Here is a 113,230-nt window from a genome sequence, read left to right as displayed (position 1 = left end):
GATTGACGATTGATAAGAAGCTCTTCATTAGAGTCGCTTACATTTATATTTTTAGCATCAAAGCCATTACTGAGGAGGCCTTTAATCAGTGCATACGCCATATTTCCAGCTCCAATAAATCCAATGACTGTTTTGTTTTCCATATAAAATATATTAGTTATAAATGCTTAACTCAATTCTACCAAACTTGCAATAAATAAAGAACATTAATGAAAAAATTTCAGCCAAAATTAATATTGATTGATGTTGATGGAACTCTAGTTGATAGTGTCCCTGACCTTGCCTACTGTGTTGATGAGATGATGATTCAGCTTGGTATGCCGACAAGAGGAGAGTCAAGGGTTAGACATTGGGTTGGAAATGGTGTTCCTAGATTAGTAGAGCGAGCTTTGACTGGAGATTTGGATCTCAAGCCAAGTCGAGAAGTATTCGACACCGCGTATCCAATTTTTTTAGAACTGTATGCTGAAAATTCAGCAATAAGGTCAAGCTTATATGATGGGGTTAAAGAGGGATTAGATTATTTACAATCTAAGAATTATCTTTTAGGCTGTGTTACTAATAAAGCAGAACAGTTTACTCACCCATTACTAAAATCATTAAATATCTATGATTACTTTAAGATAGTCATTTCTGGTGATACTCTGAAAAAGAAAAAACCAGACCCTTTGCCGCTTCTTCATGGCGCTAGTTTTTTTAATATAGATCCAAAAGAATGCCTTATGTTGGGAGACTCTGTAAGTGATGTAAAGGCTGCTAGAGCAGCTGGATTTGATATAATTTGTATGTCATATGGCTACAATCATGGTAATAATATATTAGATGAAAACCCTGATCTTGTAATCGACTCTATGACGCAGTTAAGAGAGTGCCTTTAATGAGTATTGATGATAATCATATTTGGCATCCTTACGCTACGATACCAAATAAGGTGCCTACTTATCTTGTTGATACTGCAGATGGGGTTTATTTAAACTTTAAAAATGGAACTCGTGTTATTGATGGTATGAGTAGCTGGTGGTCAATGATTCATGGTTACAATAATCCTTTCATAAATAGGGCAATGAAGGCTCAGATTGATGCTGTATCGCACGTAATGTTTGGAGGGCTTACTCACCAACCTGCTATTGACTTATGTGAAAAACTCATAAAAATAACTCCTCAAGGGCTTGATAAGGTTTTTTTTGCTGACTCTGGCTCTGTTTCTGTAGAAGTTTCTCTTAAGATGGCTTTGCAGTATTGGCAAAATAAAGGAAAAAAAGAAAAGTCACATTTTGTAACCCCTAGAGGTGGTTACCATGGAGATACTTTTGGAGCGATGAGTGTGTGTGACCCAAATAATGGCATGCACCATTTGTTTAGTGGCGTACTTCCAAAACATTACTTTGTAACTCAGCCCAAGTCAGGGAAAAGCGCTGAGGCTCTTTTAGATTTAGAGTCAAGACTTAAAGAAAGTCATAATAATATTGCAGCAATTATTCTTGAGCCTATTGTTCAAGGGGCTGGTGGAATGAATATATATGATGCTGATTATCTCAAAGGCGTTAGATCTTTATGCGATGATTATGAGGTCTTATTGATTGTAGATGAAATAGCGACAGGTTTTGGCCGAACAGGAGAACTTTTTGGTTGCAACCATGCAAATATTTCTCCTGACATTCTTTGTATAGGCAAGGCTTTAACGGGTGGTTATGTGACCATGGCAGCTGCAATAACTTCCGAAAAAGTCTCTACTACAGTTGGAGTATTAATGCATGGGCCTACTTTTATGGCAAACCCTTTATCCTGTTCAGCAGCGAATGCTAGTATTGATTTACTTCTTAGTAGCAATTGGAAAAAAAGGATCTCAGAGATTCAAGACATTCTTTCATCTCAATTACTAGCTTTAAAGAAACATAAATCTATATTTGACGTTAGAGTCATTGGGGCAATAGGCGTTGTAGAGTTTAAAGAGCCTCTTGATATGAAGAGAACCCAAGAGCAGTTAATTGACTGTGGAATTTGGCTTAGACCTTATGGCAAACTACTCTACACGATGCCACCTTTTATAATAACTGATCAAGAGTTACTTCAAATTACTGATGCAATGAAAGATGTGGCTGAAAGCCTTTAGGAAAAAGTTATATTGACTATTCAATGGGATCAATATCAATAAACCAGCGAACTGATGAGCTCACCTTGATTGTCTCAATATGCTTATAAAAGGTTTTAATTAACCTATGAAGCTGAACTCTATCTTTAGATTGTATATATAAATTGAAATAGTAATAATTTGACTTCTTCTCAATAACCCCAGGTACAGGTCCCCAAATTTCGATTGATTCTATATCAATATTATTAATTAATTGAGCCACTTCAGTTAAATATTTTTCAGCTTCATTTTTATTTTTAGAATTTGCGCAAATTAGTGCTTGATGAGCATATGGAGGGAGTTGTGTCTCCTCTCGCTCTAGTAACAAGGTTTTTGCGTACTCAATATATTGTGAATCTCTTACAAACTTAAAGATAGGATGATGGGGGTAGCGAGTTTGAATATTAACCTCTCCTCTATACTCTCCTCTTCCACACCTTCCTGAAACTTGAATAAGTAATTGTGCTAATTGCTCTGTCGCTCTATAGTCTAGCGACATGAGGCCAACATCTACATCTAAAATACCAACAAATGCTAAATTAGAGAAGTCATGGCCTTTTGCTAACATTTGAGTGCCAACAATAATGCAAGGCTTCCCAGAGTTTATTTTTTCTAAATGCAATGTAAATGCTTTTTTCTTTCTTGTTGTGTCTCTATCAATTCTAATTACATCAGAATTGGGAAAATATGACTCAAGATTTTCTTCCAACCTTTCTGTTCCATAACCTAGTATTTTCAGGCTTTGACTATTGCAAGAGGGGCAAGAGGATTCTGGTGACTTTTCTAGACCACAATGATGACACTTAAGTCGATTAATATTGCGATGGTAGACAAGCTTTGAGTCACAATTGGTGCATTCAGATTGCCAGTCGCATTCAGTACAATAGTAAACTGGCGCATAGCCCCGACGATTAATAAAGAGCATGACCTGTTTATCGTCTTCTAAGTATTTTTTTATTTTAGAAACTAGAGGTATTGATAGGGCTTCTGAAGGCTGACTCCTCATATCAATTAAGTTAACAATTGGCATAATTGCTTCACCAGGGCGAGTGGTCAAAGTAAGTCGCGTCAGTTTTTTGTCAGCAACATTTTTTAAGGTCTCAAGCGAGGGTGTTGCAGTTCCTAAAATCAGAGGAATATTTTCAAATTTGGCGCGCATAAAGCTTAGATCTCGAGCAGAATAGCGGAAGCTCGATTGCTGTTTAAAGGAGCCATCATGCTCCTCATCCACGATAACTAATCCAAGTTTAGGGATTGGAGTAAAGATAGCAGAGCGAGTGCCTAAGATAACTTTTGCTTCTCCATTTTTAGCCAATAGATAGGCGTCTTGTTTTTGGGTTTCATTAAGTTGTGAGTGAACAGCAACAACTCTTTCATTTATTCTTTCTTCAAAGCGCGCGATCATTTGAGGTGTTAATCCAATTTCAGGGACTAGAACAAGAACTTGCTTCCCATCCTTTATAAGTTTTTCAGTAAGATTGAGATAAACCTCAGTTTTTCCGCTTCCTGTGACTCCTTGAAGTAGGAATCCATGGAAGGTATTTTCATATTTAAGAACTTCATTAACTGCATTTTGTTGTTCAGATGTTGGTTTGAAGGATCTCGGTGTGACTACATTATTTATTTCAGTTGGTTTCTTAATAATTGCAGGCTTTCCAAGTCTCAGGTTTTTTGGAAGGGCATTAGCAAGAACTTCACCAACTGGATGATGGTAATAGTTGGCGGACCAGAATAAAAAATCAAGAATTTCTTTGGATAATAATGCTTCAGTATCAATTACTTCTTCGATAGCCCGAAGTTTACCAAACTCACTTTTATCTTTTAGAGAAAGTACAATTCCTATAACTTTTTTTGGACCAAATGGAACTTTAACTCTGGCTCCTACTCTTACTTCTTGATTACAGATGTAATCAAATGTATTGTGTAAGGGCACTGGAATCGCAACTTCTATGATTTGACTCAAAGTAAAATGTTTTAGGGATAAAATAAGTATTTTAGCAATATAAATTAGCCATGGTAGTTATTCAAAACATCATTAACGATATAAATATAGATGAAGACAAGCTTGGGTTAGTTTGCCAAAAATTTATGAATGAAGCAGGAATTAAAGAAAGTGAGTTGCTCATTCGCATAGTTTCACCTGTTGAGATTCAAGTTCTTAATAAAGAGTACCGAGCTAAAAACCAAGTAACTAATGTGCTATCTTTTCAAAGCGATATTCCTGAGGAAATTGGAGAGCCAATATTAGGTGATGTTGTTATTTGTGCTGATGTGGTAAGAGAAGAGGCGCTAGTAGGAGATAAAACGTTTTCAGATCATTTGACTCATATGGCGATACATGGAATTCTTCACTTGGTAGGGCATGACCATACAGATCTTGAATCTGCTAATAAAATGGAGTCTATTGAAATTGATTTTCTAAAGACTCTGGGGATTAGTAACCCTTACCATTAGGCAAAACTAAGAATTAATTAAAAGCCCTGCGAGTTTTTTGATGCTTTCTTCTTGCTGATTATTTTTTCTATAGATAACTCCAATATCTCGTTTTGCCTTGGTTGAATTCATGTCAATGGATATATTGGGATAATGCTTAAGTATGCCAAAATCGATTGCCATTTTGGGTAGAAAACTCACGCCAATATCTGTATCGACCATAGCAACAAGTGTTGGAATACTGGTACAAGAAAAGTCAGAAATATGTTGATTTGAAATTTTATTATTTTGCAATATATGTGACCTCAAGCAGTGACCCTGTTCGAGCATTAGCAGTGACCCATTATCAATTACTTTAGATTTACGTTTTTTATGTTGAATAAAATAAATTGGGTCAGAAAAGACTTGAAAGCTTTCAATAAAGTTGGGCAATTCATATGGAAAAGCAAATATGGCAAAGTCAATCTTAGCTTGCTCTAGTTGCATAAGTAAATTTTCACTTGTATCTTCCTTAAAAGAAACCTTAAGTTTTGGATAAAGCTTGCTTAAGTTAGATAAGAAATTTGGCAGAATATAGGTAGAAATCGTAGGTATTACTCCAATAGTAACTTCAGAATCAAAAAAATCTAACTTTGCAGTACTTAATAAGACATTAATCTCAGCCATCACTAATAGAGCTTGTTTTACAACTCGATTCCCAGTTGCTGTAAAGTGAACGTTTTTATTGTCTCTCTCAACAAGCAGAACTCCTAAGTCGCTTTCAAGTTTTGATATTCCTGCGCTGAATGTCGAAGCGCTAACAAAGCAATCATTTGCAGCTTTGGAAAAGTGATTAGTTTTTTTTAGTGCAACTAAATACTGTAAGTTTTTTAGTGAGGGTGTCATTTTTTATATTCGATTTTTACGGATATTATATACACATTTATTCAATTTATTTATATATAAAGTACTGGTATGATGATGGCTCGTTTAACCAATCGGAGGAAGTTATGTCATTAAGCGGAAGTAAAACAGAACAAAGTTTAAAGGATGCATTTGCTGGAGAGTCTCAGGCAAATAGACGCTACTTATATTTTGCAAACCAATGTGATGTTCTTGGTGAGCCAGATATGGCTGCGTTATTTAGATCAACTGCGGAAGGTGAAACTGGCCATGCTCATGGTCATATGGAGCATCTCATTGAAGGTGGTGTTGGTGATCCAGGGACAGATATGCCTGCTAAAGAAGTAAAAGAGATGCTTGAAAGTGCTGTTCATGGAGAAACTCATGAATACACTGATATGTATCCAGGTATGGCCAAAACAGCAAGAGATGAGGGTTTTGATGAAATTGCTGAATGGTTTGAAACTTTAGCTAAAGCTGAACGTTCTCATGCAAATCGTTACCAAAAAGCACTAGATAGCTTATAAAAACTTCGTTGCCATAGGCTTAGCTTATGGCAACAAATCCTAGGTATATATGTCTAAATTTAAAGAAGGTAATTTAGAGGCACCAACTCGCCACCCTCTAAATTGGAAAGATGAAGATTTTTATAATGAAGATTCTCTCAATACAGAATTAGAAAGAGTATTTGATATCTGTCACGGTTGTAGACGTTGTGTGAGCCTTTGCAAGTCTTTTCCAACACTCTTTGACTTGATTGATGAGTCTCAAACATTTGAGGTTGATGGCGTTGATAAAGCAGACTACAAGAAAGTGGTTGACCAATGCTATTTATGTGATTTATGTTTCGTGGCAAAATGCCCTTATGTTCCGCCGCATGACTTCAATGTTGATTTCCCACATCTAATGCTTCGCTCAAAAGCAATTCAATTTAAAAAAGGCGAAACAAAACTATCTCATAAAATCTTAACATCACCACAAAAAGTAGGTTCTGTTGCGTCTATGCCAGTAATCTCACCAATTGTTAATTGGTCTAATAGCAACAAAACAATGAGAAAGGTAACCGAAAAAGTTTTAGGTGTTCACGTTGATGCTGTTGTTCCAAAATACCATACTCAGAAACTTTCAAAAATTTTTGTAGAAGATAATTCTACAAGTAAATTCAAGGTAGCAATTTTTGGTACTTGTTATGGTGAATATAATGACCCTCAAACTGTTATTGATTTAGTCGATGTTCTTAGGCATAACGGTGTAGAAGTAAAACTCATTAAAAAAACTCAGTGTTGTGGTATGCCCAAGATGGAGCTTGGCGATCTTGAGGCTGTGGTTAAGTATGCGAATGAAAATATAACACCACTTATAAAGTTAGTTAATGATGGTTATAAATTAATTGCGCCAATACCTTCATGTGTCTTAATGTTTAAAAATGAATTGCCAATGATAATTTCTGAAAATGAAGATATTATGGCAATATCTAAAGCATTTTATGACCCCTTCGAATATCTATCATTTTTAAAAGAAAGTAATCAGTTTGATGGTAATTTTAATCCAATTGATAAAGAAGTACTTTATCAAATTGCTTGTCATCAAAGAGTGCAAAACATTGGCTCACATACTAAAAGAATTCTGGGCTTAATTCCAGACCTAGATGTAAATATTGCGGAAAGGTGTTCTGGACATGACGGTACATATGGAGTCAGAAAAGATACGCATACTTACTCTGTACAAATTGGAATGCCAGTTGCAAAAAAAATAACTGAAACAACCGATTTGGTCGTTAGTGACTGCGTTATGGCTGGCAACCATGTTGCGCATATTGCTACGCAAGATATAGAATCCATTCATCCAATTAGTTTGGTGAAAATGGCTTATGGTTTATAATAAAAATGAGGTTAATTAAATGCTAACAAGACAAGACTTATTCACTCTTGAAGAATACGCAGAAAAACGTTCAGCTATTCGTTCAGATACTATTCAAATAAAAAAGCTCAGAGAGGTTAATCTTGGAGAGCATGTAAGGATGTTGTTTGAAAACAAGACAACAGTCCAGTTTCAGATCCAAGAGATGCTTCGTATAGAGAAAATTTTTGAGGCTGACGGTATTCAAGAAGAGCTCGATGTATATAACTCACTGGTACCTGAAGGCTCAAACTTGAAGGCTACTATGATGATTGAATATACTAATGTTGAGGAGCGAGCGGTTGCATTATCTAAATTAATTGGCGTTGAAAGAAGCATCTATTTTCAAGTTGGAAATCATGACAAAGTGTTTGCTATTTGTAATGAGGACATGGATAGAGAGACAGAGGTTAAGACCTCAGCTGTTCACTTCATGCGTTTTGAATTTGATCAAGGTATGGTTAAAGAGTTTGGCTCAGGAGTGCCAGTCAAGGTTGGCGTTTCCCACCCCCATTATAATTATGAAATTATTTTGAATTCGGAATCACAAGACGCCTTAAGTCAGGATTTTAACAATAATTAGTTTGGCTAATAGTATTTAAGCTTCAGTAATTTCACCAAGCGTTTCCATGGCTCGTAAAGAGCCATCTACATAATACATTCTTAATTTATCTCTTTCCCATGGAGGGATGTTTGATTCCTGGAGTACTTTTTTAAGGGATTGTGAATGACCTTTCCCTTTAACTTTTATTCGTTGACCTTCTAAACGAAAACGTATTTCAAAATTAGGAAGGTTTTTTAATGATTCATAATAGGGGCATGGTAAGTTTGAAGACTCAATATGCTCATCAAAAAAATACAACTCACCATTGTATCGCCTAACTTCATAGTGATGCCATCTTAAGATTACATTAGCATCAGTTTTTGCACTCAATGAAGAGATAAGCTCATTTAGAACTTTATTAGAAGGTAATAGAAAGCCTAGATTGGCAATATAATAACGAAGCACGTTAACTATTCTTCTTTTTGGCATTTGAATTAATGAGCTAACTTGAATTTTATTATTGACCAGTAATTCAAAATTTTTAATATCAAGTTCAGCCAAGTCTTGCATCAGTCTCAATGCCTCTGCCTGATGCGCCGCACTCCTTGATATATTCTTAAAAAGTCCACTAAATGCGCTTGATAGCTTTGGTAGAAATTCAATTCTTAATAGGTTTCTTTTAAAATTAGTATCTAGGTTGCTATCATCCTCTATCCATTTGAGATGGTTTTTTGAAGCATAGTCTACGATTTTTTGTTTTGAAATATTCAGAAATGGACGAAAAAGTTCTGAGTCACCGATACTTTTTATTTTTGGCATTGAGGCAAGGCCAGCAACTCCACTTCCTCTAAATAATTGAAGTAAAAAAGTTTCCGCTTGGTCCTCTTGGTGATGCGCAGTACAAAGAATCTCATCCACTCTTAATTCATATTTTAATGAAAGATAGCGTTTTTTACGAGCATTTTCTTCGATATTAGAAGAATTTTCAAGATTTACACTTATATATTTAAACTCAATTTTGGCTGAATTACATATTTTTTCACAAAAAGCGCACCATTCGTCGCTGTATTTAGAAAGGTTATGGTTTATATGAACAGCTCGAACGTTACCAGGATAATGTTTATTTAAAAAGTGGAGAAGAACAACTGAGTCAATACCACCACTTAAGGCAACGACAATTTTCTTGCCAGTTAAGTATTCGTCTTTATTCGCTAAATCTTCCAAAGCCTAGTAGTTTTTCATGTCTATTCTCAATAAGTTTATCAATAGGCAAGTCAATTAGATTAGTTAGCTCTTTAATCAGGGCTTTTTTGAGAAATACACAAGCCTTTTCAGGGTCTCTATGAATCCCGCCAAGAGGTTCAGGTATTACTTTTTCAATTAATTTATGTTTTTTTAAATGCTTACTTGTTAGTTTAAGTGACTCTGCAGCAATTGGTGCTTTAGAGGCGTCTTTATAAAGTATTGAGGCACAACCTTCTGGAGAGATAACAGAATAAATGCTGTATTCAAACATCATCATAGTGTCGCAAAGACCAATTGCAAGGGCACCGCCTGAGCCACCTTCACCGATCACCACAGATAAGATTGGTGTTTTTAAGGTAGACATTTCGAATAAGTTTCTAGCAATCGCTTCACTTTGTCCCCGCTCTTCAGCACCAATTCCAGGATAAGCTCCAGGGGTGTCTATAAAAGTAATTACTGGAAGTGAGAACTTTTCAGCCATCTTCATTAGTCGAAGGGCTTTGCGATAACCTTCAGGCCTTGTCATGCCGAAGTTATGAAAAATTTTTTCTTTTGTTGAGCGGCCTTTTTGCTGCCCAATAAATATAAATGTGAGGTCATCAATTTTTGCAATTCCACCAATCAAAGAATGATCATTTGCATAGGCTCGATCTCCACACAGCTCAGTGAACTCATCAAAGATTTTGTCAATATAGTCCAAAGTGTAAAGTCTTTGGGGATGCCTTGCTAGCTGTGAAACCTGCCAATCAGTTAGTGATGAAAAAATTTTCTTTGTTAGTAGTTCACTTTTTGCTTTAAGTGACTCCATTTCTTTAGCAATATCGGCATCATCTTTAATGCTCTCTAGGGCATCAATTTTTTCTTCAAGCTCAGCTATTGGTTGTTCAAAATCAAGATAGTTTAAGTTCATTTAATACGCTTAATGGTGGATCAAAATTTAATGATAATTATAGCAGATGCAATGTTTATAATCTTGCAATGGATTTACTTACCCTGCTTTCTCTAACGTTTGCTACATTTGTTTATGCAATTTCGCCAGGACCTGGCCTATTTGCAGTGCTGGCAATTTCTACAAGATATGGCCCTATTCCTGCTATGTGGCTTTCAATTGGACATACTGTTGGTGACATCATTTATGTCGCACTTGCAATGCTAGCACTCAATGTCATAGCGGGCCTAATTAGTGATAGCATGATGTACGTTAAAATTTTAGGTGCTTCATATTTAATATATATTGGCTACCAGCAGTATAGGTCAAGAGGTATTAGCTTCGAACAAACAAGTAACAAAAGTTCAATACTAAAACTTTTACTAGCAGGATTTATTGTTGGGGTTACTAACCCTAAGACCATTATTTTTTATTTATCTTTTCTACCAATCTTTATAGATTTAAATAATTTGACAGTTGCAACGGAAATTAAAGTAGTTACAGTTATTGGTATTACAGTATTCTTCGTACTCACTCTAGCAAACATCCTAGGGCTTCGATTAAGAAAACATATTGAAAATCCAGCGATTATCAAACGCGTGAATGAGATTACTGGTATTACGATGATTTTGGTTGGCTGTTTTGTGGGTCTCTACTAATATGACTTGGGAAAATAATGCTTCAATCTGAAAAAAATATGACATTTATTATGATTCTTGTTCCATTTGTGTGGGCATTGTCAGGTATCTCAGCAAAATATCTTTCCTTTTATATCGGTGAAGATGAGATTGTCGTCTACAGGTTTTTCTTATCTGTTCTTTCAACTATCCCACTTTTGATATGGATGAAAATACCTATCAAAATTAGTTTGTTTAATCTTGTGTTATCACTCGTTATTGCAATCTTTATGATTAGTAACTATCGGTTTTATTTTATGGGAATGCAAAGGGGTGCTGCGGGCCTAGGGGCTGCATTAGTTACTGTTTTGATTCCAATATTTGTCTATATCTTTATGATATTTTCAAAGAAATCTAAGCCGCTTATTAAGGACTGGGCTGCATTACTGGTGGGCACAATTGGTGTTCTTTTGATGATGAATTTTGATCAATCTAACTTGGCACTATTAATCAGTGGAGGTAATCTCTATTTTGTTTTGGCAGCTTTGGCTTATGCAGCTGTAACTATTGTTGGGGCCTATATGAAAAATATGCATGTATTGGCTTTTAACTTTTATATAAGCCTATTTGGCTTTATGATCGATTGGGTTTATTCTTATGATACAAATCTTCTCATAACTTTAATGGATATGGATTATATTTTCTGGATTAATATACTTTTTGTTTCAGTTGTAGCTGGTACTGCTATAACGGCAGTTTACTATACTGGAATAAGGGTTATAGGATCTAAAAAAACCTCGGTGTTTAGTTTACTGTCACCATTTTTTGCAATTGCTTTTGGGGCAATTTTTTTTCAAGAATCGCTAAACTTAAAAAATATTATAGGAATTATTTTGGCTGTTTCTGCCTTGTTTGTTTTAATTGATTTGAAGCTGAAAGCTTTCTTGCCGTCTAGGTAGCGGATTATGGAAATAAATATTTTTTTAGTCCTTGGTTTTACTCTTTTTGTTTTTGCAGTAACCCCTGGTCCGGGAACTCTGGCACTTCTTTCTATTTCTACTTCGAGAGGGCTAGCTTCAGCAATATTTTTTTCAATAGGAATGACGCTTGGTGATTTGTCATATTTAACTATTGTTATTTTTTCTTTAAATGCTCTAGCCGATTTGATTACACCTGTTACAAACGCGGTCCAATATTTTGGAGCCTGTTATTTATTTTATTTGGGCTATTCTCAATGGATAGCTGGAAAATTCAGTATGGATAATGAAGTTTCTGCCCAATCCCATTTGAAAGAATTACTGACTGGTTTCCTCTTGGCTGGAACTAATCCAAAGGTAATGATTTTCTATTTATCAGTCCTTCCTTCTCTGATTGATCTTAATCAAGTAAGTTTAACTTATGGATTGAAAATCGTAGCCACTGTTGCCATTTCACTGTTGCTTGGTTTGGTATTTATTGGTGTTCTAGGAAAAAAATTAAGGCAACTAATAAGTAGTCAAAAAATTGCCTTGAGGGTGAATAGGATTTTTGGAGGAATAATGATTGGTGTTGGTTTTAGCCTTTTTTATTTTTAACTATTTTTTACTCAGGAGTTGCGCTAATATCACGAGTCAATAAATCCTTCATAATTGCAGCGCGCATTTCATCTGTAAAGTCAAACCAATCAAATATTTCATTCATGTGACGATTGCAACCAATACAAAAATTATTTTCATTGTATTTACAAATACTCACGCATGGACTTTTAATCTGCCTTAATTTGTTTTGCTCACTCATACTCATTGCTTGGCTTGGTGTTTCAACAGTAATTTCAAAGGCATTTTAATCGAGTTGTGAATTTATGAACGAAGTTTTTCATTGTTGTCATCATAGGCTGCACTCATTGAGACATGACAACTGCGACTGCCTAAAGAGGTTTCAACACTAAGCTTAACTCCCTCTTCACAAAGGTTTGGTTCTAAATAAGCAAAGGCGACACTACGGCCTACTCTAAATCCATAAGCGCCACTAGTTATAATTCCACTAAGCTTATCTCCTTCAAAAACTGCTTCATTTCCAAAACACTCGGCTGGAATATCATCATCAAATATGAGGTATGCTAACTTAGTCTTAATTCCATCAATTTGTCTTTGACGGATATTTTTAGAGCCAATGAATTCACGACTCAAGTCAAGAAATCGATCCATTCCAGCTTCTAAGGCTGAAATTTCTTCAGTGAATTCTGCGCCATAAGCCCTGTACATTTTTTCTAAGCGCATGCTATTAAAGGCCTGCCCGCCAAAATCTTTTAATCCATAGGAATCACCCATTTCCATTAAAGATTCATAAATAGAAATGACTTGCCAGCTTGGCATATGAAGTTCCCACCCTAATTCACCAGCATAGGAAACTCTCATTGCAAAGACATTTGCAGAATCGATCTTAATTGTTTTACAGCTCAACCAAGAAAATCCAGTGTTGCTGAGATCTTCTTGAGTGCATTGACCTAAAATATTTCTTGCTTCAGGGCCAGTCAAGAGGAGCCCGCCCCATTCCTCAGTTAAATTTTCTATTGTGATATCAAAGTCATCTGAGTGCCACTCCAGCCACTGATAATCTTTGACTTCGGAGCCTATAGCGCCCATTAGAAGAAACTCTTCATTACTGATACGGCTAATTGTTTGCTCTGCCCTTATTCCACCCTTTGGCGCATGAAAAAGGGTTAGCCCAATTCTTCCATCTTTTGAAGGTAATTTATTACAGGATAAATTATCTAGAAATTTAAAAGCATCCTTACCAGTAATTCTAAATTTTGCAGTTCCGCTAATATCAGTTATTCCGCAGGCATTTTGAACAGCACTACACTCTTGTAATACTGCATCATGAGCTTCACTATGGGCCCACGTTAAAGTTTCATTTATTATTTCATCGGTTGTGAACCAAGAAGGCTTTTCATAGCCAGTATTGACAGTGTGTATAGCTCCCTTTTGACTCAATAAAGTGTGCAAAGCGCTTACTCTTATAGGCCGTCCATGAGGTCGATTTTCATTTGGAGAGGCAAATGAGTACATTCTTTCATACGACTCAATAGCACGTGTTGTGCAGTATGTTTTATCAGCCCATTTGTCAAAGCGACGACTATCAAGAGAAGCCATATTGAGTTCAGTCTGACCATGAACCATCCACTGAGCTAGATATTTACCAATACCGCCCTGTGCAATTCCAATACTTGCGCCACAAAGATTCCAAAAATTTTTCAACCCTTTTGCAGGGCCAACAAGTAAATTATCATCAGGAGTATGAGTAATAAGTCCATTAATTACTGTACTAATTCCCACTTCTTTAAACAAAGGAACAATGTCCATGCATCGTTCTAACCAAGGCATTAATCTTTCAAGATCACCCTCAAAGAGCTCCCTATCAAATGACCAATCTACACCATCAAGTGCCCATGGTTTAGAACCTCTTGTTTCGTAAGGACCAATTAAAAATCCACTTCCTTCTTGCCTAATATAGGAGGCTGCAATAGAATCACGAGTTACGGGCAATTCCTTAGATAGAGCTGCAATATCAGGATGGCTATCAGTAATTAAATACTGATGCTGCAAGTTAACCAGCGGCACATAAGAGCCAACCATGGCGCCTACCTGCGGTGAGAAACATCCGCCAGCATTAACTACATGTTGAGCAATAATTTTTCCTAATTCAGTAACAACTTCATATTCACCACTTGGAAGGATATTGATATCAATCACTCGATTAAAGTTACTAACTTCAGCGCCTGCTTTTTTACTAAGTTGTGCTAATTGGGTGACTACCGTTGTAGGATCTACATGGCCATCATTGGGTGTATATAAAATACTTCTGGCTTTATCAAAATTCATTAATGGATTGATAATTGAGGCCTCTTCTTTCGAGACAAAACGCATTTCACAGCCAATATGATTTGCTTTACTCAAAATATTATTAAACCACTGTTCTTCAACCTTGTCATGCCCAACCCGAAGTGAGCCAGTTTTATGAAATGAGGAGTCAAGACCAGTTTTTTCAGGCAAGATCTCATCATAAAGTTTTATTGTATATTCGTGAATACTTGAAAGGGTATGGTTGCCATTAAAGTTTGGACATAGGCCTGCTGCATGCCAGGTAGAGCCGCTTGTGAGTTCACCTTTTTCAATAAGGACAACATCAGTCCAGCCTTCTTGAGTAAGATGATACATAAGGTTAACACCTAGTGATCCGCCGCCAATGATGACTACTTGAGCATGTGATTTCATATTAATTATTTATTTTTAAAAGGTTTACGGCCAATATCTTTTCTGCTTAATTTAATATTAAACTTTTCGCGTATTTTTTGGTCAACGTCATCACTAATATGACTTGGAAAGTGCTCCGATAGTATTTCTTTTTTTTGCTTGATTGCTTTTTCTAGTAGCACAGGTTTGCCCATATCAGCCCAATCATTTGGACTGTCTCTATCACTTAAATCAGGAAAGATATACTCACTTTGCATAACGCTAATTGTTAAATCTGATCCAAGATAGTGAGCTTTATTATTCAAACAAACATCTTTAATCGTTTCAAAACAAAGCGACTCTTCACTATCGTCGCTGAACCCTTTTGTCATTCTCATTGACGCGCCCAATAAATCATTATCCATCAGCAAACTTTCAGGACATGTACCTAAAAGACTTGCATACATTCCAGCGGATTCATAAATTATATTAGCACCAGCAATTGCTGTGACTGCATGAGTAGATGCTCTTTCTGACCCCGCTTGAAAATCTGGGAATTTAGAGTCTGTCATTCCTGCAGGCGTTCCAGTTGGTAGGTTTAAAAAGTTGCCCATCTGCGCACAAGCTGCTGAAATTAATCCTTGTTCTGGAGAGCCTCCACACATTGATCCAGTTCTTAAGTCAGACACAAAAGGCCAAGTTCCAAGAATTGCCGGTGCACCTGGTTTGATGGCATTCACATATACCAGTCCACCAAGACATTCAGCCCAAGCCTGGGACACAACGCCAGGAAGAAGAGGAGGTGCTGTTGCCCCAGCTTGACCTGCTGATAGAAGTAATATTGGCATGCCACCTTCAACGCCAACACGAACACATTCTAAAGACTCTTCTGCAAATTTCATTGGAGGCACTACATGGCAATTACTCATGCTTAAAAACGGCCTTTCACACCATTTTTCTTCACTTCCAGCAATAATATGAAGCATTTCAAGCGCATCAGTTACGTGCTGAGCTTCTGTAAAGCTTGCGCCTAAATGCTTCTCAGTTCCCATTGCCACACAATAAACTGAGTTTTGATCCATCTCACGGGGACTAGCAATGTCTCTCAAAACACAAGTTCGTTGAAACATATGAATGTGTTCACACTGATCTGCAATTCTAGCCATATCGTATAGATCTTGACTTTCAGATTCTCGATACTCGTTGTTCTCAGGGTCGGCAATAAGAACTGCAGCGCCAGCAGTTGAGAAGTGAACTCTTGAGCCACTTAAATCTAAATCATGTTTTGGGGATTGCCCATGAAGAGTGAGATTTCGCTGTGAAAGGTTCATGGCTTTTTCAACTACTTTTTTTGGCATTCTTAATCTACCATCATCTCCTAGAATAGCGCCAAAAGCAACGCAAGTTTCAATACAGTGGGGCGTGGCATCACCAAATCCAATTTCTTCTAGAATTCGAAAAATATTAGCTTCAATATCAATAACTTGTTTGTCACTAAGGGGTTTATATCTTCCACCAATCTCACCCGGTAAAACAGGCTTTTTTTCTTCTGCTAGTGGGGCACTTCTTAGTGCAATTCTTGCTTCTCTTCCACCTGATTTTCTTCTTGTCATAATAGTGATTTGAGTTGAACTATAAATCACATTTTGATACTAAATCAAAGCACTGTCAATTGTTTTTTTATTGTAGGGTTAAAGTACCTATACGAAGCTAAATTTACCGTTATTAATTATTCATCCTTACCGCTTTCAAAATGAAATTATGCGCCTTTTCTTATCTCAGAAGGTCGCCTTGAGGTAATAGTTTTAAGTTGAGTATAGAATTGAACGCCTTCCATGCCATGAAACATATGTTCTATTTTCTAAATATTAGAAAACATATATATCTCTTCATGTATACTCCAAATATTGAAGTTCTAAAAATCCTTCAATATTGGGGTCAATCGTGACTTCAAAAAAACTTATAGAAAGGAGATACAAAATTATGTTGAAAATTAATAAATATGTCTCAAGTCTATTTCTTTCAGTTTTTGTTCTTTTCGGAACAACTGTGGGAAGTACGGCAGCGATGGCAGATGGTGAAAAGTTTGTACTAATTAGCCATGCACCAGATTCTGATTCATGGTGGAATACAATTAAAAATGCAATTGAAATTGCTGGTGAGCAAATGGGTGTCGATGTTGATTATCGTAACCCAACTACAGGAGATCTTGCTGATATGGCACGTATCGTTGAGCAGGCTGCTGCAAGCAACCCTGATGGTATTATTGTTACGATTGCTGATTATGACGTCCTAAAAGGACCAATTACTTCAGCTATAGCAAAAGGAATCCCAGTTGTAACAATTAACTCTGGTACTCGTGAGCAATCTGAAATGCTAGGAGCATTAGCGCACATTGGTCAGCCTGAGTATGATGCTGGTTTTGGTGCTGGTAAGAGAGCAAAAGCTGCTGGAGCAACAAAGTTTTTATGTGTTAATCACTTCTTTACAAACCCGGTATCAGTTGATCGTTGCCAGGGCTATGCAGATGCTCTTGGTGTAGATCTTGGAAATCAAATGATCGACTCTGGACAAGATCCAACAGAAATAAAAAATAAAGTTATGGCTCATCTTAGATCAAATCCTGATACAGATGCAATTCTTACTTTAGGTCCAACTTCTGCTCATCCAACGCTTTCAGCTTTAGATGATATGGGTCGTTCGGGCGATATTTATTTTGGTACTTTTGATCTTTCTGGTGAGATTGCAGCTGCTGTTAAAGCAGATGTTATTTCTTTCGCTATTGATCAACAGCCGTACTTACAAGGATATCTTCCAGTTGTAATGTTGACTAACTTGTCAAGATATGGCGTATGGCCTTCTGGTGCAATTAACTCTGGCCCTGGATTTATCACTAAGAGTAATATTAGCTTAGTTGAAAAATATGCAGGCGTTTACCGTTAATAGTTAATTTAGTTTATTAACGTGCTACCCACCATAATCTTAAATTGGTGGGTAGCATTTTTTTTATCTTTATCAGGTTTAAAGTTCAAATTTAACTATTTTGAATAAACCAATAGGATCAAATCATGTCTACAATTGAAAAAAAAATTTCATTAATTCGTTCTAAATTTAGTGTCGCATTACTTCGTCCTGACTTAGGTGCAATTGTTGGAGTTGTATTAGTTTTTCTATTCTTTTTTTAGTAGCCCGAGATACGGGGATGTTTTCATTAGAAGGCTCTATGAATTGGGGAATCGTGTCTTCACAGTTTATCATTATTGCTGTTGGCGCTTGCCTTCTCATGATCGCTGGAGAATTTGATCTATCAGTAGGGTCAATGATCGGTTTTGCAGGAATTGTCATAGCAGTGACCTCAGTAGTTTGGGGTTGGCCAGTATGGCTTAGTATCCTTATAGCATTCGTTGTTTCGATGTCTATAGGTGCATTAATTGGCTACATTACAGTCAAAACAAATTTACCTTCTTTTATTGTGAGTCTTGCATTTTTATATATCCTGCGAGGCATGACAATCTTTATTGCAATCATAAGTACGAAAAAAACCATTATTGGTGGAGTTACAGAGGTCGCTGAAAATGACTGGTTAGCACCAATTTTTGGTGGCAAGATATTTACAGGCGTATTTGACTGGCTTGCTGAGCAAGGCATAATTCAAACGTTTGTCGCTGGCACAAAGGCTGGTCAGCCAGTTGTATCGGGTATCCCAATGATGATGGTTTGGGCTATAGGACTCGTTATTTTTGCACATTTTTTATTAACAAAAACTCGGTTTGGTAACTGGATCTATGCCTCAGGCGGTGATGCACAAGCTGCTCGTCATATAGGTGTCCCAGTAAACAGAGTTAAAATATTGATGTTTGTCTTTACAGCTTTTTGTGCGACTGTATTTGCAACCACCCAGGTTATTGAGTTTGGTTCAGCTTCAGCGGATAGAGGAATTCTAAAAGAGTTTGAGGCAATTATTTCAGTTGTTATAGGCGGCGCTTTATTAACGGGTGGCTACGGTTCAGTTATTGGAGCTGCACTAGGAGCAGTCATATTTGGAGTAGTTCAACAAGGCTTATTTTTTATTGGAGTAGAGAGTTCTTTGTTTAGAGTGTTCTTAGGTGTTCTTCTATTGTTAGCGGTGATTCTTAATACTCACGTTCGTAAATTAATTACTGGGGCAAAATGATGAGTGATTTACCGTTAATGGAACTTAAAGATATCCATAAGAGCTTCGGAAATGTAGATGCTCTAAAAGGGGTTTCAATCTCTATTAATGCTGGAGAATGTCATTGTTTATTGGGTGATAACGGAGCAGGAAAATCTACATTTATTAAAATCATGTCTGGCGTTCATCAGCCAACAAGTGGCCAGATCAATATTAACGGAAAAGAGACTGAAATTAATAACCCTCGAGATGCAATTGATGCTGGCATTGCAACGGTTTATCAAGACTTGGCTTTAATTCCATTAATGTCGGTTTCTCGAAATTTTTGGCTTGGCAGGGAGTTGACAAAAAAAGTGGGCCCAATCACTGTCATGGATTTTGAGAAATGCAACTCAATTTTGATGACTGAAATGGACAAAATGGGAATTCAATTGCGTGACCCTACTCAATCAATTGGGACTCTGTCTGGGGGCGAAAGGCAAACTGTTGCTATTGCCCGTGCTGTATTTTTTGGCGCCAAAATATTGATACTTGATGAGCCAACTTCAGCCCTGGGAGTTTATCAAACCTCAAATGTGCTAAAAACTATTGAAAGGGTTCGAGAAAAAGGTGTTGCGGTAGTATTTATTTCTCATAATGTTTCCCACGCTTTGGCAGTGGGGGATAAGTTTACGGTTTTATCTCGAGGTGAGACTCTAGGTACTGCTAAAGCAGGTGAAATTGATTTCCAAGAATTACAAGCCATGATGTCTGGTAATAAAGAATTATCAGTATTAAAAAAATAGAGGTTAATTATGAAAATATGTCTAATTGGTGCCGGTCGCATAGGAGCAGTTCATGCTATCGCGATAGCCAGTGATGAAAACGCTAATCTCCACTCTGTTGTAGATTTTCATCAAGAGTCTGCCGAAAAGCTTGCGAATAAATACAATGCTATCACTCTTTCAATGGATGAGGCATTTGAAAATAATGAAATAGATGCTTTTATTATTGCTAGCAGTACTTCTACCCATGCAGACCTTATAGAAAAATGTGCTAAAGTTGGTAAGCCTGTTTTTTGTGAAAAACCTATAGATCTAAGTCTTGATAGAGCATTAGCGTGCGCTAAAGCTGTTGAAGAAAGTGGTATTGTATGTATGTTAGGATTTAATAGACGTTTTGATCCTCATATGGCTAGTTTAAAAAATAAAGTTGATGCAAATGTAATTGGTTTAATTCAGTCTTTAATAATAACTTCTCATGATCCTGAGCCACCTTCAATGGACTATATCGCAGGGTCCGGTGGTTTATTTCACGATATGATGATCCATGATTTTGATATGGCGTGTTGGATTCTTAATGACACTCCAAGAAGTATCTATGTTTCTGCTAATGCTGCAAATGATGATGTTGCTAAGCAGGGAGATGTTGATACAGCAAGTGTAATAATGAATATGAATAAGGGGGCAATAGTTACTATTATTAATGGTCGACAAGCCTCCTTTGGTTATGATCAGAGAATTGAAGCTTTTGGTGAGACAGGCATGCTTCAAGTAAAAAATGTCCTTGAAGATAGTGTTATTTTAAGTAACTCATCTGGAATTAAGCAGACCAAAAACCAACACTTTTTTTTAGAAAGATATGGAAAAGCGTTCCACAATGAACTAGTGCATTTTATGGAATCATTTCAGTCTGGTACTCAGCCTAGTGTTAATATTTCTGATGGGGTTATTGCGTTAAAAATTGCTGAAGCTGCTAAAGAGTCACTCCAAAGTGGCAACTCAATTAATTTATAGATTTTAAATAGAATGCCTCCACAAGATATTAATGATTTAAATAGCTTGCTTCAAGAAAGCTATCCAAGATTAAGCAAAAAAATGAAGTTGATTGCTTTCTATGTAATTGATCAGCCACAAAACCTTGCAATAAATACCTTGGCGGTTATTGCGTCAGAAATTGGAGTATACCCTTCAACCCTAGTCCGCTTTGCAAAACACTTTGGTTTTAGTGGTTTTGCTGAACTACAAGATCTATTTAAGGTCAAAATTTCACAATCTCCTATTAACTATCGACAACGCATCACGGACGTGAAAAAAGTTACTGAAACAAGTGTGTCTACAAATAGTTCAAATATCTTTAAAGAAATTACGAGTCGCAATATTGTTGCTACAGAATTACTTTCTGAGCAAATAGATGTTCAGTTAATAGAAGAAACAGTGAAGGCATTGTGTGATGCTAGAGAAGTAATTTTGTGCGGTACAAATAGAGCCCAACCTGTAGCAAATTACTTTTATTACATGTTAAACAATCTCGGTATACGATGTCGTATTGCTAATGATGTAAATGAAGTGGAGAACCTTTCAAATTGGCTTGATGACAAAACAGTATTCATTGCAATTACTTATAATCCTTACAATACGATGACAACAGAAGCAGTTAAAGAGGCAAAAAATTCAAAAGCAAAGGTAATTTTGCTGACCGATACAGAGCTCAATCCTATTGCTCATTTAGCAGATTTTTTATTTAGCATTCATGAGGCAGAAATTCATACTTTTAGGTCTTTAGGGGCCACAATGTGTCTCGTTCAGGCTATATGTATATCAATTGGCTATCATCAACAAGGAAATTAAATATGTCACTTTTATCTCGCCCTAAATTAAGTTCAAATGGTTGTTATCAAGACATTACTCCAAAATCAGCAAATTGGGATTTTGTTGGATTTAAAGCTTATGAGCTGGAGCCTGAACAAACTTTAAATTTAATAGAAATTGAAAATGAATTATGCCTAATAATTTTATCGGGGAAGGCCGATATAAAAGTTGAAGATGATACTTTTTCTAATATTGGCGATAGAATGAGCGTATTTGAAGATCTTAAGCCACATGCATTATATGTTCCTAATAACAACCAAGTAACCATCAAAGCGACAACCAAGCTAGAGCTTGCAATTGCAATGGCACCTGGTTTTGGTAACTATCCTGTAAGACATATAAAGCCTGAAGAAATGACTAATGAGGTGCGGGGAGAAGGTAGTAATACAAGGTCTATTTGTAATATCTTGCCAGAACAAGATGAGGCTGATAGCCTTTTGGTTGTTGAAGTTAAAACTCCTGCAGGTAATTGGTCGAGCTATCCACCTCATAAGCATGACTCAGACAACATTCCAGTTGAGACTTATCTTGAGGAAACCTATTATCATCGGATTAACCCATCGCAAGGTTTTGTTTTCCAGCGAGTCTATACTGATGATTTGTCTATTGATGAAACTATGGCAGTAGAAGATAAATGTGTTGTATTAGTTCCATCTGGATACCATCCTGTTGGGGTTCCTTATGGGTATGACTCTTACTATTTAAATGTAATGGCGGGCCCAAAACGTAAATGGATTTTTAAGAATCACCCCGATCATCAATGGATGTTAGATAAATAATGAAAGCACTTGATGTTATTTGCCTAGGGCGCGCTGCAGTAGATTTATACGGGCAACAAATTGGATCTACTCTTGAAGGTATGGGGAGTTTCGCAAAATATCTTGGAGGCTCTTCTGCAAATATTGCTTATGGCTCTTCAAAATTAGGGCTAAAGTCTGCAATGATCTGCAGAGTTGGTGATGAGCATATGGGAAGATTTGTGCGGAATGAATTAGCAAGTGTCGGCGTTGATGTTTCGCATGTTGTCACAGACAAAGATCGATTAACAGCTTTAGTTGTCCTAGGTATACAAAATAAAGACACTTTCCCGCTTATTTTTTATCGAAACGATTGCGCTGATATGGCAGTTGACATAAAAGACTTTTCAGCCGAATTTATCGCTAGCAGTAAAGCGCTTTTAATTACAGGGACACACTTTTCTTCTGACAATACATATAAGACAAGTATGAAGGCTATTGAGTTCGCTAAAGCAGGGGGCACTCAGGTAATTGTAGACATCGATTATCGGCCTGTTTTATGGGGTTTAACAGGACTGGGTGATGGGGAGTCTCGTTTTATTGCAAGCGCTGATGTAAGCAAGCACATACAAACTATACTGCCTTATTGTGACGTAATTGTGGGCACTGAAGAGGAGATACATATTGCTGGTGGAAGTGAGGATACAGTTACTGCTTTAAAGAAAGTTCGAGAGGTAAGTGATGCTATTATTATTTTAAAACTTGGACCATTGGGGTGCACAGTAATTAGTGGTGATATTCCAAATAACTCAGGTGAGTTTGAAGTTATCAAAGGTAATAAAGTAGATATATTAAATGTTCTGGGTGCTGGCGATGCTTTCATGTCTGGATTTTTGCGTGGTTACTTGAGAAATGAAAGTCTTGAGAAGAGTGCCAATTATGCAAATGCATCTGGAGCTCTAGTGGTCTCTAGACATGGTTGTGCGCCAGCGATTCCAAGTGAGCAAGAACTCTTTTATTATCTAGATAATGCGCATAATATTCCAGATCCAAGTCAAGACAAAGAGCTTAATCATCTTCATAGAGTTAGTTCAAGAAGCATTGCTCGATCTGAGATTTTTGGCTTCGCTTTTGATCATCGTAAGCAGCTCTATGACCTAGCAATTGATTGTGGAGAGAGCCCTAAGCGTGTAGTTAAGCTAAAAAATTTATTTTTAAATTCTATTGAAGAGACTATTAAGAGAAGTAATATTGATGAGAATAGTGTGGGTGTATTAATCGATGACACTTATGGTGAAGAAGCGCTTCACTCTATTGCTGAAAGGTCATGGTGGATTGGAAGGCCTGTGGAGCTTCCAGGCTCTTGTCCTTTAGAGTTTGAGGGAGGAGGATCGATTGGATCGAAACTCCAGTCTTGGCCACTTACGCATGTTGTAAAGTGCTTGATGTTTTATCATATCAATGATCCTATTGAATTGAGGTTAAAGCAAGAATCGAAAATTATAGAGCTCAATTCTGCTTGTATTAAAAGTGGACATCAATTGTTATTAGAGATCATTCTACCTGGGGACTTGGAAGAGCATGAATCAACTATTCCACAAATACTAAATAGGCTTTATGGTCTTGGTATCAAGCCGGATTGGTGGAAATTGCCAGCACTGAAAGACAAGTCATGGGAGCAAGTGAGCGATGTGATATTACAAAATGATGCGCACTGTGAAGGTGTGTTATTATTAGGTCAATCAGCATCTATGGATGCTGTAAAAAGTTCTTTTGAGGATGCCTCAAAACATAAAATTTGCAAAGGTTTTACTGTTGGTAGGACAATTTTTTATGAGCCAGCCAAGCAGTGGATGGAAAAAAAGATAAGTGATCAAGAGTTGATTGATTTAGTGTCCAATAATTACATAGAACTAATTAAATCTTGGAAAAAATATAGAGAGGAGTAAAGACTATGAAAACAGTCAGACTGACAATGTCACAGGCTATCGTTAGATATTTATCAGCCCAATATATAGAGATTGATGATGAAATACATCCATTATTTGCTGGAGTTTTTGCTATTTTTGGACATGGCAATGTTGCTGGAATGGGTCAGGCATTGTCAGAGTGTGAAGACTGGCTTCCTACATTTCGTGGCCATAGTGAGCAAGGAATGGTTCATTCAGCAATTGCTTATGCAAAGGCTAATAATAGACAAAGAATAATGGCTTGTACAAGTTCAATTGGACCTGGCGCAACTAATATGATTACATCTGCAGCATTAGCCCATGTAAATAGACTGCCAGTGTTATTGTTGCCTGGTGATTATTTTGCAAGCCGCACTCCAGATCCTGTTCTTCAGCAACTAGAAGATTTCTCAGACCCTACAGTCAGCGTTAATGATTGCTTCAGGCCAGTTAGTCGATATTTTGATCGAATTATGAGGCCCGAGCAAATAATTAATAGTTTACCTGTGGCAATTCAAACACTGCTAGACCCAGAAAATTGTGGCCCAGTAACTTTATCTTTGCCTCAAGATGTGCAGGCTGAAGCATTCGATTATCCTGAAGAATTCTTTACTCAAAAAACTCACTCAATTCGCCAGATTAAACTTGATGATGCTGAATTAGACCATGCAATAGAGTTGTTAATTAAATCAAAAAGACCTTTAATAATTGCAGGTGGAGGGGTTCATTATGCTAAGGCCTGTGAGGACTTACAACATTTTGCCAAACAACACCAAATACCAGTTGCCGAGACATCTGCTGGAAAAGGTGCCTTGGCTTGGGACCACTCTAGCTATGTTGGCGCTATTGGGGTTACCGGATCAAATGCAGCAAATAATATGGCAAAAAAAGCGGATTTAGTTTTGGCCATTGGTACACGCTTAAATGATTTCAATTCTGGCTCCAGAGCGTTATTTTCAAGCACAACTATAGTGCAGTTAAATGTAGCCCGTTTTGATGCAATAAAACACAATGCATTGCCATTATGGGGCGATGCAAAGCTTGGAATTCAACAATTAGATATGAAGCTATCTGATTGGAAAGCGAGTCAAGAATGGGAAGACTTAGCGCATGAAGAAAGCAGTAAATGGAATAACTATTATGATGAAATAACTTCAATAAAGAGCACATCACAAACTATGGATTCACTGCCAACTGACGCCCAAGTTTTGGGAGAGTTAAAGCGAAATGGAAAGGCGACAGATATAGTTGTTTGTGCTGCAGGAAGTCTTCCTGGTGAACTTCACAAGCTTTGGAGGACTGAGCAAACGGGCGGCTATCATGCGGAGTATGGATTTTCTTGTATGGGCTATGAAATAGCTGGCGGTCTTGGCGTAAAAATGGCTGAGCCTGAGCGAGAAGTAATTGTTCTTGTAGGAGATGGGTCATATTTGATGCTTAATTCAGAATTAGCAACAAGCGTAATGTTGGGACAAAAAATAATTGTAGTTGTTTTAGATAATCGAGGTTTTTCTTGTATTAATCGACTGCAAAATGCAACTGGAAACCGATCATTTAATAATTTATTGAAGGATTGTGAAAGTATTGATGACGGCCATCCAAATGTCAATTTTGCTCTTCATGCGCAGTCTTTAGGAGCGAACTCTGAACATATTGAAAATATTAATGAATTAGCTTCAGCTCTGGAACGTGCCCGTTTATCTTCAAAATCTTATCTTATTAGCTTAGTGACTGATTCTCATAAAATAAGTCCAGAAGGTGGATGTTGGTGGGAGGTTGCCGTTCCTGAGGTTTCGTCAAATAAAAATGGCGATGAAGTCTATAACTCTTATAAGAAAGGGAAAAAACAACAACCTTATTAAATATGAACAAAGAAGCTTTAAAATCAACTAATAGCCAAGTTTTTTTCAGTGAGTCTGATATAAATTATGATGACCTAAAGAAAGTCTGCTCTCAAAAAACTCTAAAAAATGACTACCCATTATCCGAATCAGTTATAAATAATGTGGTCGTTTATGATGCAAAAAACTTTACTTCATTTATTGGAAATAAAGAAAAAGAAAAAGAACTAAAAACTGAGTTATTTCATGCCTTAGAAAGTGGTCCAGGGGTTTTTGTTATTCGCAATCTTTATAAACATGAAGTTTTAGATCAGAGCAATAGGATTTTTGAGAAAATTACTCAAAAAGAGACTGGAACTAGCAATGACCATTTCGCTTCTGGAACAAATACAAGGATATGGAATAGTTTTCAAAAAGTTGCGTTGGTGGATCCTGATGCATTTATTAGTTACTATTCAAATGATATTTTAAAGTTAGTTGCAGAGTCCTGGTGTGGGCCAAATTCTCAAATGACTGCGCAAGTTAATATTGTAAGACCTGGCGGTGAAATGCAAAAACCACACCGTGATTACCATTTAGGGTTTCAAGAAAATAAAGTTGTTGAGCTGTTTCCTATTTCAGCTCACCGCCTTTCAAACTATTTAACTCTGCAAGGTGGGGTCGCACACACCGACATGCCTTTAGAAACTGGGCCCACGATTGTTTTGCCTTATTCGCACCACTTCGACTTAGGCTACCTTGCCTGGAGAGATGATGCATGTACTGAATTTTTTAATACAAATGCAGTTCAAAATCAAATGAATAAAGGCGATGGTATTTTTTTTAATCCTGCTTTATTGCATGGAGCTGGGTCTAACACTTCAAATGACTTTCATAGGATCGGCAACCTTTTACAAATTTCATCTCCTTTTGGTAAGACTATGGAGAGTATAAATTACATTAAAATTCTTGAGCGTATTTACCCATTCCTACTGGAGCATTCAATTAAAAAAACTCTTTCAGAAAAACTAATTGAAAATGTCCTTATTTGCGCGACAGATGGCTATGCATTTCCAACAAACCTTGACTATGATCAAAATTCAAACTCTAAGTTGCAGGGTATGAGCATGTTTGAACTTACTAAGCAATCGCTTCTAGATATAGTTAGTCTAGAGGAATTTAGTTTAAAGCTTTTGGAGCTTCAGCAATTTAGACTTGCTGATTAAATAATATTAACATTAATTTGGAGAAGTAAGATGAGTGTAAAAATTGGTGTTAGTCCGATTTCATGGACTAACGATGATATGCCTGAACTTGGCAAAGATACTACAGTAGAGCATTGCTTAACAGAGGGAAAACAAGCCGGTTATCGTGGATTTGAATTAGGAGGTAAGTGGCCTAAGGATTCGGAAATACTAAGGCCATTATTTGATAAATATAGTATGGACGTAGTTTCTAGTTGGTTTTGTGGGGGCTTATTAGCAGACAGTCTTGAAGATGAGATAGAAAGAATAACACCTCACATGAATCTTCTTAAAGATATGGGTACGGAAGTAATTGTTTATTGTGAAATGGACTCTTGTGTTCATGGAGATATTAGTTCGCCACTCTCAAAACGCCCTATCCTTGATGATGGACAATGGGAAGAGTGGACTGAAAAGTTGAGTCAGCTAGCTAAATATACTTTGTCGAATGGAATGAAGCTTGCTTATCATCATCACATGGGAACAGTTGTTCAAATCGAAGAAGAAATAGACAAGCTAATGGCTATGACAACTACTGATCTTGGTTTAGTATTTGATACTGGTCATTTAATTTATGCTGGCGCTGATCCTTTAGAAGTTTATAAAAAACACAACGATAGAGTTATGCATATTCACTGTAAAGATGTTCGAGATGAAATATTAAACCACTCACTAGATACTGATTCAAGTTTTTTAAACTCAGTATTGAGTGGAGTTTATACAGTTCCTGGGGACGGTGATTTTAATTTTTCTGAGCTATTTAAAATGGTGGGCGAAGCCAACTTCAGTGGCTGGGTAGTTGTAGAGGCTGAACAAGACCCGGCTAAGGCTCACCCATTAACCTATGTGACAATGGGGTATAAAAATATTAAAAGTTACTGTGAAAAATTTGGAATTCAAATAGAGGAAAGAGAATGAAAACTATAGGTGTAGGAGTTATTGGTACCGCTTTTATGGGCAAAGCCCATTCTATTGCTTATGCAGCAGCTGGGAGTGTTTTTGGTGATGGCTTAAGACCTAGTTTGGAGATGATTTGTGATTACAACCCTGAAAGAGCTGAAGTGATGCGAACTGAAATGGGATTCTCTCGTTGCACCTCTGATTGGATGGATGTGGTCAATGACCCAAAGGTCCAGTTGATTTCAGTATGTGTTCCCAATTCGCTTCATAAAGAAATTTCAGTAGCTGCCCTCAAACTTGGTAAGCATGTTTGGTGTGAAAAGCCGATGTCAACTAATTTAGCAGACTCTGAAGCTATGCTCGCAGCTGCTCTAGCTAGCAATGCACAAACTATCTTAGGCTACAACTATACTCAAAATCCTGCTGTTCAAAGTGCTAGAGAGCTCATTGAAGAAGGCGCTATAGGTCGAGTAATTGGATTTCATGGGATTTATGATGTTGATAATGAAGCTGATCCAGATAGACCTCATTCATGGCGTATGAATCGTGAAGCTTCTGGCTCTGGTGCAAATGCTGATGTTATGTGTCATTTGGTTAGTATGGCTCACTATATGACGGGTAGTTCAATAACTCGACTAGTGGGAGATTACGATACAGTCCATAAGGAGCGTTCGGATCCAGAGAATCCAGGACAAACATTGCCAGTTGATAACGATGATGTGTGCACTGCATTGGCTCACTTTGAGAGTGGAATCAAGGGGACATTGCGCGTCAGTCGAGTAGCATGGGGAAGAAAGTGTGGATTAAGTTGGGAAATACATGGCTCTCAAGGCATGATTTGTCATGACCAAGAGCGTTTAAATGAAGTTAAGCTTTATACAAGAAGTGATGATCCAAGACAGGAGGGCTTTAAAACAATATTGAGTGGCCCAGCGCAACCACCATATGATGCGTTTTTACCCAATGCAGGCCACAGTCTTGGCTTTATTGATGTAAAGGTTTGTGAGCTTAAACATTTACTTGATTCAATTGAAACGGGTCAGTCAGTATGGCCAAACTTTGCCGACGGTTTAAAAATCGAAAAAGTTATGGATGCAATAGACCGTTCTGCAATGACTGGAAAGTGGTTGGATGTCTGAAACAAAACTATCACATGATGCAATATAAAGAAAATCGATTATATGATGCCTTGGTCGTGGGACGAGCTGGCCTTGATCTGTACCCGCAACCTGTAGGAAGTAAAACTCGCGATGCAGACTTATTTGCCAGTGATGTGGGCGGTTCTGGGGCGAACATTGCAATAGCTATGAAGCGTGCAGGTGGTAAAGTAGGTCTTATCTCTGCCTTGTCTGACGATCCAGTTGGTGAATTTGTTCGGCTGCGTCTTGAAATTGAAGGTATTGATTTGCAGATGATGCAAACAACTTATGGAGATGAGAGGACTAGTCTAGCAATTGCTGAAGTACGCCAAGAGGATTGTGAAGTAGTAATATATCGTAATAATCCTGCTGATCTTCAAATTGTCTGTAATGAAGATGTAAAACTTGCAATTACTCAAAGCCAAAATCTAATAATAACTGGCACCAGCTTAATTGAAGCTGAATCACGAAAACAAACTTTGAAAATGATGGTTCATGCTCAAAAAAATGACTGCAAAGTATGGCTAGATCTAGATTACAGGCCATGGAACTGGCCTGATCAGAAAACTACCCGTTTTGTTTATCAAGAGGCTGCAGAATTAACAAATGTATTAGTTGGCAACGAAGAAGAATTTAAAATCCTTCAAGATGATATAAATATACAGGTTAAACAATGTGTTGCAAGCAATCAAGTAATGATTCTTAAGCGGGGTAAGAGTGGCTGTAGTCTTTTTTTTGGTAAAGATCGGCTTGATACTGGAATTTATAGTTTACCCGCACTTAAACCATATGGTTCTGGTGATGCTTTTTTAGGTAATGTGATAATGAATTATATGTCTTCTAGAGACTGGCAACTAGCTATTGAATCTGGGAGCGCTGCTGCAGCTATAGTGGTATCAAAACAAGGCTGTGCGAGCGCTATGCCAAAAATGGAAGAAATTGAGCTGTTACAAAAACAGATAATAATCAAACCAAAAACAATTTGGAGTTAAATATGCATATCCCTCAACATGACAACAAGAATAAGGCAATCATAGATTGTAATAATGAATTAGTTCCTCTATGCTATTTCAATATCATCAAGCTAAGTGCTGGAGAATCATATACTTATCAACTAACTGATTATGAGTCATGTATTGTTCCAGCAACTGGCAGTATAGATGTTCAGGTTCAAGGGCAAGTTTTTAAAGAGGTTGGTAAGCGACAACATATTTGGGAGGGCGATCCTGAAGGTGTGTATGTCCCTGTTGACTGTGAAGCAACATTAACTTGTATCAGTAATGAAGTGGAAGTGTTTGTCTCTGGAGCTAAGCATAATCAAACCCATGAAGCTTTTGTTATAAGACAAGACGATATTGATAAAGTTCAGTACGGCTCTGATGACACTAAAACACATCGTAAAATAAAGCATATTCTAGGTAAAGAGCCTGCAGGAAAAGTTGGTAAATTGTTGGTTAGTGAACTATTTACAGTAGGAGCAGGAGGTTGGTCAGGATTTCCACCTCATAAACATGAAGTAGATTTGCTTCCTGAAGAAAGTAGACATAATGAAGTTTATAATTTTCGTTTTAATCCACCTAATGGCTTTGGTGCTCAGTTTTTAACTCCAGATGGTGAGGACTTTGGCCCCGTCTATCATATACGTGATAGCTCAACATTTGTCTTTGATAAAGGCTACCATCCCTGCGTTGCAGCACCTGGGTTTGAAATGTATTATTTCACTATTTTGGCTGGAGAGACCCAGCGTCCATTGCATATGAATTATCAGAAAGAGTACGCCTATCAATTGGAAACTATTCCTGGTATGCAAGACATGCTTAATAAATTTAAATAAAAAATGATTACTAATCTTAAAGATATACTTACACCAGCTCAAGATAAAAACTATGCTGTTGCCTGTTTTAATGTATTTGGTTATGAAGATGCGCGTGCGGTTGTTGATTCCGCAGAAGCTCGTAATGCTTCTGTAATTCTATCTATTAATCTTGATATGCGTCAATTTATGACAATGGAAGAAATTATTGGGATGCTAAGACCTATGGCTGAGAAATCCAAGGCACCTGTTTGTTTGCATCTTGATCATACCTATGAGGTTGATGCAGTTAAAGAAGCAATAGATGTAGGATTTACCTCTGTAATGTTTGATGGATCTCAATTGCCCATCTCTGAAAATATCTCTTTAATACAAGACGTGGTTGACTATGCTCGCCCTAAAGGAGTTTCAGTTGAGGCTGAAGTGGGTTCGGTCCCTTATGCAAGTGGTCGTGATCATATTAAATCTGCATTAACTGAGGTTGTTGATGCCCTTAAGATGGAGCAACAGGGGCAGCCAGATGCGCTTGCAATTTCAATAGGGAATGTTCACCGCTTAGAAAGTGGAACTGTAGAAATAGATTTAGAGCGCTTTAACGAGCTTGAGAAAGCGCTAAACTTGCCATTAGTCATTCATGGGACAAGTGGCTTAGAAGATAAAGATATACAAATGCTGTCTTTACGCCAAGTTGCTAAGTTCAATGTAGGTACTGTCCTTCGAAAGAGTTTTGGTAATTCACTGCGATCCACACTTGAGTCAGATCCGGAGCTTTTTGATAGAATAACTATGATGAAAAAAGTTATTCCAGAATTAAGAGCAACTGCAGCTAAAGTAATTGGTTTACTGGGCCAGTAATAAAATACTTTATTCTAATGAGCCCAGAATAAAGTATTTGTAACTCATTTGTTAAAGGTACTAAGATATTTTTTTGCTAGTTTTTTGATAACTTTATGAGTCTCTAGCCAATCAATACATCCATCTGTAACTGATATTCCATATTCCATTTCATCTTGGTTATCTAATATTTTTTGTTTCCCAGAAAATAAATTACTTTCAAGCATTAACCCAAAAATTGATTTATTTCCAGCAGATATTTGGTCAGTTATGTTTTCAATTACCTTGCCTTGATTTCTATAATCTTGATTTGAGTTGTCATGTGAGCAGTCAATCATAATTCTTGCAGCAAGGCCACTTTCTTTAAGAAGATTTTCACATTCAATAACATCATCCTTATAGTAATTAGGCTTAATACCACCCCTAAGAATAATGTGAGATGATTTATTTCCCATTGCCTTAAAAGTTGAAATCTGACCTTCATCATTAATACCTAAAAAGCTTTGAGGAGATGAGCACGCTTTAATAGCATTGATTGCCATGTTTAGATTTCCATCAGTACCATTTTTAAAACCAACAGTCATAGAGAGCCCACTTGACATTTCACGATGAGTTTGAGATTCAGTTGTTCTTGCTCCAATTGCACACCAAGAAATAAGATCACCTAAGTATTGAGGAGTGATTGGATTGAGGGCTTCAGTTGCAGAAGCAATCCCTTGATCTGAAAGCCATGCAAGAAACTCACGTCCTTGGTGGAGCCCTTTTTCAACGTCAAGTGAATTGTCCATATCTGGGTCACTAATTAATCCTTTCCAGCCAACCGTTGTTCTTGGTTTTTCAAAATATACCCTCATGACTAAGTAGACTGATTCTTTAACTTCCTCTTGAAGGGATTTGAGTTTAAGGGCGTACTCCTTGGCAGCTCCAATGTCATGAATCGAGCAAGGACCAACAATTACCATAAGTCTTTCATCTTTTCCTGAAAAAATGTTGTCCACAGTTTTTCTGCTAGTTAAAATGTTCTCTTTAGCTTTGTCACTTACTGGAATAGTTTTCTTTAATTCAATAGGCGAGGTTATTACAGTTTCGCTTTCAATATTTTTATTGTGAATTTTATTGCTCATTTAAATTGGCATTTATTTATTGTCAAGCAGTGATTTAAGCATAGATCTATATTTTTTTTAAATAGATAGGGAAAATTAGGTTAATTATATTTTTTTGGTAATTAGGAAAACTGGTTTAAATAATGAAACGTACACTTAAAAAAGCTGCATTAATTTTGGTACTCTTTTTAGGAGGGTGCAGTTCAATTACTTTTATTTATAATCAGTTTGATAATCTTTTTCCATGGTACCTGCAAAGTTATGTTGAACTTGATCGTGATCAAAAAAAATACTTAGATGAGCTTTTAACGCCTTTTTTTCAGTGGCATAGAGTGGAAGAAATGCCTAAATATGCACAAATTATTGGTGACTTAGAGATGGCTATAAATGATGAGGTAGATATAGAAAGTATTGCCCTGATTACTCATAATGTTGAAGAGTCTTGGTTTCGTCTAGAGGATCAAATGATCATGTGGGCAACTCCTCTTGCTAGAGAGTTATCAGATGAGCAAATCACAAAATTTATTCAAGTTTTAAAAACCAAAACTACTCAGAGCGAAAAAAAATTGCTAGTTCGAAATGATCAGGTGTATCAAAGTGACAGTTACAAAAGTCTCCGTAAGAACTTAAGGCGCTTTATGGGCTCACTGACTAAAGATCAGCTTGATTTAGTAAAGATTACAAGTAAAGAAATGAAGAGGGTTGATGCTGAGCGCATTCAGAGTCGAAAAGCATTCAATGAAAAGCTTAGTTTAATCCTTCAAAGAGAACAAGGCTGGGAAGAAAGGCTGAAAAAGATAACTCATAGCGATGACTTGGTTGCTGAAAATTACCAATCGACATATGCCTTCAATACTGATTTAATTCAGCATCTATTAGTGGCAATATTAAATTCTAGAAACGATAAGCAAGACCAAAAGTTACGTACACAACTTGCAAGGTATAAGGCCGATATTAACAGTCTAACTAACTAACTAACTGTCTATAGCTATTACCAGCGCCTTCTCATGCGGCCTTTGAAGATGGCAGATCCCCAACTGAGGACAATACCGATCAAAGCTGCACTCAATAGCCAGATGAATGGCAAACTTGCATCTGAGCCAAAAATGATAGCCCTATAGGCTGCGCCGATTGCATCAAAAGGTACCGCTGTTCCAATGCGTTCAAGCCAGTCAGGGGCTGCGCTTACGGGTGCAACCGATCCACTCAGTACAGATTGATACTGAACTAAAGGAAGAATAATTAGCAAGGCTGAAAGCCCAATAATTTCGAAGATCCCAAGAAATAGCCAAGTTAAACAAACACTAACTAGCCATACACTTAACCATGCCATCAGGAATACTTCCCATTGAAGAGTTGTTAATGTAACAACTGTTGCTAGAGTAAAGCTGGCAAATCCCATAGTCATAACTGGAACAATAGTTCGTACATAAGCCCTGTTAAGAAATGCCATTTGACGCGTTCCCAGAAATAAAAGAATTGCTCCGACCATTGAAGCCATCCAAGTTGTAAAGCTCATTACAAAGGGCGCAGGGAGTGAGGCTAAACTTTTTGCTTTAAACATTGTTTGTACATTTGTAATTACTAGCATGCCTGAATCGGGCGATTGGTTATTTAGCTTTGAGGCACGCAGATTTGAAACAAAAGTTGACAGCGCAATTTGGACCATCGATGGGAGCTGGCTGGCTATTTGCGTTTCAGCAATTGTTAAATGCTGGGAGTTTAATACTCCGATTGATAGATTTTTATTGCTAAGAGCAAGCTGAGAAAAATCTTCAGGGAAAGTAATCACTGAAGACACTTTACCTTTTAAAAGGGCATCTTTTGCGGCATCAGAATCTTTAAGAAGAGTCACCCTAAAAGGGAGGCTTTTAGAAAGTCCTTTAATGGCTTGTATTGAGATTAATGGGAGTGAGGGGCCAACATCTTCATTAACAATACCTAGTTCGAAGGATGATGAAATTCGAGTGGGATCTGAGGGCGCTGTCAGATTAAATATTGAAAAAACCAGCATGATTACAGTTGGAACAATAATTGCTGGTTTAAATAATTCGCTTCTACGAAAATCGGAAAATGAGGAGGGCATTATATTGAATTTAAAATAGGGTTAACAATACACAAATGCACCTACTTAGTCAAACTGACTTTGTTGTCACTAAGTATCATTGCAGCTGCTTTTTCTGCAATCATCATAGTGGGCGCGTTAGTGTTCCCTGATACAAGCTCTGGCATAATCGAAGCATCAACAACTCTTAAACCTTTAACGCCATATACTTTAAGCTGGTCATCGACTACGCTGTTTTTATCATTACCCATCTTGCATGTTCCAACTGGGTGATAAATACTCTGGCTATTGTTTTTTGCAGCCTCAAGTAAATCTTCATCAGAAACTAATGAGCCTCCAGGAACGAACTCATCAAGAATATGTTGCTTAAGTGGGCTGGCATTTGCAATTTTTCTGGCCACCTTTATTGAGTCAATTGCTATTTTTTGATCACTCTGTGTGGATAGATAATTTGGAATAATTTTAGGAAGATCTTTTGGATTCTTTGAGTTTATAGTGACCTCACCTCTACTCTGAGGCCTAAGATTACAAATAGACATTGTAAATGCAGAAAAAGGATGAACCCCGTCTCCTGGCTTATCTGCACTTAATGGCTGCATATGAAACTGTATATTTGGCCTTGACCCATCCAATGATGTATTAGTAAAAATGTAAACTTGGCTCGCACTGAGCGTTAATGGCCCTGTCCTAAAAAGTGCATATTGCAGTCCGATTAAAGCTTTTTTCCACCAGGTGTTTAGTTCATCATTTAAGGTTCTAGTATTCGTTTTAAAAACCATCCTTACTTGCAAATGATCTTGAAGATTTTTACCTACTGCAGGGTTATTATGAATAACATTAACTCCAAGCTTAGTTAGGTGTTTTTCATCTCCAATTCCTGAGAGCTGTAATATTTGAGGCGAACTAATTGCCCCAGCAGATAAAATGACTTCATGGTTAGCATAAATAGTTTTATTTGGCTGACCTTTACTTTGAATACAGTCGACACCTATTACTTTTTTATCAGAGAAGACCAGTTTGCTGATTTGAGTATTTGTGATGATTGTTAAATTTTCTCTAGATCTAATTTTTCTATTTAGAAAAGACCTATAGGAGCTTCTTCGAAAGCCCTTGAATGAGGTTTGCTGAAAATAGCCGACACCCTCCTGTTTCTCTCCATTGCAATCTGGATTGTAAGGTATGCCTATTTCTTCAGATGCCTTGATAAAGAGATCGGCGATTTTTCTTCTAAGTCTGAGGTTAGATACTTTTAATTCACCATCCACACCATGGTATTCATTTTCTCCATTTTCTTGGCATTCAAACTTTTTAAAGTATGGAAGCACATCATCATAACCCCAACCTTTATTTCCTAAATCTTTCCAGTTATCGTAGTCATGCCTATCGCCACGAATGTATAGCAATCCATTTAGTGCACTAGAGCCCCCAAGCACTTTGCCTCTTGGCCAATCTATTCTTCTATTGTTTAATCCTTTATCTTTTTCTAGTTTGTACATCCAATCAAACTTTGGATTATTCATGGTTTTAAAATAACCAACGGGCACATGAAGCCAAAGATTGTCATCCTTGCGGCCAGCTTCAATCAGTAAGACACTGTTATCAGGATTAGCTGAAAGCCTATTTGCTAATAGGCAGCCAGCCGAGCCAGCTCCTACAATAATGTAATCGTATTTCTCTTGCATATACTTCTAGTAGTAAATTATTTTATTAATCAAGAATAATATAGATTGAAATATTTAAATGATATACAGTGAAATTATTATTGTAAGTATATTTAGTGAATCTATTTCTTTTAGCTAAATTATATAGCTTAAAGAGTCATTTTATTTATGAAATAGATAATACATATATATCAATTGATGTATACTAAAATTTGATTAAGTGCCTTAAGTGCTCTTTGAACTTATCGCTAATCAAAGTACTTTTTATATTTATTTAGATTAATTAGGAGATTTTATGTTTAGAAATAAAGTTGTTCTTTTGACATCTGTAGCATTGCTTACTGCTAGTTCAAGCGCTATGGCGGTCAATTTAAAAATTCAATCTGTATTAAACTCTACAGGTAGTGAAGTTGGTTACGTTAGAGACTTTGCAGAGGATGTTGCTGCATTAACTGATGGTAGAGTAACGATGGAAGTCCTCCCTGGAGGTTCTGTTGTACCTAACGCTGACCTTATCGATGCTGTAGACGCTGGTCTAATTGATGGCGGATTTGCATGGACTCACTACTGGTCTGGTAAGCACCCTGCAGCAATGCTGTTTGGCTCACCAATCGCTGGAGCTGGCCTTGGTATTGATAATATCGCATGGCTTTCTTGGTTCCACAGTGCCGGTGGTAAAGAGTTATACGATCAACTATGGGACGAGATGGACCTAAATGTTGTTGGTTTGATGCTTCAACCGGTTGGTCCTGAAGCGCTGGGTTGGTTTAAAGAGCCAATCAATAGCATGGATGACTTCCGTAAATTAAGATTCCGTGCACCTCCAGGACTCCCAGGTCAAGTTTATAAAGACATTGGTGTCGCAGCTGTAGCCATGGGCGGTGGTGATATTCTGCCTGCACTTGAGAAAGGCGTAATTGACGCAGCAGAATGGTGCTGCCCAGAGCCGGACAGAGACTTTGGTTTCCAAAAAGTTCTTAAGTATTACTACTTACAAGGACTTCACCAGAACGTTGTGAATGCAGATATGTATATTAATGGCGATGTGTGGGATAAGATCTCTGCTCGTGACCAACATGCTATTCATGTTGCTGCAAGAGCAGCAAGACTTGACTCTATGTCAAATCGTATCTATGCAAACGGTATTGCAATGGCAGACTTGCTAGAGCAAGGCGTTCAGCTAATGGATACGCCTGAAGACTACTTCGTAGAGTTTATGGCTGCTGCGCAAGCACAACTTCAAAAGAATGCTGATGAAAATGCATTCTTTGCTGAAGTATGGGCATCACAGAGAGATTTTGCTGAAAAAGCTGTACCTTTCTGGTCAGGAGCTCAGTCTTCTAACGCTAAGTTAGGTTTAGCTTTTACGAAGACTTTACAGTAAAGATCTTTAGTAAAACTTAAAAACTAAGTTGCCAATAGTGAAAACTGTTGGCAACTTTTTTTTATCTAAATATATTTTTTCTAACTTCAGGTTCTCCTTTATCCTGAAGTTAGAAAAGCCATATTAATAGAAGGGTTTTATTTAATGAATCCTAAAATTTGTTACAATAGCTGTAGTGTTTTTTAGATTTATAATTGGGTACATTTATGTCAGAAAAAGAAGATATTAGTGAATTAGACATTACAGATGAAATGATAGCTGAGGGCAGATCATATACCGGGGTTATGCCGGATGATATGCCTAAGTTAATGGCAAAAATAATTCTCAGTATTGATCTCTTCAGTCTCAGAGTTGGTCAGTTAGCATGTTGGCTCACTGTTCCAGTATTCACTGCCATGTTTATTGAGGTTGTGGGAAGACACTTCTTTGGCTCCCCAACAATGTGGGCCTACGATATTAGTAGAATGGGGGCGGGGGCAATGTTTATGCTCGGCGCTGGGTATGCACTCTCAAAAGGCATTCATATACGAGCGGACTTTATGTATCGAGATTGGTCGGTCAAGACTCAAGCAATCATTGACTTAACTTTATATATATTATTTTATTTTCCCGGATTGATAGGCGCTGCGTGGGCATGCTATAAGTACGCTTATAAATCTTGGTCAATCATGGAAAGGGGTATGGACACTGCCTGGATGCCTTATATGTATCCAATTAAGTTTGCCTTATTTGTTGGATTTATTTTCCTTTTAATTCAAGGCGTTTCAGAGGTGCTTAAGTGCGTCTATGCAATCAAAAATAGGAGATGGCCATGACTCCAGAAGTACTAGGCATTGTCCTAATATTAACCATGTTGTTTGCCATATTTATTGGCTTTCCAATCTCATTTACGTTAATTTTCTTAGGAGTCTTCTTTGGCTATATAGGTTTTGGAGATCTTGTTTTTTACTTAATGACCTTTCAGTTTTCTGGGAGTATGCTTGAGCAAACCCTCGCAGCAATTCCATTGTTCACCTTTATGGGTATTCTCATGGAGAAGGCTAATCTCATGGAGAGGTTATTCACATCCGTTCAGATGGCACTTGCCAGAACCAAAGGCTCTTTATTTGTAGCCGTTCTTTTTGTTTCAGTAATTTTTGGAGCTGCAACAGGTATTGTGGGTGCATCAGTCACGATTTTAGGAATTATGTCAGCTAAGACAATGAACAGAGCGGGCTATGATGTGCAGTTGGCTGCAGGAACAATTACTGCTGGCGGTACTTTGGGAATCTTAATACCTCCAAGCATTATGTTGGTTGTTATGGGCCCTATTCTAAATGTTCCAGTAACGGATTTATTTGCTGCGGCGATTATGCCTGGACTAATGTTAGCAGTACTTTACACAGGTTATACACTTATTAGATGCCACTTAAATCCATCATTAGGCCCTGTCGTTCCTGAAGACCTTATTCCTGACTCTATGAGAGAGGTGTGGATTGAGTTTTTTAAAGGCCTTGTTCCGCCCGTTCTATTGGTAGGATCATCCTTAGGAAGTATATTGGCTGGCCTAGCAACGCCTACAGAAGGTGCTGCAATGGGAGCAGTGGGTGCGATATTTTTAACACTTGCGTACCGAAAGTTAAATTTTAAAGTTTTTCAAGAGTCTTTATTAAAAACCCTTGAAATTACTACATTAATTATGGTTTTAGTTTGTGCCTCAAACTTTTTTGGCTCAGTTTTTTCTAGATTGGGAACACCAACGATGATTACTGAGGCATTAATGCTTTTAGATCTTCCACCAACAGCAATATTGCTAATAGTTATGGCATTTATTTTCTTGTTGGCCTGGCCATTAGAGTGGGTGCCAATTGTACTAATCATTATTCCAATCGTTTTGCCTCTAATTGAGCAATTAGGTTTTAACTTAACTTGGTTTGGAATCCTTGTGGCTGTCAATCTTCAGACTGCTTGGCTTTCGCCGCCTGTTGCATTGTCTGCCTACTTTCTCAAGGGGGTTGCCCCAGACTGGGATTTATCAGATATCTATAAAGGTATGATGCAATTTATGGCTATTCAAGTTGTTGGATTAGCGTTAATTATTATCTTCCCGCAAATTGTTCTATGGTTGCCAGAATATCTCTATGGCTAAACAAGGCTTGGTTAACCTGAAGGAATTTTAGCTTTACATAAATCTTTGACGCAGGAAAAATCTTAGTGTCGAGTGTTGTCTAATCCTTAGAATGTATCGCCGAAAGTGCTGTTTTGGGTATTGACGTAGTCGATGTCATCGGTATGAACGAATGATGTTCTTAGCTCAATAGTCTCGTTATGATATGTTTGACCGATACGCTCTATCCGAAGAATGGGTGAATCCAATTTAACATTGAGAAGAGCGGATACTGTTTTATCTGCAGAAGTTGCTTTTAATTTCTCTGAGCAGTTTGTTATAAATATGTTGAATTTATTTTGATATAGGTTGTATATTGTATTAGCTCGGTTTTTAAAAATTTCTTCAGTTAGCGTTGGAAATTTAGCTTGTGATATGATTATTTTATCAACAATATAATTTTTTTTATTAATGCCTAGCTTATTAAATATTTGATAAACATTACTCCCAGGAGAAATATTTAATATTTTTGCTTCATACTTAGTGGCTTTTTTTGTTTCAAAAGAAATGAACTCTACTTCTGGGTAGGATATCTCATCAGTTCCATTTAATGCAAAATGAAAATACGCAAAATGGAAAGTGCTTTTATCATGCTGAAAGACAAAAGTTCCTAAACCCTGTTTTCGAATAAGGAAGCCTTCTTTTTCTAATGCACCTACTGCCTTTCTAACTGTTCCAATTGAAACGTTGAAGAGATCAACAAGTGTTTTCTCATTTGGAATTAGTTGGCCTGGCCTTAACTCGTCACGATAAAGGCAATTAAATAACTCATTCCTTATTTGGAGCCACATAGGAGTCTTGCTGTCCCTGTCTATGTTAAATTGGAGATCAGTAATACTCATAAAATGTGTAAGTTGTTAAAAATGAGGTTTCAGGATAACCTTAGCTGAGGCCATTGTACCATTGTGAAGACTCTTAAATGCCAAATCAGTTTCAGACAGAGGCATCTCTTCTATCCATGATAAGTCACCAAAATCTCCATTTTCAATTGACTTTAAGGCAGACTTAAAGTCCTCCATGTTGTAGGTGTAACAACCAACTAGCTTCACTTCTTGAAGTGTAATTTTTCGGATGTCAATATTCGTAGTCCAGCTAAGAAGGCCTACATTAACTACTGTACCTCCTGCTTTGACTGAGGCAATAGAAAGAGCATTTGTCTTTTCACTTCCAACACAGTCAATTACAACATCGAATGTGCTGTCTTTGACTGAATCTGTTAATGGGTTAATGGCAATAACGCCAACATGGTCTTTAACGCAAGGGTGCCTAGCCATATTGGTTTCAAGTACCTGCATTTTAACGCCATGGGATTTAAGTAACAGAGCTGTTAAAAGGCCAATAGCACCAGCACCTATAACTAAAACGTGGCAATCGCTTATAGGCTTGAATGAATTTTCTATGGCAAGATTTACAGCATGGACCACAGTTGCCGCGGGCTCAGTTAAGGCTACATGGTTTGAATTCATAGTGCTAGGCGCATGAACTAGGCATTGATTTGGTATGGTCATGTATTGAGCAAAAGCGCCCTGCCTACTCATTCCAATCATATCCCTATCACTGCAAAGGTTGTCTCTACCCTGAAGGCAATATTCACATTTTCCGCAAGTAATCAAAGGATTGCCAGTTACTTTTTGACCCTTATGAATGCCTTCAACTATTTCGCCACAAAACTCATGGCCCAGTATTAAGCCAGGGTTTCTTCTTGGGTCTTTGCCATGATATGCGTGCATATCAGACCCACAAATTCCAACGGACTCAATGCGCAATAAAACATCATCATCACGATCAATTTGCGTTGGCTTGTATTCACTATAAAAAGTCATTTCATTCGGCGCTGTGTATACTACCGCTTGCATTTTATTAATCATGCTGCTGAAAACCCTCCATCTAAAAATATTGTCTGACCGGTGACATATGAGTTTGCATCACTGCACAAGAAAACACTAATACCAAAAATGTCTTTTTCTTCTCCGTTGCGATCCATCATTGTTTTTGCTGCTAAATTCTTTAATTTCTCAGGATCTTGAAATAATGACTCCGTTAGATTTGTTCTAAAAAATCCTGGAGCAATTGCATTGACTAATACTCCATTCTTTGAATAGGCTTGAGCTAAGGCTCGAGTAAGCTGCATAATGCCACCTTTGCTTGCACCATATGGAATGCTGTTATCAAATGCTCTAAGGGATTGAAGAGAGGCGATATTTATAATTCGTCCCCAATTATTTTTAGTCATTGATTCGGCAACAAGCTTGCTTAAGTAGAAAGGGGCAGTTAAGTTAATGTCAATAGTCTTCTGCCATTCTTCGAGTGTTAACTCTTCAGCAGATGTTCTAAGATTTATTCCAGCAGCATTTACTAAAATGTCAATTTTTCCAGACTCTTTAGAGATTTGAGTTACCATATTTTTAAGGTCGGCAGTTGATGTGACATCCGCTTGAATGAAGGCGCCTTTAGAGCCTTGATCTTTTATCTCTTGAAGGGTTTCTTCTGCATTGCTTCGACTGCTTGCAATCCAAACAAATGCGCCTGCACGAGCAAGCGCAAGCGCCATCATTTTTCCCACCCCACTTGTACCACCAGTTATTAGTGCTACTTTATTTTCTAGTGAGAAATCTGATAAGTTCATAAAGCTATTCTAATACAGGTGCGCCTAGGTCAAACGTTTCATCTGGAAAATATTTACTTAGCCTAACATCCGAGGCTCTTGCGTGTCCTTCCATTCCCTCTAATCGAGAGATTCTAGATGATGCCTGGGCAATTTGACGTGTAGATTCTTTGTCCATACGCTGCCAAGTTAAAACCTTTAAGAATTTATGAGCAGAAAGACCTCCAGAATAACGACCAGCTGCCTTTGTAGGAAGAATATGGTTCGGGCCAGAAGCTTTATCTCCGAAAGTCACTGTTGTTTCTTCACCTAGAAATAGAGATCCATAACATGTTAAGTTGTCTAGCCACCAATCAAGATCTTCACACTGAACTTCAAGGTGCTCTGCTGCGTATTCATCTGATATCTTTACAACCTCTTCACGAGACTCACATAGCATAACTTCACCATAGTCTCTCCATGCACAGAATGCTGCATCTTTAGCAGTTGGTGGAAGTTTTTCAATATACTCTGGTACCAACTCCATTACTTTTTCAGCTAATTCTTTAGACGTTGTAAATAGCCAGCCAGGTGACTCGTGACCATGTTCCATTTGACCCACAAGATCAATTGCAACAACGTCAGCATCGGCGTGCTCATCAGCAATCACTGCAACTTCTGATGGACCAGCAAATACATCAATACCAACTTGTCCAAAGAGCGTTCTTTTTGCCTCTGCTACAAATTTATTTCCAGGACCAACAATGATGTCAGCTTTTTTTCCAGTAAATAGTCCATGAGCCATACTTGCTATTGCTTGTACACCACCTAAAGTCATAACGTGATCAGCTCCAGCAGTCTTCATTGCATATAGAACATACGGATGAATACTTTTACCTTGATACGGCGTTGAGCATGCAATGATGCAAGGCACGCCAGCAGCTTTAGCTGTTGCAATACTCATATATGCAGATGCAATATGTGCGTAGCGTCCGGTTGGAACATAACATCCAGCAACATTTACTGGAAGTAGTCTTTGACCAGCTTCAACGCCATTATTTTTGGTATGAAATTCTTCAATAGAATCACGCTGAGCCTTTGCAAACTCATAAACTTGCTGACATGCAAAATCTATATCATCTTTAACATTTTGAGGGACGTCAGAGATAATATTGTCAATTTCAGAATCTGAGAGCAAAATCTCACCAGACCATCCATCTAGTTTTTCTGCGTAGTTTCTAACTGCTTGTTCCCCATCTTTATCTATATTGGCAAGCATGTCATGAACCACTTTTTGTGCTTCTAATACATTTGATGCTGCTGATTTATCAGCTTTTTTTAAGTAGATCATATTCTTCTCGTTTATTAATAGTTAGGCGCTTTCATATAAACGCGTTAATACAAACTCTTGATGCCCTAATATTTCTGCAGCAGTCATTCTTCCGTTTGAAGTGTGAATAAGACTTTCAAGAAGCATATCACCAGCCTGATCCATATTGATATCACGCTTTAATAAACCAGTTACATCAACATCCACATGCTCTGACATCGTTCTAACTGTTCTTGGATTTGCACAAACTTTTATAACAGGAAGGATTGGATTACCAATAATGTTTCCTTGTCCAGTAGGGAATAGGTGAGCTACATATCCAGAGGCTGCGCATAATGTAACCATCTCTGCAGCTGCAGAAGAAGAATCCATAAACCATAGACCCTTACTTGTAGGCATTTCTGCTTTATCTAAAACGCCGTCAACGACACATTTTTTCCCAATCTTTTGTATGTTGCCTAATGCCTTTTCTTCGATCGTAGTTAGACCACCTTCAATATTACCCTTAGTAGGCTGTGAATCAGATAGGTCATCTGTCTTAAAGCGCTCAATCATATCTTGATAGCGATTAAACATAAACATAAATTTTTCAGCAACAGCATCATTAGCACATCTAGCTTTAACTAAATGTTCTCCACCTGTAATTTCAGATGTTTCACCAAAAAGTAAAGTACTGTCCATTTCATATAACTTATCGAACGCATTACCAACTGTTGGGTTTGACCCAAAGCCCGAAGTAGTGTCTGATTCCCCGCATTTAGTTGATACCCAGATTTCACTTAGGTCACATGGCTCTCTTTGAAGTCCTGTTGCGAAATGAACCATATCATAAGCCACTTTTGAAGCGTCAGCGATAGTTTGTATGTCACCTTTTTTCTCAATAGAAAAACCTTGAACTGGCTTACCCGTTGCAGCAATTCCATCAACGATTTTTTGCGTCCAGTCTGGCTCAATTCCAATAACCACTACTGCGGCAACATTTGGATTTGCTCCCGTACCAATCATTGTCCTAAAATGTAGATCTAGATCTTCACCAAACTGAAGTCTACCGTAGGGATGAGGAAGGGCTATCGTGCCTTTAATATTGTTAGAAACTGCTTCACAAGCAGCATTTGAAATATCATCAACTGGCAAGATAATAACGTGGTTACGAATTCCTACTCTATTGTTTTCGCGACGATATCCATGGATTTTTTGATTTAAATTTATCATTACCACCTCTTAGTTTTTACGTTATGAACATGTAGATGATCACCTACAGCAATCTTTGAAATTGTTCTACCAATATCTACACCATACTTGATGACAGTGTCATCTTCATTTAAATCCTTAATAGCTAACTTATGCCCAATTGGAATATCTTGATTAATTTTGATATCTATCAAAACATCCTGGTCCATTATCCAACCACTTAGAGTGTCGTTTGCTTTTAATCCTTCGACGGTAACAACGCCAACGGAATCATCTTCATCATGAACTATAAACTGAATCATTCTTGCTCCTTGAAATACGTATAAAAAAACTTTTAATTAATCTTTTAGTGAAAAAAATTAATGAGAGATATATTATATCATATATATGAATTTCTACTTTATATATTGCTTAAAAAATTATTTACTTTCGATATAAAACTAAATATACAATATCATGTTAAGGCTTGTACTCGCTAAACTCAACGCTGAAAAATTAGAGTAAAAATGAAAAAAATTATCTTGTTTGTGATTATTAATTGTTTGTCTTTTCCTGCTCAATCAGCAGCTGGTGACCTTTACTACTGTGAGATGATTCAAGCAGTTGAGTTAAAAGAGGACGGCCTTGTTAACTATATTCCTCAGAAATTTAAATTTAGAATTACTGAGAAGAGTTCTATACAATTTGGAATGGATGAAAACTATTTCAAAGGCCTTGAATTGGTTGTTACAGATTTTTCAAATAATGGTGAGCAATTTTATGGCGAAAGCTTTGAGTACTCATATGGAAGTTTTTACTTTGCTGACATTATTAGATGGCCATCAAAAGGAGTGGATAAATTAACAGCTACTGCGGTAAGTGCACAATGCTCAATTGTTGATGACTACACAGTATAAATAGGAAAAGTTAATACAATTATGATTTCAAGAGCACTTAAAACAAATCGATTAATACGCTTATTTGGTATAACCAAAGTACCAATGATTTGGTATTGTCGCCCAAAGGTTATTGAGCATACGGATGAAAAGATTGAAATTAGAATCCCTTTTAAGCGAAGAACTAAAAACCACTTAGGAAGTATGTATTTTGGTGTTTTAGCAGTCGGCGCTGATATTACTGGCGGCTTTTTAGCGATGGATCCAATTCAAGAAAGTGGACGAAAAATAACTTTAATATTTAAAGATTTTAAGGCTGATTTTCTTAAGCGTCCTGAGGGCGATGTCCACTTTATATGTAGAGATGGTTTGGCAATTAAAGAGCTGGTAAAAACTGCTGCAAGTTCAGGCGAGAGGCATAATTATAAATTGAATATTGAAGCTACTGTTCCGTCGCTGTCTCCTGACGTCGTTGCTAAATTTGAACTTACGTTATCTTTAAAGGATAAAACATAAAGTTAGCAAGTGTCTTTTTTTATAATGCTGGGCTACCTCTTAGCTCTCCTTTGAGATAGCACTTTCACTATTAAATTTAAAACATAAAACATAAAACATAAAACTAGGCTGATGTTAAAGAGTCTCAATCAGAAGGAATTAATTAGTACAAATTTCCCGCATATGGATGATTACTTTTTAAGGTTAAAATGAACTATATAAAGAGTTAAAAGAAGTTTCATTATGTGAAACATTTATGCAATGCTAGAATAATTTTTATGTGATAATTCATTTTTTGAATGCTATAGCAGCAATCACTATCAAATCTGGAATAAATAAAATGATTCTAAAAAACTTGTCACCGTCTGAACTGATTGAAAAATCATTATCTCTTAATGAGGGAATATTAACAGATACTGGAGCTTTGCTTATCACAACAGGCAAGCGATCTGGTCGAAGTCCAAATGATCGTTTTATTGTTGATAATTCTGCAACTTCTAATTCAGTTGATTGGGGCGATGTTAACAGGCCTTTTTCAGAAGAAAAGTTTACTAAACTATGGGCTAGAGTGAGTGATCACTTATCTCAAAAAGATCATTTTCTCTCTAATCTGCATGTTGGAGCTCATGAATCGTACTACCTTCCAGTTGAAGTAAATACTGAAACTGCTTGGCAAGGCTTATTTGGTAGAAATATGTTTATTAAGCCCAAAACATATAATTCTAAAGATAAACCAGTTTGGACGATTTTAAATGTTGCATCTTTTGAGTGCAATCCTGAGCGTGATGGAACCAACTCAGATGGAGTTGTTATTATTAACTTTGCACAAAGAAAAGTATTGTTAGCTGGCATGCGTTATGCAGGCGAAATGAAGAAAGCAATGTTTTCAGTGCAAAACTATTTGCTGCCTGAAAAGGATGTTCTGCCAATGCACTGCTCAGCAAATGTGGGAGAAAATGGCGATACAGCATTGTTTTTTGGCCTCTCAGGAACTGGCAAGACAACCCTTTCTGCAGATCCCGAGCGTTACCTTATTGGTGACGATGAGCATGGCTGGGCTAAGGGTTCAGTATTTAATATTGAGGGGGGCTGTTATGCGAAAACAATCAACCTTTCTAAGAAAAATGAACCCATTATTTGGGATGCTATTCGTCATGGCGCAATTGTGGAAAACGTCAAAGTAGATGCAGATAAGCATGCAGATTATGATGATACTTCCATATCAGAAAATGGTCGCTGCTCCTACCCATTAGAGCACGTTGAAAAGCGCGTTGAAAAAAATGCTGCGGGCGAGCCCAAAGTTGTTATTTTCTTAACCTGCGATGTTTCAGGTGTCCTTCCTCCAGTTTCAATCTTAACTAAAGAGTCTGCTGCCTATCACTTCTTGTCTGGTTATACAGCGCGCGTTGGCTCAACAGAACTTGGTGCAGAGGCCGGCATTAATCCAGCATTCTCATCGTGTTTTGGGGCCCCATTTATGCCTCGAAATGCAAGCAGTTATGCCAATTTATTAATTAAACGACTTGCAGAATTTGATACACAAGTCTATTTAGTTAATACTGGATGGACGGGTGGTTCAGGAGCTCCAGGTGGATCAGGATCAAGATTCCCTATTCCTGTAACTCGCGCAATAGTTTCTGCTTGTCAAAGCGGCGCCCTTCTTGAATCAAAAGTGACACACCTCGACTACTTAAATCTTGATATTCCTAAATCTATTCCAGGAGTTGATGAGGCTTACCTTAACCCTCGTGATACATGGGAAGATAAGTCAAGTTATGATAGTGAGTCTATAAAACTCGCGAATATATTTACAGAAAACTTTAAAAAGTTTGATGTTGATAAAGCAATCGTTGACGCCGGACCTCTAGCAGTCAGTAAATAAATAAGTATTGAGCAAGTATTACGACTACGGCAACAATAATGGCAACAATTACGACTGGGGGCATGTTCTTCATATAGCAAATTATAAGGTTTGTTTGGCTACTATTTTAGTGAAGTATTAAAAAATATTATCTTTAAGACGAGGATTTTGTATATTATTTGATTTCTTATTTAATATTCAAATGGCTACTAGCAATAATGACTTCAAAAGTATTTTCAAGGCCCTTCACTCAACAAGAACCTATTAGTCAAGAGGCGATTGATGCGGCTGTGGAGGTTCTGAAGTCGGGAAGGCTTCATCGATACAACTCAATTGGTGAAGAGTTTTCTGAGGCATCACTATTAGAACAGGACTTTGCTAGTTTTCAAGGAAGTCGTTACTGTCTTGCTTGTGCATCTGGTGGCTATGCAATGAGCGTCTCTCTTAAGGCTGCTGGACTTAAAGCTGGTGAAAAAGTTTTGACTAATATGTATACCCTTGCGCCAGTTCCAGGCTCAATTTCTAATGCTGGTGGTGAACCTATTTTCATTGAAATCAATGAAAATCTTGTTCTTGATTTAGAGGACCTTTCAAGGAAAGCCATATCAAGTAAGGCCCGCTTTTTACTGATATCTCATATGAGGGGGCATCTAGTTGATATGAATAAATTGATGCAAATTGTTGAAGATAATGGCTTGATTTTAATTGAAGATTGTGCCCATACAATGGGGGCAAAATGGGGTGATAAAAGGAGTGGTAATTTTGGACTTGCTGGCTGTTTTAGTACCCAAACTTATAAGCATTTAAATTCAGGTGAAGGGGGGTTACTGACTTCGAATGATGCAGAATTCATGGCGCGTGCTATTATTCTTTCAGGGTCATATATGCTCTATGAAAGGCATGGTGCTGCGCCTGATAAAGAAGTATTTTCAGATATTCGCCTGCAGACTCCAAACTATTCAGGCCGTATGGATAATCTAAGGGCTTCTATTCTTAGGCCACAATTAAAATCTCTTGAAAAAAATATTAAGCGCTGGAATGAGCGTTACCAGTTAGTTGAGAGAAGCCTCAAAAAGATCAAAGGAGTTGAGCTTCCTGAGCGCCCGATTGAAGAGAGTTATGTGGGGAGCTCAATTCAGTTTAGGCTGCCTGGCATCTCTAAGGCCGATGCCGCCAGATTCCTTGTAATTAATAAGGAGCGTGGGGTTGAGATAAAATGGTTTGGCAGCGATAATCCAAACGGATTTACAAGTAATCATAAGAGTTGGAAATATGTGAAACAACAGAGTCTAGAGCGCTCTGATGAGATCCTTTCTGGCCTTTTTGATCTGCGATTGCCACTCACATTTTCACTGGAAGATTGCTCGCTTCTCTCAGAGATTATTGGTGATTGTGCGGAAGCCTTCGTATCAAAAAATAAGATATAGATATTAAAGGGTCAGTTTTTACCCTGAGGTTGAGCCATATGATTCCCAGCGATCCATCCTGAAGTCCACGCACTTTGAAAGTTAAAGCCACCAGTTATGCCATCAATATCCATAACTTCTCCAGAAAAATAAAGACCAGGACAGATTTTACTTTCCATGGTTTTAAAGTTAATTTCTTTTAGGTTTATCCCGCCACACTCAACAAACTCTTCTTTAAAGCGGCTTTTTCCAAGAACATTGAGCTCACAGTTAAATAAATTATTCAGAATAAGATTAAATTCTTTCTTGCTGATTTCTGACCAGTTTTTTTCTTTTGAAATTCCACACTTAATCAGAAGTTGGAGCCAAAACCGTTTCGTTAGATCATTTGGATAAGCGTTACCTACTAAAGTCTTTCTATTATTATTCTTAATAGTCCTAAGGAGTTTTTCAGCATCATTATGATGGCCAATACCGAGCCAGTTGACAATTAGCTTTGCCTTGTAGTTGGTATGCATCATTTCTCGCGCAGCCCATGCTGAAAGTTTTAGTAGTGCAGGACCGCTTAGCCCCCAGTGAGTAATTAAAAGTGGACCACTTTGCTCAAAAGGTTTTGCGCCATCAATTTTAAGAGATAAAGAAGCTCGAGGAAAGGAGGTTCCTGATAAGTCTTTGAGAATCGCATCTTCAATTTTAAAAGTAAAAAGTGAAGGTGCAATTTCTGTAGTTGAATGACCAAGATTTTGAGCAAGTCGGTAACCACCTGGCATGCTGCCAGTTGCAATTAATACTGAATCAGCAATGAAATATTTGTCCTCATTGATGAATAAGGATATTTTGCCATTGTCTAGTTTTTTCAGACTTTTGACATTCATCTTATTCAATAATTTAATTCCATGTTTGTTGGCTTCTTGCATAAAGCAGTCAATAATAGTTTCAGAGTTATCTGTCACTGGAAACATACGGCCATCAGATTCGTATTTAAGTTCAACACCTCTTTTTTCAAACCAATCAACTGTATTCGATGCTTGAAAATTTTGGAAAGGCGAGAGTAGCTCTTTACGACCTCGTGGATAGTTTAAACAGAAATCGTTAACCTCAAATATATGGTGAGTTACATTGCAACGACCACCTCCAGAAATTCGAACTTTTTTTAGAAGTTTGGAGGAGCCTTCAAATACATTAATGTCAACATTAATTTTTTCTGCTTTCGCAACTTCTGCGCATCGAAGCGAAGCAAAAATTCCGCTTGCGCCACCACCAATGATTGCAATACTTTGTTTTTTGACTATCTTCATCAGTGTTACATTAAATCTTTAGAGGTTATATAAATTTATAGTTATATTTTAGACAACTTAAAAGATTACTACTGGATAACTCTCTAGTACATCAAAAGAAGTTTGAATTTTCCTAGTATCATAAATATTTATCAAAAAAAACTCCCAATCTTCACCTGCTCTTTATATTCATTATTTATAATTAAATTATGAAAAAACTACTACTTCTAATGTTGTTTACTTTTACAACACTAGCCTCTGCTAATGAGGAGGTCCTCAGCTTTCCATTCACTCCAGACAACGTAAACGACTGGAGATATTTTAGTGACCAAGTAATGGGGGGAGTCTCCGAGGGTCAGGTCTCACTTGAGCAAGATGCAGACAAGGTTTTTATAAGGCTCTCTGGGAATGTTCGCACTGATAACAATGGTGGCTTTATTCAATTACGTACCACAACATCACTGTCCAATAAGCCATTGATGTTCAAACTACTTCATAATTCAAATAAAGAAGGAAAAAAACTTAAAGGCATCCGTCTAGAAGTTAAAGGTAATGGAGAAAAATATCATATTTTTATTCAGACTACTATCTTTTATAGGCTTCCTACTAGCTATAAAATTGCTACATTTGATACAAGCCCAAACTGGGAAACAGTTGAAATACCTTTTAATAAATTTAAGAAGCTCAAAGATAATATAGACTCAAACATAAGAGCTAAAGATATAAAGACCTTTGGTATTGTGGCTTATGGCCGTGAATTCAAATCTGATTTATCAGTTTCATCAGTTGAGTTTTATTATTAATATATTCTAGCTAGGCCAAATGCAATAGTCCATTTACCGGCAGTTTATTTTTCCTTTAGTTTATTATCTCTGTCTAATTCTAGTTTTGTAATAGCTTTGTCAATTAAGTCAGATTCTGCTGAAAAAGGATTCTTTTCAGCATAACTCGTTGTTTCATTGTTATCGTTATATTGTTTTCTTAAAGGCTTTGGAGAGCTATATTCAATATACTTTTCAATACTAGTAAAGTGGTGTTTTGATGGAATAAGGTCAGCGTTTAAAAGCTCATTGGCAAGGTAATGAAGCGAGGATTCTGACATGCCATCTTCTCGCTCCCACATATATTCAAACTTACCTTTAATATATCCAATGTTTATTAACTCTTGATAAAGTTTAAGTGCAAAATCCTCTCCCCAAGGGCTGTCGCTAATGTTTCTAATCTTGAATACTCTTTCCATTAGATATCCATATTCATATGCCCATTTAAGAAATTTCTCCGAGCGTATAAAGTCTGAAAAGTTTGAAGGCTGACCTCTTGTTGCTAATCTTTCAAGCAAAACATATTCCTCCTTCTGTCTGAGACGCCATTCGATATGTCCAAAACCATTGTTGGCATATATTCTGGTGTTGATAGTAAGGTTGTTACCTTTGTAGTCTTGATATTTGATATCTTTTATTTCAAATAACCTCTCTCCAAAACTAAACTTCTCAAATCCTGTCTTACCAATAATAGATGGACTCAGTCCTAGAATGGCTAATAGACATTCATTAATTGTCGTGTCGGTCAGTTCTTCAATTCTGCGAATATCAAACCTCTCACTTTCTAGTTTGGCTATTCTGAACTTCCATCTCTCGTGGTACTGATGCCATTTCTTCCAGATATTTAGATATGATTTATCCAGTTCATAGGCCGCCCAATCATCAGAATTAGTTACAGCTTTTGGGTTACAAAAACATCTGTACTCTGCCACTTCTAGCCAACCATTCTTAATATAGATATCTCTCCACTTTGCATAAGAAAGATTGCCATCTTTAATCTCACCAAACGCCCTGTTCTTAAACATACCAAACCAATAATCCACAGTATGTTTAACTGTCTCTAGTTCGTTTTTTAGTTCTACTATTGTGCTATGAGCAATTGCCTTAGAAGTGATGAATCTCATCTCCTTGTTATATTTTTTAATCATTTCATCTCACTCCATTTTGCAATTAGTTCAGAGCCACAATAAGAGCAGAAACCTTTGACTCCTTTAGTTGATTCAATACGTTCATTATTTAAAAGTGCAAATCTCATATTAGAATTATATTACACAAAATAATCTTTAGAATATTGACTCTATTTTTATGCACTATAAAAAAATAAAGCCCATGGCTAGAGTTTGATACAATTGTCAGCTTTTATTCAGCTTTACTAGTTTTACTTTTTTTGGTAACTTAATACTTATGTCTGTTATATCCTCCCCCCCATCAAGATTTAGCCCGTCTGAAGCCCACCAAATAGCAAAAACTTTATACGGTTTTGAAGTCTCAGTTAAAGTCTTGGATAGTGAGCGAGATCAGAATTTTTATTTGAAACGTGAAGATGGCAAGGAATTTGTATTAAAGATTTCAAATCCGGTGGAGGATGTTGAGCTCATTAAGCTACAGGTCGCTAGTTTGAAGCATATCGCCAACTTTGATTCATCCATACAAGTACCAAGTACGATTCAGACTGTAGGCGGTAAATTTATTAGTCGGCATAATGGCTGTTTTATTCGCTTACAATCTTTTTTAGCAGGACACTTTATAAAGGACATTGAGAGTCCTGAGTCTTTCTTATTGGAAGAATTTGGGGCATTTATGGGTAAGTTAGACGTTGCTTTTAGAGAGTTTAGTTATCCGGATTTAAAGCGTAAATGGATATGGGATGTTAGAAATATTGAATTTTTGACAAGTCATTTAGACTATATTGAGAGTGAGTCTGATAAAGCTGTAGTGCGTCATTTTATTGCAAATTATCAGTTAAACATTGTGCCGAATGAAAAATATTTACGCACTCAGTATATTCATAATGATGGCAATGATCACAATGTACTCCTAAATGATAATGGCCACATATCTGGCGTTATTGATTTTGGTGATATGGCGCATACTTTTTTAGCAAGCGAATTAGCGGTTGCCATCACTTATCTTATTCTAGAAGAAACAGAGCCTGAGACGAAGATCAAGTCAGTTGTGCAGGGATTTCAATCAGTTTATCCATTAAGAGACGAAGAAATTGATTCACTCATTCATCTTGTTTGTGTACGCGCGTGTTTTACCGTGGTAACAGCGAGCTACCGAAAAAAACTATTTCCTGAAAACAAGTATATTTCTGTTACTGAGCCATATGCATGGACATTTCTGAAAAATTTTGCTGACAAAGAATTAAGTAATTTTAAAATATATTAAAAAATGAAATCCAAAAAAAATACATTGAAGTTGAGAAAAAAATACCTGGGTCCGTCACTCTCTCTGGCTTATTCAGAGCCACTAAAAATACTCAGAGGGAAGGGGCAATATTTGTATGATGAAAAAAGTAAGGAGTATTTGGATTGTGTTAATAATATTAGTCATGTTGGGCATTGCCATCCAGCAGTTATCCAGGCGGCTCACGAGCAGAATCAGCTATTAAATACTAACACTCGCTACCTGCATGATAATATTGTTGAGTTGGCTGAGAAGCTTTGCAGTAAATTACCCAAACCCTTGGACATTTGTTATTTTGTAAATTCGGGTAGTGAGGCGAACGAGCTGGCTTTGAGAATGGCCAGAGCATATACTGGCAGTGATAGCGCAATTGTCCTAGATAACGCCTATCATGGAAATACCGACTCTTTAATCAATATCAGTCCTTATAAATTTAATAGTAAGGGTGGGCAGGGAAAGCCAAAACATGTTGAAGTTGTTCCTATGCCAGACTTATTCAGAGGTGAATTTAATAACCCAAAAACGGCGGGAAAACAATATGCCCATGCGGTTCTGGAGGCAATTAATAAGCAGGGAGAGGGTTCAACCTTTATCGCTGAATCGATATTAGGTTGTGGTGGGCAAATTCCGTTACCAAATGATTTTTTAGCGGAGTCGTATAAATGGATAAGGGCATCCTCTGGAGTTTGTATCAGTGATGAGGTTCAGGTGGGTTTGGGCAGAGTGGGCTCTGCCTATTGGGGGTTTGAGACACAAGAAGTCATCCCGGACATCGTCACAATTGGCAAACCGCTGGGTAACGGGCACCCTATAGCAGCTGTTGTAACCTCGGCTGAAATAGCAAGCGTCTTTAATAATGGCATGGAGTATTTCAATTCTTTTGGTGGCAACCCAGTTTCTTGTGCAATTGGACTCTCTGTTCTCAATGTAATTGAACAGGAGGGGTTGCAGCAGAATGCCCTAAATGTAGGAAATTATTTGTTCTCAGAGTTGTCTTTATTAAAAGATAAATTTTCATTGATTGGTGATGTTCGAGGCGCTGGATTGTTTATTGGAATCGAATTGGTTGAAGACAGAAAAACGCTGAAGCCTGCAACAGAAAAGGCAAAGTTGATTACTGATAAAATGAAAGAACTTGGTATACTTCTCAGTACTGATGGGCCACATAATAATGTTATTAAAATTAAACCTCCTTTGGTTTTTACTCAGGACAATGCAAAGTTATTGGTGGATTCATTGTCAACGTTATTAGTCTAGGATTTGATATGTTTAAAAATTCGTTAAAGATTTCAAAAATAAGTTATTTTTTATCCTTAATAGCTATGATTACTATTAACTCAAAAGCGATTGCTGTTGAAGACCTTTCATATCCATTCAATGCCGATAGCGGAAGATACTGGCAATACATTAGTGATCAAGTGATGGGCGGTGTTTCTGTTGGTAAAGTTACTCTTGAGCAAGATGGAGAGATGTATTATGCAAGACTTACAGGTAATGTAAGTACAAGGAATTATGGCGGCGTTATTCAATTACGCACAGGAATTTCATTTGCAACTTCTGAAAAAGATGGCAAAAATCTTCAGGGCGTTCGTTTCAACGTAAGAGGCAATGGTGAAACTTATGATATCCATATAATAACTAATGATATGGCTTATTATGGAGACTTTTATTCTGCCACCTTTCAAGCTGATTCTGATTGGAAAATGATTGACTTGCCTTTTAATACATTCGAACGTAAGCGCTACAATGCCTCAAAGTTAGATGCTAAAAATATAAGAAGCTTAGCTATTGCAGCTTATGGCCGTAATTTCACATCTGATGTCTCAGTCTCAACAATAGAGTTTTACTATTAGCTCAATCATGCGATATTCAGACACATATTATCGCACTCTCAAAATGAGAATGCTTTCATAGTAGGATTTAGGTGGTGGAGATGGGGGGAATTGAACCCCCGTCCGAAAACTTTCAGTCAAGAAGTCTACATGCTTAGTAAAGGCCTATTGAGTTAACTTTTTACCACCCGACCAACAGGGATGTAGAAAGCGATTTTAGATTAGGTTTTAACCCTATTACCCTAAAATAATAATAGTGGCGAGTCTGTAAGCGACCGTTATCCCAAAAGTACAGACGACTCTCAAGTAACGGTTAGCATTATGCTGCTAAAGCGTAGTTGTTTTCGTTTGCAACTATTATTTAAAGAACGTTTTTACGAGCAATCTTTGTCCTCGACATGCATCCTTGAAATCCAACTCCTCGTCGAAGCCATGTCATCCCCAGATAGCTCTATTATACTCTTGATTACGGTAAATTAGCTAATTGTGACTCTAGCAAACTTTCTTTTGCCTGTTTGGCAGATAAAAGTTCCACAGTGTGCGTTAAATCTTTATCACTTATCTTTTAAGCTTCCATTTTTGCAGCACCTTATAACATTTTTTTGTTCTTAGGTTAATTGATAACTTTGATAAAAGTACAGATTTAAAAATTTCCCTTAGTATTACTTGCACTAAAGATACGCATAAAGACAAACCAGGCTCCAAATGCAAAAACTTTAAATTTTTCAACAGTATTAATTGCTGTGATATGTTCTAATATCTTTTTTGGGCGAAAATAAAACTTTCGAAATGCCTTACGTTGAAGTTCTAAAATTCTTTTTTGAGATAAAGTGTCTAAATGGTGAACTGGGGCGGTATAAACTCCATATTCTGAATACTCACGACTGTCTATTAGTCCTTTTGCATCGAGTTGATAGTAAACTTCAGATCCAGGGAATGGCTTTAAGATAAGAAATTTAGCAAATTTTAAATCAAGCTCAATCGCAAAATCAATAGTTTCTTGAACACTTACTTCATCATCACCGGGGAGTCCAATGATAAAAAATCCCCAAGTATCAAGACCAAGACCTTTAGCTAATTTAACGGACTTTCGAACTCTATCTTTAGAAATACCTTTTTTGATTATTTCAGCAACTCTCTCACTTCCAGTTTCAATACCAAAGCCAACATTACTTAGGCCTGCATCTCGTAATAATGTAAGAGTTTCTTCGTTAACCATATCTGCTCTTAGTCCATTTGCTACCTGCAAATAGAGTTTATATGGCTCATCAATTAACTTCTTAAAAAACTCCCGGCAAAATCTTTTATTGGCAGTTATTACGTCATCAAGAAAATGTATCTCCTTTAAACCATACTCATTTACTAGAAGCCTCACATCCTCTAATACTTTATCTGGAGATCTAAATCTTGTGCGTGTACCAAAAATATCTTTAGTTTGGCAGTATGTACACAAACCAGGGCATCCCCTTGAGACCATTAGTGGCATTGCTCGATCAGTTGTTGCATCAGCAGGTTTATATCTTTTTAGATTGCGAACTAAATGATATGCTGGAGATGGGTAGTCGTCAAGATCCGGAGTTAATTCTCGAGCTTGCGTAAAAATAACTTCACCATTAAGATCTTCATAGGCCAAGCCCTGAATATTAGAGTAATCAGTCACGTCAGGATTCATAATTGCGTCTACTAACTCTACCGCAGTGCATTCAGCCTCACCTATTACAACAAAATCAAGCAAAGGTTCTTTGGCACAATTTTGTGCATCATTTGTCGCATGAATTCCCCCTAACAGGGTCACTACGTCTGAGATATTATCTTTTGCAACTTTAGCCAACGCTAAAGAATCAGGGTATGTAGGAGTAGTTGAAGTTATCCCAAGTATATTATAACCACCATCAATGTACTCTTTAGTAACCCCATAGTTATCTATTTCGTCCGCATCTTGGTCAATTATAGTTACATGATGACCAGCTTTTTCTAGGATACTGGCAAGTGACATTACTCCAATTGCTGGGTATGCAGGCAATACAGCTAATCCATACACTGAGCCTTGGGATGGCACAACTAGCATAACTTTTCCCATTGTTCTCTTACGAGACAATATTGCATTAACCGTGAGGTCATCTAATAAATCTTTAGGAGCGCTTGGATTATTTTTTATATCATATTCAGTTTGAGTCCAAACATCAATTCCACCCCCATAAGATTTAGATTTAGACTTCTCTGAGTCATTAAATAACTCATTATTTAGTAATAAATTTTCATCCCCTACAAATTTTTTATCATTATTATCAATAAATGATAATAATGATTTTTGTGCATTTACTTTAAGAAGAAAATGAGCAGATGGATAGTTAATAAATTTATCTGAATTAAGACTAACTTCTTCAGTTATTATGGCGATATAGCTATTAGGAAAATTATATAGGCATCTTGTACTTATAACTGCTGGGTCATAGCCCTTACTAACCGACTCATGAAGAAGTATTAAATCTGGAGCATCACGTTCAACAGCAAGTTCAAAAATAGCATCTTCAACAGATGTTTGACTTTCTCCAGCAACTGTATATTTTGTCTTAAAGTCACTTACTGTTTGTTTTTCTAGAGCTGTGATAAATGATTCAAAAAAAACTTTATCTCTGTTTCTACTTATAACTGCAATTAACATATAACGCTTTTCCTAAATTAAGTATAAATTTCGTTAATTAATATCTCTATTTTATACAATTGTAACTTTAGCAAACTTTCTTTTACCTACTTGGTAGATTGATGTCCCAGCGACGGGTGTTAAATCCTTGTCACTTATCTTCTCACCATCCATTTTTGCAGCACCCTGTCTAATCATTCGAAATGCTTCGGATGTTGAGGATACTAGGTTAGAGTCTTTAAGTAGGTTTGCAATCTTAGTTCCTTGTGAAAAAGTGAACTCATCCATCTCATCTGGAATTTGATTCTTTGCAAATCGGTCGATAAAGTTTTGCTGTGCTTTTTTGGCTTGATCACTATCATGAAAGCGCGTAATAATTTCTTGAGCAAGGCGAAACTTAATATTTCTTGGATTTTCTCCATCCACAACTTCTTGTTTCCAGGATTCGATTGTTTCCAGTGATTCAAAGCTTAAAAGCTCGAGGTATTTCCACATAAGCTCATCTGAAATTGACATTAGTTTGCCAAACATGCTGTCTGCAGGTTCGTCAATACCAATATAGTTATCAAGTGATTTGCTCATCTTTTGAACGCCGTCAAGTCCCTCTAGTATTGGCATAGTAAGAATAACCTGAGGCTCCATATTTGCTTGCTTTTGAAGGTCTCTACCAACTAGTAGATTAAATTTTTGATCAGAGCCCCCAAGCTCAATGTCAGCCTGAAGTGCAACAGAATCAAATCCTTGAACTAGCGGATATAAAAACTCATGTATTGAAATTGGTTGACCTGATTTATAACGTTTGGAAAAGTCATCACGCTCAAGCATCCTAGCAACAGTATGTTTTGATGCAAGAGAAATCATTTCTGATGAACTCATCTTACCCATCCACTCAGAATTAAACGCTATCTTTGTTTTATCCTTGTCAAGAATCTTAAAAACTTGATCCTCATAACTTTTAGCATTTTCTAAAACTTCACTTTTAGTTAGCGCCTTCCGAGTGACATTTTTTCCAGTTGGATCTCCAATCATGCCTGTAAAGTCACCAATTAAGAAAATAATTTCATGACCAAGGTCTTGAAGTTGTTTCATCTTGTTAATGACAACTGTGTGTCCAAGATGAAGGTCTGGAGCTGTTGGGTCCATTCCAAGCTTAACTCTTAATGGTTTATTTTTTTCAAGTTTTTTCTTTAGCTCATCTAAGGGCAGAATTTCTTCAGTTCCTCGTTGAATAATCGCTAGCGTTTCTTTGATTGTCATTGCATATGCTCTCTATGGCCTTATTTGTCCGTCACCTATGACGATATATTTTTGTGATGTCAAACCCTCAAGTCCGACTGGACCTCTGACATGAAATTTACCAGTACTTATTCCAATTTCTGCGCCTAGTCCATATTCAAAACCATCAGCAAAACCAGTTGATGCATTAACCATGACAGATGATGAATCAACTTCAGAGAGGAATTTTTTTGAATTTGCATCATTATCAGTTACGATCGCATCGGTATGAGCTGAGCCATATTTGTTGATGTGAGAAATAGCCTCATCAACTGATTCAACAATTTTCATTGAGAGGATTGGGCCAAGATACTCCTCATACCAGTCATCTTCCGAGGCTTTTTTAATAACACTGGAGAGTTTTTGTGATTTTTCGCATCCACGTATTTCAACATTTTTTGCGTTATAGAGCTCTATGAGTTTTGATAGTGCTTTTGTATCGAATCTCTCATGCACAAGAAGTGTCTCAGTTGCATTGCAAACTCCATACCGACGAGTTTTGCCGTTGAATGCAATGTCAATTCCTTTTTGAGGGTCAGCATCAATATCTAGGTAGGTATGACAAACGCCATCAAGATGCTTAATAACTGGGACTCTAGCATTTCTACTGACATTTTTTATAAGTCCCTTACCGCCCCTTGGAATAATAGCATCAACATAGTCAATGGCTTTAACAAGCTCAGTAACCGCTTCACGATCAGTGATTTCGATGAGCTGGACAGAGTGTGGGTTGAGGCCAGCTTGCTTTAGTCCTTGTTTAGTGCAACTGTAAAAAGCCATGTTCGAGTTGATTGCCTCAGAGCCACCTCTTAGAATGACCGCATTTCCAGATTTAATACAAAGAGCGGCTGCATCAATAGTGACGTTAGGGCGTGACTCATAGATCATCCCTATAACACCAAGCGGCACCATCATCTTTCCAATTTTAATTCCACTAGGCCTAGTCTTTAAATCAGAAACCTCACCAATAGGATCGTTCAATAAGACGATTTGATTGAGACCTTCGACAACGCTTTCAAGCCTATCATCGTTAAGCATTAGCCTATCCAAAAGCGCCGAGTCAATATTATTTTTTTTGGCAATCTCTATATCTAAAGAATTTGCATTAAGAATAGTTTGCTTATTCTCTTGAATCGCAGCAGCAATATTAAGTAATGCGTTATTTTTTGTATCTGTGTTGGCGATGCGCAGAGTGTTGGAAGCAATTAGGGCTTTTTGACCTATATTAGATATTAATTCAGCTATTGAGCCCACTATTTTTCCCCGATAAAGTGATGACTACGGATTGTAGTTCATCGTAAACGTTAAGATTATCCATGCCTTTGACAGAGCGGTCAATACGCCCGAGTGCTAAAAGAAGTTTTTGTAGCTGCTGATAACTATGTTTTTTAAGGGCAATTGATATCAATGGTTTTCTTTTCTGCCAGACCCTATGATTATTAAGAATTGTATCGATTGTTTGATTGGTTTTAAGTTCGATTGACATTGTAACTAAGCTTTTTATTTCACGGTAGAGCGATGAAATTAAAATGACTGGTGGCGTTGAATCATCAACCAGCGAGCTGAAAATTTTATTTACTTTTTGCGTGTCACCTTTGAGTGCTGCATCAATCATTCCAAAAACTGTGTACTGAGATTGCTGATCAATTTGACTTAAATACTCATCTAGATTTATATTTCCATCTGGGTATGCAATTTGAAGCTTTTGTATCTCCTGCATAGTAGCAAGTAGATTTCCTTCAGTGCAGTAAGCTATCGCATTTGCAATTTCATTGCTTGAGCTAAGGCCAAGCTGGGACATATGCTTAACAATCCAGCCGACAAGTTGGTCGCTTTGAACCTCCCAATGCTGAATAATAACCCCTTTTTTATCGAGAGCTTTAAACCATTTACTTTTTTGTTGCGCCAGATCTAGTTTTCCAGAAGAGATGATTAGCATAATATCTTCTGGAAGGTTATCGGTAAGTTCAGAAAGTGCTTTAGAGCCTTTAACTCCAATCTTTCCTGTTGTAAGTCGACACTCGATGATCCGTTTGTCTGCAAAAAGCGAAGGGCTAGAAATCAAATTAAAGATAGTATCCCAAGCGAAATTACCATCAATATCAAATCTAAAGCGCTCATTAAATCCCCGCTCTTTAGCATTATTTTTTATAGTCGTTAGAGATTGTTCAACCAGAAGTATTTCAGCACCAAAAGCAAAATAAAGGGATGCAGGCTGGTTTGAGAGGTGATTTTGGAGTTGTTCGGGTTTAATGTTCATGCTTTTAAGAAAACAGGGTAAGAAATAATGTAACTAATTAAGTTTTAACCTACAGATTATCATTATGTCATAGTTATAAAATATATTGATTAAACCTTGAAAAATGCTATCAAAACCTATATATATATAATCAATAGGGTATATTTACATTTCTAATTCAGGTTAAAGTTAATAATATGTATAAAAATATTTTACTATGGTTGGTCCTAGGCAGTGTACTTGCCTCTCTTTTTGGTCAGTTTAATGTTGCGGATGAAACAAACGAGATAAGCTATTCTCAATTTATCCAAAATGTGAAGCAAGGTAACGTTTCTAGTGTCAAGATAGCTGGTAGCAATATTAGTGGTGTTACAGCAATTGGTGAAAAATTTGAAACATACAGTCCAGGGGACCTTGGGCTAATGGGAGACCTTCTAAATAATGGCGTTTCAGTTCAAGCTACGCCTCCTGCAAGAGAAAGTTTTATAAAGCAGCTACTCATTTCACTCGCACCAATACTATTATTAATTGGTGTCATTATGTACACAATGAAAGGCGCAGGTGGTGCAATGGGTGGAAAAAATAATCCTATGTCATTTGGAAAGTCTAAAGCGCGCCTAATTACAAAAGATGAATCGCACGTCACCTTTGAGGATGTTGCTGGCGTTGAAGAGGCTAAAGAAGAAGTGAGCGAACTTGTTGACTTTCTTTCTGATCCTGGAAAATTTACTAAGGTTGGCGGAAGAATTCCTAAGGGTGTTCTTATGGTTGGTCCTCCAGGAACGGGAAAAACACTATTAGCTAAAGCTGTTGCTGGTGAGGCAGATGTTCCTTTCTTTTTCATTTCTGGTTCTGACTTTGTGGAGATGTTCGTTGGTGTTGGAGCCTCTAGAGTCCGAGATATGTTTGAACAAGCTAAAAAAAATGCACCTTGTATTATCTTTATTGATGAGATTGATGCTGTAGGTCGTCAGCGTGGTGCGGGAATGGGCGGCGGACACGATGAACGTGAGCAAACGCTTAACCAAATGTTGGTTGAAATGGATGGTTTTGAGGGATCAGAAGGTATTATTGTTGTTGCGGCAACTAATAGGCCTGATGTTTTAGATCCAGCTTTATTAAGGCCCGGAAGGTTTGACAGAACAGTGACTGTTGGATTACCTGACATTAATGGTCGTGATGCTATTTTAAAAGTACACATGAGAAAATTACCAATTGCAAAAAATGTTAAATCAATTGATATTGCAAGAGGTACCCCTGGATTTTCGGGCGCTGATTTAGCTAACTTGACAAATGAAGCTGCACTAATTACTGCAGGCCTGAGTAAAGAATTAGTAGGAATGGGTGAGTTTGAAAAAGCGAAAGACAAGATTATGATGGGTTCAGAGCGCAAAGGAATGGTTATGGATGCTTCTGAAAAGGAAATGACAGCTTTTCATGAGGCTGGCCACGCGATTGTTGGAAGGCTAGTTCCTGAGCATGATCCAGTTTATAAAGTAAGTATTATTCCTAGAGGTAGAGCTTTAGGTGTAACTATGTTCCTTCCGGAAAAGGATAGTTATAGTATTTCAAAAAGAAAGCTTAATTGCCAAGTTGCATCATTGTTTGGTGGGCGTATTGCAGAAGAGATAGTTTTTGGAGAAGATGCTGTAACTACAGGTGCTAGTAACGATATTGAGCGTGCGACTGAAATTGCTCATAAAATGGTAAAGTTATGGGGCATGTCAAGCGTCATGGGACCAATGTCTTATGGAGAAGAGGAGGGTGAAGTATTTTTGGGGCGCCAAGTCACAAAACATAAGCATATTTCAGATGAAACTTTTACTAAGGTAGATAGTGAGATACGAAAAATAATAGATAGTAATTACTCTTTGGCCTACAAAATTCTTGAAGATAACAGAGATATACTGGATGCAATGGCTGCAGCCCTTGTTGAATTTGAGACAATTGATAGGAATCAGATTGATGACTTAATGGCGAGAATTCCAATGCGAGAGCCCGCTGAAGTAGTAGATTCAGAGGAGGCCTCATCAGAGCTTGGAACTGGAAGTGGAGAAACTGAGAGCGCAAAACCATCTTCAGATAAGAAGCCAGAAGCCGACGGAAGTACTGAGCAGTTTGCATAATTGAAGGTTGTGATGATGGTAAATCAACCAATCATCATGGGCGTTTTGAATATTACACCGGACTCTTTTTCTGATGGAGGCTTGTTCTTAGATTCAGTTAGCGCCGTTTCTCAGGCCCAATTAATGGTTGAAGAAGGCGCAGGAATTATTGACATTGGTGGTGAGTCAACGAGACCAGGTGCGCCTGCAGTTTCTTCTGAAGATGAATTAAAGCGGGTTATGCCTGTAATTGAAGCTTTGAGTGGCACTATTGATGTGCCAATATCAATTGATACCTCTAAACCTATTGTTATGAAGGAGGCTTTTTCTGCAGGAGCAAGAATCATTAATGATGTTAATGCATTGAGGGCGGATGGTGCTCTCGAGATGGCAGCTAAGTTGGGAGCTGATGTCTGTCTAATGCATATGCAGGGCACTCCGAGGACTATGCAAGCCAACCCATCATATGACAATGTTGTCGATGATGTTAAAAAATTCTTTCACGAGCGAATCGCGGCATGTGAGAACGCAGGAATTCAGCTAGGCTCTATCACCATAGATCCAGGGTTTGGCTTTGGTAAGAACTTAGGTCATAATATAGCCTTACTAAAGAATCTTTCTGAGTTTCATGATTTTGGAGTTTCAATTCTAGCTGGACTCTCAAGGAAATCAATGATTGGAGCCTTATTAGGAGATAAAGATGTTGACTCGCGACTCATTGGAAGCGTCACTGCTGCGTTAATTGCAGCTGAGAATGGTGCGGATATTATTAGAGTTCATGATGTTTCAGAGACAAAGGATGCGCTCACAGTCTGGGAACAAATACAAAATTTTAGGGAGTAGTTTTGAATAATTTTTTTGGTACTGATGGAATTAGAGGAGAGGTTGGAGTAGCTCCTATAACTGCAGATTTTTTGTTAAAAGTTGGCTGGGCTGTAGGCTCGGTTTTGCGTGAAACTGAAGGTGATGCTGCAAGTGTAATTATTGGAAAAGATACAAGGGTTTCAGGGTATTTATTTGAATCTGCGCTTGAAGCTGGCTTTTTATCAGCAGGAGTCAATGTCGGCATGCTTGGGCCTATGCCTTCTCCAGCAATTGCATACCTTACTCAGGCATTTGGGGCGTCCGCAGGCGTTGTCATAAGTGCATCACATAATCCATACCAAGATAATGGCGTCAAATTCTTCTCAAGTAAAGGCGTAAAGTTTAGTAACAAAGTACAAAAAGCAATAGAAGAGAAAATTGCGAAACCCATGGTTAGTGTAGATTCTGCTTCAATTGGGAAAGCAAAGAGATACGGACAAGCAGTAGGTAGATATATTGAGTTTTGTAAATCAACATTTGATAAAAAATGTGATTTATCACATTTAAAAATTTTAATTGATTGTGCCAACGGCGCAACTTATCATATTGCTGAAGATGTTTTTAAAGAATTAGGCGCTTCAACCATAATGATTAATAACAATCCAGATGGCTATAACATTAATCGAAATTGTGGAGCAACAGATACAAAACAGCTCCAACAAGAAGTTTTAAAGCAAGATGCTAATCTTGGGATTGCTTTTGATGGTGATGGCGATAGGTTAATAATGGTTGATCACTTAGGAGAGAGGGTTGATGGTGATGAACTTGTTTATATCATTGCAAATGCCTGGAAAAACAATGGTGAGCTTAAATCCGATACAGTTGTTGGGACAAAGATGACTAATCTAGGGATGAGAAAAGCTCTTGGAGAGCTTGGACTTACTTTCATTGAGGCAGATGTTGGTGACAGGCATGTCATGGACGAGTTAATAAATAATGATGCTATTCTTGGCGGTGAGGGCTCTGGGCATATTATTTGTCTTAATAAGTCAACTTCGGGCGATGCAATAATAGCAGCTTTACAGGTATTAGAGGTTATTTCCAAGTCACAAATTAACCTTTATGATCTCAAGAGTAAGATGACAAAGTATCCTCAAGTTCTTGTAAATATTAAAATTGAAAATGATATAAATTTAAAAAATAATTCTAATCTAGTTGATGCAATAAGTCTGACTGAGTCTAAGTTATCAGATAAGGGGCGAATTCTTATCAGAAAATCAGGGACAGAGGCGTTAGTTCGAGTGATGGTTGAGTGCAATGATATAGAGTTAGCAACTGAATCCGCAAATTACTTAGCAGACGTAATTAAATCTATGTAATTACTTTGTAATTACAATTATTTTCTTCTATTAACTCCTACTTAAATTAATGATCTTTTCACCCCTAGAGTTATTAATGATTGCCATAATATTTACTTGGATTGGGTTTGTTAGGACCGGTCTTGGTTTTGGAGGTGCTGTTCTAGGCCTCCCAATTTTAATGCTCATTGGAGGCTCTCCAATAGATTGGTTGCCAATAATTGGAATACATTTATTATTTTTTTCAAGCATCACTCTTTCAAATTCCTTAAGACAGGTTGACTGGAGGTATCTGAAGAAATCTCTGCCATGGATACTTCCAGCAAAAATTATTGGTGTGATAGGTCTTTTAAATCTTCCACCAAATGTAATGACTGTAATTGTGTATTTAATTACAATTCTTTATTCATTAACTTGGATAAATAATAGTCAAATAATTTCTAAAAAGACTTGGGTAAATAATTTACTTTTATTTTTTGGTGGTTATTTATCAGGCACTTCCTTAATGGGAGGAGTCCTTCTAGTTGCGGTTTATATGAACCATATAGATTTGAAGAAACTAAGAAATACCTTGTTTGTTTTATGGTTTTTCCTAGTTTCAATAAAGATGGCGGCCTTCATGGCTGTTGGCGTATATATAGATTGGCGTTTTTCTTTAATGTTAATTCCAGTAGCTGCTCTAGGTCATTTTATTGGACTTAGAATGCATGAAAGAATGATTAAAAGTGATGCAAAATTTAAGCGCTGGATGGGCGGTGTGCTTATAATAGTTTGTATGGTTGGATTGCTGAAAGTTATAGTCCTTTAATCAATTTTTTTTGGTTACTGTCCAAGTTTAGTTAATGGTATTTCTGTAGTGCTTTTAATTTCTTCGATTGCAAAATTTGAAGTAACTTTAAGAAATTGAACTTTTTCAATTAAATTTTTATAGAAAGCGTCATAACTCTCGATGTCGCTTACCACAACTTTAAGAAGATAATCTGTCTCACCACTCATACGATAGCACTCTATAACTTCAGGTATATCTTGAATGGTTTTGGAGAAAATACTAATTCTTTCTTGATTGTGGTTGTTGACTTTGATAGAAACCATTGCAGTTACGTTGGCGCCAACTCTTTTTCGATCTACCAGTGAGACTGTTTTATTAATATAACCATTATTTTTTAATTGATTAATTCTTTTCCAGCATGGAGTGGTCGATAAGTGAACTTCTTTTGAAAGCTCCTGAATAGTTAGTTCTGCATTATGCTGGAGAAGCTCTAGTAATTTAATGTCAATAGTATCCATAATTTTATCCATTATTCATATTATTTAAAATAATATACTATAATTATAATTATATTTATAATATTATTCTTTTTTATATACTAATTCTTAATAATATAGAATATTTTACTATAATTCGCATCATATTTTCAAAAAATAGTTTAATGTACCAATATAGCACCGAAGACAGTAAATTTCTAGTTGAGCGAGTTGATCAATTTGAGAAACAATTAAAGCGCCATTTAGCTGGTGATTTGGATGATGCTAAGTTTAGAAGTCTTAGGCTTAGGAATGGACTTTATATGGAGCTTCATGCTCATATGCTTAGAGTTGCTATACCATATGGTACTCTTAGTTCTGAGCAGCTCAGATCACTTGCCAATGTGGCAGACAAATATGATAGGGGTTTTGGACACTTCACAACCCGACAAAATATTCAATTCAATTGGATAGAGCTTCCTGAAATTGCTAATTTACTGCGCGAGCTTTCAGATGCTGGCCTTCATGCAATCCAAACAAGTGGAAAAGCTACAAGGAATATAACGGCTGACCCTTTGTCTGGCTTAACAGAGGGTGAAATTGAGGACGCAAGACCTTACTGTGAATTAATACGACGCTGGTTTAATCTTCATCCAGAGTTTTCATGGCTACCTGGGAAATTTAAAATTGCTATAAATGGGGCAAAACTAGATGAAACCGCATTAAGAATTCATGACCTTGGTTTAAGGCTCGTTAGAAATGGTAAAGGCCAATTGGGCTTTAGTGTTTTTGTTGGTGGTGGACTTGGAGCGGCGGCTATGATTGCAGCAGAGACTGCGTCATTTATCCAGGTTGAAGATATTCTTAGTTATCTTGAATCTACTATGAGAATTTACAATTTAAAAGGTCGTCGTGATCATCAGAAAAAGTTGCGAATCAAGTTTTTAGTTCGTGAGCTTGGAGCAGAGGAGTTTTCTCGCTTAGTTGATGAAGACTGGCAGCAAACTAGAAATGATTCAAAGTTAAAATTAAATCTAGTTGAATTAGAGCAACTAAAAAAAGACTTTGCTTTGCCAATTAGGCCAATAGGTTTAGTTGGCTTTAAAGAAAAAGTTGACTTTAATTACAGTATTTGGAAGAAAAATAATGTTCGCAGGCATAAAGTTGATGGCTTCAGTATTGTTAATATATCGCTTACAAAGTTAGGTGCAGCTCCTGGTGATGCAACCTCTGAGCAGATGAGGCAGCTGGCAGACTTAGCTGAGACGTACAGCTCAGGTGAACTTAGAACGACCAAAAGGCAAACAATCGTTTTTCCTTATGTCAGAAAAGATCAGGTTTATAACTTATGGTGCTCTCTTGAAAAATATGGTTTAGCTAGTCCGCATCAAGGCACCCTAGCTCAGATAGTAGCCTGCCCTGGCAGAGACTATTGTGATTTAGCTAAGGCTGTTTCTATCCCAATAGCTACTAGAGTGCAGGAGCGTTTTAATGATATGAAAAAGCTACTCGACATTGGTGATTTAAATATTAATATCTCTGGATGTGAAAACTCCTGTGCCCACCATCATATAGCGGATATAGGTTTATTGGGTATGCAAAAAAATGGTGAAGAGTATTATCAAATAACTTTAGCAGGAGAGACGCTGTATGAAACTGTTATTGGAAAAAAACTAGGGCCATCAGTAAGTGGTGAAAATATTGTTGATGCTGTTGAAACTATTGTTAATGTATTCCTAAAACATCGACAAAATCAGGAGAGATTTACTGACGTCTTTAAAAGAATAGGTATTGCTCCATTTAAGGAGAAGGTATATGGGTGAAGCTTGTCAAATAGAGAGCATACTAAACAAAGATTACGAAAGTGTTGACCTTGTTTCTTTTCAAGAATGGATTGAAAATATTGAGAAGTTATCAAAACTCTCTGTAGGGGTTATTATTGCGCCTTCAGATGATGTTTTTTTAATCAAAGATTACCTTGATTCTTTAGAGTTAATAGTTCTTGATTTTAATAATTTTGATGATGGTAGAGGCTATTCTCAGGCTTATTTATTAAGAAAGAGATGGCAATTTTTAGGTGAAGTTATTGGTATTAATGCCCACCTAGATCAATTGCAATTTATGATTAGATCTGGAGTTACAAGTTATGTATTGCTTGACTCTTATATAGGATTAAATGAAGAAGATTACGCCAATGGGTTTAGTATTTGTTATCAAGAGGCCGCAAACAATTCAGGGCTTCAGCAAAAATACTAGATTAATAGTATAATTTACCCAAATTTTATATACAAAAAAGCTATGCAATTAATAAGCCAAAGAGGGAATGTATGTCGACATTGATAACTGAAAGAGTGACTCATGTCCATCACTGGAATGACACATTATTTAGCTTTCGTACTACTCGTGACCCAGGCTATCGTTTTAAGAATGGCCACTTTACAATGATTGGTCTTCCTTCTGATGGTAAGCCATTGATGCGCGCCTATAGTATAGCTAGTGCTAACTATGAGAATGAGCTTGAGTTCTATAGTATTAAAGTACAAGATGGCGCTCTTACCTCTAAGCTGCAAAACCTTGCTGTAGGCGATGAAGTTCTAGTGGGCAAGAAGTCCACAGGAACCTTAATTCCAGACAATATGCTTCCTGGACGCTACCTTTACTTGCTTTGTACTGGAACAGGTTTGGCGCCATTTATGAGCATCATTAAAGATCCAGAAATCTATGACCAATTCGACAGGGTTATCTTGGCTCATGGTGTGCGTGAAGTTTCTGAGCTGGCCTACTCTGATTTCATTGAAAATGTTTTACCAAATGATGAATATATTGGGGAAATAGTAAGGGAGAAACTGGTCTACTATCCTACAGTAACCCGTGAGCCCTTTAAAAATAATGGCCGACTAACTACACTGATGAGTTGTGGTAAGTTGTTTTTAGATTTGAAGCAGCCTCAGCCCAATTTAGTAGACGATCGATTTATGATTTGTGGAAGCCCTAGCATGCTTAAGGAGTTAGTAGATATGCTTGAATCTAAGGGCTTTATTGAGGCTCGTAATGTGGAGCCAGGCCACTTCGTTATTGAGCGTGCTTTTGTTGAATCTTGAGTCCACGCTTTATTAGGCCTAATATGAATGACAGTCTTTAAGTAAAAACTTTACCTTTCAAGTTCTGTTAAGAAAGCAAAAAATATATACTGCGTAAGTCTTTGAAGTTTCCTTTTTCAAGCGTAACTTTCATAGTCAGTAAAGACTATAAACTATATTTAGTTTAAAATTACCAGCCATATGAACGAGAATTTTTTAATCAATATTGGCTTAGGATATACTGCTAAGATCAAAGGTAGCTCGTTAGTTGATCAAATAGATGCTATCTTGCCTCAAACCCAATGTACACAGTGTGATTTTGAAGGTTGCAGGCCATACGCTGAGGCAATAGCAAATGGTGATGCTGAAATTAACCAATGTCCTCCAGGAGGACAGGAAGGGATTGATGCTTTAGCTGAGCTTCTAGGTGTTGAAGCTCTTCTTTTAAATGAAGCACATGGTGAAACAAAGCCAAAGCAAATTGCCTTGGTTGATGAAAAAGTATGCATTGGATGCACTTTGTGTATTAAAGCCTGTCCAGTGGATGCTTTTATAGGCTCATCAAAAGTTATGACACAAGTTGTTGCTGAAGAGTGTACAGGCTGTGATTTATGCCTACCAGTTTGCCCAGTAGATTGTATTGATATGATTGACATTAAGCCAAATTTTGAAATCCCTTTTGTTAATTATTATCAATTCTATAATGAGTTGTATAAAAAACAAAGCCAAGAGAGTGACCAAAGAGAAAAGGCTAGGAGGAGATTTGAGTTCCGTGAAGTGCGTTTAGAAAGAAACAAACAAGAAAGGTCTGATCTACTGGAGGCAAGGATGATTGCTCTGAAGGAGAAAATGGCAAAAGACAAGATTCAGAAAGAAAAAATTGAGGCAGCAATGAGTCGAGTTAATGCCTCAAAGGTAGACAATGAAGCTAAGTGATTTTGATTTTGACTTACCAAAGTCTTTAATTGCTCAATACCCTAGTGCAAGTAGGACTGATTCACGATTACTAGTGCTAAGAGATATAGTTGTTGACTCTACTTTTTCTCAATTAGGTAATTTTCTTAAGCCAAATGACGTACTAGTTCTTAATGATACAAAAGTTATAGCGGCTCGATTATTTGGACATAAAGATTCTGGAGGTAAGGTTGAAGTTCTAGTTGAGAGATTAATTAATGATCATGAAGCGTTAGTAATGATTAAGTCAAGTAGATCTCCAAAAATTGGAAGTTATGTAGTCCTTGAAAATAAAAGCTGCTTCAAGATATGTGATAAAAACGATGGTATTTATAAGGTTGACTTTGAGTCAGACTCTATTCTAAATATGCTTAATGAAATTGGGCATATCCCTTTGCCACCATACATTAATAGAGAGGACTCTAAAGAAGACCAGGGCAGGTATCAGACAGTATATGCTAAAAATGATGGCGCAGTTGCAGCCCCTACTGCAGGACTTCATTTTGATGAAATGTTGTTATCCAGCCTTGAAAATCAAGGTATCAGCCATACATTTGTAACATTACATGTTGGGGCTGGAACTTTTCAGCCTGTTAAGGTTGATGATATTGAGAGTCATAAAATGCACAGTGAGTATTATGAAATTTCTACTGAAACAATAGATAAGATAGAGCAAGCAAAGGCACTTGGTGGGAGAATAATTGCGGTTGGCACCACAGCTGTAAGGGCCTTAGAGTCGGCTTCAGTTAATGGCAGGCTAAAGCACCAAAAGGGAGATACAGATATTTTTATTTACCCAGGATTTAAGTTTCAAATAGTAGATGCTATGATTACAAATTTTCATTTACCAAAATCTTCACTCTTAATGTTAGTGAGTGCTTTTATAGGTTTTGAGGAAATGTTTGAGACTTATAGTCATGCTATTAAAGAAAAATATCGTTTTTTTAGCTATGGCGACGCAATGCTTTTGGAGAAAAAATCAGAGTGATTTAATAGAGAGATGCTTTGAAAGCAAAAAAATTAAGAAAGCTAAAATTGGTAACAGTAGAAAGCCGGTTTTAATTGAAGTTGCCTCAGCAATAAGGCCTACAAATAATGGGCCAAGTAGCATACCTCCATATCCAAGCGTCGCAATACTGGCAATTGCAGTGCCCTGAGATATTTCTTTGTCTTTACCAGCACGAGAAAATGCTAGAGGAATTATAACAGCAATGCCTAGCCCTATTAGGCCAAAGCCAATCATTAATGGTACGAGTGTCTTAAATGTTAGTACAATTAAAGAGCCTACTAAAGCAACTAATCCAGAATAACGTGCTGTTTTAGAGGCGCCAAACTTTAATGCAATTTTGTCACCCATAAGTCTCATTGCAAACATACAAACAGAAAAAACAGTAAATCCTATAGCCGCACTGCCATTCGAAAGATCTGCAACACTTCTAAGAAAAATAGCACTCCAATCTGCAACCATACCCTCTCCTAATGAGGCAAAAAAAGTAATGAGAGCGACAGGAAGCAAGGCTCCTTTTGGAATAGAGATAAATGGATCTTTACTGTCTTTTTCTTTCTTTTCAGAGTTGAAAGGGATAGTTACAACAGTAAGCATAACCAAGAAAATTATTATTGAAGTAATTGTAAAATGCACTGACATTCCAATTTTATAGTAAGCAGTCAATACTCCTGAGCCTGCACCAAGGCCAGCTCCCAAGCTCCACATTGCATGAAAAGACGACATTAATGGATGATTATTTTTACGCTCAACTTCCGCAGCCCAGGCGTTCATGGCTACATCATCACCTCCATGGATTGCTCCAAAGAAAATAATCGCTGCTACAAGCATCCATATTGAGTTTGCAAAAGCTATAAAGATAAGTGTAAGAGGTATTAATAGGCAAGTGGTTCTTTTTGTTACAGTTGATGCCCCATAACGATCTGCAGCTCTCCCAAAAACTGAAAATGCGACAATAGCTGATAAACCTAGAAGAAATATTAATAAACCTAAAGCAGCAGGCGATAAGTTATGAAAATCTGAAATTTCTGGAATTCGAGATGCCCATGTTCCAAATACAACACCGTTAATAGCAAAAATTACTGAAACTGCAAACCTACTATTTCTAATCACTTTCATTTAATTGACTGAAAGAAAAGACATTATATTTTTAGAGAGCTTCAAGCAAAGTTTGTCCCATTAATGCTGGGGTGGGTGCAACACTTACTCCGGCATTTTCTAGTGCTTGAATTTTACTTTTAGCATCCCCAGACCCACCGCTTATTACTGCGCCTGCATGACCCATTCTTTTTCCTTTGGGAGCGGTAAGTCCAGCAATATATGATATAACAGGTTTAGAAATATTTGACTTAATATACTCCGCAGCCTCTTCTTCAGCATTCCCACCAATCTCACCGACCATAACAATTGAATGCGTGTCATCATCTTTTTCAAACAATTTAAGGCAGTCAATAAAATTCATTCCTTGAACAGGGTCACCACCAATACCAATACAAGTGCTTTGACCAAGTCCTGCTAGAGTAGTTTGGTGAACTGCTTCATAGGTTAACGTTCCTGAACGAGAGACAATTCCAACTGAACCACTCTTGTGGATATTACCCGGCATAATGCCAAGTTTACATTCATCTGGAGTTATTACCCCTGGGCAGTTTGGTCCAATTAATGTTGATTTACTGCCTGCGATAATGGCTTTAATTTTAATCATATCTTGGACAGGAATGCCTTCAGTTATGCATGCAATTACGGGCATCTCAGCTTCAATCGCTTCGACTATAGAGGCAAATGCAAACCTTGGCGGCACATAAATCATTGTGGCATTAGCTCCTGTTTCAGCCATAGCTTGTGCAACAGAATTGAAGACTGGTTTTTCCAAGTGGGTTTGTCCACCTTTGCCAGGTGTTACGCCACCGACAAATTTTGTTCCATATGCAATGGATTGTTCAGAATGAAACGTACCTTGCTTGCCAGTAAAACCTTGACAGATTACTTTGGTTTCTTTGTTAATTAGGACACTCATTTGGCCATCTCCACAGCTTGTTTAGCAGCCTTAGTTAAGTCAGCCTCAGTAATGATATTAAAGTTACTTTTATTAAGAATTTGAAGGCCTTCTTGTGCATTTGTTCCTTCGAGTCTTACAATAATTGGAAGTGTTAATCCTACTTTCTCTATTGCTTGTAAAATACCATTTGCAATAAGATCACAGCGCACTATACCACCAAAAATATTTACTAAAATAGATTTAACATTTTCTTCACTTTGAATTATTTCAAAAGCTATTGCTACTCTATCGGCAGTTGTGCCTCCGCCTACATCTAAAAAGTTAGCTGGTGATCCACCATGATATTCTATCAAATCCATTGTCGCCATTGCTAATCCAGCACCATTTACCATACAGCCCACAGAGCCATCTAGAGAGATATAATTTAATTGATGTTCGCTAGCACTTCTTTCTTTTTCATCTTCTTGTGCAACATCTCTTAGATTAGCAATTGATTCATTTCTATAGAGAGCATTATCATCAAAATCAATTTTACCATCAAGAGCCATGATTTCATTTTGACCAGTAATAATAAGTGGGTTTATTTCAATAAGGTTGGCATCATGCTCAGTAAAAATAGCATAAAGTCCAAGAAGTGTCGAAGCAAACTCATCGTGAAGTGATAAATCTAGCCCAAGTTTTTTAGCAACATTTACACATTCTTCGACTGATAATTTACCTAGAGGATTAATTTTTTGTTTAATAATTTTATCAGGCGTTTCTGAGGCAACTTTTTCGATATCCATTCCACCTTCTGTTGAAGCGAGAATTGTGATATTTTCTGTAGCACGATCAACAAGAAGGCCCAAGTACAACTCTTTAGAAATATCTTGACCAGCCTCAATAATGACTTCATTGATAGGTTGACCATTTGCATCAGTCTGTGGAGTAATTAAATTAGTACCTATTAATTTTTTACTGGCATCAACTGCATCCTGCACTTTACTACATACAATAACACCTCCACCTTTTCCCCTGCCTCCAGCATGAACTTGAGCTTTAACAACCCAAATTGAGCCACCAAGTTTCTCACAAGCAGATTGAGTTTCATTACTATTTGAAACAACAATAAATTCAGGAACTTTAATATTATGTTTCTTAAATAAGCCTTTTGCCTGGTGTTCATGTATATGCATATAATTAAAACATTAGGGTTAAAATATGTGGAAGGGTATTTTAACATTCTTCGTTTGTTGTCTTTATTTCAAATTTTTAAATTATGAATATATTTCTTTTATAACTTATTAAAATATTCATTTATAAATTTATGCCTTTTCCCTTAAAACTTTAGGATTAAAACAATATGAATTACAGTACTAGCCAGTTTAAAAACGGTTTGAAATTGATTCTCGATGGTAATCCATGTTCAATTGTCAATAATGAAATTGTAAAGCCTGGAAAAGGACAGGCCTTTAATCGAGTTAAATTTAAAGATCTTATTACAGGTAAAACTCTTGAGAAGACATATAAATCAGGTGAGTCACTTGAGGGCGCCGATGTTATGGAGTTAGAAATGCAGTACCTTTATAGTGATGGTGAAAAATGGCATTTTATGGAGCCTGAATCATTTGAGCAATATGACTTGAGTGAAGAGTCAATGGGAAGTGCTGTAGACTATTTAGTGGAGCAAGATATTTGTACTGTGACCTTGTGGAATAATAATCCAATTACAGTCGTTCCTCCAATTCAAGTTATATTAGAAGTGATCGATACAGACCCTGGCCTTAAAGGAGATACAGCTGGAACTGGTGGTAAACCAGCAACCTTAAATACCGGTGTGGTCGTTCAGGTTCCCTTGTTTGTTGGTATTGGAGATAAGGTCAAAGTTGATACTAGAACAAATGAGTATTCAGGTCGCGCCTAATATAGGCTGACATGTCCAAAGTAAAAAAAAATCTAGTTCATTATCAAGATTTAATCATAAAAATTAGGGAATTTTTTTATTCTCGTAAGGTCACTGAAGTAAAAACTCCTTCCCTCTTGTTCTCTCCTTCAACCGATGTCTATATTGATAGCATTGAAGTGAAAGTTAATCGTGATATCTCTAGGCCAACTGATCTATATTTACATACATCTCCTGAGTTAGAAATGAAGCGACTTTTATCCAAAGGAAGCGGAGATATATTTCAAATTTGCCAAGTATATAGAGATAATGAATATGGGAGTAATAACTCTAACGAATTTACAATGCTGGAGTTCTACCGTATTGATTTCGATATGCATTCTTTGGTTGACGAAATTATAGATTTACTAAAAATGCTTGGGAAGACTGATGCTGCAATTAAAATATCATACGCACAAGCTTTTTTTGAGTATGGCAATATAGATATATTAAATGCTGATCTGGAAGACCTAAAGAAAATTGCAAATTCATTAGGTTTAAATTCAGATTATGACTGGATTGAGGATCTTCAAACGCTTCTTTTTGTGCATCTCATTGAGCCAAAGATAAGTCAAATCCCTATTTGCTTTATTTATGATTACCCTAAAGAGCAGTCAGCACTTGCAAAAATTGATGGCCCTATCGCCCATCGCTTTGAATTGTATATAAATGGTATTGAAATTGCTAATGGTTATGAAGAAATACAATCTGCTGATGAATATCGAGATCGATTTAATAACGAGTTATATAAAAGAAAAATGATTGAAAAGAAAAAGTTATTAGTTGATGAGGAGTTTTTGAGAGATATAAAAGTTGGCCTTCCACATTGTTCTGGCGTAGCTATTGGAATTGAAAGATTATTTTCTTCAATAAGTTTATAATTATTGTATCGACTAGCAATGGTAATTTATAAAAAACTTTGGAAAATTTAGATAAACCTTTCTGGAAAAATAAAACTTTATCTCAGATGAGTTCTAAGGAGTGGGAGTCGCTCTGTGATGGCTGTGGAAGATGCTGCTTACATAAGCTGGAAGATGAGGATTCTGGAAAGATCTACTTTACAGATGTCGCCTGTCATTATTTAGATGAAGAGGAGTGCTCTTGTCCACACTACGACAACCGTCAGAAATATGTTCCAGACTGCTTAAGTATTAAGCCAGATTGGGGAAAAAAGTTTAATTGGCTTCCAAGTACATGTGCATATCGACTACTATACGAAGGGAAAGAGTTACCTATGTGGCACCCACTAATAAGTGGGGATAAGAATAGTGTTCATTTGGCAGGTATTTCTGTAAGAGGAAGAACGTATAGAGATAATGAAGTTTCAAAAGATCTTTTATTTGAACATATTATAAATTGGGTGGATTAAATGAAAAAATTAACCGTATTAATTCTCAGTGTATTTTTATTTTCTAATGTATTTGCAAATGAATGGCCACATCAAAATATTTCTAATGCAGAATTTGCGACAGAGATTGTAGACAGAGAGCCCTTTAATATTGTTGGAGAGCTTGACAATTCTTTGGGTAAAATCTATTTTTTTACAAACATTCGTAATCTTCAAGGTACAAGTGTTAAGCATCGCTGGATATATAATAATAAAGTGATGGCCGATGTTATTTTTGATATTAATGGTCCTCGTTGGAGGGTTTGGTCATCAAAAAATCTTTGGCATACCTGGACAGGAAAATGGATAGTCGAAGTCGTTACTTCTGAAAATGAAGTGCTTTATAAAAAAGAATTTAACTACATAGAAAAATAATGAATAAAGTCGTATTAGCATACTCGGGTGGATTAGATACTAGCATTATTGCTAAATGGTTACATGAAACATATGACTGTGAAGTAGTAACCTTTACAGCAGATATTGGTCAGGGTGAAGAAGTTGAACCAGCTCGTCTTAAAGCTAAAGCCATGGGGATAAAGGAAATTTATATCGAAGATTTACGTGAAGAGTTTGCACGTGATTTTGTTTTTCCAATGTTTCGAGCAAATGCTATTTATGAAGGGGAGTATCTTTTAGGCACGTCTATTGCACGACCTTTAATCTCTAAACGGCTGGTTGAAATTGCCAAAGAGGTTGGTGCAGATGCAATCTCTCATGGAGCAACAGGAAAAGGCAATGATCAAGTAAGGTTTGAGCTAAGTGCATATGCTATGAATGCAGAAATTAAGATTATTGCACCTTGGCGTGAATGGGATCTATCTTCTCGTGAGAGCTTAATGAAATATGCTGAAGAGCATAATATTGAAGTAGACTATAAAAAACAATCAAAGAAATCACCATACTCAATGGACGCTAATCTACTTCATATTTCTTATGAGGGTGACTTGCTTGAGGATCCATGGCAGGAAGCAGAGGATGAAATGTGGCGCTGGACAGTCTCCCCTGAAGAGGCTCCAGATCGTGCTGAATATATTGAGTTAACTTATGAAAAAGGTGACATCATTGCTATAAATGGCGAATCAATGTCGCCAGCTCAAGTCATGGAAGAACTCAACAAACTAGGTGGTGCGCATGGGATTGGTAGGCTTGATATTGTAGAGAATCGTTTTGTTGGCATGAAGTCTCGTGGATGTTATGAAACACCCGCTGGTACGATTATGTTAAGAGCTCATCGTGCTATCGAATCACTTACTTTAGATAGAGAAGCTGCACATCTTAAAGATGAGTTAATGCCAAAGTATGCCAAGCTTATTTATAATGGTTTTTGGTTTGCACCAGAGCGTGAAATGCTGCAAGCAGCAATTGATGCCTCGCAAGAAAATGTTAGTGGAGTAGTTAGGCTGAAACTATATAAAGGCAATACCTCAGTAGTTGGTCGTAAATCAGATAATAGCTTATTTAGTGAAAAAATTGCAACCTTTGAAGATGATGGTGGAGCATACGATCAGAAAGATGCTGAGGGCTTCATCAAACTTAATGCACTTCGATTGAGACTAAAGTCACTCCAATAGTGATAAAAATTGGCATCCTGTCAGATACTCATGGAACAATTCATCCAGGTGTAATAGACCTTATGAATGATTGTGACTTTGTCATTCATGCAGGGGATATCATAGAGGAAAGTTCTTTGTCTGCATTAAATCCAAAGCAAAAAATGATTGCCGTAAAGGGTAACAATGATCAGCATATATTTTCTTTTAGTGAGGTTGAGTTAGTAGAGTTTCCTGGAGGCAGCATAGCAATAGAGCATGGCCATTTACATGGACATGTTCAGCCAAGTCATGATTCTTTGAGGGCTACTTACCCAGATTCAAGGGTCATCATATATGGGCATACTCATAAACAAGTTATTGATAATCAGCAAACACCTTGGGTTATAAACCCAGGCTCTGCTGGAAAGATCCGAAATTATGGGGCTGCGAGATGTCTAACGCTGACTATTGAAAGTCAAAAAGAATGGAATATTGAGCAACACATCTATGACGATATTTTTTAAAAATTAACTATATTTAATCTAACTTTCCACCCTCAATGATTTCATCAGCAGTTGCTTCACGAATTGATAAAATTTCTACATAAAAAATAATATCTTTGCCCGCAAGGGGATGATTGCCATCAATTGTGAGCTTCCCATCTTCAATACTTGAAACTATGAAATCTTTAGTACCACCTTTATCATTTTGCATAGTAACAGATGCTCCAATAAATCTATATTCCATTGGAACATTATTGATATCATCTGTAAAAATTAGTTCATCAGCCTTTTTTCCAAAGGCATCTTCTGCTTTCAGTAAAATCTCTACTTCATCACCAACACACTTACCTTCAAGCTCTTTGGTTACCTGATTGAACAATAATGAATTATCTCCCTGAACATACCCTAATGGCTCTTCGACCTGCTCTATAACTTCGCCATTAGATTGATCTATGATTCTGTAAGTTAGTTCAACAAATTTGTTTATGGAGATTGTTTCGCTCATATTTCTAATAGTGTAATAGATTGAGTATTCAGATTCGAATTCAATAATTTAAAGAAGTATTAAAAAATAGTTGCACCAAATATTTTGACTTCAGAGTCCTGAATACCCAGAACAAGTCGACCTAAAAATTCTCCAGGAACCTCATCACTAGTTTGCTTATATAGAATTGAAACATGATCACCTCTTCTAAGGCAGCCTAAGAACTCTCTTTCAACTGATAAGCTTGATAACATTTTATTTTTTGTCCACTGCTTTCCCATTTCAATCTCATTTGCACCCATCAACATTTCTTTTGAAAAGTGTTTAATAAAGCCTAGGTAATCTCGTTTATTTGATGATGCAACTAACTCATCCATCAATGGGTCTGCAATTTCAAGTATTTCTTCGTTAGTTTTCTCAAGAAGATTCATTTAGTTCACCTAGTAGTTTTTAAGTTTGGATTGTATGATAATCTAATAGCATTATTATTGGGGCCTCAAATTGAGACCCCAGTTCTAGATACTTTAAATCTGATTAATCAACTATATGATAAAGGGGCGCTTTTTCCATAGTCCATTTAGCAGTTTTTGGATCACGTCTAGAAACAGTTAGGCAATGCCAATTCTCATCATCTAATTTCATGTGATCGCCTCTATAGTAATAACCTGGCCAGCGCGTTTCTTCACGAAATAATGTATGCTGTGCAACACATTCTGAAGTAATTGTGCGATGTCTTAATTCCCAACCACGCATAAGCTGATGAAGATCTTCAGCGCCTATATGCTCAAGATCTTCTTGCAATATTTCTAAGAGCTCAATACATTTTGTAAGTAGGTTTCCATTCGTCATATAGTTAACACCAATACCACCACAATATTCATCCATAATTTTCTCAAGGCGTTGGAGCCCTTGAATAGGTAATATATAGCTTGGCGACACTGTGCCAGCAGTAATTTCATTACGACCTACTGTATAGTTTTCTAATGGCTTATAAATAATCTCTTTCAGATCATCACACTGTTTATTACTAACTTGAATCTTATCATCACCCATATCTTGGATATATTTAACGGCTGCTTTTGCAGCTATCCTTCCTTCAGTAAACGAGCCTGAAGAAAATTTATGTGCAGTTCCACCAACAGTATCACCAGCACCAAAGAGGCCTTCAACAGTCAGCATTCGGTTGTATCCCCAGAAATACTCAGGCGGGGAAATGTCTTCAGGACCACTGACCCATGCACCAGAACAAGTAGCATGAGAGCCCATTACGTAGGGTTCAGATGTAGTTAATTCAGGATTAGTATATTTAGGATCAATATTTTGAGAGGCCCAAACAACTGCTTGACCGACAGTCATTCCTAGGAAGTTTTCCCATCCAATTACTTCTAGATGCGGATCTTGAAAAGCTTCCATGGTGACCATGTGAATTGGTCCTCTACCAGCTTTAACTTCTTCTATAAACGCATGGTTACGTAAACATGTCGGCGTCGGAGTATGATCAATATATTCACCAACCATAGCTTTAGTGTGTTCATACCACTTAGATTCGTACTCTTCACCGTAAGTATTTTGAGTATATGTTTTGAGGTGGAGAAAATATGCACCAACTGGCCCATAACCATCTTTAAATCGGGTTAACACAATTCGGTTTTCCATTTGTGTCATCTTAGCGCCCACCTGAATTGGAAGCGCATAGGCTGACCCACTACTCCATGGAGCATACCAAGTCCTTCCCATTCCTTCACCTACTGAACGAGGCTTAAAGATATGAGAGGCACCACCTGCTCCTACAATTACTGCTTTGGCACGGAAAACATGATAATCACCAGTACGGCAATTAAAGCCAACTGCTCCACCAACTCTATTTTCCTTAGCCTCATCCATTAAAAGATGCGTAATCATAATTCGGTTATAAATTTTGTCTACTGACTTGCGAGCCGCTTCTGCAACGATAGGTTTGTAGCTTTCACCGTGAATCATTATTTGCCATTTACCTTCGCGCTGGTAACGACCAGTCTCTTCATTTCTCATAATGGGTAGGCCCCATTCTTCAAATTTGTGAACGGCAGAGTCAACATGTCGAGCCATATCAAAAGCAAGGTCCTCACGAACTAAACCCATCAAGTCATTACGTGCATATCGAACATGGTCTTCGGGTTGGTTTTCATCCCACTGCATTCCCATATAGCAGTTGATCGCATAAAGGCCTTGAGCTACTGCACCACTTCGATCAATGTTTGCCTTTTCGGCACATATAATTCTCATATCACGGCCCCAATATCTAGCCTCATAAGAAGCACCAGTTCCAGCCATACCACCACCAACAACTAATATATCACAGTCTTCCCAAACAGTTTTTCTCTTAGCCATTAGTAGTAAACTCCCTCTTTTAGCTTATCTTTATTTATTACGGGTAATCCAGTTTCAATGTTAAGAGCATCTGGCTCAAAACATAAAAGTTGTGAATCAAGTGCTGCTTGATCAGGAACTTCTAAGTCCGCAAGTTTTGGAATTTTTTCACCCCATGGTTGCGTAGTAATTGGAGAAACAAAGTTTTTCTCACGACCATCTCTAAATTTAATTTTCCAAGAGATAGTTCCTTTTTCTTCTTCACGAAGAACTCTTACGCTATGGCCCATTGGAGCAAAGTCAGCATAACCTCTTACATCAATTGCATTTTGAGGGCATGCTTTAACACACGAGTAACACTCCCAGCAAAAGTTTGGCTCAATATTGACTGCACGTCGAATAGTCTTGTCAATGTGCATAATGTCAGATGGACAGATATCTACACAGTGTCCACAGCCATCGCATCTAGTCATGTATACAAAAGTTGGCATAATATTTTCTCCGAAAATTAGTTATTATTAGTAATGTCTTGGCGCTTCGCGCTCAATTCCAAGGCCAAATTTCTTTGGCATATCAGCAGGCTCTGGAAGGTTCTCTCTTGAACCGTCAGCTTTAGTAACTCGTTTTTGAAAAGCTGCAGCAGGCTTATAAAACATGTGGGCAAATTTTGACCATAAGACACCACCAAATAGAACAGTGCTAGCCCCAATGAATAGCCCAAAAAATAGAGTTTGCCAGATATTAATTCCATTGGACTGCATGTAAGACCATAGGAGCGCAAAAGTAGACATAGCTAAGAGCGATAGAACAAATAAGTCTGCCCTAATTACTCTGTACCACTTATTGCCTTCAGCTGCAACATCAACTCTTATAAAGAACCAAAACCAATAACCACCAACACAAAGCATAGCTGCACCTAAATGCCATGCTAATGGCCAAATTAAAGGAGTCATTGTGTTAGGAGTTGAGTAAGAAAAAATCATTACAACTGTCGCAACGACAAAAATGATAAATCCATACATTGTCAGAAGGTGAGCCAATCTTCTTCTAGTACTGCAAAATTCTGAAGAGGTTAAGATTTCATTGGTTGCAGTTTTAAAAGCAATAGAAACTTTTTCTCCAGAGCCTACGTTTCTAGTTGCAGATTTTTTTGCTTTAACTGAGTTGTTGAAGAAATACTTAGCACTCTTTTTATGAACCACATCAAAAAGCGTGGCACCTATAACAAGAACAAACATTGTAATTACATAAGTTTGCATTACAAAAGATGGAATAAATGCTGAAATTTCAGAAAATGGGTTAATAGATATCATATTATATTTTTCCTTTTTTTTGTTGTATTATGGAGGCCCTTATCCATAATAAATTCACTATATTTCCGAGCATGAGATTGTAGAATATTTGCGCATTTGTAATTCAATTTTTATAGAACCAGAAAACTCATAACTAATAGACCAGGATTGTTGATTAAATTTAATTTCATCTTCATCTATTTCGCAGAATGCCCTTTAAGCTCAACTTTTACTTTGTCACTTTCTTTAATTTTAGAATAGTACTTACGAAGAATTTCAACAACTTCAGGTCTTGAAAAATTATCAGGAACTTCTAGGTTTTCACTAAGAAGATGTCTTAATTTAGAGCCTGAAAGCATTAGTCTGTCTTCCTGATCATGTGGGCAAGTTTTCATGCTTGACATTCCAGCACATTTTTCACACCAAAATGTCCAATCAATCTTTAAGGGCTTAGTAGCCAGGCCATTGTCAATTTCATCAAAAATATTGTGAGCATCAAATGGTCCATAATAATCTCCAACACCCGCATGATCGCGTCCTACTATAAGATGAGAGCACCCATAATTCTGTCTGAATAGCGCATGAAGTAATGCCTCCCTTGGACCAGCGTATCTCATGTCCAATGGGTACCCCGATTGGAGAACAGTGTTATCTACAAAGTAATTTTCAATTAATGCTGAAATAGATTTGGAGCGAACATCAGCAGGAATGTCACCTGGCTTTAGTTCTCCTAAAGTTGAATGAATCATTACTCCATCGCATATCTCTATAGCAATTTTAGCTAAATACTCATGCGAGCGATGCATAGGGTTACGAGTTTGAAATGCAGCTATAGTAGACCATTCTTTTTTTACAAAGTATGCACGTGTTTCAGAAGGTGTCATGTAAAGGTCACCATATTGATTTGGAAATCCTCCATCTGATAAAACTTTTACAGCTCCAGCAAGATTGTATTTACCTTGGGCCATTACTAAGGCAACACCAGGATGTTTTATGTCGCTAGTCTTGAATACTTCGTTGCACTCTAGCTCTTTGTCAATTAAGTATTTTTCAGAAATAAGCATTGTAGCGATAACTGCATTATTTTTTTCGTACACAATAGCAACTTCCTGCCCAACTTTTAAATCTTCATTATCAGTAGAAAGTGTTATTGGGATAGGCCAAAAAGTTCCATTGTCCAATGCCATATTTTTACACACACTTAGCCAGTCAGCTTTTCCCATGAAACCTTCAAGAGGAGTAAAACCACCAATACCAAGCATGATCAAATCACCAAACTCTCTTGATGAACAAAACAATTTATCCATTGAGTCTGTTTTTTTCAGCTCTGAATTTAATGTATCTCCTCCTAAGGCGAGGATTTTGAGTTCATTACTTGCGTGGGGCGGCACTAATTGAGACATAAATTAATTATTTTTTTAAATAGTTTTAATAGATTTTTAGAACTCATATATATGAGTTATCAATATGTTATTATAGATTTAATTGTTTAAATATGTCAATTAAAACTTGACGTCTTTGGCAATCATTTGTTAGTATAAAAAGTATACATGAATTAATATATATCTTTTATTTTTTTCTGATTAATTAAACACTTCAATCTCTTTTTAAATTATTAAAATTGTGCCAATGATTCGTTCTGCCTTAACAATATCGCTACCAATTCTATTTGGTTTTGTACCTTTAGGGATTGCATTCGGTCTTCTTTTCCAGGAGCTCGGTTACCCATGGTATTTCGCATCCTTGATGGCCATCTTTGTATATGCAGGGGCTGCTCAGTTTATGGCAATTGGACTTCTCTCTTCTGGAATAGGTTTGTTAGAAATTGCAATTTCAACATTTTTCTTAAACTCAAGACATATGTTCTATGGCCTAGCTTTTCTTGAAAGTTTTGGTAATTGGAATCTTAGAAAGTTATATTTAATATTTGGTCTAACGGATGAGACTTATGCGCTCATGACTACAATTAAGGTTCCTAAAAACTTTACTAAGGAGCGTTATTATTTCTTCATAACTTTATTTGCCCAATTATATTGGGTGCTGGGATGTACTATTGGCGCCTTAACAGCAAATGCTTTGTCATTCAATACGAATGGAATGGAGTTTGCAGCGACTGCTTTGTTTGTGGTGTTGCTAATTGAGCAGTGGGTGAAGGTGAAGAGGTTGCTGCCGTTTGTCATCGCATTCATCGCATCTACTATTGCTTTATTATTTTTTATAAAACATATGCTTTTGGTTGCCATTATTCTTTCAATCGCATCAATAGTTTTATTGCGATTAATCAAAATACAGTCCAATGAATGAAATAAATTATCTTCTAGCTGCTATGCTTTTGATGACAGTGGCAACTTATATTACAAGGCTGACGCCATTTTTACTTTTTAGTAAAGGCCAAGAGAGCTCATTGTTTAATTACATTTCTAAAAGCACACCGCCAATGGTGATGACAATACTTGTGATTTATATGCTAAAGGATGTTGAGTACTTAACATTTGAAATTGTCTATACATTTATTGCATTGCTAGTAACTGCTGGACTTCATATTTATAAAAGAAACGCTCTGTTAAGTATTGTTAGCGGAACGATTGTTTATATGATCTTTGTGCAAACTTAGTATAACTTAATATTATTAAATATTACCTGAGATCTTTGAGTACATATGAATTACTATATAATCTGACACCCATTAATAAACGACTCATTTTAAACTTATAATTTTATGTTTCAATTAGCCAAAATTTTCCCTTTTATAGTATGGTTTAGACTGACCACTATAGAGACAATTAAGGCTGATTTTTTTGCAGGATTGACAGGCGCTATTATTGTCCTTCCTCAAAGTGTTGCCTTTGCAACAATTGCAGGAATGCCACCAGAATATGGCCTTTATACAGCAATGGTTATTCCTATAGTTGCTGCACTTTTTGGCTCGTCTTTCCATTTAGTTTCTGGCCCAACCACAGCTATTTCAATTGTTGTTTTTGCAGCAGTCAGTAAGTATGCTGAACCTGGCAGCTCAGAATTTGTATCGCTAGCTTTGACGCTGACCTTTTTGGCGGGAGTGTACCAACTAGTTTTTGGACTTGCTAAATTTGGTATGTTAGTAAATTTTGTTTCTCATAATGTTGTCATCGGTTTTACAGCTGGCGCAGCGCTATTGATTGCAAGCAGTCAAATCCCCTATATTGTAGGTATTGATATCCCCAGAGGAGAGGATTTTCTTAACACTTGGTTTGATATTTATATGGGAGTTGGGGAATTTAATATCTATCTTTTAATTGTTGGTCTTGGGACTTTAGTAACTGCGATAGTTGTTAAAATTTTAAAACCAAAATTTCCTAATTTATTAATTGGTATGCTTGTTGGTGGGCTACTGGCTTTTTACTTGGGCGGCTTTACTGACAGCATTAAAACTGTCGGAGTAATGCCGGCTTACTTTCCTCCATTATCAACGCCTGACTTTTCGTTAAACTCATTAAAGGCACTTGCACCAGAGGCATTTGCAATTGCACTTTTAGGTCTTATTGAGGCTTCATCAATTGGAAGGTCGATTGCTACTAAATCAAATCAAAGGATTAATGCGAATCAGGAGTTTATTGGTCAGGGAACTTCAAATATTGTAGGAAGCTTTTTCTCAAGTTATGCATCTTCTGGATCTTTTACAAGGTCAGGTGTTAATTTTGAATCTGGAGCAAGAACCCCTTTGTCTGCAATTCTTGCAGCACTTTTTCTAATGGCAATTGTGTTTTTAGTTGCACCACTAATTTCGTATTTACCCCTTGCAGCAATGGCAGGAGTTATCCTTCTTGTTGCATATAATCTCATAGATTTTAAGAATATTAAAAAAACGTTTACGTACAGCAAATCAGAGAGCGTTATTTTTACTGCGACATTTCTAGCAACTCTATTATTTGAGCTAGAGTTTGCGATATATCTTGGAGTGCTATTATCATTAATGCTCTTTATTGCCAAGACATCCACTCCAGATGTTCATACGCTAGCGTTTGGAACTCCTCCAGGGGAGGGCGATAGAAGGTTGCAAAGTATTAGAAAGGCGCCCTTAGTGCAATGCCCGCAGCTCAAGATAATTCGTATTGATATGTCAATATATTTTGGATCAATAAACCACATTCAAAAACAAATAAGTCAGATTGTTGATAATCAGAGAATTTATCACATTTTGATTGTTGCAAGTGGCGTTAACTTTATTGATCTAGCTGGCATAGAGGCCCTTCTAATTGAAAATAAACGTTTAAAAGCTCAGAATGGTAGTTTATATTTTGTTGCTGTGAAATCTACAGCCTTTGAGTTTATGGAAAAAGTAAATTTTGTTAATGAGATTGGCAGAGATAACTTTTTTGATTCAAAAGCAGAGGCCATTAATGTTTTATATGACCGGCTTGATAAGAGTAAATGCGAAAAGTGCCAAGCACTAGTTTTTAAAGAATGTAATTAATTGATTTCTCCAATAAAAAAGCTCGATTTCATCGAGCTTTTTTTTGATTGGAGGCTGGGACCGGAGTCGAACCGGTCTATAAGGCTTTGCAGGCCCCTGCATAACCGCTTTGCTACCCAGCCAATTGAGGTTAAATTAAAAAAAGCCTTATTATCAAGACCAATATAAACAGTTAGAATATGGAGCGGGAAACGAGATTCGAACTCGCGACATTCACGTTGGCAACGTGATGCTCTACCAGCTGAGCTATTCCCGCACAAGGTTGGAAATTATAGTGTTTTTTTTCTAACTGTCAAATGTTTTTAGCCCTGCAATTAGATATTTTATACCTGACCAGAGTGTCAGAATTGTTGCAGCAAAGAGAAGGACACGGCCCATTATATTTATCTCATTAAATGAAAAAACGAATAGAGGCTGATGAATCAAAAGAAATAGTATTGCAATCATTTGGACAAATGTTTTTGATTTCCCTATCCATGACACAGCAACATTAGCTCTTTTACCAACTTCACTCATCCATTCTCGCAGCGCAGAAACAAGAATTTCTCTCGAGATTATGATTATTGATGGAATTGTGATATACCACGTGTGATAGTAATCTATTAGAAGAATAAGCGCTGTACAAACCATCAGCTTGTCTGCCACTGGATCAAGAAATGCCCCAAGCGCAGTTTCTTGGTTGAGTCTTCTGGCTAAGAATCCATCTATAAAGTCAGTCGCACTGATAACTATATAAATTGCAATAATAGAATTATTAATCCAGCTAAGTGGCTCTCCATCTAGATAGTTTGGCTGTAAATAAAACAAACCAATAAAGATAGGAATCAAAAAGATTCTTGATAGGGTAATTAAATTAGGAAGAGTCATCATAAGGCTAATTCTATCAAAGACTCGAAGTGTTTAGAGCAAACTTATTTAAATGTTGGTGCGCTCGGCAGGATTTGAACCTGCAACCGCTCGGTTCGTAGCCGAGTACTCTATCCAGTTGAGCCACGAGCGCAGCAGCGTAATTATCGCCATGTTTCATGCAAAGGTCAAGAAGAGTTTGAGGTATTTATTAAATTATCAACCAATTTATTAAGCTCCATCATTCTTGAACCTTTTATTAAAATTATAGCGCCTTTATGATGGCTCTCTATCTCATTAAATATTGATTCAATATTCTCAAAATGGCTGCCTTTATAGTATTGAGCCTCTTGACCAATTGTTAGAAGATTATCAATATTTTGTTCACGCGCATAATCTCCAATTTGTAGATGAAGTTTTTTTGAATCTTTACCAAGCTCTGCCATTGCTCCCAGAACTAAAACTTTCTTTTCAGGAAATTGTTTAAGTGAGTCAATTGCAGCTTTCATTGATTGTGGGTTTGCATTATAACTATCATCAAGTATAGTGAAATTTTGAAGTTTAATTAATTCTAGTCGCCCTTTTTCAGGCGCTGAATTCTCAAGACCTTTTTTTATCATCTGAGGGCTAATCCCAAGCTTAAGGGCGCAAGCTGAGGCTGCTAATGCATTGTCTATTTGATGTAAGCCAATCATGGACAGAGTTATATTTACAGAGCTAAGATTAAAGTTAAGATTAAAGTTTAGAGTGGAATTAGTTTGCTTAACATCACTGGCATATATGTCACTATCTTTACCAAAAAAAGTAAGAGCTTTAGTATTAGACATTTTTTCCCAGATATTGATATGAGGTGAGGATTTATTAACGATTGCAATACCATCTTCAGATAAAGATTCGAGAATCTCTCCTTTTGCTTTGACTAGGTTTTTCTCACTGCCAAACTCACCAAGATGCGCATTATTCGCATTTGTAATGATTGCAATATCTGGCTGAGCCAACTTGCACAATAGCTCAATTTCATTTACATGATTTGCGCCCATTTCAATAATGCAGTATTGGTGATTTTTTTCAAGCTCTAAAAGTGTTTTAGGAACGCCTAAGTGATTATTAAGATTACCTTTAGTTGAAAGTGTTGGACCGTGTAGGGACAAGATTGAGTGAAGCATGTTTTTTGTTGAGGTTTTTCCATTGCTTCCAGTAATTGCAATTACAATTGGTGAGTGAGATTGACGATGCCAAGCGGCTAATTTTTGGTATGCTATTTCTGAATTATTAACTTCAATAGTAGGTAAATTTGAGTTAACTTTTTTATGAGTAATAGCTGCACTAGCGCCTAAATCTTCTGCTTGTTCAATAAAGTTATGACCATCAAAATTTTCACCTTCAAGCGCAATAAAAAGCTTTCCAGAAATTTGACCTCGAGTGTCAGTACAAATGCCCTGAAAGTTGATCGCTTTATCTGAGCTTGATTTACCACTAATAATTTTGCTTATTTTATCGGTGTCAGATGAAAGCATCTAATGCGACCTCAACATCACTGAACTGAAAAATTTGATCACCAATAGTTTGTGTTGTTTCGTGACCCTTGCCTGCTATAAGTAATACTTCATCTTCCCCTAAGGTTTTTACTGCCGTTTCTATTGCATGTTTTCGATCTAAAATTACCTGAACATCATTCTCTACTTTAATTCCACCAAGTATATCTTCAATAATTTTTTCTGGACTTTCGCTTCTTGGATTATCATTTGTAAGAATTATGCTGTCAGCATTTTCACTTGCGATTTTCCCCATTAACTGCCTCTTGGTTTTATCCCTATCTCCACCGCACCCAAAAAGCACTCTGATTTTAAATTCAGGATAGTGCGTCCTAAGAGATGCAAGGGCATTATCAAGTGCATCTGGTGTGTGTGCATAGTCTATCCAAATATGGCTGTTTTCAAGTTGTTGCATTCTTCCAGGTGGTGGATAAAGTTTTGCAAGAAAAGGAATAATTTGATCTTCACTATATCCCAAACATTTAACACTAGTGAATGCTGCAAGAGCATTTGATAAATTAAACTCCCCTATTAAGGGTAATTCAAAGACGTAATTATTGAGCTGACAAATAAAACCATTCTCACTAGTTTTAAAGAATTCTAAATCATCGATTCCAAAGGTAAGTGGATCTTTGTCAGAGGCAGTATCTAAAAAATATTGATGATTTTCATCATCCCTATTAATAATTGCTTTTTTTGAAAAACCATTCGTAAATAATTTACCTTTGGCCTCTTTATAATTATTCATTGTTTCATGATAATCAAGATGATCTTGAGTCAAGTTGGTGAAGATGCCCTGAATAAATGAAAGCCCTTTAAGTCGATCTTGCATGAGCGCATGCGAAGAGGCCTCAATAATGGCTAGTTCAATTCCCTGGTTGCTATATTCATTAAGTGAGCTGTATATTGAGAAGATGTCTGGTGTTGTGTTTATACTTTTCTTTTCAACCTTGCTGATTCCAAGAGTCCCAATAACGCCATTATTAACTTCTAAGAAGTCTAGTAGCTGTGAAATGTAATGACTGACAGACGTCTTACCATTTGTACCCGTGACTGCAATGAGATCAACATCCTTCGCTTTGGTGTAGAAGTTTTGAGCAAGCCTAGAAAGGTGAAGCTTGAGGTTGTCAATTCTGATGATTGGGACACCGCAATTAACATCTCTTCCCTCAATTAAAACCCCTATACAGCCATTTTCAATTGCACTGTTGATATACTCAGCACCATGATTTTTCTCACCTTGAAGGGCAATAAATAAATCACCCTTAGTAAGTGTTTTCGTATTGAGTGACATACCTGAAACATCAAATGCTTCAGTAGTTTCAGCAATATTGGATAAAAGGATTTTAATGTCCATTGTTATTAAAACCTATAAAGGTAATGGTCAACTTACTAAAATAATTTCGCTTGAATCAAGGTATGCATGTTGATTGCGCCAACTATATTATTACTTGAGTCAACAACTGGCAGTGAGTTTAAGCTATATTTTTCCATCAACTGCATTGCGATTAATGCAGGCTCTTGTGGTTCAATGGACTTACAATCTTTGGTCATGACATCTTGAATGGTTAATTTCTGAAAATCTACATTAGACTCTAATGCCCTTCTTAAGTCACCATCAGTAAATATTCCCATGAGCTTTTCATTTTCAGCAATGAGAACCATCCCAAGTGCCTTTTCACTCATCACTAAAAGGCTATCAATAAGCAGCATCTCTTTAGTGACCTTTGGTATATCTTCCCCTGATTTCATAATACTGGAGACAAGCGTGAGTAGTCTCCTGCCTAGGGAGCCTGAAGGATGAGACATGGCAAAATCATCTGATGTGAAATTATTTAAGGACATAAGCGAGACAGCAATTGCATCACCCATAACCAAGGTTGCGGTAGTGCTTGAGGTTGGCGCTAAATTGTTAGGGCATGCTTCATTATCGACACTTATATCTAAATGAAAATCACTTGATGAGGCGATTAAAGATTTAGCACTTCCTGTCATACTGATAATAGGCACATTCATTCTTTTGATTCCTGGGAGTAAAGAGATAATCTCATCTGATTCTCCAGAATAGGAAATCATGATAACTACATCATCATGACTAATCATCCCAAGGTCGCCATGACCAGCCTCAGCTGGATGTAAATAGAAAGCAGGTGTCCCTGTTGATGCCAGGGTGGAAGAGATTTTTTTGGCGATATGACCTGATTTACCCATCCCAATTAGAACAACTTTCCCTATACAGTTTTTAAGAATTTGGCAAACCTCATCAAAACTTTGATCAATTCTGCCTTTAAGTTTTAAAACAGAATCAGCTTCAGTTTGAATGACGTCTTTAGCAATATCGATTATAGATTTACCCACAGGCATAGTAGAATTGGTCTTTGTTGTGTATTGATAGATTATAAATATTATTTAACTAGTATGGGTTATATAATTATTTCTTAATTTGAAATATAATCTCGGGATGGGAAAACTTTTAGCATTTATATTATCTGAGCTATTTCAGTGGAATTAAAAAACAAAGTTCTGTTTGTTTGTATGGGTAATATTTGTCGCTCTCCAACAGCGGAAGGTGCTTTTCGATCAATTGTTGAACAAAATAGTAAATCTCAACATTTTGAAATAGATTCAGCTGGGACTCACGCATACCATATAGGTAATTCACCTGATCAAAGGTCTCAACAAGCCGCTATCAATCACGGTGTTGATTTGTCAAGTCAGAGAGCGAGGCACGTTCATGAGAGTGATTTTTATTATTATGACTACATTATTGCCATGGATTCTGACAATCTCGAAAGATTGAAATCAATCCAACCTTCTGAAAGTCATTCAAAGATTGAATTAATGTTAAATTATTCCAAAGAACATTATGGTGCTAGTGTTCCTGACCCCTATTATGAGGGAAAGTTTGATGAAGTCTTTGAGATGCTTTACTCAGCTTGCACATCATTTTTTGAAAGTATAGTAAAAAAAGACTAATATTCATTGACATTCGAGTCAGCACCAAAGTATAATTGCCCGCTTTATTGACCCCGCTATGTGGGCGAAAAATTAAATATACATTGGAGTATAAACCTTTATGTCAACGATTAACCAATTGGTAAGAAAGCCAAGAAGTAAGAAGATTGTTAAAACTGGTGTCCCAGCGTTGGACAGTTGCCCACAAAAACGTGGAGTATGCACTCGAGTTTATACAACAACACCAAAGAAACCTAACTCTGCTTTAAGAAAAGTTGCTCGTGTCAGATTAACTAATTCTGCTGAAGTTACAACTTATATTGGCGGTGAAGGACATAACTTACAAGAACACTCGGTGATTCTTATTCGTGGTGGTCGTGTTAAAGATTTACCTGGTGTACGTTACCACACTGTTCGTGGAGCATTAGATACAACTGGTGTAGATGGAAGAATGCAAGGCAGATCAAAATATGGTACCAAAAAACCAAAAACATAATTTATTAAGAGAAAACTAATATGAGAAGAAGAGCCGCCCCAAAAAGATTAATATTGCCAGATCCTAAATATCATGATCTTGTTCTAGCTAAGTTTGTAAATATTTTAATGCTAGATGGTAAAAAATCAGTCGCTGAAAAGATTGTCTATGATGCACTAGATACAATTGAATCCAAAGGAAACGCGGAGCCAGTTGAAACATTTAAAAAAGCTCTTGAAAATATTGGTCCAGCAGTTGAAATCAAATCTCGTCGTGTTGGTGGTTCTACATATCAGGTTCCAGTTGAAGTAAGATCAGATCGGAAAGTTGCTTTGGCGATGCGTTGGATTATCGAAGCATCAAGAAAGCGTGGTGAAAAAGGAATGAAGCTTAGGTTGGCAGGCGAAGTGCTAGATGCAGTTCAAAACCGTGGTACTGCATTTAAGAAAAAAGAAGACACTCATAGAATGGCAGATGCTAATAAAGCATTTGCTCATTTCCGCTGGTAATTTAAGGACTCAATCATGGCAAGAATTACTCCAATTAATCGTTATCGTAACGTTGGTATCATGGCACATATTGATGCTGGAAAGACGACGACTACTGAACGCATACTTCTATATACAGGACGTACTCACAAAATTGGTGAAGTCCATGATGGAAGTGCAACAATGGACTGGATGGAGCAAGAGCAAGAGCGAGGTATTACAATTACTTCAGCTGCAACTACTTGTTTCTGGAAGGGAATGGATGGTCAGTTTGAAGATCACCGAATTAATATTATTGATACCCCAGGCCACGTTGATTTCACGATTGAAGTTGAAAGGTCATTAAAAGTATTAGACGGCGCTTGCGCCGTTTTTTGTGCTGTGGGCGGCGTAGAGCCTCAATCTGAAACAGTTTGGAGACAAGCAAATAAATATAACGTTCCTAGAATTGGCTTTGTTAACAAGATGGACCGAGCAGGTGCGGATTTTTTACGTGTATGCGACCAAATTAAAACAAGATTAGGTGCTAACCCTGTTCCGATGCAAATTGCTATTGGTGCAGAAGATGCCTTTGAAGGCGTAGTTGATCTTATCCGTATGAAAGCCATTTATTGGAATGAAGAAGATCAAGGCGCAACATATGAAGTGAAAGATATCCCTGTTAATTTGCAAGATCTTGCAGATGAGAAACGTGAATTCATGATGGAATCTGCAGCAGAGGCTAACGAAGTACTTATGGAGAAGTACCTTGATGACGGTGAATTGAATCCTGATGAAATTAAAGAAGGTATCCGTCTTCAAACCATTGCGAATCAAATTATTCCAATGTTCTGTGGTACAGCGTTTAAAAATAAAGGTGTCCAGGCTGTTTTAGACGCTATGGTAATGTATATGCCTTCTCCAGAAGAAGTGGATGCTATTACTGGAATATTAGATGATGCTGCTGAATCAGAAGGAGTAAGGCCTCCTACAGATGATGAGCCTTTTGCAGCTCTAGCTTTTAAAATTGCGACAGACCCTTTTGTTGGTAACCTAACTTTCTTTAGGGTTTACTCTGGTGTTTTAAAGTCAGGTGATTTTGTATATAACTCATCTAAAGGTAAGAAAGAGCGTATCGGCCGAATTGTGCAAATGCACTCCAACGATCGTGAAGAAATTAAAGAGGTAAGAGCTGGAGATATTGCTGCAGCTATTGGCCTAAAAGATGTTACGACTGGTGACACACTATGTGACATGAAAGATAAAATTATTCTTGAAAGAATGGAATTTCCTGAGCCAGTAATTGCTGTTGCAGTTGAGCCTAAAACTAAAGTTGACCAAGAAAAGATGGGTATTGCTTTAGGAAAGCTAGCAAATGAAGACCCTTCTTTTAGGGTTTCTACAGACGAAGAGTCTGGACAAACAATTATTGCAGGTATGGGTGAGCTTCACTTAGATATTATTGTTGATCGAATGATGCGTGAATTTGATGTTGGGTGTAATGTTGGTGCCCCTCAAGTAGCGTACCGTGAAACAATTACAAAACTTGTTGAGCACGAACATAAATTTGCCAAACAATCTGGTGGTCGTGGTCAGTATGGTCATGTCTATCTAAGAATTGAGCCACAGGAGCCTGGTGCGGGCTATGAATTCGTTGACGAAATTAAAGGTGGTGTTATTCCTAAGGAATATGTTCCTGCAGTTAATAAGGGTGTTCAAGAACAAATGCAAAACGGCGTTATTGCTGGATTTCCATTAGTTGATGTTAAAGTTACTGTTTATGATGGTTCTTATCATGATGTAGATTCTAACGAAATGGCCTTTAAAATTGCAGCCTCTATGTGTGTTAGAGAGGGCGTTAAACTTGCTAATCCTCAATTGCTAGAGCCAATGATGAATGTTGAAGTATCAACACCTGAAGATTACATGGGTGATGTTATGGGTGATTTAAATCGTAGAAGAGGTATTGTAAGTGCTATGGATGACACTCCAGCTGGCAAACAAATAAAGGCTGCTGTTCCTTTAGCAGAAATGTTTGGATATGCAACGGATCTTCGTTCAATGTCTCAAGGGCGTGCAAATTACTCTATGGAATTTGCTAAATATACTGCAGCTCCAAGAAATGTTGCTGAAGATGTTATTGAAAAATTAAATACTTAATAGGGGATTAGAAATGGCAAAAGAGAAATTTGAAAGAACCAAACCACACGTAAATGTGGGAACAATTGGTCACGTTGACCATGGAAAAACTACCTTAACTGCAGCCCTTACTAAGGTTATGGCTGAAATGAATGGTGGTGAATTTAAGGATTATGCAAATATTGATAATGCTCCTGAAGAAAGAGAGCGTGGTATCACGATTTCAACAGCGCACGTAGAGTATGAGTCAGCGGCTCGTCACTACGCTCACGTTGATTGTCCGGGACACGCCGACTACGTTAAGAACATGATTACAGGTGCTGCTCAAATGGACGGCGCAATTATTGTAATCGCTGCAACTGATGGACCAATGGCTCAAACGCGTGAGCACATTCTATTGTCTCGTCAAGTTGGTGTTCCTTACATCGTTGTTTACATGAACAAAGCCGATATGGTTGATGATGAAGAATTAGTAGAGCTTGTTGAAATGGAAATCCGTGAACTGTTGACAGAATACGAATTCCCAGGTGATGACACTCCAGTAATCTTTGGTTCGGCTTTGAAAGCATTAGAAGGTGACACATCAGATATTGGTGTCCCTTCAATTATGAAATTAGTTGAAGCATTAGATACATACATCCCAACTCCAGAGCGTGATACAGATAAGACATTCCTAATGCCAATTGAGGACGTGTTCTCAATCTCAGGTCGTGGAACAGTTGTAACTGGTCGTATCGAGCGTGGTGTTGTTAATGTTGGTGATGAAATTGAAATCGTTGGTATTAAAGACACGCAGTTGACTACTTGTACGGGTGTTGAAATGTTTAGAAAATTGCTTGATTCAGGTGAAGCAGGTGATAACGTTGGTGTTCTTCTTCGCGGAACGAAGCGTGAAGACGTTGAGCGTGGCCAAGTACTTGCTAAAAAAGGTACGATTAACCCGCACACTAAGTTTGAAGCAGAGATTTATGTTTTAAGTAAAGAAGAAGGTGGACGTCATACTCCATTCTTTAACAATTATCGTCCACAGTTCTACTTCAGAACAACAGACGTTACTGGTGCATGCGAACTGCCAAAAGGCGTTGAAATGGTTATGCCAGGTGACAATGTGAAGATGTCAATTGAGTTACTAGCTCCGATTGCAATGGAAGAAGGATTAAGATTTGCAATTAGAGAAGGTGGACGCACAGTAGGTGCTGGAGTCGTCTCGAAAATTACGAGCTGATTAGTTGAATAAGGGTCGTCGATATCTTGTATAATCGACGGTTTTTTCGTATCACAAGTTAGATAAGGTAAATAGGCAAATGAGCAATCAAAATATTAGAATTAAATTAAAGGCATTTGATCATCGATTAATCGACAAATCAGCCGTAGAGATTGTAGAAACAGCAAAACGAACTGGTGCTAGTGTAAGGGGTCCAATCCCTTTACCTACAAAGACAGAACGTTTTACTGTGTTGTCTTCTCCGCATGTAAACAAAGATGCTAGAGATCAGTACCAACTTAAAACTTATGTTAGGTTGATGGATGTAATTAGTCCAACAGATAAAACAGTAGACGCATTGATGAAATTAGATCTTGCTGCTGGTGTTGATGTGAAAATCCAACTTAACTAATAGAACAGAAAGGATTAATAAAATGGCAATTGCATTAGTGGGAAAAAAATTAGGAATGACGCGTTTGATGGCTAACGATGGTTCAGCATCTTCTGTTAGCGTCATTAAGATAGAGCCTAATCGAGTAGTGCAGAGCAAGTCTGTTGATACCGATGGTTATAATGCAATTCAAGTCACGACTGGCAAAAAGACTAATAAGAAGGGTGACGCAAAAATTCGTCGTGTTTCTAGCTCGTTAAAAGGTCATTATGCAAAAGCTTCTCAAGAAATTGGCCTTGGACTTTGGGAAATTAGAGTTAGTGAAAATGAAGTTTCTGATATGCCTAATCTTGATGTTTCATATTTTGGCGCTGGACATTACGTGAATGTCACAGGAAAGTCAAAAGGTAAAGGATTTCAAGGTGGCGTAAAGCGCCATAACTTTAGTATGCAAGATGCAACTCATGGAAACTCAGTTTCTCACCGTGCGATTGGTTCTACAGGACAATGTCAAGATCCAGGTCGCGTATTCAAAGGTAAAAAAATGGCTGGTCAAATGGGTAATGCTCAAGTGACAGAAGAATGTCTGGAGATACTTAGAGTTGATAGTGAGCGTAATTTGTTGTTAGTTAAAGGTGCCATTCCAGGTTCTAAAAATGGCTTTGTAAGAGTATTTTTGTCAGATAAAAAGAATAAAATTAATTCTGAGATAAGTAAGCAGCTATCTGAACAACAAGTGGCTCCAGTTGAAGAAGTTGAAGAAACGTTAGTTGAGGCATCAGTGGAAGCAATAGTTGAAGCTCCTGTAGTTGAAGATGTTGCAACAGATATTGAACAAAATCAAGATAAAGAAACTGAAGCTTAATAAATAGTTATTTAAAGGTCTAATGATGAAAGTAAAAGTATTAAATTTAAAAACGAACAAATCTACTTCTCAAGAAGTTTCAGATGATATTTTTGGTCGGAACTATAATGAATCATTAGTTCATCAAATAACAACTGCTTATATGGCAGGTGGTAGAAGTGGCACTAAAGCACAAAAAAATCGTGCTGCAGTCAGTGGTGGTGGTAAGAAGCCTTGGAAGCAGAAAGGTACAGGGCGTGCTAGAGCAGGTACTTCACGTGGACCTATTTGGAGAAGTGGTGGAGTAACTTTTGCTGCTCAGCCTCGTAACTACTCTCAAAAAGTTAATAAAAAAATGTACAAAGGTGCAATTAGTGTTATATTTTCAGAGCTACTTCGTAATGACCGCTTAAAGATAGTTTCAGATCTTGAAATTACTGAACCAAAAACAAAAAATGTTACGTCACTAATGAAATCCTTAAACCTTAAGGATGCTTTGTTAATGACAGATGAGCTAGATGAGAACTTGTACTTGTCTTCAAGGAATTTATACCATGTTGGTGTATGCGATACTCAAAGTATAGACCCAGTAAGCTTAATTGGTTATGACAATGTAGTTATGACAAAAGCCGCATTAAAAAAAGTTGAGGCAATGTTATGAATAAAGAAAAAATATTAAGCGTCCTACTTGGGCCAATTGTTTCTGAAAAATCTACTTTAGCATCTGCTAATAACCAGTACGTCTTTAAGGTTAGACCTGATAGTAATAAGAGAGAAGTGAAGGCTGCAGTTGAAGAGTTATTTGGAGTTACTGTTGAAGGTGTTACTACTTCAAATGTAAAAGGCAAGAGAAAGATTTACAAAGGTAAAGCTGGACAGCGTGTTAATTGGAAAAAAGCAGTCGTTAAAGTGTCTGAAGGTCAGATGATTGACGCTACTGCCTCATAGAGAATTTATTATGGCAATAGTTATAAAAAGAAAACCAACCTCACCTGGCAGAAGACATGTTGTCAGTGTAGTTGATAAAGATTTGCACAAAGGTAAGCCTTTTGCAGCTTTAACAGAAAGTAAGAATAGAATAAATGGTCGTAATAACCGTGGAAAAATTACTGTTAGGCATAGAGGTGGAGGCCATAAACAAAGATATCGTATTATTGACTTCAAGCGTAATAAGGATGATATTACTGCAATAGTTGAAAGAATTGAATATGATCCAAATAGAAGTGCAAATATTGCTCTTGTCTTGTATGCTGATGGTGAAAGACGTTACATTATTGCGCCTAAGGGTGTTAATGCAGGTGATCAGGTTGTTTCTGGAAATTCAGTTGCAATACAAAAAGGAAATACTTTACCTTTGAGTAATATACCACTTGGTAGTGTTATACATTGTGTTGAGCTTAAGCCACAAAAAGGAGCTCAAATTGCACGAAGTGCTGGTACATCAGTCCAGCTAGTTGCCAAAGAAGGTAACTATGTCACTCTTAGACTTCGGTCTGGTGAAGTAAGAAAAGTTTTAGCTGAATGCCGTGCAACACTTGGTGAAGTTTCAAAGTCAGAGCATAGCTTAAGAAAATTAGGAAAAGCTGGAGCCACTCGTTGGAGAGGTGTTAGACCGACAGTTCGTGGTGTAGTAATGAATCCAGTTGATCACCCACATGGTGGTGGTGAAGGAAAAACTAGTGGTGGTAGACATCCAGTTTCTCCTTGGGGTACTCCTACTAAAGGATACAAAACACGTAGCAATAAACGTACTGATAAGCTTATCGTACGTCGAAGGAATTAAAGGGAAATTATGGCAAGATCACTTAGAAAAGGTCCATTTGTAGATGAGCATTTAATTAAGAAAGTATTGAAGGCTCAAGATAATAATGACAGAAAACCAATTAAGACTTGGTCGCGTCGATCAGTTATTGTTCCTGAAATGATTGGGCTGACAATAGCTATACATAATGGTCGTAATCATGTTCCAGTTTCAATAAATGAAAATATGATTGGTCATAAATTAGGCGAGTTTGCCGTAACAAGAACATTCAAGAGTCACTCCGGTGACCGTAAATCGTAAGCATAAGGTGACATAATGATAGAAGTTAAAGCAATTCATAAATACGCAAAAATCTCACCTTTTAAAGTTAGATTAATTGCTGATCAAATTCGAAACAAGCCGGTGGAAGAGGCTTTGAGTATTTTGACATTTAGCAATAAAAAAGCTGCAGTACTTGTAAAAAAAGTTCTAAGTTCGGCGATTTCTAATGCTGAGCATAATGATGGATTAGATGTAGATGAACTAAAGGTAAGTAGTATTTTCGTAAACGAAGGTTCTACAATGAAACGTATTCGCCCAAGAGCAAAAGGTAGAGCGAATCGTATTCTTAAACGATCAAGCCACATTAGTGTTGGCGTAAGCGAGTAAAAAATTATGGGTCAAAAAGTAAATCCAGTAGGCATAAGATTAGGAATTGTTAAAGATTGGCATTCAAAGTGGTACGCCAGTAGTAAAAATTATTCCGAATATTTGTTGTCTGACATTGCAGTAAGAGACTTCTTATTCAAAGAATTAAGTACTGCATCTGTAAGTCGCATAAGTATTGAAAGATTGTCAAACACTGCTAAAGTTATTATTCATACAGCTAGACCTGGAATTGTAATTGGTAAAAAAGGTGCTGATATTGAGAAGTTGAAGAACTTGGTTTCAAAAATGATGGGCGTTCCTGTCCATATAAGTATTGAAGAAGTGAAGCAACCAGAATTAGATGCTCGTTTAGTTGCTGAAAATATTGCACAACAACTTGAAAAGCGAGTGATGTATAGACGCGCAGTAAAGAGAGTTTTAGGTAACGCAACAAGATTGGGTGCACTAGGAATTAAGATAATGGTAAGTGGTCGATTAAATGGAGCTGAAATAGCTCGATCTGAGTGGTATCGCGAAGGACGTGTTCCATTACATACATTTAGAGCTGACGTTGACTATAGCAGTTATAGGGCGAATACTCAGTATGGAGTTATTGGCATTAAAGTATGGATTTTCAAAGGTGAAATTCTAGATCATAATAAAGGCACTATTGAAGAAGTTTCAAAGCGTGGTGCTGGAAAACAAACAGTAAAGAAGTAAAGGAATAAAGAAATGTTGCAACCTAAACGTACAAAATTTAGAAAAATGATGAAAAACCGCAACCGCGGTTTAGCTGCTGGCCACAATGTAAGCTTTGGTGATATTGGCCTTCAAGCAACTGGAAGGTGTCGAATGACTGCTAGGCAGATTGAAGCAGCACGTCGAGCAATGACCAGACATGTTAAGCGCCAAGGAAAAATTTGGATTCGTGTATTTCCCGATAAACCAATTACTAAAAAACCCCTTGAAGTTCGTATGGGAAAAGGTAAAGGTAGTGTTGAATATTGGGTTGCGTTAATTAAACCTGGACAGATGTTATTTGAAATGCAGGGTGTAGATGAAGTCGTTGCTAGAGAAGCTTTTGAGCTTGCAGCTGCAAAGCTTCCAGTCAAAACAACAGTAATTAAACGGACAATAATGTAATGGATGTTAAAGAATTAAGAGATCAAGACGAGTCTCAGTTAAATGATCAGCTTATAACATTGCTTAAGGAGCACTTTGAATTGCGTATGCAGCAGAGCACTTCTCAGTTAAGTGATTTATCAAAGCTTAGTAAAACAAAGAAAGCAATTGCCCAAATTAAAACAATAATTAATGAGAAGAAGTTATGAGTGAAACTAATTCAGTAGAAAGAATATTAACAGGCAAGGTTGTAAGTAATAGCCGTGATAAAACAATTGCTGTTTTAGTTGAGCGCAAAGTACGCCATCCAATTTATAAAAAATATATTAAACGAAGCACAAAAGTTCATGCACATGATGAGAAGAATGAATGTGGTCTTGGTGATGTAGTAAGAGTTTCTGAATCAAAGCCTTTCTCAAAAACAAAGAATTGGGCCTTGGTAGAAGTTGTTGAAAAATCTGTAAATATTGATTAACTAGTAGCATTTTAGAGAGAAGAATATGATTCAAATGCAAACAAGATTACATATAGCTGACAATAGTGGTGGGGTTAAGGCTATGTGTATTAAAGTTTTAGGCGGTTCAAAGCGCCGTTATGCCAATATTGGTGATGTTATTAAAGTTAGTATCAAAGAAGCATCTCCTCGAGGTAAAGTTAAGAAAGGTGATGTATATGATGCAGTAGTTGTTAGAACTGCTCAAGGTGTTCGCCGAAGTGATGGCTCTAGAATTCGCTTTGATAATAATGCTGTAGTGTTGTTGAATCCAAAATTAGAGCCAATTGGTACACGTATTTTTGGACCTGTGACTCGTGAATTAAGAAACGCACAGTTTATGAAAATTGTTTCACTTGCACCAGAGGTTCTGTAATGATGAAAATTAAAAAAAATGATGAAGTGATAGTTATTGCAGGAAAGGATAAGGGCTCAATTGGATCTGTAAAAAATGTCCTTGGAGTAAAAGTTATTGTAGAAGGTTTAAATCTAGCTAAGAAACATGTTCGTGCTAATCCTCAGGAAGGTATTCAGGGTGGTATTGAAGAAAAGGAAATGCCATTAAGTATTTCTAATGTTGCAATTTACAACCCAACTTCAAAAAAAGCAGATCGTATAGGTATTAGAACAGATGATAAAGGTGTGAAAGAAAGATTTTATAAATCGAGCGGCGAATCCGTACTTTGATATAACAAATAAATAGGTGACAAGTGTCTAGATTACAAGAACAATACAAAAATGAAATTCTTCCTAAATTAAAGGAAGAATTAGGTGTCACTAATACAATGTCAGTCCCTAAGATTGAAAAAATAACAATAAATATGGGATTAGGCAGTGCATTAGGAGATAAAAAAATACTAGAAAGTGCTCTTGAGGAGTTAGGACTAATTTCTTCACAAAAGCCAATGACTTGTTTAGCAAGAAAGTCAGTAGCAAGCTTTAAACTTAGAGAAGGAAATGCTATTGGGTGTAAAGTTACCTTGAGAAAAGAAAGAATGTATGAATTCTTAGACCGTTTAGTGAATGTTGCAATACCTCGTATTAGAGATTTTCGTGGACTTAATGATAAATCGTTTGATGGTCGCGGAAACTACAACATGGGTATTACTGAACAGATTGTGTTCCCAGAAATTGAATTTGATAAAGTAACAAAAGTGCGCGGTATGGATATTGCTATCACTACTAATGCAAAAAATGATGAAGATGCTAAGAAACTATTGGCGATGTTTAATTTTCCATTTAAAGGAGAAAATAATGGCTAAAAAGTCTATGATTCACAGAGATGTGAAGCGATCAAAATTGGTCGAAAAGTTTAAGGAAAGACGTCTTGAACTTAAAAAAATTATTAAGAGTATTCATACCTCTGATGAAGACCGTTTCCAGGCGGTGATTAAATTACAATCACTTCCAAGAGACGCTTCACCTGTTCGTCAACGTAACCGATGTGGTCTTTCAGGTCGACCTCATGGGTTTTATCGTAAATTTGGCTTGGCCAAATCCCAACTCAGAGAGCGCACTATGAATGGTGAAGTCCCTGGATTATCTAAAGCAAGCTGGTAGGAGTTTAATATGAGTATGTCTGACCCAATAGCTGATATGTTGACTAGAATTAGGAATGCACAAGCAGTTAATAAAGATCAAGTAAGTATCCCAGCTTCAAATTTGAAGTCGGCGATTGCCAGTGTTATGCAAGACGAAGGTTATATCACTTCTTTTGCTATTGAAGGTGATAAAGCTGCTAACAAAACGTTAGTAATAAAATTAAAATATTTTGATGACCAGCCAGTTATTGAATCCTTAAACAGAATTTCTAAGCCTAGCTTAAGACATTATGCGAGCAAAGACGAGATGCCAAGAATTATGAATGGTTTAGGTATTGTCATTGTTTCAACACCAAAAGGTGTTATGACAGGTCAAGCTGCCAAAGCCCAAAATATTGGTGGTGAAGTCTTGTGCAGTGTTTCATAATATTGGAGATTAAGAATGTCTAGAATTGCAAAAGCACCAATTACAATCCCTGAAGGCGTAAATATTACGCAAGCTGAAGGATTAATTTCGGTCAAAGGAAAACTTGGTGAAATGACAATGCACGTTAATTCAGCAGTCCTTGTTTCTAATAACGATAATGTATTAACCTTTGAGCCAAATGAAGTTAGTAAGAAAGAACAAAAAAGTGCATGGGCTCAGGCTGGAACAGTAAGAGCAAATACAGCAAATTTAATTAAAGGTGTTACCGAAGGCTGGGAGAAGAAGCTAACACTAATTGGAGTTGGTTATCGTGCTAAAGCGCAAGGCAAAGTATTAAACTTAACTTTAGGTTTTTCTCACCCAGTTAACTATAACTTGCCTGAAGGTATTTCTGTTGAAACTCCTTCGCAGACAGAGGTTATTGTTAAAGGTATTGATAAGCAGAAAGTTGGTCAAGCTGCAGCAGAAATTAGAGCATTTCGTCCTCCAGAGCCATATAAAGGTAAAGGTGTTCGTTATACAGATGAGCAGGTTGTTCGTAAAGCTGCTAAGAAAAAATAATTGATTAAGGTAGTTAAATGAAATTATCAAAAAAAGATGCTCGCTTAAGAAGAGCAACAAAATTTAGAGCTAAACATGCTGAAAGAGATGTAGAGCGTTTATGTGTATTCAAATCTTCTCAGCATATATATGCTCAGATCATTAGTGGTTGTGGAACGAAAACATTAGCTTCTGCATCGAGCATATCTTTAAAAATGAAGAATGGTGGAAATGTTGAAGCTGCTTCAAAGGTGGGAGATTTGATAGCAAAGGCTGCTAAAAAAGCTAAAGTTTCTAAGGTCGCATTTGATCGTTCAGGATTTAAGTATCATGGACGAGTAAAAGCCCTTGCTGAAGCGGCAAGAGAAGGCGGATTAGATTTTTAATTAAGTAAACTTAAGGTTTAAAGAATGGCTGATAATAAAAGAAATAATTATAAAGAAGAAAGTGAATTCATCGAAAAGCTGGTTAATATTCGACGCGTAGTTAAAGTTGTCAAAGGCGGTAGAATTTTTGGTTTCTCTGCTCTAGTAGTAGTTGGTGATGGAAACGGAAAAGTTGGATACGGAACTGGAAAAGCTCGTGAAGTTCCTTTAGCTATTCAAAAAGCAATGGATAAAGCTAAAAGAGCTATGAAGCCTGTCCCATTAGTAAATGGAACATTGCACTACCCTATTACATCATCTGTTGGAGCTGCTAAAGTATATATGCAGCCTGCCTCTGAAGGAACAGGCGTAATTGCTGGTGGACCCATGCGAAGTGTTTTAGAGGCAGTTGGAGTTCATAATATTTTGGCAAAGTGTAATGGTACTCGTAACCCAATTAGTGTTGTTAGAGCTACTGTTGAAGGTTTAACTCAAATGTCATCGCCACAAATAGTCGCTGCAAAGCGAGGTAAAACGGTTGAACAAATTACTGGAGAAGTGTGATGGCTGAGAAAAAAGTAGAAACAAAAGTGGCTCCTAAGAAGTCAACTCCTAAAAAAGTAGTTGCTAAGGTTGCGACTTCTAAAGTAGTTGAAACTAAAAAAGCACCTACTAAAAAAGCTGTGTCTACAAAGTCAACGGTAAGTGTGACATTAATTAAAAGTTTTTATGGTCGCCTTCCTAAGCATCGTGCGACAGTAACTGGTTTAGGATTAAAAAGAATTAACCATACGGTTATTCTTGAGGACACGCCAGAGGTAAGAGGTATGATCAATAAAGTGTCTTACTTATTAAAAGTAGAGGGTTAAATAATGAATTTAAATACTTTGAAGCCTGCAATAGGTGAAAAAACTAGCAGGAAGCGTGTCGGAAGAGGCATCGGTTCTGGAATGGGTAAGACAGCTGGAAGAGGACATAAAGGTCAAAAATCTCGATCTGGTGGATTTTCGAAGGTTGGTTTTGAAGGTGGTCAGATGCCACTTCAAAGAAGATTGCCTAAGGTTGGTTTCTCGTCAAGGGTTTCAATAATAACATCTCAGGTAACACTATCTCAGCTTGATAAGTTAACTGAAACTGATATAAATATTGATGTTCTTAAGAAGCACAACCTAGTTACTAAAAATATATTAAGAGTCAAGGTTATGCTTTCAGGTGAAATCAATCGCGCTATTAACCTAGTAGGAATTAAGCCAACTAAGGGTGCTAAAGCAGCTATTGAGACTGCTAAAGGAACCATAAGCGAGTAAGGATATGAGTGACGATCTATTAAAACGCATCCTATACTTAGTTGGTGCTTTAATCGTTTTCAGACTTGGAACGCATATTGTGATTCCATTTATATCACAGACTGCGTTAGCTTCACTTGTGGAAGATAACAGAACTGGTATTCTAGGAATGATGAATATGTTTTCAGGTGGAGCCTTAGAACGCTTATCAATCTTCACGCTTGGAATCATGCCTTACATTTCATCTTCAATTATTATGAACCTGATGACAGCAGTTGTTCCTAAGTTTGAGCAACTTAAAAAAGAAGGTGATCGAGGAAGAAGAACAATTACTCAATATACTAGAATGGGTACAGTATTTTTAGCAGTATTTCAATCATATGGAGTGTCAATTGCACTTCAGTCTCAATCAGGTGGAGGCGTAGCGTTAGTTACAAATCCTGGCCTTACATTTAGTTTTGTAACAGTAGTTACATTAACTACTGGTACTTTATTTTTGATGTGGCTTGGTGAGCAGATTAGTGAGAAAGGAATTGGTAATGGAATTTCAATGATAATCTTTGCAGGTATTGTTGCAGGCTTGCCAGCTTCATTTGGTAATACTCTTAGTATGGTTGGTACTGGAGAGTTAAGTGTATTTGTTGTCGTACTTATGCTGGTAATGGTAGTTCTTGTAATGGCTTTTGTAGTTTTCATGGAAAGAGGACAAAGACGAATTGCTGTTAATTATGCTAAAAGACAACAGGGAAGAAAAATGGTTGGTGGTCAGACATCCTATTTACCACTCAAGATTAATATGGCAGGTGTTATTCCGCCTATTTTTGCATCAAGTATTATTTTATTTCCAGCAACTTTAGGTGGATGGTTTTCTCAATCTGAGGGAATGGAATGGTTAGCAGATATTACTTCAAGCATTTCACCAGGCCAGCCTCTCTACATAATTTTTTATGGTGCTGCAATTATCTTTTTTACCTTTTTCTATACAGCTCTTACTTTCAACGCAAAAGATACAGCAGATAATTTAAGGAAATCAGGTGGATTTATACCAGGCATTAGACCTGGACAGCATTCGGCAGACTATATAGACGCAGTAACTTCAAGACTAACAGCAGTAGGTGCTATTTATATAACAGCAGTATGCCTACTTCCAGAGTTTTTAATTTTGTATTGGAATGTTCCGTTCTACTTTGGTGGAACTAGTCTTTTAATTATCGTTGTTGTAGTAATGGATTTTATAGCACAAGCGCAGTCTCATATGATGTCCAATCAGTATGAAGGCTTAATGCGTAAAGCAAATTTAAAGTAAGGGTAAGTTATGAAAGTAAGAGCATCAGTTAAAAAAATTTGTAAAGATTGCAAAATTATTAAAAGACATGGAGTAATTCGTGTCATATGTAAAGAGCCTCGCCATAAGCAGAGACAAGGTTGATGACATTGACAGGCGTTCATTTACAAAGTAAAATTGCACGATTTTTCAACTATAAAATTTTGAGTGGAATTATCCATTCAAAAATAAAATTTTTAGAGGCATAGGTAGATTATATGGCACGTATTGCAGGCATAAATATTCCAACAAATAAACATATTATAATTGGTTTACAATCAATTTTTGGTATTGGAGAAACTAGATCAAAATTAATTTGTAAAACACTTAAATTAGAGCAAAGTACTAAGGTGTCTGCACTAACTGAAGATCAACTAGAAGCAATTCGTGGAGCTGTTTCTCAATTTGAAGTTGAAGGTGATTTGAGGCGTGATGTTGCAATGAACATAAAACGCCTAAGAGATTTAGGTTGCTACCGTGGTATACGTCACAGAAAGGGATTACCGTTACGTGGCCAAAGAACGAAAACAAACGCTAGAACTCGCAAGGGTCCGCGTCGTTTAATTAAATAATTAAGGCATAAGTTATTATGGCAAAAGAGCAAACAGCTAAGAAAAAATCTAAGAAGATCGTCTCTGACGGTATTGCACATATTCATGCAACTTTTAATAATACTATTGTGATGATTACAGACCGTCATGGGAACACTTTATGCTGGGCAACTTCAGGTGGTGCAGGATTTAGAGGCTCAAGAAAATCAACGCCCTTTGCAGCTCAAGTTGCAGCAGGTAATTGTGGTGAAAAGGCTCAAGCTTTTGGAATGAAAAATATAGAAGTTCGAGTTAAAGGCCCAGGCCCAGGCCGTGATTCTGCAATTAGAGGCTTGAATGCACAAGGTTTAAAAATTCAATCAATAACAGATGTGACGCCTATACCTCATAATGGTTGTCGTCCTTCTAAGAAACGTAGAGTATAAGGATAAATTATGGCAAGATATACAGGTCCTACATGTAAATTAGCGCGCCGTGAAGGTGTGGACTTAGAGCTTAAGAGTGGAATTAGATCTATCGATTCTAAATGTAAATTAACACAACTTCCTGGTGTTCACGGAGCAAATGCCCGTCGTCAAAAAGGAAGTGAGTATGGATTGCAGCTCCGTGAAAAACAAAAAGTTAGACGTATTTATGGTGTACTGGAAAAGCAATTTAGTCTTTATTATAAAAAAGCTAGTGCAAAAAAAGGACCAACTGGTGAAAATTTACTATCTCTTCTTGAGTGTCGTCTTGATAATGTTGTCTATAGAATGGGTTTCGCTTCAACGCGTGCGGAAGCAAGACAATTAGTGTCCCATAAGTCAATTGTAGTAAACGGTAAGCTGGTTAATATACCTTCTTTTCAAGTAAGTGCAAATGATGAAATCTCTGTTCGAGAAAAAGCAAAAAAACAAAGCCGAATTCAACTAGCACTTGAAATTTCTGGTCAGAGTGGATTATCAGAGTGGTTGGATGTTGATAATAAAGCATTGAAAGGTGTTTTTAAAAATGTTCCTGCTCGCGATGAATTATCTTCAGATATTTCAGAGCAATTAATCGTTGAATTGTATTCTAAATAGGAATTAAATATGCAAGGAAGTGCAAGAGATTTTCTAAAACCAAAACTAGTAGATTCAGTTGAGTTGTCTAAAAACGAATATCGCGTTGTTCTAGAGCCTTTTGAAAGAGGTTTTGGACATACTTTAGGAAATTCAATTAGAAGAACGTTATTATCTTCTATGGTTGGTTCTGCGATTATTGAAGTCGCAATTGATGGTGTAATGCATGAATTTTCAACTATTGAAGGTGTTCAAGAAGATGTTCTAGATATACTTCTCAATCTTAAAGAAGCTTCTATTGGCCTAAATTCAAGTGATAGCGCTACAGTGATTATTGAAAAACAAGGTCCATGTGAGCTTACAGTTGCAGATATTGAGGCAAATGGTACAGACGTATCAGTATTTAACCCTGAGAAGGTAATTGCTACAGTAAATGAAGGTGGGAAAATTAGAATGACTATTGTTATTGGTACTGGTTATGGTTATGACGTTGCTGTCGCTAGATCAGTTGATTCTGAAACAATTGGAAGTATTCAGTTAGATGCTAGCTTTTCGCCAATTAAGAGGGTTAGCTTTACAGTTGAATCTGCAAGGGTTGAACAAAAAGTCAACTTAGATAGATTGAACATCATTATTGAAACTAATGGTTCAGTTGATGCCGAAGATGCTGTGAAGAGAGCTGCTACAATTCTACAAGATCAATTATCCTCATTTGTTGAGTTAGAGCCAGTAATCGAAGAAGAGCCTCAACCAACTTCAGATGACTTTCCTCCAATGTATTTATCAGCTGTCGATGAGCTTGAATTAACAGTTCGCTCTGCAAACTGTTTGAAAGCTGAACAAATCTATTATATTGGTGACTTGATTCAAAAATCAGAGCAAGACTTACTTAGAACTCCAAACTTGGGACGTAAGTCACTTAATGAAATTAAAGAAGTTTTGACAGAGAAAAACCTAGAGCTTGGTACAGAAATTGAAAACTGGCCACCAGTTGACTTAATGAGTGAATAAGGATAAATAATGAGACACAGAAAGTCAGGTAGACAATTAAATAGAAATTCATCGCATAGAAAAGCCATGTTTAAGAATATGGCTAATTCATTAATTCTGCATGAAACAATTAAAACAACACTTCCTAAAGCGAAAGAATTAAGACGCGTTATCGAGCCTTTAATTACAAGAGCTAAGGCAGATAGCGTTGCTAATCGTCGTCATATTTTCTCTAAACTAAGAGATGATGCAATGGTTGCTAAGTTGTTTACGCAATTGGGCCCTTTTTATCAAGATCGTCCTGGTGGATATATACGTATTTTAAAAGCAGGTTTTCGTACAGGTGATAAAGCTCCAATGGCATTAGTTCAATTAGTTGATTTTGAAGGCCAAGAAGAGGTTATTATTGAGGCACCTAAAAAAGAAACTAAAGCTGCTGCACCTAAAAAAGAAACTAAAGCTGCTGCACCTAAAAAAGAAACTAAAGCTGCTGCACCTAAAAAAGAAACTAAAGCTGCTGCACCTAAAAAAGAAACTAAAGCTGCTGCACCTAAAAAAGAAACTAAAGCTGCTGCACCTAAAAAAGAAACTAAAGCTGCTGCACCTAAAAAAGAAACTAAAGCTGCTGCACCCAAAAAAGAAACTAAAGCTAAAGCGTCAAAAAAAGAATCATAAAGGAATTACCATATGCCAGCAATTAAAGTAAGAGAGAACGAACCATTTGATATTGCACTTCGTCGTTTCAGACGTCTTTGTGATAGAGCGGGTGTTATTACAGATGTTAGGAAAAAAGAGTATTTTGAGAAGCCTACGTGGGTTAATAAGCGTAAAAAAGCTGCTGCAGTTAAAAGAACTCATAAAGAAATGTCAAAAAATCGTATTCACCGTAAACGTATGTACTAATCACTATTTATAGTGCAAAAGTAAATCAAAATATGTCACAGCTAAAACAACTCATTACTAACGACATGAAGTTAGCAATGAAGGCTAAAGACAAAGAAGCCCTTAAAGCAATTCGTATGATTCTAGGGGCAATCAAACAAAAAGAAATAGATGATCGCATTGAATTGACTGATGGACAGGTTTTATCTGTTATTCAAAAAATGGTCAAGCAGCGTAAAGAT

The 113,230-nt window shown here is 37.1% G+C and carries 123 protein-coding genes, 3 tRNA genes, 1 other RNA gene and 2 pseudogenes (2 of these 129 only partly in view); 88 read left to right on the top strand and 41 right to left on the bottom strand.

The genetic code is table 11. The annotated features are described in order from the left end of the window. Positions 1-143 carry the 5' end (the start) of a pyrroline-5-carboxylate reductase gene (proC, locus tag ABXT51_RS08160; RefSeq protein ID WP_416695227.1) on the bottom strand. 688 nt of this gene lie to the left of the window's left edge, so the window shows 143 of its 831 coding nt (coding positions 1-143); the start codon lies at positions 141-143; its stop codon lies off the left edge, out of view. Positions 144-209: 66 nt separating this feature from the next. Between proC and ABXT51_RS08155 the strand changes: the two genes are divergently transcribed. After that, entirely contained in the window at positions 210-878 is a 669-nt protein-coding gene (locus tag ABXT51_RS08155) for a phosphoglycolate phosphatase (RefSeq protein ID WP_416695225.1), read from the top strand. Beyond that, the gene (gene bioA / locus ABXT51_RS08150) at positions 878-2,113 is read left to right on the top strand and encodes an adenosylmethionine--8-amino-7-oxononanoate transaminase (RefSeq protein ID WP_416695223.1); all 1,236 of its coding nucleotides are present in this window, start codon (positions 878-880) and stop codon (positions 2,111-2,113) included. Before ABXT51_RS08155 ends, bioA begins: the two co-directional genes overlap by 1 nt. Positions 2,114-2,129: 16 nt before the next feature. Here bioA and priA read toward each other — a convergent pair whose 3' ends face one another. After that, positions 2,130-4,094 carry a replication restart helicase PriA gene (priA, locus tag ABXT51_RS08145; protein ID WP_416695221.1) on the bottom strand — a complete coding sequence of 655 codons (1,965 nt, stop codon included), beginning with the start codon at positions 4,092-4,094 and terminating at the stop codon, positions 2,130-2,132. Between the two features lie 50 nt (positions 4,095-4,144). Between priA and ybeY the strand changes: the two genes are divergently transcribed. Beyond that, a complete protein-coding gene (gene ybeY / locus ABXT51_RS08140; RefSeq protein WP_416695219.1) occupies positions 4,145-4,585 on the top strand; it encodes an rRNA maturation RNase YbeY in 441 nt (146 codons plus the stop codon). A gap of 6 nt (positions 4,586-4,591) precedes the next feature. On the opposite strand, the gene ABXT51_RS08135 is transcribed toward ybeY, so the two are convergent. Next, a complete protein-coding gene (locus ABXT51_RS08135) occupies positions 4,592-5,449 on the bottom strand; it encodes a LysR substrate-binding domain-containing protein (RefSeq protein WP_416695216.1) in 858 nt (285 codons plus the stop codon). Between the two features lie 104 nt (positions 5,450-5,553). Between ABXT51_RS08135 and ABXT51_RS08130 the strand changes: the two genes are divergently transcribed. Genes ABXT51_RS08130 through ABXT51_RS08120 form a run of 3 tightly spaced genes read left to right on the top strand, consistent with a single transcriptional unit; the run spans position 5,554 to position 7,928 of the window. Beyond that, a complete protein-coding gene (locus ABXT51_RS08130; RefSeq protein WP_416651770.1) occupies positions 5,554-5,973 on the top strand; it encodes a rubrerythrin family protein in 420 nt (139 codons plus the stop codon). A 49-nt stretch (positions 5,974-6,022) separates the two neighbouring features. Further along, positions 6,023-7,327 (top strand): heterodisulfide reductase-related iron-sulfur binding cluster, encoded by a 1,305-nt coding sequence (locus tag ABXT51_RS08125; RefSeq protein WP_416695214.1) that lies wholly within the window; start codon positions 6,023-6,025, stop codon positions 7,325-7,327. A 19-nt stretch (positions 7,328-7,346) separates the two neighbouring features. Continuing rightward, complete coding sequence (locus ABXT51_RS08120; RefSeq protein WP_416695212.1) at positions 7,347-7,928, top strand: DUF3501 family protein; 582 nt, start codon at positions 7,347-7,349, stop codon at positions 7,926-7,928. 15 nt (positions 7,929-7,943) lie between these two features. Here ABXT51_RS08120 and tilS read toward each other — a convergent pair whose 3' ends face one another. Beyond that, entirely contained in the window at positions 7,944-9,113 is a 1,170-nt protein-coding gene (gene tilS, locus ABXT51_RS08115; RefSeq protein WP_416695210.1) for a tRNA lysidine(34) synthetase TilS, read from the bottom strand. Then, positions 9,094-10,044, bottom strand: a complete 951-nt coding sequence (locus tag ABXT51_RS08110; protein WP_416695208.1) for an acetyl-CoA carboxylase carboxyltransferase subunit alpha — start codon at positions 10,042-10,044, stop codon at positions 9,094-9,096. The genes tilS and ABXT51_RS08110 overlap by 20 nt, the downstream gene beginning before the upstream one ends. Before the next feature lie 68 nt (positions 10,045-10,112). Here ABXT51_RS08110 and ABXT51_RS08105 point away from each other — a divergent pair, with 68 nt between their 5' ends. The 3 genes from ABXT51_RS08105 to ABXT51_RS08095 are packed head-to-tail and all read left to right on the top strand — an operon-like array spanning position 10,113 to position 12,253. Further along, positions 10,113-10,721, top strand: a complete 609-nt coding sequence (locus ABXT51_RS08105; RefSeq protein WP_416695206.1) for a LysE family translocator — start codon at positions 10,113-10,115, stop codon at positions 10,719-10,721. Between the two features lie 17 nt (positions 10,722-10,738). Beyond that, positions 10,739-11,638 carry a DMT family transporter gene (locus ABXT51_RS08100; RefSeq protein WP_416695205.1) on the top strand — a complete coding sequence of 300 codons (900 nt, stop codon included), beginning with the start codon at positions 10,739-10,741 and terminating at the stop codon, positions 11,636-11,638. Between the two features lie 6 nt (positions 11,639-11,644). Next, a complete protein-coding gene (locus ABXT51_RS08095; protein WP_416695203.1) occupies positions 11,645-12,253 on the top strand; it encodes a LysE family translocator in 609 nt (202 codons plus the stop codon). 7 nt (positions 12,254-12,260) lie between these two features. Here the strand turns inward: ABXT51_RS08095 and ABXT51_RS08090 are convergent, their stop codons facing one another. The 3 genes from ABXT51_RS08090 to ABXT51_RS08080 form a co-directional block, all read right to left on the bottom strand. After that, the gene (locus ABXT51_RS08090; RefSeq protein WP_416695201.1) at positions 12,261-12,455 is read right to left on the bottom strand and encodes a DUF1289 domain-containing protein; all 195 of its coding nucleotides are present in this window, start codon (positions 12,453-12,455) and stop codon (positions 12,261-12,263) included. Between the two features lie 62 nt (positions 12,456-12,517). Next, entirely contained in the window at positions 12,518-14,935 is a 2,418-nt protein-coding gene (locus ABXT51_RS08085) for an FAD-dependent oxidoreductase (RefSeq protein ID WP_416695199.1), read from the bottom strand. Between the two features lie 5 nt (positions 14,936-14,940). Beyond that, the gene (locus tag ABXT51_RS08080) at positions 14,941-16,506 is read right to left on the bottom strand and encodes a trimethylamine methyltransferase family protein (protein WP_416695196.1); all 1,566 of its coding nucleotides are present in this window, start codon (positions 16,504-16,506) and stop codon (positions 14,941-14,943) included. 370 nt (positions 16,507-16,876) lie between these two features. Here ABXT51_RS08080 and ABXT51_RS08075 point away from each other — a divergent pair, with 370 nt between their 5' ends. The 14 genes and pseudogenes from ABXT51_RS08075 (at position 16,877) to ABXT51_RS08010 (ending at position 32,133) form a co-directional block, all read left to right on the top strand. After that, the gene (locus ABXT51_RS08075; protein WP_416677827.1) at positions 16,877-17,836 is read left to right on the top strand and encodes a sugar ABC transporter substrate-binding protein; all 960 of its coding nucleotides are present in this window, start codon (positions 16,877-16,879) and stop codon (positions 17,834-17,836) included. 125 nt (positions 17,837-17,961) lie between these two features. Then, positions 17,962-19,067 (top strand): annotated as a pseudogene (locus ABXT51_RS08070) (ABC transporter permease). Then, complete coding sequence (locus tag ABXT51_RS08065; protein ID WP_416688468.1) at positions 19,067-19,831, top strand: ATP-binding cassette domain-containing protein; 765 nt, start codon at positions 19,067-19,069, stop codon at positions 19,829-19,831. Before ABXT51_RS08070 ends, ABXT51_RS08065 begins: the two are co-directional and overlap by 1 nt. 9 nt (positions 19,832-19,840) lie before the next feature. Further along, a complete protein-coding gene (iolG, locus tag ABXT51_RS08060; protein WP_416695194.1) occupies positions 19,841-20,821 on the top strand; it encodes an inositol 2-dehydrogenase in 981 nt (326 codons plus the stop codon). A gap of 12 nt (positions 20,822-20,833) precedes the next feature. Further along, positions 20,834-21,655: a MurR/RpiR family transcriptional regulator gene (locus ABXT51_RS08055; RefSeq protein WP_416695192.1), complete on the top strand. Its 822-nt coding sequence runs from the start codon at positions 20,834-20,836 to the stop codon at positions 21,653-21,655. Between the two features lie 2 nt (positions 21,656-21,657). Continuing rightward, positions 21,658-22,455 carry a 5-deoxy-glucuronate isomerase gene (iolB, locus tag ABXT51_RS08050; RefSeq protein WP_416695189.1) on the top strand — a complete coding sequence of 266 codons (798 nt, stop codon included), beginning with the start codon at positions 21,658-21,660 and terminating at the stop codon, positions 22,453-22,455. Further along, positions 22,455-24,362 (top strand): bifunctional 5-dehydro-2-deoxygluconokinase/5-dehydro-2-deoxyphosphogluconate aldolase, encoded by a 1,908-nt coding sequence (locus tag ABXT51_RS08045; RefSeq protein WP_416695187.1) that lies wholly within the window; start codon positions 22,455-22,457, stop codon positions 24,360-24,362. The genes iolB and ABXT51_RS08045 overlap by 1 nt, the downstream gene beginning before the upstream one ends. 5 nt (positions 24,363-24,367) lie before the next feature. After that, a complete protein-coding gene (gene iolD / locus ABXT51_RS08040; protein WP_416695184.1) occupies positions 24,368-26,224 on the top strand; it encodes a 3D-(3,5/4)-trihydroxycyclohexane-1,2-dione acylhydrolase (decyclizing) in 1,857 nt (618 codons plus the stop codon). Positions 26,225-26,226: 2 nt separating this feature from the next. After that, complete coding sequence (locus tag ABXT51_RS08035; RefSeq protein WP_416695182.1) at positions 26,227-27,408, top strand: phytanoyl-CoA dioxygenase family protein; 1,182 nt, start codon at positions 26,227-26,229, stop codon at positions 27,406-27,408. A gap of 30 nt (positions 27,409-27,438) precedes the next feature. Continuing rightward, positions 27,439-28,344 carry a myo-inosose-2 dehydratase gene (iolE, locus tag ABXT51_RS08030; protein WP_416695180.1) on the top strand — a complete coding sequence of 302 codons (906 nt, stop codon included), beginning with the start codon at positions 27,439-27,441 and terminating at the stop codon, positions 28,342-28,344. After that, positions 28,341-29,465 carry a Gfo/Idh/MocA family protein gene (locus ABXT51_RS08025; RefSeq protein ID WP_416695178.1) on the top strand — a complete coding sequence of 375 codons (1,125 nt, stop codon included), beginning with the start codon at positions 28,341-28,343 and terminating at the stop codon, positions 29,463-29,465. The genes iolE and ABXT51_RS08025 overlap by 4 nt, the downstream gene beginning before the upstream one ends. Before the next feature lie 14 nt (positions 29,466-29,479). Then, the gene (locus tag ABXT51_RS08020; RefSeq protein WP_416695175.1) at positions 29,480-30,457 is read left to right on the top strand and encodes a PfkB family carbohydrate kinase; all 978 of its coding nucleotides are present in this window, start codon (positions 29,480-29,482) and stop codon (positions 30,455-30,457) included. Between the two features lie 2 nt (positions 30,458-30,459). Further along, positions 30,460-31,299, top strand: coding sequence for a 5-deoxy-glucuronate isomerase (locus ABXT51_RS08015; RefSeq protein WP_416695172.1), 840 nt, complete (start codon positions 30,460-30,462; stop codon positions 31,297-31,299). A gap of 3 nt (positions 31,300-31,302) precedes the next feature. Further along, on the top strand, positions 31,303-32,133 hold the full coding sequence (locus ABXT51_RS08010; RefSeq protein WP_416695169.1) for a class II fructose-bisphosphate aldolase: 831 nt from the start codon (positions 31,303-31,305) through the stop codon (positions 32,131-32,133). 44 nt (positions 32,134-32,177) lie between these two features. Here the strand turns inward: ABXT51_RS08010 and ABXT51_RS08005 are convergent, their stop codons facing one another. Next, on the bottom strand, positions 32,178-33,236 hold the full coding sequence (locus ABXT51_RS08005; RefSeq protein ID WP_416695167.1) for a 3-deoxy-7-phosphoheptulonate synthase: 1,059 nt from the start codon (positions 33,234-33,236) through the stop codon (positions 32,178-32,180). A gap of 122 nt (positions 33,237-33,358) precedes the next feature. Here ABXT51_RS08005 and ABXT51_RS08000 point away from each other — a divergent pair, with 122 nt between their 5' ends. Beyond that, entirely contained in the window at positions 33,359-34,189 is an 831-nt protein-coding gene (locus ABXT51_RS08000) for a DUF6279 family lipoprotein (protein WP_416695164.1), read from the top strand. 17 nt (positions 34,190-34,206) lie between these two features. Here the strand turns inward: ABXT51_RS08000 and ABXT51_RS07995 are convergent, their stop codons facing one another. Together ABXT51_RS07995 and ABXT51_RS07990 are read right to left on the bottom strand one after the other, a co-directional pair. After that, positions 34,207-35,301, bottom strand: a complete 1,095-nt coding sequence (locus ABXT51_RS07995) for an ABC transporter (protein WP_416695162.1) — start codon at positions 35,299-35,301, stop codon at positions 34,207-34,209. Between the two features lie 41 nt (positions 35,302-35,342). Then, complete coding sequence (locus ABXT51_RS07990; protein WP_416695160.1) at positions 35,343-36,962, bottom strand: GMC family oxidoreductase; 1,620 nt, start codon at positions 36,960-36,962, stop codon at positions 35,343-35,345. Positions 36,963-37,236: 274 nt separating this feature from the next. On the opposite strand from ABXT51_RS07990, the gene ABXT51_RS07985 reads away from it, so the two are divergent. From ABXT51_RS07985 to ABXT51_RS07975, 3 genes are all read left to right on the top strand, one after another. Further along, positions 37,237-38,325: a TRAP transporter substrate-binding protein gene (locus ABXT51_RS07985; RefSeq protein WP_416651715.1), complete on the top strand. Its 1,089-nt coding sequence runs from the start codon at positions 37,237-37,239 to the stop codon at positions 38,323-38,325. A gap of 206 nt (positions 38,326-38,531) precedes the next feature. Beyond that, on the top strand, positions 38,532-39,140 hold the full coding sequence (locus tag ABXT51_RS07980) for a TRAP transporter small permease subunit (RefSeq protein WP_271556712.1): 609 nt from the start codon (positions 38,532-38,534) through the stop codon (positions 39,138-39,140). After that, on the top strand, positions 39,137-40,453 hold the full coding sequence (locus ABXT51_RS07975) for a TRAP transporter large permease subunit (protein ID WP_271556711.1): 1,317 nt from the start codon (positions 39,137-39,139) through the stop codon (positions 40,451-40,453). Before ABXT51_RS07980 ends, ABXT51_RS07975 begins: the two co-directional genes overlap by 4 nt. An 86-nt stretch (positions 40,454-40,539) precedes the next feature. Here ABXT51_RS07975 and ABXT51_RS07970 read toward each other — a convergent pair whose 3' ends face one another. Genes ABXT51_RS07970 through ABXT51_RS07945 form a run of 6 tightly spaced genes read right to left on the bottom strand, consistent with a single transcriptional unit; the run spans position 40,540 to position 45,878 of the window. Further along, positions 40,540-41,313 (bottom strand): GntR family transcriptional regulator, encoded by a 774-nt coding sequence (locus ABXT51_RS07970; RefSeq protein WP_416651711.1) that lies wholly within the window; start codon positions 41,311-41,313, stop codon positions 40,540-40,542. A gap of 15 nt (positions 41,314-41,328) precedes the next feature. After that, complete coding sequence (locus ABXT51_RS07965; RefSeq protein ID WP_416695157.1) at positions 41,329-42,339, bottom strand: alcohol dehydrogenase catalytic domain-containing protein; 1,011 nt, start codon at positions 42,337-42,339, stop codon at positions 41,329-41,331. Further along, on the bottom strand, positions 42,336-43,097 hold the full coding sequence (locus ABXT51_RS07960; protein ID WP_416695155.1) for an SDR family NAD(P)-dependent oxidoreductase: 762 nt from the start codon (positions 43,095-43,097) through the stop codon (positions 42,336-42,338). The genes ABXT51_RS07965 and ABXT51_RS07960 overlap by 4 nt, the downstream gene beginning before the upstream one ends. 4 nt (positions 43,098-43,101) lie before the next feature. Then, complete coding sequence (gene hisD, locus ABXT51_RS07955; protein WP_416686735.1) at positions 43,102-44,406, bottom strand: histidinol dehydrogenase; 1,305 nt, start codon at positions 44,404-44,406, stop codon at positions 43,102-43,104. A gap of 21 nt (positions 44,407-44,427) precedes the next feature. Continuing rightward, positions 44,428-45,597 (bottom strand): UxaA family hydrolase, encoded by a 1,170-nt coding sequence (locus ABXT51_RS07950; RefSeq protein WP_416695153.1) that lies wholly within the window; start codon positions 45,595-45,597, stop codon positions 44,428-44,430. Further along, on the bottom strand, positions 45,597-45,878 hold the full coding sequence (locus ABXT51_RS07945) for a UxaA family hydrolase (protein WP_271537545.1): 282 nt from the start codon (positions 45,876-45,878) through the stop codon (positions 45,597-45,599). Before ABXT51_RS07945 ends, ABXT51_RS07950 begins: the two co-directional genes overlap by 1 nt. Before the next feature lie 204 nt (positions 45,879-46,082). On the opposite strand from ABXT51_RS07945, the gene ABXT51_RS07940 reads away from it, so the two are divergent. From ABXT51_RS07940 to ABXT51_RS07925, 4 genes are all read left to right on the top strand, one after another. After that, positions 46,083-46,472 (top strand): hypothetical protein, encoded by a 390-nt coding sequence (locus tag ABXT51_RS07940; RefSeq protein WP_416695152.1) that lies wholly within the window; start codon positions 46,083-46,085, stop codon positions 46,470-46,472. A 21-nt stretch (positions 46,473-46,493) separates the two neighbouring features. Beyond that, positions 46,494-46,967, top strand: a complete 474-nt coding sequence (locus tag ABXT51_RS07935; RefSeq protein WP_271556733.1) for a PaaI family thioesterase — start codon at positions 46,494-46,496, stop codon at positions 46,965-46,967. Between the two features lie 319 nt (positions 46,968-47,286). Continuing rightward, positions 47,287-48,828: a phosphoenolpyruvate carboxykinase gene (locus ABXT51_RS07930; protein WP_416695150.1), complete on the top strand. Its 1,542-nt coding sequence runs from the start codon at positions 47,287-47,289 to the stop codon at positions 48,826-48,828. 197 nt (positions 48,829-49,025) lie between these two features. Continuing rightward, positions 49,026-50,234, top strand: a complete 1,209-nt coding sequence (locus tag ABXT51_RS07925) for a DegT/DnrJ/EryC1/StrS family aminotransferase (RefSeq protein WP_416695147.1) — start codon at positions 49,026-49,028, stop codon at positions 50,232-50,234. An 11-nt stretch (positions 50,235-50,245) separates the two neighbouring features. Here ABXT51_RS07925 and ABXT51_RS07920 read toward each other — a convergent pair whose 3' ends face one another. Continuing rightward, entirely contained in the window at positions 50,246-51,511 is a 1,266-nt protein-coding gene (locus tag ABXT51_RS07920) for an NAD(P)/FAD-dependent oxidoreductase (protein ID WP_416695144.1), read from the bottom strand. 188 nt (positions 51,512-51,699) lie between these two features. Between ABXT51_RS07920 and ABXT51_RS07915 the strand changes: the two genes are divergently transcribed. Continuing rightward, positions 51,700-52,293 (top strand): CIA30 family protein, encoded by a 594-nt coding sequence (locus ABXT51_RS07915; protein WP_416695141.1) that lies wholly within the window; start codon positions 51,700-51,702, stop codon positions 52,291-52,293. A 44-nt stretch (positions 52,294-52,337) separates the two neighbouring features. Here ABXT51_RS07915 and ABXT51_RS07910 read toward each other — a convergent pair whose 3' ends face one another. Then, on the bottom strand, positions 52,338-53,459 hold the full coding sequence (locus tag ABXT51_RS07910) for a hypothetical protein (protein ID WP_416695138.1): 1,122 nt from the start codon (positions 53,457-53,459) through the stop codon (positions 52,338-52,340). 256 nt (positions 53,460-53,715) lie between these two features. Between ABXT51_RS07910 and ABXT51_RS07905 the strand changes: the two genes are divergently transcribed. Genes ABXT51_RS07905 through ABXT51_RS07895 form a run of 3 tightly spaced genes read left to right on the top strand, consistent with a single transcriptional unit; the run spans position 53,716 to position 56,573 of the window. Then, positions 53,716-54,702, top strand: a complete 987-nt coding sequence (locus ABXT51_RS07905; protein WP_416695135.1) for a phosphotransferase — start codon at positions 53,716-53,718, stop codon at positions 54,700-54,702. Positions 54,703-54,705: 3 nt separating this feature from the next. Next, positions 54,706-55,977: an aminotransferase class III-fold pyridoxal phosphate-dependent enzyme gene (locus tag ABXT51_RS07900; RefSeq protein WP_416695132.1), complete on the top strand. Its 1,272-nt coding sequence runs from the start codon at positions 54,706-54,708 to the stop codon at positions 55,975-55,977. An 8-nt stretch (positions 55,978-55,985) separates the two neighbouring features. Continuing rightward, complete coding sequence (locus ABXT51_RS07895) at positions 55,986-56,573, top strand: CIA30 family protein (RefSeq protein WP_416695130.1); 588 nt, start codon at positions 55,986-55,988, stop codon at positions 56,571-56,573. 72 nt (positions 56,574-56,645) lie between these two features. Here the strand turns inward: ABXT51_RS07895 and ssrA are convergent. The 5 genes from ssrA to holA form a co-directional block, all read right to left on the bottom strand. Beyond that, positions 56,646-56,995, bottom strand: a transfer-messenger RNA (tmRNA) gene (ssrA, locus tag ABXT51_RS07890). Between the two features lie 200 nt (positions 56,996-57,195). After that, entirely contained in the window at positions 57,196-59,217 is a 2,022-nt protein-coding gene (locus tag ABXT51_RS07885; RefSeq protein WP_416695127.1) for a B12-binding domain-containing radical SAM protein, read from the bottom strand. Between the two features lie 51 nt (positions 59,218-59,268). Beyond that, positions 59,269-60,453, bottom strand: a complete 1,185-nt coding sequence (gene tyrS, locus ABXT51_RS07880; RefSeq protein ID WP_416695124.1) for a tyrosine--tRNA ligase — start codon at positions 60,451-60,453, stop codon at positions 59,269-59,271. A 12-nt stretch (positions 60,454-60,465) separates the two neighbouring features. Beyond that, entirely contained in the window at positions 60,466-61,725 is a 1,260-nt protein-coding gene (locus ABXT51_RS07875; protein ID WP_416695122.1) for a glutamate-5-semialdehyde dehydrogenase, read from the bottom strand. After that, entirely contained in the window at positions 61,709-62,731 is a 1,023-nt protein-coding gene (gene holA / locus ABXT51_RS07870; RefSeq protein WP_416695120.1) for a DNA polymerase III subunit delta, read from the bottom strand. Before holA ends, ABXT51_RS07875 begins: the two co-directional genes overlap by 17 nt. A 176-nt stretch (positions 62,732-62,907) precedes the next feature. Here holA and ftsH point away from each other — a divergent pair, with 176 nt between their 5' ends. From ftsH to ABXT51_RS07850, 4 genes are read left to right on the top strand one after another with little or no spacing between them, the layout of a single operon-like run. After that, complete coding sequence (gene ftsH / locus ABXT51_RS07865; RefSeq protein WP_416695118.1) at positions 62,908-64,836, top strand: ATP-dependent zinc metalloprotease FtsH; 1,929 nt, start codon at positions 62,908-62,910, stop codon at positions 64,834-64,836. Between the two features lie 12 nt (positions 64,837-64,848). Then, entirely contained in the window at positions 64,849-65,658 is an 810-nt protein-coding gene (gene folP, locus ABXT51_RS07860; protein WP_416695116.1) for a dihydropteroate synthase, read from the top strand. Between the two features lie 2 nt (positions 65,659-65,660). Further along, positions 65,661-66,998, top strand: a complete 1,338-nt coding sequence (gene glmM, locus ABXT51_RS07855; protein WP_416695114.1) for a phosphoglucosamine mutase — start codon at positions 65,661-65,663, stop codon at positions 66,996-66,998. A gap of 49 nt (positions 66,999-67,047) precedes the next feature. Then, positions 67,048-67,785 (top strand): sulfite exporter TauE/SafE family protein, encoded by a 738-nt coding sequence (locus ABXT51_RS07850; RefSeq protein ID WP_416695112.1) that lies wholly within the window; start codon positions 67,048-67,050, stop codon positions 67,783-67,785. A gap of 14 nt (positions 67,786-67,799) precedes the next feature. On the opposite strand, the gene ABXT51_RS07845 is transcribed toward ABXT51_RS07850, so the two are convergent. Next, positions 67,800-68,264, bottom strand: a complete 465-nt coding sequence (locus tag ABXT51_RS07845) for an Lrp/AsnC family transcriptional regulator (RefSeq protein WP_271537553.1) — start codon at positions 68,262-68,264, stop codon at positions 67,800-67,802. A 143-nt stretch (positions 68,265-68,407) separates the two neighbouring features. On the opposite strand from ABXT51_RS07845, the gene ABXT51_RS07840 reads away from it, so the two are divergent. The 5 genes from ABXT51_RS07840 (at position 68,408) to queA (ending at position 73,244) form a co-directional block, all read left to right on the top strand. Then, complete coding sequence (locus ABXT51_RS07840) at positions 68,408-70,045, top strand: nitrite/sulfite reductase (protein ID WP_416695109.1); 1,638 nt, start codon at positions 68,408-68,410, stop codon at positions 70,043-70,045. Further along, the gene (locus ABXT51_RS07835; RefSeq protein WP_416651673.1) at positions 70,038-70,478 is read left to right on the top strand and encodes a DUF934 domain-containing protein; all 441 of its coding nucleotides are present in this window, start codon (positions 70,038-70,040) and stop codon (positions 70,476-70,478) included. Before ABXT51_RS07840 ends, ABXT51_RS07835 begins: the two co-directional genes overlap by 8 nt. Positions 70,479-70,549: 71 nt before the next feature. Further along, positions 70,550-71,323 (top strand): ferredoxin--NADP reductase, encoded by a 774-nt coding sequence (locus tag ABXT51_RS07830; protein WP_271537556.1) that lies wholly within the window; start codon positions 70,550-70,552, stop codon positions 71,321-71,323. A gap of 180 nt (positions 71,324-71,503) precedes the next feature. Next, entirely contained in the window at positions 71,504-72,238 is a 735-nt protein-coding gene (locus ABXT51_RS07825) for an RnfABCDGE type electron transport complex subunit B (protein WP_416695106.1), read from the top strand. Further along, entirely contained in the window at positions 72,225-73,244 is a 1,020-nt protein-coding gene (gene queA / locus ABXT51_RS07820) for a tRNA preQ1(34) S-adenosylmethionine ribosyltransferase-isomerase QueA (protein ID WP_416695104.1), read from the top strand. The genes ABXT51_RS07825 and queA overlap by 14 nt, the downstream gene beginning before the upstream one ends. Here queA and ABXT51_RS07815 read toward each other — a convergent pair. Genes ABXT51_RS07815 through sucC form a run of 3 tightly spaced genes read right to left on the bottom strand, consistent with a single transcriptional unit; the run spans position 73,236 to position 76,436 of the window. Further along, positions 73,236-74,381, bottom strand: a complete 1,146-nt coding sequence (locus ABXT51_RS07815; protein ID WP_416695102.1) for an MFS transporter — start codon at positions 74,379-74,381, stop codon at positions 73,236-73,238. The genes queA and ABXT51_RS07815 overlap by 9 nt on opposite strands. Before the next feature lie 31 nt (positions 74,382-74,412). After that, entirely contained in the window at positions 74,413-75,279 is an 867-nt protein-coding gene (gene sucD, locus ABXT51_RS07810) for a succinate--CoA ligase subunit alpha (RefSeq protein ID WP_416651666.1), read from the bottom strand. After that, positions 75,276-76,436 carry an ADP-forming succinate--CoA ligase subunit beta gene (sucC, locus tag ABXT51_RS07805; protein WP_416695100.1) on the bottom strand — a complete coding sequence of 387 codons (1,161 nt, stop codon included), beginning with the start codon at positions 76,434-76,436 and terminating at the stop codon, positions 75,276-75,278. The genes sucD and sucC overlap by 4 nt, the downstream gene beginning before the upstream one ends. Positions 76,437-76,603: 167 nt before the next feature. Here sucC and efp point away from each other — a divergent pair, with 167 nt between their 5' ends. Genes efp through ABXT51_RS07775 form a run of 6 tightly spaced genes read left to right on the top strand, consistent with a single transcriptional unit; the run spans position 76,604 to position 80,625 of the window. Beyond that, a complete protein-coding gene (efp, locus tag ABXT51_RS07800) occupies positions 76,604-77,164 on the top strand; it encodes an elongation factor P (RefSeq protein WP_271537562.1) in 561 nt (186 codons plus the stop codon). Positions 77,165-77,175: 11 nt separating this feature from the next. Next, complete coding sequence (gene epmA, locus ABXT51_RS07795; RefSeq protein WP_416651663.1) at positions 77,176-78,063, top strand: EF-P lysine aminoacylase EpmA; 888 nt, start codon at positions 77,176-77,178, stop codon at positions 78,061-78,063. A 38-nt stretch (positions 78,064-78,101) separates the two neighbouring features. After that, entirely contained in the window at positions 78,102-78,551 is a 450-nt protein-coding gene (locus ABXT51_RS07790) for a YcgN family cysteine cluster protein (protein ID WP_271537564.1), read from the top strand. Next, entirely contained in the window at positions 78,552-78,944 is a 393-nt protein-coding gene (locus ABXT51_RS07785; RefSeq protein ID WP_271537565.1) for a DUF2914 domain-containing protein, read from the top strand. Next, positions 78,944-80,140, top strand: a complete 1,197-nt coding sequence (locus tag ABXT51_RS07780; RefSeq protein ID WP_416695098.1) for an argininosuccinate synthase — start codon at positions 78,944-78,946, stop codon at positions 80,138-80,140. Before ABXT51_RS07785 ends, ABXT51_RS07780 begins: the two co-directional genes overlap by 1 nt. After that, positions 80,140-80,625 (top strand): metallophosphoesterase family protein, encoded by a 486-nt coding sequence (locus ABXT51_RS07775; protein ID WP_416695095.1) that lies wholly within the window; start codon positions 80,140-80,142, stop codon positions 80,623-80,625. Before ABXT51_RS07780 ends, ABXT51_RS07775 begins: the two co-directional genes overlap by 1 nt. 13 nt (positions 80,626-80,638) lie before the next feature. On the opposite strand, the gene ABXT51_RS07770 is transcribed toward ABXT51_RS07775, so the two are convergent. The 6 genes from ABXT51_RS07770 to sat form a co-directional block, all read right to left on the bottom strand. Beyond that, positions 80,639-81,109 (bottom strand): FKBP-type peptidyl-prolyl cis-trans isomerase, encoded by a 471-nt coding sequence (locus ABXT51_RS07770; RefSeq protein WP_416695093.1) that lies wholly within the window; start codon positions 81,107-81,109, stop codon positions 80,639-80,641. A gap of 59 nt (positions 81,110-81,168) precedes the next feature. Further along, positions 81,169-81,519, bottom strand: a complete 351-nt coding sequence (locus tag ABXT51_RS07765; RefSeq protein WP_271537958.1) for a hypothetical protein — start codon at positions 81,517-81,519, stop codon at positions 81,169-81,171. Positions 81,520-81,622: 103 nt separating this feature from the next. Then, positions 81,623-83,458, bottom strand: coding sequence for an adenylyl-sulfate reductase subunit alpha (gene aprA / locus ABXT51_RS07760; RefSeq protein ID WP_416686661.1), 1,836 nt, complete (start codon positions 83,456-83,458; stop codon positions 81,623-81,625). Then, complete coding sequence (aprB, locus tag ABXT51_RS07755) at positions 83,458-83,928, bottom strand: adenylyl-sulfate reductase subunit beta (protein WP_416651654.1); 471 nt, start codon at positions 83,926-83,928, stop codon at positions 83,458-83,460. The genes aprA and aprB overlap by 1 nt, the downstream gene beginning before the upstream one ends. 27 nt (positions 83,929-83,955) lie before the next feature. Further along, positions 83,956-84,750: an adenylyl-sulfate reductase gene (locus tag ABXT51_RS07750; protein ID WP_416695091.1), complete on the bottom strand. Its 795-nt coding sequence runs from the start codon at positions 84,748-84,750 to the stop codon at positions 83,956-83,958. A gap of 176 nt (positions 84,751-84,926) precedes the next feature. After that, positions 84,927-86,132, bottom strand: coding sequence for a sulfate adenylyltransferase (sat, locus tag ABXT51_RS07745; RefSeq protein ID WP_416695089.1), 1,206 nt, complete (start codon positions 86,130-86,132; stop codon positions 84,927-84,929). A gap of 226 nt (positions 86,133-86,358) precedes the next feature. Here sat and ABXT51_RS07740 point away from each other — a divergent pair, with 226 nt between their 5' ends. The 3 genes from ABXT51_RS07740 to ABXT51_RS07730 all read left to right on the top strand — a co-directional run bounded on the left by ABXT51_RS07740 (position 86,359) and on the right by ABXT51_RS07730 (position 89,182). Beyond that, entirely contained in the window at positions 86,359-87,033 is a 675-nt protein-coding gene (locus ABXT51_RS07740; protein WP_416695087.1) for an AzlC family ABC transporter permease, read from the top strand. Next, the gene (locus ABXT51_RS07735) at positions 87,026-87,343 is read left to right on the top strand and encodes a branched-chain amino acid transporter permease (protein ID WP_416695085.1); all 318 of its coding nucleotides are present in this window, start codon (positions 87,026-87,028) and stop codon (positions 87,341-87,343) included. Before ABXT51_RS07740 ends, ABXT51_RS07735 begins: the two co-directional genes overlap by 8 nt. A gap of 105 nt (positions 87,344-87,448) precedes the next feature. Next, positions 87,449-89,182: a SulP family inorganic anion transporter gene (locus tag ABXT51_RS07730; RefSeq protein ID WP_416695082.1), complete on the top strand. Its 1,734-nt coding sequence runs from the start codon at positions 87,449-87,451 to the stop codon at positions 89,180-89,182. Between the two features lie 48 nt (positions 89,183-89,230). On the opposite strand, the gene ABXT51_RS07725 is transcribed toward ABXT51_RS07730, so the two are convergent. The 7 genes from ABXT51_RS07725 to ABXT51_RS07695 all read right to left on the bottom strand — a co-directional run bounded on the left by ABXT51_RS07725 (position 89,231) and on the right by ABXT51_RS07695 (position 93,921). Next, a tRNA-Cys gene (locus ABXT51_RS07725) sits at positions 89,231-89,304 on the bottom strand. A 58-nt stretch (positions 89,305-89,362) separates the two neighbouring features. Continuing rightward, positions 89,363-89,438: transfer RNA gene (locus ABXT51_RS07720), tRNA-Gly, on the bottom strand. A gap of 29 nt (positions 89,439-89,467) precedes the next feature. Next, on the bottom strand, positions 89,468-90,049 hold the full coding sequence (gene pgsA / locus ABXT51_RS07715) for a CDP-diacylglycerol--glycerol-3-phosphate 3-phosphatidyltransferase (RefSeq protein WP_416653558.1): 582 nt from the start codon (positions 90,047-90,049) through the stop codon (positions 89,468-89,470). A gap of 56 nt (positions 90,050-90,105) precedes the next feature. Then, positions 90,106-90,182: transfer RNA gene (locus tag ABXT51_RS07710), tRNA-Arg, on the bottom strand. A 34-nt stretch (positions 90,183-90,216) separates the two neighbouring features. Then, entirely contained in the window at positions 90,217-91,545 is a 1,329-nt protein-coding gene (locus ABXT51_RS07705) for a UDP-N-acetylmuramoyl-tripeptide--D-alanyl-D-alanine ligase (protein ID WP_416695080.1), read from the bottom strand. After that, a complete protein-coding gene (locus tag ABXT51_RS07700) occupies positions 91,532-92,920 on the bottom strand; it encodes a UDP-N-acetylmuramoyl-L-alanyl-D-glutamate--2,6-diaminopimelate ligase (protein ID WP_416695077.1) in 1,389 nt (462 codons plus the stop codon). Before ABXT51_RS07700 ends, ABXT51_RS07705 begins: the two co-directional genes overlap by 14 nt. 35 nt (positions 92,921-92,955) lie before the next feature. After that, positions 92,956-93,921, bottom strand: coding sequence for a KpsF/GutQ family sugar-phosphate isomerase (locus ABXT51_RS07695; RefSeq protein WP_416696313.1), 966 nt, complete (start codon positions 93,919-93,921; stop codon positions 92,956-92,958). Between the two features lie 144 nt (positions 93,922-94,065). Here ABXT51_RS07695 and ABXT51_RS07690 point away from each other — a divergent pair, with 144 nt between their 5' ends. The 35 genes and pseudogenes from ABXT51_RS07690 to ABXT51_RS07520 all read left to right on the top strand — a co-directional run. Then, positions 94,066-94,539 (top strand): low molecular weight protein-tyrosine-phosphatase, encoded by a 474-nt coding sequence (locus ABXT51_RS07690; RefSeq protein ID WP_416695074.1) that lies wholly within the window; start codon positions 94,066-94,068, stop codon positions 94,537-94,539. A 100-nt stretch (positions 94,540-94,639) separates the two neighbouring features. Further along, positions 94,640-95,014 (top strand): 30S ribosomal protein S12, encoded by a 375-nt coding sequence (rpsL, locus tag ABXT51_RS07685; protein WP_271537465.1) that lies wholly within the window; start codon positions 94,640-94,642, stop codon positions 95,012-95,014. A 20-nt stretch (positions 95,015-95,034) separates the two neighbouring features. Beyond that, positions 95,035-95,502 (top strand): 30S ribosomal protein S7, encoded by a 468-nt coding sequence (gene rpsG, locus ABXT51_RS07680; protein WP_271537464.1) that lies wholly within the window; start codon positions 95,035-95,037, stop codon positions 95,500-95,502. Between the two features lie 15 nt (positions 95,503-95,517). Further along, positions 95,518-97,620: an elongation factor G gene (gene fusA / locus ABXT51_RS07675; RefSeq protein WP_416695072.1), complete on the top strand. Its 2,103-nt coding sequence runs from the start codon at positions 95,518-95,520 to the stop codon at positions 97,618-97,620. A gap of 13 nt (positions 97,621-97,633) precedes the next feature. Further along, the gene (gene tuf / locus ABXT51_RS07670) at positions 97,634-98,824 is read left to right on the top strand and encodes an elongation factor Tu (protein WP_416677538.1); all 1,191 of its coding nucleotides are present in this window, start codon (positions 97,634-97,636) and stop codon (positions 98,822-98,824) included. 79 nt (positions 98,825-98,903) lie between these two features. After that, entirely contained in the window at positions 98,904-99,215 is a 312-nt protein-coding gene (gene rpsJ, locus ABXT51_RS07665) for a 30S ribosomal protein S10 (RefSeq protein WP_271537458.1), read from the top strand. Between the two features lie 22 nt (positions 99,216-99,237). Continuing rightward, positions 99,238-100,059, top strand: coding sequence for a 50S ribosomal protein L3 (gene rplC / locus ABXT51_RS07660; protein WP_416695070.1), 822 nt, complete (start codon positions 99,238-99,240; stop codon positions 100,057-100,059). Between the two features lie 25 nt (positions 100,060-100,084). After that, a complete protein-coding gene (gene rplD, locus ABXT51_RS07655) occupies positions 100,085-100,699 on the top strand; it encodes a 50S ribosomal protein L4 (protein WP_271537455.1) in 615 nt (204 codons plus the stop codon). Beyond that, positions 100,696-100,986, top strand: a complete 291-nt coding sequence (gene rplW, locus ABXT51_RS07650; RefSeq protein WP_416686645.1) for a 50S ribosomal protein L23 — start codon at positions 100,696-100,698, stop codon at positions 100,984-100,986. The genes rplD and rplW overlap by 4 nt, the downstream gene beginning before the upstream one ends. A gap of 10 nt (positions 100,987-100,996) precedes the next feature. After that, positions 100,997-101,821, top strand: a complete 825-nt coding sequence (gene rplB / locus ABXT51_RS07645) for a 50S ribosomal protein L2 (protein ID WP_416695068.1) — start codon at positions 100,997-100,999, stop codon at positions 101,819-101,821. 9 nt (positions 101,822-101,830) lie between these two features. Beyond that, positions 101,831-102,100 (top strand): 30S ribosomal protein S19, encoded by a 270-nt coding sequence (gene rpsS / locus ABXT51_RS07640; protein WP_271537450.1) that lies wholly within the window; start codon positions 101,831-101,833, stop codon positions 102,098-102,100. Positions 102,101-102,118: 18 nt separating this feature from the next. Next, positions 102,119-102,448 (top strand): 50S ribosomal protein L22, encoded by a 330-nt coding sequence (rplV, locus tag ABXT51_RS07635; protein ID WP_271537475.1) that lies wholly within the window; start codon positions 102,119-102,121, stop codon positions 102,446-102,448. Positions 102,449-102,454: 6 nt separating this feature from the next. Next, positions 102,455-103,147, top strand: a complete 693-nt coding sequence (gene rpsC, locus ABXT51_RS07630) for a 30S ribosomal protein S3 (RefSeq protein ID WP_416695066.1) — start codon at positions 102,455-102,457, stop codon at positions 103,145-103,147. A 12-nt stretch (positions 103,148-103,159) separates the two neighbouring features. Beyond that, positions 103,160-103,570, top strand: a complete 411-nt coding sequence (gene rplP, locus ABXT51_RS07625) for a 50S ribosomal protein L16 (protein ID WP_271537445.1) — start codon at positions 103,160-103,162, stop codon at positions 103,568-103,570. Beyond that, positions 103,570-103,758: a 50S ribosomal protein L29 gene (rpmC, locus tag ABXT51_RS07620; protein WP_416695064.1), complete on the top strand. Its 189-nt coding sequence runs from the start codon at positions 103,570-103,572 to the stop codon at positions 103,756-103,758. The genes rplP and rpmC overlap by 1 nt, the downstream gene beginning before the upstream one ends. Next, positions 103,755-104,024, top strand: a complete 270-nt coding sequence (rpsQ, locus tag ABXT51_RS07615) for a 30S ribosomal protein S17 (protein ID WP_271537443.1) — start codon at positions 103,755-103,757, stop codon at positions 104,022-104,024. Before rpmC ends, rpsQ begins: the two co-directional genes overlap by 4 nt. 25 nt (positions 104,025-104,049) lie before the next feature. Beyond that, the gene (gene rplN, locus ABXT51_RS07610; RefSeq protein ID WP_271537442.1) at positions 104,050-104,418 is read left to right on the top strand and encodes a 50S ribosomal protein L14; all 369 of its coding nucleotides are present in this window, start codon (positions 104,050-104,052) and stop codon (positions 104,416-104,418) included. Continuing rightward, positions 104,418-104,729, top strand: coding sequence for a 50S ribosomal protein L24 (gene rplX, locus ABXT51_RS07605; protein WP_416695061.1), 312 nt, complete (start codon positions 104,418-104,420; stop codon positions 104,727-104,729). The genes rplN and rplX overlap by 1 nt, the downstream gene beginning before the upstream one ends. Positions 104,730-104,752: 23 nt before the next feature. Next, the gene (rplE, locus tag ABXT51_RS07600) at positions 104,753-105,304 is read left to right on the top strand and encodes a 50S ribosomal protein L5 (RefSeq protein WP_271537440.1); all 552 of its coding nucleotides are present in this window, start codon (positions 104,753-104,755) and stop codon (positions 105,302-105,304) included. Next, positions 105,297-105,602, top strand: coding sequence for a 30S ribosomal protein S14 (gene rpsN / locus ABXT51_RS07595; protein WP_271537438.1), 306 nt, complete (start codon positions 105,297-105,299; stop codon positions 105,600-105,602). The genes rplE and rpsN overlap by 8 nt, the downstream gene beginning before the upstream one ends. Positions 105,603-105,611: 9 nt before the next feature. After that, positions 105,612-106,010 (top strand): 30S ribosomal protein S8, encoded by a 399-nt coding sequence (rpsH, locus tag ABXT51_RS07590; protein ID WP_416651621.1) that lies wholly within the window; start codon positions 105,612-105,614, stop codon positions 106,008-106,010. A 15-nt stretch (positions 106,011-106,025) separates the two neighbouring features. Continuing rightward, complete coding sequence (rplF, locus tag ABXT51_RS07585; protein ID WP_416695059.1) at positions 106,026-106,571, top strand: 50S ribosomal protein L6; 546 nt, start codon at positions 106,026-106,028, stop codon at positions 106,569-106,571. Between the two features lie 17 nt (positions 106,572-106,588). Next, positions 106,589-106,936 carry a 50S ribosomal protein L18 gene (gene rplR / locus ABXT51_RS07580; protein ID WP_271537433.1) on the top strand — a complete coding sequence of 116 codons (348 nt, stop codon included), beginning with the start codon at positions 106,589-106,591 and terminating at the stop codon, positions 106,934-106,936. A 24-nt stretch (positions 106,937-106,960) separates the two neighbouring features. After that, complete coding sequence (rpsE, locus tag ABXT51_RS07575) at positions 106,961-107,479, top strand: 30S ribosomal protein S5 (protein ID WP_271537431.1); 519 nt, start codon at positions 106,961-106,963, stop codon at positions 107,477-107,479. Further along, positions 107,479-107,784, top strand: coding sequence for a 50S ribosomal protein L30 (rpmD, locus tag ABXT51_RS07570; protein ID WP_416695055.1), 306 nt, complete (start codon positions 107,479-107,481; stop codon positions 107,782-107,784). Before rpsE ends, rpmD begins: the two co-directional genes overlap by 1 nt. Positions 107,785-107,787: 3 nt before the next feature. After that, entirely contained in the window at positions 107,788-108,222 is a 435-nt protein-coding gene (gene rplO, locus ABXT51_RS07565) for a 50S ribosomal protein L15 (RefSeq protein ID WP_416695052.1), read from the top strand. Between the two features lie 4 nt (positions 108,223-108,226). Then, positions 108,227-109,507 (top strand): preprotein translocase subunit SecY, encoded by a 1,281-nt coding sequence (secY, locus tag ABXT51_RS07560; protein ID WP_416695049.1) that lies wholly within the window; start codon positions 108,227-108,229, stop codon positions 109,505-109,507. Between the two features lie 9 nt (positions 109,508-109,516). Beyond that, positions 109,517-109,630, top strand: a complete 114-nt coding sequence (rpmJ, locus tag ABXT51_RS07555) for a 50S ribosomal protein L36 (RefSeq protein ID WP_020026342.1) — start codon at positions 109,517-109,519, stop codon at positions 109,628-109,630. 113 nt (positions 109,631-109,743) lie between these two features. Further along, on the top strand, positions 109,744-110,097 hold the full coding sequence (gene rpsM / locus ABXT51_RS07550; RefSeq protein ID WP_416695045.1) for a 30S ribosomal protein S13: 354 nt from the start codon (positions 109,744-109,746) through the stop codon (positions 110,095-110,097). Positions 110,098-110,114: 17 nt separating this feature from the next. Next, positions 110,115-110,501 (top strand): 30S ribosomal protein S11, encoded by a 387-nt coding sequence (rpsK, locus tag ABXT51_RS07545; RefSeq protein WP_416695042.1) that lies wholly within the window; start codon positions 110,115-110,117, stop codon positions 110,499-110,501. Positions 110,502-110,510: 9 nt separating this feature from the next. Then, a complete protein-coding gene (gene rpsD / locus ABXT51_RS07540) occupies positions 110,511-111,137 on the top strand; it encodes a 30S ribosomal protein S4 (RefSeq protein ID WP_271537420.1) in 627 nt (208 codons plus the stop codon). 9 nt (positions 111,138-111,146) lie between these two features. After that, a complete protein-coding gene (locus tag ABXT51_RS07535) occupies positions 111,147-112,127 on the top strand; it encodes a DNA-directed RNA polymerase subunit alpha (RefSeq protein WP_416695039.1) in 981 nt (326 codons plus the stop codon). A 9-nt stretch (positions 112,128-112,136) separates the two neighbouring features. After that, positions 112,137-112,517: pseudogene (gene rplQ, locus ABXT51_RS07530) on the top strand (50S ribosomal protein L17); the annotation flags it as partial. Positions 112,518-112,793: 276 nt separating this feature from the next. Beyond that, the gene (gene rpsU, locus ABXT51_RS07525) at positions 112,794-113,009 is read left to right on the top strand and encodes a 30S ribosomal protein S21 (protein WP_416651608.1); all 216 of its coding nucleotides are present in this window, start codon (positions 112,794-112,796) and stop codon (positions 113,007-113,009) included. 32 nt (positions 113,010-113,041) lie between these two features. Next, positions 113,042-113,230, top strand: the 5' portion of a protein-coding gene (locus tag ABXT51_RS07520) for a GatB/YqeY domain-containing protein (protein ID WP_416695036.1). 258 nt of this gene lie beyond the right edge of the window; only the first 189 of its 447 coding nucleotides appear in the window; its start codon is at positions 113,042-113,044; its stop codon lies beyond the right edge, outside the window.

The sequence above is a fragment of the Candidatus Pseudothioglobus sp. Uisw_050_01 genome (assembly GCF_048085775.1).
Lineage (GTDB): Bacteria > Pseudomonadota > Gammaproteobacteria > PS1 > Pseudothioglobaceae > Pseudothioglobus.
The sequence above is the reverse complement of the archived record's forward strand: the minus strand, read 5'-3'. Positions and strand labels throughout refer to the sequence as shown.

What these genes read in the sequence shown, in the direction of transcription:
- ABXT51_RS08155 (WP_416695225.1), top strand. Translation starts at nt 210, where the DNA reads ATGAAAAAATTTCAGCCAAAATTAATATTGATTGATGTTGATGGAACT.
- bioA (WP_416695223.1), top strand. Translation starts at nt 878, where the DNA reads ATGAGTATTGATGATAATCATATTTGGCATCCTTACGCTACGATACCA.
- ybeY (WP_416695219.1), top strand. Translation starts at nt 4,145, where the DNA reads ATGGTAGTTATTCAAAACATCATTAACGATATAAATATAGATGAAGAC.
- ABXT51_RS08135 (WP_416695216.1), bottom strand. Translation starts at nt 5,449, where the DNA reads ATGACACCCTCACTAAAAAACTTACAGTATTTAGTTGCACTAAAAAAA.
- ABXT51_RS08130 (WP_416651770.1), top strand. Translation starts at nt 5,554, where the DNA reads ATGTCATTAAGCGGAAGTAAAACAGAACAAAGTTTAAAGGATGCATTT.
- ABXT51_RS08125 (WP_416695214.1), top strand. Translation starts at nt 6,023, where the DNA reads ATGTCTAAATTTAAAGAAGGTAATTTAGAGGCACCAACTCGCCACCCT.
- ABXT51_RS08120 (WP_416695212.1), top strand. Translation starts at nt 7,347, where the DNA reads ATGCTAACAAGACAAGACTTATTCACTCTTGAAGAATACGCAGAAAAA.
- ABXT51_RS08110 (WP_416695208.1), bottom strand. Translation starts at nt 10,044, where the DNA reads ATGAACTTAAACTATCTTGATTTTGAACAACCAATAGCTGAGCTTGAA.
- ABXT51_RS08105 (WP_416695206.1), top strand. Translation starts at nt 10,113, where the DNA reads ATGGATTTACTTACCCTGCTTTCTCTAACGTTTGCTACATTTGTTTAT.
- ABXT51_RS08100 (WP_416695205.1), top strand. Translation starts at nt 10,739, where the DNA reads ATGCTTCAATCTGAAAAAAATATGACATTTATTATGATTCTTGTTCCA.
- ABXT51_RS08095 (WP_416695203.1), top strand. Translation starts at nt 11,645, where the DNA reads ATGGAAATAAATATTTTTTTAGTCCTTGGTTTTACTCTTTTTGTTTTT.
- ABXT51_RS08090 (WP_416695201.1), bottom strand. Translation starts at nt 12,455, where the DNA reads ATGAGTGAGCAAAACAAATTAAGGCAGATTAAAAGTCCATGCGTGAGT.
- ABXT51_RS08085 (WP_416695199.1), bottom strand. Translation starts at nt 14,935, where the DNA reads ATGAAATCACATGCTCAAGTAGTCATCATTGGCGGCGGATCACTAGGT.
- ABXT51_RS08080 (WP_416695196.1), bottom strand. Translation starts at nt 16,506, where the DNA reads ATGACAAGAAGAAAATCAGGTGGAAGAGAAGCAAGAATTGCACTAAGA.
- ABXT51_RS08075 (WP_416677827.1), top strand. Translation starts at nt 16,877, where the DNA reads ATGTTGAAAATTAATAAATATGTCTCAAGTCTATTTCTTTCAGTTTTT.
- ABXT51_RS08065 (WP_416688468.1), top strand. Translation starts at nt 19,067, where the DNA reads ATGAGTGATTTACCGTTAATGGAACTTAAAGATATCCATAAGAGCTTC.
- iolG (WP_416695194.1), top strand. Translation starts at nt 19,841, where the DNA reads ATGAAAATATGTCTAATTGGTGCCGGTCGCATAGGAGCAGTTCATGCT.
- ABXT51_RS08055 (WP_416695192.1), top strand. Translation starts at nt 20,834, where the DNA reads ATGCCTCCACAAGATATTAATGATTTAAATAGCTTGCTTCAAGAAAGC.
- iolB (WP_416695189.1), top strand. Translation starts at nt 21,658, where the DNA reads ATGTCACTTTTATCTCGCCCTAAATTAAGTTCAAATGGTTGTTATCAA.
- ABXT51_RS08045 (WP_416695187.1), top strand. Translation starts at nt 22,455, where the DNA reads ATGAAAGCACTTGATGTTATTTGCCTAGGGCGCGCTGCAGTAGATTTA.
- iolD (WP_416695184.1), top strand. Translation starts at nt 24,368, where the DNA reads ATGAAAACAGTCAGACTGACAATGTCACAGGCTATCGTTAGATATTTA.
- ABXT51_RS08035 (WP_416695182.1), top strand. Translation starts at nt 26,227, where the DNA reads ATGAACAAAGAAGCTTTAAAATCAACTAATAGCCAAGTTTTTTTCAGT.
- iolE (WP_416695180.1), top strand. Translation starts at nt 27,439, where the DNA reads ATGAGTGTAAAAATTGGTGTTAGTCCGATTTCATGGACTAACGATGAT.
- ABXT51_RS08025 (WP_416695178.1), top strand. Translation starts at nt 28,341, where the DNA reads ATGAAAACTATAGGTGTAGGAGTTATTGGTACCGCTTTTATGGGCAAA.
- ABXT51_RS08020 (WP_416695175.1), top strand. Translation starts at nt 29,480, where the DNA reads ATGATGCAATATAAAGAAAATCGATTATATGATGCCTTGGTCGTGGGA.
- ABXT51_RS08015 (WP_416695172.1), top strand. Translation starts at nt 30,460, where the DNA reads ATGCATATCCCTCAACATGACAACAAGAATAAGGCAATCATAGATTGT.
- ABXT51_RS08010 (WP_416695169.1), top strand. Translation starts at nt 31,303, where the DNA reads ATGATTACTAATCTTAAAGATATACTTACACCAGCTCAAGATAAAAAC.
- ABXT51_RS08005 (WP_416695167.1), bottom strand. Translation starts at nt 33,236, where the DNA reads ATGAGCAATAAAATTCACAATAAAAATATTGAAAGCGAAACTGTAATA.
- ABXT51_RS08000 (WP_416695164.1), top strand. Translation starts at nt 33,359, where the DNA reads ATGAAACGTACACTTAAAAAAGCTGCATTAATTTTGGTACTCTTTTTA.
- ABXT51_RS07995 (WP_416695162.1), bottom strand. Translation starts at nt 35,301, where the DNA reads ATGCCCTCCTCATTTTCCGATTTTCGTAGAAGCGAATTATTTAAACCA.
- ABXT51_RS07990 (WP_416695160.1), bottom strand. Translation starts at nt 36,962, where the DNA reads ATGCAAGAGAAATACGATTACATTATTGTAGGAGCTGGCTCGGCTGGC.
- ABXT51_RS07985 (WP_416651715.1), top strand. Translation starts at nt 37,237, where the DNA reads ATGTTTAGAAATAAAGTTGTTCTTTTGACATCTGTAGCATTGCTTACT.
- ABXT51_RS07980 (WP_271556712.1), top strand. Translation starts at nt 38,532, where the DNA reads ATGTCAGAAAAAGAAGATATTAGTGAATTAGACATTACAGATGAAATG.
- ABXT51_RS07975 (WP_271556711.1), top strand. Translation starts at nt 39,137, where the DNA reads ATGACTCCAGAAGTACTAGGCATTGTCCTAATATTAACCATGTTGTTT.
- ABXT51_RS07970 (WP_416651711.1), bottom strand. Translation starts at nt 41,313, where the DNA reads ATGAGTATTACTGATCTCCAATTTAACATAGACAGGGACAGCAAGACT.
- ABXT51_RS07965 (WP_416695157.1), bottom strand. Translation starts at nt 42,339, where the DNA reads ATGATTAATAAAATGCAAGCGGTAGTATACACAGCGCCGAATGAAATG.
- ABXT51_RS07960 (WP_416695155.1), bottom strand. Translation starts at nt 43,097, where the DNA reads ATGAACTTATCAGATTTCTCACTAGAAAATAAAGTAGCACTAATAACT.
- hisD (WP_416686735.1), bottom strand. Translation starts at nt 44,406, where the DNA reads ATGATCTACTTAAAAAAAGCTGATAAATCAGCAGCATCAAATGTATTA.
- ABXT51_RS07950 (WP_416695153.1), bottom strand. Translation starts at nt 45,597, where the DNA reads ATGATAAATTTAAATCAAAAAATCCATGGATATCGTCGCGAAAACAAT.
- ABXT51_RS07945 (WP_271537545.1), bottom strand. Translation starts at nt 45,878, where the DNA reads ATGATTCAGTTTATAGTTCATGATGAAGATGATTCCGTTGGCGTTGTT.
- ABXT51_RS07940 (WP_416695152.1), top strand. Translation starts at nt 46,083, where the DNA reads ATGAAAAAAATTATCTTGTTTGTGATTATTAATTGTTTGTCTTTTCCT.
- ABXT51_RS07935 (WP_271556733.1), top strand. Translation starts at nt 46,494, where the DNA reads ATGATTTCAAGAGCACTTAAAACAAATCGATTAATACGCTTATTTGGT.
- ABXT51_RS07930 (WP_416695150.1), top strand. Translation starts at nt 47,287, where the DNA reads ATGATTCTAAAAAACTTGTCACCGTCTGAACTGATTGAAAAATCATTA.
- ABXT51_RS07925 (WP_416695147.1), top strand. Translation starts at nt 49,026, where the DNA reads ATGACTTCAAAAGTATTTTCAAGGCCCTTCACTCAACAAGAACCTATT.
- ABXT51_RS07920 (WP_416695144.1), bottom strand. Translation starts at nt 51,511, where the DNA reads ATGAAGATAGTCAAAAAACAAAGTATTGCAATCATTGGTGGTGGCGCA.
- ABXT51_RS07915 (WP_416695141.1), top strand. Translation starts at nt 51,700, where the DNA reads ATGAAAAAACTACTACTTCTAATGTTGTTTACTTTTACAACACTAGCC.
- ABXT51_RS07910 (WP_416695138.1), bottom strand. Translation starts at nt 53,459, where the DNA reads ATGATTAAAAAATATAACAAGGAGATGAGATTCATCACTTCTAAGGCA.
- ABXT51_RS07905 (WP_416695135.1), top strand. Translation starts at nt 53,716, where the DNA reads ATGTCTGTTATATCCTCCCCCCCATCAAGATTTAGCCCGTCTGAAGCC.
- ABXT51_RS07900 (WP_416695132.1), top strand. Translation starts at nt 54,706, where the DNA reads ATGAAATCCAAAAAAAATACATTGAAGTTGAGAAAAAAATACCTGGGT.
- ABXT51_RS07895 (WP_416695130.1), top strand. Translation starts at nt 55,986, where the DNA reads ATGTTTAAAAATTCGTTAAAGATTTCAAAAATAAGTTATTTTTTATCC.
- ABXT51_RS07885 (WP_416695127.1), bottom strand. Translation starts at nt 59,217, where the DNA reads ATGTTAATTGCAGTTATAAGTAGAAACAGAGATAAAGTTTTTTTTGAA.
- tyrS (WP_416695124.1), bottom strand. Translation starts at nt 60,453, where the DNA reads ATGACAATCAAAGAAACGCTAGCGATTATTCAACGAGGAACTGAAGAA.
- holA (WP_416695120.1), bottom strand. Translation starts at nt 62,731, where the DNA reads ATGAACATTAAACCCGAACAACTCCAAAATCACCTCTCAAACCAGCCT.
- ftsH (WP_416695118.1), top strand. Translation starts at nt 62,908, where the DNA reads ATGTATAAAAATATTTTACTATGGTTGGTCCTAGGCAGTGTACTTGCC.
- folP (WP_416695116.1), top strand. Translation starts at nt 64,849, where the DNA reads ATGATGGTAAATCAACCAATCATCATGGGCGTTTTGAATATTACACCG.
- ABXT51_RS07850 (WP_416695112.1), top strand. Translation starts at nt 67,048, where the DNA reads ATGATCTTTTCACCCCTAGAGTTATTAATGATTGCCATAATATTTACT.
- ABXT51_RS07845 (WP_271537553.1), bottom strand. Translation starts at nt 68,264, where the DNA reads ATGGATACTATTGACATTAAATTACTAGAGCTTCTCCAGCATAATGCA.
- ABXT51_RS07840 (WP_416695109.1), top strand. Translation starts at nt 68,408, where the DNA reads ATGTACCAATATAGCACCGAAGACAGTAAATTTCTAGTTGAGCGAGTT.
- ABXT51_RS07835 (WP_416651673.1), top strand. Translation starts at nt 70,038, where the DNA reads ATGGGTGAAGCTTGTCAAATAGAGAGCATACTAAACAAAGATTACGAA.
- ABXT51_RS07830 (WP_271537556.1), top strand. Translation starts at nt 70,550, where the DNA reads ATGTCGACATTGATAACTGAAAGAGTGACTCATGTCCATCACTGGAAT.
- ABXT51_RS07825 (WP_416695106.1), top strand. Translation starts at nt 71,504, where the DNA reads ATGAACGAGAATTTTTTAATCAATATTGGCTTAGGATATACTGCTAAG.
- queA (WP_416695104.1), top strand. Translation starts at nt 72,225, where the DNA reads ATGAAGCTAAGTGATTTTGATTTTGACTTACCAAAGTCTTTAATTGCT.
- ABXT51_RS07815 (WP_416695102.1), bottom strand. Translation starts at nt 74,381, where the DNA reads ATGAAAGTGATTAGAAATAGTAGGTTTGCAGTTTCAGTAATTTTTGCT.
- sucD (WP_416651666.1), bottom strand. Translation starts at nt 75,279, where the DNA reads ATGAGTGTCCTAATTAACAAAGAAACCAAAGTAATCTGTCAAGGTTTT.
- sucC (WP_416695100.1), bottom strand. Translation starts at nt 76,436, where the DNA reads ATGCATATACATGAACACCAGGCAAAAGGCTTATTTAAGAAACATAAT.
- efp (WP_271537562.1), top strand. Translation starts at nt 76,604, where the DNA reads ATGAATTACAGTACTAGCCAGTTTAAAAACGGTTTGAAATTGATTCTC.
- epmA (WP_416651663.1), top strand. Translation starts at nt 77,176, where the DNA reads ATGTCCAAAGTAAAAAAAAATCTAGTTCATTATCAAGATTTAATCATA.
- ABXT51_RS07785 (WP_271537565.1), top strand. Translation starts at nt 78,552, where the DNA reads ATGAAAAAATTAACCGTATTAATTCTCAGTGTATTTTTATTTTCTAAT.
- ABXT51_RS07780 (WP_416695098.1), top strand. Translation starts at nt 78,944, where the DNA reads ATGAATAAAGTCGTATTAGCATACTCGGGTGGATTAGATACTAGCATT.
- ABXT51_RS07770 (WP_416695093.1), bottom strand. Translation starts at nt 81,109, where the DNA reads ATGAGCGAAACAATCTCCATAAACAAATTTGTTGAACTAACTTACAGA.
- ABXT51_RS07765 (WP_271537958.1), bottom strand. Translation starts at nt 81,519, where the DNA reads ATGAATCTTCTTGAGAAAACTAACGAAGAAATACTTGAAATTGCAGAC.
- aprA (WP_416686661.1), bottom strand. Translation starts at nt 83,458, where the DNA reads ATGGCTAAGAGAAAAACTGTTTGGGAAGACTGTGATATATTAGTTGTT.
- aprB (WP_416651654.1), bottom strand. Translation starts at nt 83,928, where the DNA reads ATGCCAACTTTTGTATACATGACTAGATGCGATGGCTGTGGACACTGT.
- ABXT51_RS07750 (WP_416695091.1), bottom strand. Translation starts at nt 84,750, where the DNA reads ATGATATCTATTAACCCATTTTCTGAAATTTCAGCATTTATTCCATCT.
- sat (WP_416695089.1), bottom strand. Translation starts at nt 86,132, where the DNA reads ATGTCTCAATTAGTGCCGCCCCACGCAAGTAATGAACTCAAAATCCTC.
- ABXT51_RS07740 (WP_416695087.1), top strand. Translation starts at nt 86,359, where the DNA reads ATGATTCGTTCTGCCTTAACAATATCGCTACCAATTCTATTTGGTTTT.
- ABXT51_RS07735 (WP_416695085.1), top strand. Translation starts at nt 87,026, where the DNA reads ATGAATGAAATAAATTATCTTCTAGCTGCTATGCTTTTGATGACAGTG.
- ABXT51_RS07730 (WP_416695082.1), top strand. Translation starts at nt 87,449, where the DNA reads ATGTTTCAATTAGCCAAAATTTTCCCTTTTATAGTATGGTTTAGACTG.
- pgsA (WP_416653558.1), bottom strand. Translation starts at nt 90,049, where the DNA reads ATGACTCTTCCTAATTTAATTACCCTATCAAGAATCTTTTTGATTCCT.
- ABXT51_RS07705 (WP_416695080.1), bottom strand. Translation starts at nt 91,545, where the DNA reads ATGCTTTCATCTGACACCGATAAAATAAGCAAAATTATTAGTGGTAAA.
- ABXT51_RS07700 (WP_416695077.1), bottom strand. Translation starts at nt 92,920, where the DNA reads ATGGACATTAAAATCCTTTTATCCAATATTGCTGAAACTACTGAAGCA.
- rpsL (WP_271537465.1), top strand. Translation starts at nt 94,640, where the DNA reads ATGTCAACGATTAACCAATTGGTAAGAAAGCCAAGAAGTAAGAAGATT.
- rpsG (WP_271537464.1), top strand. Translation starts at nt 95,035, where the DNA reads ATGAGAAGAAGAGCCGCCCCAAAAAGATTAATATTGCCAGATCCTAAA.
- fusA (WP_416695072.1), top strand. Translation starts at nt 95,518, where the DNA reads ATGGCAAGAATTACTCCAATTAATCGTTATCGTAACGTTGGTATCATG.
- tuf (WP_416677538.1), top strand. Translation starts at nt 97,634, where the DNA reads ATGGCAAAAGAGAAATTTGAAAGAACCAAACCACACGTAAATGTGGGA.
- rpsJ (WP_271537458.1), top strand. Translation starts at nt 98,904, where the DNA reads ATGAGCAATCAAAATATTAGAATTAAATTAAAGGCATTTGATCATCGA.
- rplC (WP_416695070.1), top strand. Translation starts at nt 99,238, where the DNA reads ATGGCAATTGCATTAGTGGGAAAAAAATTAGGAATGACGCGTTTGATG.
- rplD (WP_271537455.1), top strand. Translation starts at nt 100,085, where the DNA reads ATGAAAGTAAAAGTATTAAATTTAAAAACGAACAAATCTACTTCTCAA.
- rplW (WP_416686645.1), top strand. Translation starts at nt 100,696, where the DNA reads ATGAATAAAGAAAAAATATTAAGCGTCCTACTTGGGCCAATTGTTTCT.
- rplB (WP_416695068.1), top strand. Translation starts at nt 100,997, where the DNA reads ATGGCAATAGTTATAAAAAGAAAACCAACCTCACCTGGCAGAAGACAT.
- rpsS (WP_271537450.1), top strand. Translation starts at nt 101,831, where the DNA reads ATGGCAAGATCACTTAGAAAAGGTCCATTTGTAGATGAGCATTTAATT.
- rpsC (WP_416695066.1), top strand. Translation starts at nt 102,455, where the DNA reads ATGGGTCAAAAAGTAAATCCAGTAGGCATAAGATTAGGAATTGTTAAA.
- rplP (WP_271537445.1), top strand. Translation starts at nt 103,160, where the DNA reads ATGTTGCAACCTAAACGTACAAAATTTAGAAAAATGATGAAAAACCGC.
- rpmC (WP_416695064.1), top strand. Translation starts at nt 103,570, where the DNA reads ATGGATGTTAAAGAATTAAGAGATCAAGACGAGTCTCAGTTAAATGAT.
- rpsQ (WP_271537443.1), top strand. Translation starts at nt 103,755, where the DNA reads ATGAGTGAAACTAATTCAGTAGAAAGAATATTAACAGGCAAGGTTGTA.
- rplN (WP_271537442.1), top strand. Translation starts at nt 104,050, where the DNA reads ATGATTCAAATGCAAACAAGATTACATATAGCTGACAATAGTGGTGGG.
- rplX (WP_416695061.1), top strand. Translation starts at nt 104,418, where the DNA reads ATGATGAAAATTAAAAAAAATGATGAAGTGATAGTTATTGCAGGAAAG.
- rpsN (WP_271537438.1), top strand. Translation starts at nt 105,297, where the DNA reads ATGGCTAAAAAGTCTATGATTCACAGAGATGTGAAGCGATCAAAATTG.
- rpsH (WP_416651621.1), top strand. Translation starts at nt 105,612, where the DNA reads ATGAGTATGTCTGACCCAATAGCTGATATGTTGACTAGAATTAGGAAT.
- rplF (WP_416695059.1), top strand. Translation starts at nt 106,026, where the DNA reads ATGTCTAGAATTGCAAAAGCACCAATTACAATCCCTGAAGGCGTAAAT.
- rplR (WP_271537433.1), top strand. Translation starts at nt 106,589, where the DNA reads ATGAAATTATCAAAAAAAGATGCTCGCTTAAGAAGAGCAACAAAATTT.
- rpsE (WP_271537431.1), top strand. Translation starts at nt 106,961, where the DNA reads ATGGCTGATAATAAAAGAAATAATTATAAAGAAGAAAGTGAATTCATC.
- rpmD (WP_416695055.1), top strand. Translation starts at nt 107,479, where the DNA reads ATGGCTGAGAAAAAAGTAGAAACAAAAGTGGCTCCTAAGAAGTCAACT.
- rplO (WP_416695052.1), top strand. Translation starts at nt 107,788, where the DNA reads ATGAATTTAAATACTTTGAAGCCTGCAATAGGTGAAAAAACTAGCAGG.
- secY (WP_416695049.1), top strand. Translation starts at nt 108,227, where the DNA reads ATGAGTGACGATCTATTAAAACGCATCCTATACTTAGTTGGTGCTTTA.
- rpmJ (WP_020026342.1), top strand. Translation starts at nt 109,517, where the DNA reads ATGAAAGTAAGAGCATCAGTTAAAAAAATTTGTAAAGATTGCAAAATT.
- rpsM (WP_416695045.1), top strand. Translation starts at nt 109,744, where the DNA reads ATGGCACGTATTGCAGGCATAAATATTCCAACAAATAAACATATTATA.
- rpsK (WP_416695042.1), top strand. Translation starts at nt 110,115, where the DNA reads ATGGCAAAAGAGCAAACAGCTAAGAAAAAATCTAAGAAGATCGTCTCT.
- rpsD (WP_271537420.1), top strand. Translation starts at nt 110,511, where the DNA reads ATGGCAAGATATACAGGTCCTACATGTAAATTAGCGCGCCGTGAAGGT.
- ABXT51_RS07535 (WP_416695039.1), top strand. Translation starts at nt 111,147, where the DNA reads ATGCAAGGAAGTGCAAGAGATTTTCTAAAACCAAAACTAGTAGATTCA.
- rpsU (WP_416651608.1), top strand. Translation starts at nt 112,794, where the DNA reads ATGCCAGCAATTAAAGTAAGAGAGAACGAACCATTTGATATTGCACTT.